Origin of the sequence: Janthinobacterium sp. YR213, from assembly GCF_900099875.1 — a bacterium.
Taxonomy (GTDB): Bacteria; Pseudomonadota; Gammaproteobacteria; order Burkholderiales; family Burkholderiaceae_D; genus Janthinobacterium; species Janthinobacterium lividum.
In genome coordinates, this window is the sequence record NZ_FNDA01000004.1 from 1 (window position 1) to 114124 (window position 114124).

Genomic DNA, 114124 nt, shown 5'->3' on the forward strand with positions numbered 1-114124 from the left:
ATCGCGCGCGCCATGGGCGCCGAAGGCATCACGGTCGACAAGCTGGAAGACGTGGGCCCGGCCTTGAAAAAGGCGATCGACATGCAGATGAATGAAGGCAAGACGACCATCATCGAAATCATGTGCACGCGCGAGCTGGGCGACCCGTTCCGCCGCGATGCGCTGAGCAAACCGATCCGCCACCTGGACAAGTACAAAGACTACGTTTAAGTAAGCCCAAAGCGGGGACTGGGGTCGGTCGCTTTGCGATCGGCATGCCTCCCACTGGGAGGCATGCCCCCTGCCAGGTCTGACTCCGGAATTTGGCGCCAGCCCGGCGCCATCCGACCCCGCACTGTGACGAAATTCTCACACATTGTCACTTCAGTATCGCAATTTCAATAAAGAATACAAAGCGTCCCGGTATTTGGATTATTTGATTTGACAAGCACCAGTATTAGGCTTAAATTCAATAAAAATACTAAAAAACGGAACGAAAAGTACCAAATTCGACTTACGGAGACAAAAATGAACACACGCGTACCTACCGATGCCGTCACCACCGATTTCCTGCAAGCATTCGGCGATGCCTGGAACCGCCACGATATCGACGCCCTGATGGCCGCCATGGCCGACGATTGCGAATTCCACGCCGTCGCCGGTCCGGAACTTCTGGGCAAGAGCTTCATCGGCCGCGACGCCGTGCGCGCCGGCTTCGAACTGGCCTGGCAAACCTTCCCCGACGCCGCCTGGCTCAACCCCGTGCATTTCGTCAGCGGCGAGCGCGGCGTGACGGAGTCGACGTTTGCGGGCACCAAGGCGGACGGCACGCGCATCGAAGCGCGCATGGTCGACATCTTCACCTTCCGCGACGGCAAGATCGCAGTCAAGAATGCTTTCCGCAAGGATCGCCCACCCGTCGTCACAGTCTGAGCCAGCACGTTCACCAGGAATGACCATGAACAAACCTGTCGACACCCCGCCTGGCGTAATGGGCAGCAACAGCACCGCCGCCCGCACGCCCTACGATCCCGCCTTCGATCCGCTGGTGGCACAGCGCCCCGGCCACGGTAATGCCTACGCGCCCACCTACTGGATCGGCACGGCTGGCGAGCCGCCCGCCGATGACGGCCCCATCACGCATGACATCGACGTCGACGTGGCCATCATCGGTTCCGGCTTCACGGGCCTGTCCTGCGCCATCTTCCTGGCCCAGGAACACGGCATCAAGGCCACCGTGCTGGAAGCGAACCGGGTCAGTTGGGGCTGCAGCACGCGCAACGGCGGCCAGGCCCAGTGCACGACGGGCCGTCTGAAACGCTCGCAGTGGATAGACCGCTATGGGCTGGACACGGCCCTGAAACTGCACGCGGAAGTGTGCGATGCGATGGAAACGTTCAAGAAGATCACGGCCGACATCGATTGCGACCCGCAGCCGGGCGGTCACCTGTACATCGCCCACAAGGCGAAAGCCATGCCCGCGCTGGAAAAAGAAGCCAAGGTGATGCGCGAGATCTTCAAGTACGACGCGCGCATCCTCGACGCCGACACCGTCAAGCGCGAATTTGTCGATGACAAGGAAGCGGCCGGCGCGCTGCACGAGCCGGAAGGCATCGGCATCCACGCGGGCAAACTGGCGTTCGGTTACCTGCGCAAGGCGCGCGCGCTGGGCGCCAAGGTGCACCCATCGAGCCCCGTGATGGGCTGGGAAACGCGCAACGGCGTGCATTATCTGCAAACGCCGGGCGGCGTGGTGCGTGCCCGTTCCGTGGCCGTGGCCACGGGCGGCTACACCTCGCCGCACTTGCATCCGCAAGTGAAGAACCGCTTGCTGCCGATTCTGTCGAATTCGCTCGTCACGCGTCCGCTGACCCCGGCGGAAATCGAGGCGTGCAACTTCCGCACCCACCAGGTGATCACGGATACGCGCATCCTGCGCCACTACTACCGTTTGATGCCGGACAACCGCGTGCAGATCGGCAGCCGCAGCGCCATCACGGGGGCCGACGCGCCGGACGACAAGTACAAACAGTTTTTGATCAACGATCTGCACCGCAAGTTCCCCGCGCTGACCGGGATCGGCATCGATTACTCGTGGTGGGGCTGGGTCGACGTCAGCCACGACATGATGCCGCGCATCGTGCAACCGGACCCGAAGCAATCGATCTTCTATTCGCTCGGCTACGGCGGCAACGGCGTCATGTATTCGGCGCAGGCGGGCCGGCGCATGGCCGAGCGCATCGCCGGCAAGGCCAGCGACACCGGCTTGCCGATCTTCAATTCGAAACTGCCGTACCCCAACATGATGGAACTGGTCGAATCGCAAGCCTTTGCGCCGTTCCGCCGCCTGGGCCAGCGTTTCCTGTACCGCTGGTATCACTTGAAGGATGAAGTGTTTTAAATAGTAATAGCAGTAGCCGTACTAAGCCGCCGCATGAGTTGACATAGAGCAACCAGCGGCGCCTCCCGCAAGGGATGAGATTGCCCGCACGTTCACACATAACAATAACTTGGAGTGAGACATGAACACAAATACGAGCAAAAACACGGTATGTTCAACGCTGCGCCGCGCCGTCCTCGGCACCCTGGTGCTGGGCGTCGCCCTTGCGTCCAGCGGTACGGCCTTCGCGCAAGGCAAGGAAGTGACGATTGCCTACCAGGAAATCAACGGTCCCTTCCTGGTGGCCATCGCCAGCGGCGAAGTGGAAAAAACCACCGGCTATAAAATCAACTGGCGCAAGTTCGACTCGGGCGCCAAGGTAGCCACCGGCATGGCATCCGGCGACGTGCAGATCGGCGTCATCGGTTCGAGCCCGTTGACGGCGGCCGTCAGCCGCGGCGTCGACCTGCAGCTGTTCTGGATCATCGACGACATCAATGAAGCCGAAGCGATGGTGGCCCGCAATGGCGCCGGCATCAGCAAGCCGACGGACTTGCGCGGCAAGAAGATCGCCGTGCCTTTCGTTTCCACCACGCACTTCCACACCATGTTCGCGCTGGAAACGTGGGGCATCAAGCCCACGGAAGTGAAATTGCTCAACATGCAGCCGAACCAGATCGCCGCCGCCTGGGAACGGGGCGACATCGATGCCGCCTTCGTGTGGGACCCGGCCTTGAGCAAACTCAAGCAAAACGGCAAGGTGCTCGTCACCTCCGGCGAACTGAGCAAGAAAGGCAAGGCCACGTTTGACGGCATGGCCGTCGAGCGCGCCTGGGGCGAAGCGAACGCGGACTTCATGGCCAAGTTCGTCAAGGTGATGGCCGCTGCCGACGCCGACTACCGCGCCAATCCGAAAGCGTGGACCATCGATTCCCCGCAGGTGAAAGCCAACGTCAAGCATTCGGGCGCGGCCGCCAAGGACGTGGCCGCTTCCGTGGCCCTGTACGCCTATCCCTCGCTGCAGGAACAGGCCTCGCCGGCCTGGCTCGGTGGCGGCGCGAAGGGCGGCGTGGCGCAAGCCTTGCTGGCCACGGCGCAATTCCTCAAGGGCGAAGGCAAGATCGATACCCTGGCAACAGATTACGCCAAATATGTGACACCCAGGTATGCACAGGCCGCCGGCCTGCTGAAGTAAACGTTCTGCGATGGCGCGCCTGCGGGCGCGCTGACTGAACAGAATGCGTTGAACTGAAGTGACTACACCTATGCGGGGCACACGATGGAAAATCTCTACGTCAAGGATGTCAGCGTGATTTATCCGGGCAAGACTGCCGGTGAACGCGTGCATGCCTTAAACAATATCAATCTGACGATTAACAGCGGCGACTTTGTCGTCGCGCTGGGCGCCTCGGGCTGCGGCAAGACCACCTTGCTGAGCCTGATGGCGGGCTTTATCGCCCCATCCAAGGGCGAAATCATGCTCGGGGACAACAAGGTCGATGGGCCGGGCGCCGACCGTGGCGTCGTGTTCCAGAAACATGCCTTGCTGCCATGGCTGAACGTGATGGAAAACGTGGAATTCGGCCTCAAGCTGCAAGGCGTGCCGAAAGCCGTACGGCGCGAGCAGGCGGCCAAGAACCTGGCGCTGGTCGGCTTGAAGGACTTTCACGACAATATGATCTATCAATTGTCGGGCGGCATGCAGCAAAGGGTGGGCATCGCCCGCGCCCTGACCAGCAATCCCGCCATGCTGCTGATGGATGAACCGATGGCGGCGCTCGATGCGCTGACGCGCGAAACGATCCAGGAATTGCTGCTCGATATCTGGGCCAAGTCCAGCACGATGTTCTTCTTCATTACCCACAGCGTCGACGAGGCGCTGTTCCTGGCGAACCGGCTGATCGTCATGTCGCCCCGTCCGGGCCGCATCACGCATACGTATGAACTCGATTTCAACAAGCGCTTCCTCGAATGCCGCGATGCGCGCGCCGTGAAATCGAGCCCGGACTTCATCAAGATGCGCGAAACGGTGCTCAACATCATTTATGGCGACGAACGCGCCGTCAATAAAGAGCTGGAGGTGTCCCATGCATAGCCCATCCGTCGTGGGATTTCCTCCCACCACCGCCAAGCGCGCCGGCTTTTTCTCGCGCCTGTTCGCTCCCCGCTGCGCCATGCCCGGCGAAGCGTTCGGCGCGCCGGGGCAGGGCAATTCCAGCCGCATCGCCACCGTCACCGTCATCGCCGTGCTGCTGCTGTGGTTTGGCGTGACGGCCAGCGGCATGGTCAAACCGCTGTTCCTGCCGTCGCCGCAAGCCGTGTACGAGAAATTCATCATGGCGGCCACCACCGGTTTCGGTGGCGCCACCCTGTGGGAACACACGGTCGCCAGTCTGGTGCGCGTGTTCGGCGCCTTTGGCCTGGCTTGCCTGTTTGCCATCCCCATCGGCGTGATGATGGGCGTGAACCGCGTGGCGCGCGGCATCTTCGATCCCTTGATCGAGTTCTACCGTCCGCTGCCGCCGCTCGCTTACTTGCCACTGGTCATCATCTGGTTCGGTATCGGCGAGTTTTCGAAGGTCTACCTGATCTTCCTGGCCATCTTCGCGCCGATGGCGATTGCGGCACGCGCCGGCGTCAGCTCCGTGTCACTGGAGCAAATCCACGCCGCGTACTCGATGGGCGCCACCCGTTTCCAGGTCATCGTGCACGTGATTTTGCGTGCCGCGATTCCGGAAATCCTCACCGGCATGCGCATCGGCATCGGCGTGGGCTGGACCACCCTGGTGGCGGGCGAAATGGTGGCGGCCACGCGCGGCCTCGGCTATATGGTGCTCAGCGCTTCCGAGTTCCTGGCCAGTGACGTGGTGATCATGGGCATCATCGTGATCGGCTTCTTTGCTTTCCTGTTTGATTTGATGATGCGCTACCTCGAACGTACCCTCGTGCCATGGAAGGGCAAGGTGTAAGACGTTCCCGGGAGTGGCGCGCACGCCACAAGTGTTGCCGCCGCTCCCATTTTTTTAACTCGCCATACCCGTACTTACCCTCCAGCGCGCTTGCCCCCTGGCTGCCGCGCCGGGCCGCTGCATTTCCAGATTGACTTATGGCATGCAGCCAACCAGACTGATTTGATGATGTATCGATGCTGCTTGACGGTGTTGCCTAAATAAAACAAAGCCGCGCGGCAGAAGCAAGCCGCAGCAGGCCAGGGCGCACCGAGCTTCAGATATTACTAGGAGACACACATGATTAGCGACAACCATAACAACACAGGCTTGCAGCATTCGCTGAAGCAACGCCACATGAGCATGATCGCCATCGGCGGCGTGATCGGCGCCGGCCTCTTTGTCGGCAGCGGCGTCATTGCCAAGGCCGCCGGCCCGGCCGCCATCCTTTCCTTCCTGCTCACGGGCGGCCTCGTCGTCCTGATCATGCGCATGCTGGGCGAGCTGGCTTCATCCCTGCCCGTGGTCGGCTCCTTCTACGAATATGCGCGCCTGGCCTTCGACGACAAGCCTAAGGTCTCGAAATTCCTCGGCTTCATGAGCGGCTGGATGTACTGGTATTTCTGGGTCGTCGTCGTGGCCCTGGAAGCCATTGCCGGCGCCAAGCTGGTCAACTTCTGGCTGCCGGACGTACCGTCCTGGGCTATCAGCCTGGTGCTCCTCGTCTCGATGACCATCCTTAACCTGTTCTCGGTCAAGGCCTTCGGCGAATTCGAATTCTGGTTCGCCTCGATCAAGGTCGTCGCCATCATCGTCTTCCTGTTTGTCGGCGCCCTGTTCATCACGGGTAGCTTGCCTAACAGCATCCCGACCCTGGGTTTCTTGACCAGCAACGGCGGCTTCATGCCGCACGGCTGGGGGCCGGTGCTCAGTGGCGCCGTCGCCGCCACGGCCTTCTATTCGGGCGCCGAAATCGTCACCATCGCCGCCGCCGAAACGTCGGACCCGGCCAAGGCCATCGCCCGCGCCACCAATTCCGTCATCACGCGCGTGCTGATGTTTTATGTCGGTTCCATGTTTGTCGTCGTCTGCATCGTGCCCTGGGATTCGCCGGCCATCGCCACGCCATTCGTCAGCGCCCTGACCGTCATGAACATCCCGTACGCGGCCCACATCATGAACGCCATCATTTTGACGGCCGTGCTGTCGGCCTTGAATTCCAGCCTGTACGCTTCGTCGCGCATGATCTTTGCGCTGACGCGCCGCGGCGATGCGCCCACGGGCCTGGTCAAGCTGAGCAAGAACGGCGTGCCCATCCGCGCCATTTTGTTCAGCACCCTGTTCGCCTATTTCGCCATTGCCGTATCGTATGTATCGGCCGACCTGGTGTTCCCCTTCATCGTCAATTCCTACGGCATCCTGATCCTGTTTGTGTACCTGCTCATTGCGATATCTCAATTGCGTTTGCGCCGCCGCCTGGAGCGCGAATGTCCGGAACGCATCAAGGTGCGCATGTGGCTGTTCCCTTACCTGACGTATTTCACCATCATCGCCATGCTGGTGATCCTCGGTGCCATGAGCGTGTCGTCCGATACGGAGCAGCGCGTGTCGTTCTGGTTCGGCCTGTTGAGCGTGGTCATCATGAGCGTCATGTACTACATCAAGAAGCTCGTCAACGACGACCGCAACGGCGACAACGAAGCCAAAGTGGAGCTCAAACATGTCTGACACGACCTTGTTGCCCGCAGGCCGGCGCCGCTTCCTGCGTACGACGGCCACCCTGGGCGCCGCCGCAGTGGCGGGGCCAGCCCTGGCCGCCTCTGCCTCCGTTACCCTGCCATTTGAAAATGGCGAGCGCGAACTGGTGGCCTTTCCGCAAAAGCGCCCGCTGATCCTGCTGACCAGCCGTCCTCCCCAGCTGGAAACGCCGTTCAGCGTGTTCAATGAAGGCGCGATCACGCCCAACGATGCGTTTTTCGTGCGCTACCACTGGAGTGGCTTACCTACCAGCATCGATGGCGACAGCTACCGCCTGCGCATCGCCGGCCTGGTGAAGACGCCCTTGGAACTGTCGCTGGCGCAACTGAAACAGCTGGCCGAGCCGGTCGACGTGGTGGCCGTGACGCAATGCTCGGGTAACAGCCGCGGCTTCTTTGCCCCGCGCGCGAATGGCGGGCAGCTGGGCAATGGCGCCATGGGCAATGCCCGCTGGACGGGCATCCCCCTGAAGACCGTGCTGGAAAAGGCCGGTATCGCGGCCAGCGCCGTGCAAGTAGCCTTCAATGGCCTGGAAGCGCCGCCAGTGGGCGATGGTCCCGACTTCCAAAAAGCCTTGTCCGTCGAGCACATCATGGCGGGCGACGTCATGCTGGCCTGGGCCATGAATGGCGAAGACATTCCTTTCCTCAACGGCTATCCGCTGCGCCTGATCGTGCCAGGCTATTACGGCACTTACTGGGTCAAGCACTTGAGCGACATCACCGTGCTCGACAAGCCATTCGACGGTTTCTGGATGAGCACGGGCTACCGTATCCCCGACAACGGCTCCGGCTTCATCGAGCCGGGCGCACCCGTGGGCAAGACGACGCCGATCAGCCGCCTCAACGTGCGCTCTTTCATCACCAGCGTGCAGGATGGCGCGCAAGTGAAGGCGGGGCGCGACCTGGCCCTGCGCGGCATCGCTTTTGATGGCGGCCAGGGCATCAGCGAGGTGACCGTGTCGCTTGACGGCGGCCAGACGTGGCAGGAAGCGAAGCTGGGTAAGGACCTGGGACGCTACTCGTTCCGTGTATGGACCATGCTCATGAAGGCGCCGCGCAAGGGCAAGCACGTGCTTATGGTGCGTGCCGTTAACCGCATCGGCCAGAGCCAGCCCATGAAAGCCCTGTGGAATCCCATGGGTTATATGCGCAACGTGGTGGAAACCACGCGCATCCAGGCAGTCTGAGGAGATTCACATGCGAATGAAAATATTGATTGCCGCGCTGGCACTGGCGGCGGGTGGTGCGTGCGCGCTGGAGATCCACTTGCCGCCGGAAACGGCGACGTACAAACCCAGCGAATTGCCCGGCTACCAGCTGGTGCAGCGCAACTGCATGACGTGCCACGCGGCCCAGTATGCATCGAGCCAGCCGCCGGCCTCTCCGCGCGTCTATTGGGAAGCCACCGTCAAGAAGATGAAGAAGCCGTTTGGCGCGCAGTTCGACGACGCGGACATGCCGGCCATGGTCGATTACCTGGTGAAAACCTATGGCGTGGAGCGGGGCGCGGCAGCAACGGGCGCGGCCGTCGCCAAACCCGTGGCAGCCGCTGTCCCGGCCGCCAGCGGCAAGGATGTCAAAACCCTGCTGGCGGCAAACGGCTGCATGGCTTGCCATGCGCTCGACCAGAAGGTGGTCGGCCCCGGTTTTACCGAGGTGGCAGCCAGATACAAGGGCAAGGACGGTGTCGCTGCCGTGGCGGCCAACATCCGCAGTGGCGGCGCGGGCAAATGGGGCCCCGTGCCCATGCCGCCATTCAGCCAGCTGAGCGAAGCGGATGCGGCGAGCCTGGCGAAGTACGTGCTGAACAGATAAGTTCGTCCCGGACGCGCCGCAACCCTTAATACCACTTGCCGCCACCCATCCAGCGCGGTATTGCCCGCTGCCATCATGCAGCGGGCCTTTTTTTACTTGTCCCATTCGCCACCGCATCGCATGCAACCGCAGCGATCGTCAGCACTGGTATTGTAAAAAACACCGTTATATAAAACCACTTGACTACCAATTTAGAGCGTCGCATTCTCTCTGCAGAAAGCCGACGCTTCGCTGTGCTTTCTTTACGTACAACATAAAAAGCTACTTCGATAGTTTTCGTATAACGTTCAGGAGACATTGTGAAGACACGGCAAATTAGCCGGCTGGCCTCGCCTTTGATGGCTGGCCTGCTGGGCAGCGCGCTGCTCGCTTGCGGCGGAAATTCCACCACCGAACCCCCATCGACCCTGCTGGCCGCCACGGCCGCCAGCGATCAGTGCGCGGCCTGGAGCGCCGCTGCCGTCTACACGGCGGGCCAGTGCGCCGTGTATGACGGCAAGGTCTACCGCGCCAAATGGTGGGTGCAGGGCACGGCGCCGAACAACGACCAGTGGGGACCGTGGAGTCTCGATAGCAGCACTCCAACCCCGACGCCCACCCCGACCCCGACACCCACCCCGACACCGACGCCGACACCGACGCCAACGCCAACGCCAACGCCAACGCCCGGCATCCCCACCAAGGCCCAGGCCGAGGCCAACGAGGCGGCGCTGACGAACAACGATTTCTTCCGCAAGGTCAAGGCGTCGATCCGCACCCTGGGCAATACGGCCGTCGAGGCCGTGCAGCCCGGCCTGGCCAGCAATCCGCTCAACGTCAAGCGGGTCGAGCGCCTGCTGCCGGCGGCGAAGTGGGATTACTATTTTGCCGCGCGCGACACCAGTTATACCTATCAGCGTTTCCTGCAAGCCGTAGCCAAGTTCCCCGCCGTGTGCGACGACTACAGCGACGGGCGCAATGCGGACGCCATCTGCCGCCACAGCCTGGCCACCATGTTCGCGCATTTCGTACAGGAAACGGGCGACCATAACGCCAGCAGCCCGCTGCCGCAATGGCGCCAGGGCTTGAAGTATTTGCGCGAACTGGGCTGCGACGAGACGGGCGCCGGCTGCGGCTACAACGTCGAGTGCGCCGATCCCGTCTTCAACAAGGTCTGGACCTGCGGCAAGAACGCCGATGGCAGCTTCAAGAAGTATTTCGGCCGCGGCGCCAAGCAGCTGTCGTACAACTACAATTACGGCCCATTCTCGCAAGCCATGCATGACGGCGACCAGTCGGTGCTGCTGAAGAACCCGGACCTGGTGGCCTCGACCTGGCTGAACCTGGCCTCGGCCACGTTCTTCTTTGTCTATCCGCAACCGCCGAAGCCGTCGATGCTGCATGTGCTCGACGGCACGTGGGTGCCGAACGCGGCCGATACGACGGCTGGCGCGGGCAATAATTTCGCCACCACCATCATGATCATCAACGCCGAATGCGGGCAGGGCACGGAAAAGCAGGCCGCGCAAAACCGCATCGATTACTACAAGCAATTTGCCGCCGACATGGGCTGGGATTATTCCGGCGAACAATTGTCTTGCGCCAACATGCAACGCTTCACCCCGGCCAGTTCCGCTTCCTACAACATCTATTGGGAAAAGAACTGGAGCGCCGGTGGCGATAACCAATGCCAGCTGGTCAGCTATCAAACCCCGTACAGCGCCTTGCAGGCCGGGAACTACGTGAAATGCGTGGAAGCCAACTGGAATGTGAAGTTGCAGTAGCAGTAAATGCAGGAATAGCCGGCCAGGGATAACAGTTGACAAGAGCCCCTTCAGGGGCCTGCAACAGCTCACAACGTACAACCTGTACAACCATAACGGAGACCAATACAACATGAAATCGAATGCATTATTGATGGCCCTGCTCAGCGGCGTACTCGTCGCTTGCGGCGGCGGTGGCCAAGACGGTACGACCGCCACCCCGAACACCTTGCTCGCTACCGTCGAAGCGTGCGCCGTCTGGGACGCTGCCACCGTCTACACGGGCGGCCAGTGCGTGCTCTACCAGGGCGTCACTTACAAGGCCAAGTGGTGGACGCAGGGCAATGTCCCCAGCGCCGCCGACCAGTGGGGCCCGTGGGCCGTGACGGATACGCCAACCCCGACGCCAACCCCGACGCCAACCCCGACACCTACGCCAACCCCGACACCTACGCCAACGCCGACGCCGACCCCGACGCCAACACCGACCCCGACGCCAACACCGACCCCAACGCCAACCCCGACGCCCACGCCCACGCCTTGCCGCCCGGACGGCTTGATCTCGGCCGTGCCGAATGTGCCATATTGCAAGGTGTATGACGCGAATGGCCGCGAAGTGCTGAGCAATGGCTTGAACCGGCGCATCGTCGGCTACTTCGCCAGCTGGCGCACCGGTGTCGATGGCAGCCCCACCTATCTGGTAAACAATCTGCCGTGGGACAAGATCACCCACCTGAACTATGCGTTCGCTTCCGTCGATCCGGCAACCTCGAAAATTGCCATCGGCAGCGGCGCGGCCAACCCGGACACGGGCCTCACGTGGCCGAACGTGCCAGCCGCCGCCATGGACCCATCCTTGCCGTACAAGGGGCATTTCAACTTGCTGTCGCAATACAAGAAGAAGTATCCGGGCGTGAAACTGATGATTTCCGTGGGCGGCTGGGCCGGCAGCGGCGGCTTCTACACGGCCACGACGAATGCGGACGGCAGCATCAACACGGCCGGCATCAACACCCTGGCCGATTCCATGGTGGCCTTCGTGCGCCAGTACAACTTCTTCGATGGCGTCGATGTCGATTACGAACATCCGACCACCAATAATGAAGCGGGCAATCCGAACGACTTCGCCGTCTCGAAGCCGCGCCTGGCGGGCCTGATGACGAGCTATAACCTGCTGCTGAAAGTGCTGCGCCAGAAGCTCGACGAGGCGGCCGTGCAGGACAATAAATACTATCTGCTCACCATCGCCGGTTCCGCCTCGGGCTGGGTCTTGCGCGGGGAGGAAAACATGTCGGGATTGAAATATCTCGATTACGCCAGCCTGATGAGCTACGACTTGCACGGCGCGTGGAACCAGTATGTGGGACCAAACGCGGCGCTGTTTGACGACGGCAACGACGGTGAATTGCGTGCCGGTAACGCCTACCAGTTCCAGAACATCGGCTACCTGAACACGGACTGGGCCTACCGCTACTACCGCGGTGCCATGCAGGCGGGGCGCATCAATATCGGCGTGCCGTTCTACACGCGGGGCTGGAAGGATGTGACGGGTGGCACGAATGGCTTGTGGGGAACGACGCCACTGATCAGTTCCACGGTCACCTGCGCCGGCACCAAGACGTGCGGCACGGGCGCCACCGGCATCGACAACGTCTGGTACGACCTGGACTCGCAGGGTAAACCCACGCCAGGCGGCGGCAACCCCATCTGGCATGCGTTGAACTTGCAGAACGGTATCGTGCCGAGCTACCTGGACGCCTATAAAGTCACGGACAAGGCCCTGGTGGGCACCTATGTGCCGCATTACAGCAGCACCATGGTGGCGCCGTGGCTGTGGAATGCGACCAAGAAAGTGTTCATTTCCACGGAAACCACGCAGTCGATCGCGGCCAAGGCCCAGTACATCGTCAACAACAATATCGGCGGCGTGATGATCTGGGAAATGGCGGGCGACTATGCCTGGGATGCCACGCGCAACGGCGGCAAGGGCGAGTATTTCATGGGCACCACCCTGACGGACGTGCTGTACCAGGCCTTCCGCACGGCTGGCGTGTATGGCAACAAGCGCGCCGAAATCGCCATGCCGGGCACGGCGGCCAACGTCAGCATCACTTTGGGCGGCTGGAAGCTGGGCGACAACAACTTCCCCATCAACCCGGTGATGACGGTGAAGAACAATACGGCGTCGACCCTGCCAGGCGGCACCGTGGTGGAGTTCGACTATCCCGTCTCGGCACCATCGGACATGAGCGACCAGTCAGGCTTTGGTTTGACGGTGATCAATGCCGGTTACACGGGGCCGAACAATATCGGCGGCTTCACGAAGAACTACAACCGGGCTCGCTTCGCGATTCCCGCCTGGCAATCGCTGGCGCCGGGCGGCTCCGTGGCGCTGACCTTGAATTACCGTTTGCCGATCTCGGGACCGGCCAACTACACGGTCACCGTGGGCGGCACCAAGTATGCGCTGACGCAGGAGTATCCGGAATTGCCGGTAGCCTTGCCGTAAGTTGGTGATGCGGTAGGGTAAACAGGGAAGGGCGGAACCGCGGTTCCGCCCTTTTTTAGTTTCTGGCGTTAGTTAAGCTGGCTTAAAACCACGTCTCTACCTGGAAACCATAGGAAGTACCGCTGGTATTGTTGTTATAGATCGGGCCGCCGTTGTTCGACGCGTTGACCGAGGCGGTGGCCGCATCGTTCCATTTGCCGTACGTCACGAAAGCGCGCAGTTCAGGACGCGACCACAGGCCAGGACCGGCCGAGATCGTCGGTGCGATGGTCAGCTTGGTCAGGCGCTTGGCCGGCAGGCCGCCCGCTTGCGTCACGCGGTCCGTGCCCAGTTCGCCCACCAGCTTGAAGTTGTCGGTGAACGCGTACACAGGGCGCACGCCGACCGAGGTCCAGGTCGAGGAACCGTTGGCGTTCGACTCGTCTTTTTGCCACAGGGCGACGAATTCCATGCCGAAGTTGGCCATCGGCTGGATCGCCATGTCATTGAAGATGCGCGTGCGTTTCACGTCCGAACCGAAACCGGTGTCGCCCGAGGCGCCGAACTGCGCGCCCTTGCCCGTGCCGGGACCGACGCCGTACTGCACGCCGAAGGTATTGCCGCCGCCGAAGACTTTACCTTGACGGTGGAATGCCGACAACTGCCAGCCATTGTGCTTCTGGCCATTCGCATCGTTGTCCTTGCCTTCACCGATGATGTAGGTCGCGGCCAGGTCCAGCGTGCCGTTTTCATTGACGGGAATTTCGCCGTAGATGAAGTTCTGGCGCACGGCAGACTTGGTGCTGACGACGCCGGTCGGCGATACGGTGTTGATGTCGTTGTCCTTGAAGAAGGCATACGAGAATTTACCCGGCCCCGCAGGAATGCGGTCCAGGCCGGCACCCGTGCCGTTCATGTTGATGTATTGCAGATCCAGCATGTGGATGTCAGGACGGTAGTAGAAGCGTTTACCGATCCAGGCCGTGCCGCCGTTCAGGAAATCGAGTCCCTGCGCTTCGACATAGGCCTTGACGATGCCCAGTTTGTTATCGCCGAAATCCGAGTTTGGCGCGTAGGCGTTGACCCAGATGGTGGCCAGGTAGTTCACGCCGCCGGACTTGGCAACAGACTTGGTGTAGCCGAATTCCGTGTAGGCGTCGCACTCATTGCCCAGACGATATTTCATGGTATTGCCACCCAGGCCGAAGCAGCCTTGCGAACCGCCGTCGCCCGACGTATTGCTGCCGGCGCCAGCGCGCAGGTAGCCATGGAAGCCTTCGGCGTCGCTTGGGTACATGGGGTCGGCCATGGCGGAAGCGCTGGCGATGGCCAGGATCAGGGCAGGTAAAGTTTTCAATGCAGTACGGTTCATGCGGTCTCCAGAAGAATGTAAGTGGTAGCGGTGGCGCCCATGAAGGCGACCACCGCACGCGGTCTAATGCCGAAAACCAAGTCTAGCAGCGCTTTTTTAACCACCCTGATACAAAACGTGCAAGTGCTGATACTTTCTTTCAGAGTGTTGTTTTTGCTACATATCGATACTCTTGCGCATAGCGGGCTTGCAAAAGAGTATCGAATTGCGGTTTTGGAGTATCAGAAAGTATCAAAGTCCGGTGCTACATTGTGGTCGTGGTGCCAAGTACCTGAGCATTGCCAACGACAAAAACACTGGAGACATACAATGAAACGTTACGCCATCGCCGCGCTGTTCGCCGGCTGCCTCAGCTCGTCCGCTTTTGCCGCCACCGACCTGGTCATCGCGACTGTCAACAACGGCCACATGATCGAAATGCAAAAGCTCAGCAAGTTCTTCGAGCAAGCCAATCCTGACATCAAGCTCAAATGGGTGACCCTGGAAGAGGGCGTCTTGCGCCAGCGCATGACCACCGATATCGCCACCAAGGGCGGCCAGTTCGACGTGATGACCATCGGCCTGTATGAAACGCCCATCTGGGGCAAGAAAAACTGGCTGATCCCCATCAAGCCGGACGCCAAATACGATATCGACGACTTGCTGCCGGCCATCCGCGAAGGGCTCTCCGGCGACGGCAAGCTGTATGCGTCGCCGTTCTATGGCGAAAGCTCGATGATCATGTACCGCAGCGACCTGGTCAAAAAGGCAGGCGTGACGATCGAGGATCGTCCGTCCTGGAACCAGCTGCGCGACGTGGCGGCCAAGCTGCACGATCCGGCCAACGGCGTGTACGGCATCTGCCTGCGCGGCAAGCCGGGCTGGGGCGACAACATGGCACTCATCACCACCATGGCCAATTCCTATGGCGGCCAGCTGTTCGACATGAAATGGAAGCCGCAATTTACCAGCAAGCCATGGAAGGACGCGGTCACCATGTATGTCGACCTGATGAAGAAATACGGCCCGCCGGGCGCGGCCGCCAACAGCTTCAATGAAAACCTGGCGCTGTTTAACCAGGGCAAGTGCGGCATCTGGATCGATGCGACGATTGCCGCCTCCTTCATCACGGACCCCAAGCAAAGCAAGGTGGCCGACAAGGTGGCGTTTGCCCAGTCGCCTATCGGCGTGACGGAGCGGGGCGCGAACTGGCTGTGGATCTGGTCGCTCGCCATCCCCGCGAGTTCCAAGCACCCGAATGAAGCACAGCGCTTCATCAACTGGGCCACGTCGCCCGACTACGTGAAACTGGTAGCCAAGGAAACGAGCTGGGCCAACGTGCCGACCGGCACGCGCAAGTCGACCTATGCCAGCCCCGAGTTCCAGAAAGTGGCGAAATTTGCCGCCGCCGAAGGCAAGGCCCTGGCCACCACGCGCGCCGTGCAAAGCACCTTGCCGCCGTCGCCTTACGTGGGCGTGCAATTTGCCTCGATTCCCGAGTTCCAGGTGATCGGCGTGGCCGCCGGCCAGCAGATGGCGGCAGCGCTGCTGGGCAAGGTGACGGTGGACCAGGCGCTGGAATTGTCGCAGCAGACGGCTGAACGCGAGATGCGCAAAGGCGGCTATTACAAGTAAGAGGATAGCCTGACCAAACCTACTGCGCGTCGCGCTTTGCGGCCGGCGATGCTCACCGTACTAAAGTACGGCTGCGCTTCTCGGCCACAAATCACTGCCGCTCGCTACGGTTTTGTCAGGCATCTTTGCTGTGCTGTTTGGTTTGTAACACAGGTGATGTGACTGGCCTTGCTATTGCGCTAGATCACTCACCTCACGTCCCAAGAGAAATCCTATGAAACGCATTATCCCCCGGACTTTGCTGACGCCGGCCGTGGTCGCCGTCTCCGTCATTTCCGTGATCCCGCTGCTGATCACCCTGTATTACTCGTTCGTGCGCTATTCCATGCTCGATCCGAGCGGCCATCCTTTCCATGGCCTGGCCAATTTCCACTTTTTCTTTACGGATGCCTCGTTCCTGCCGGCATTGCAGAACACGTTTACCCTGCTGTTTTCCGTCATGCTGGTCACGGTGGTGCTGGGCACGGCACTAGGGCTGCTGATCAATGAAGCGTTCCCGGGACGCGCCATCGTGCGCGTGCTCCTGATTTCGCCGTTTCTCATCATGCCGGCCGTGAATGCCCTGATGTGGAAGAACATGCTGCTCAATCCGATCTACGGCCTGTTCGCGCAAATCAGCATTTTCTTTGGCGCCACGCCCGTCGACTGGCTGTCGGCCCATCCCCTGCTTTCCATCATCATGATGGTCTCGTGGCAATGGCTGCCGTTCGCCTGCCTGATCTTCATGACGGCCCTGCAGTCGATGGACCGGGAACAGCTGGAAGCGGCGCGCATGGATGGCGCCACCTATCTGCAGCAGCTGCGCTACCTCTATATTCCCCACCTGGGCCGCGCCGTCTCGGTGGTGCTGATGATCGAGATGATCTTTTTGCTGTCGATCTTTGCGGAAATCTTTACCACCACGGGCGGCGGTCCCGGCTTCGACACGACCACCATCACCTTCATGATTTACCAGCAGGCACTGCTGTCCTATGACGTGGGAGCGGCCTCGGCCGGTGCCCTGTTCGCCGTGCTCATCGCCAACATCGCCGCCTTCTTCCTGATGCGCGTCATCGGCAAGAATCTGTCGAAATAAGGAGACCTTGATGCATAGCAAACTCAATCTATATGGCCGCACGGCCGCCGCCTGGCTGTTCGCGCTGCTGCTGTTCTTTCCCATTTTCTGGCTGGGCCTGATGGCCTTCAAGACGGAAGGACAAGCCATTTCCACGCCGCCGCTGCTGTTTTTCACGCCCACGCTCGACAGCTTCCGCGAAGTGCTGGCACGCGACAATTACTTCGGCTACGCGTGGAACTCGCTGTTTACCAGCGTGCTCTCGACGGCCATCGGCCTGTTGATCGCCATCCCGGCCGCCTATTCGATGGCCTTCTTTCCCACGGGCGGCACCATCGGCTTGCTGAAATTCATGCTCAGCTCGCGCTACATGCCCGGCGTGGGCGCCCTGATGCCGATCTATATCTGCTATCAGTACTTCGGCCTGCTCGACACGCGCATCGGCCTGACCATCATGTTCATGCTGATGAACCTGCCCATCATGATCTGGCTGCTGTACACGAGCATGAAGGAGCTGCCGCGCGAAATTCTGGAGGCGTCGCGCATGGATGGCGCCACCGTGTGGGACGAATTCCGCCACGTCGTGCTGCCCCTGTCCGTGGGCGGCATCGCTTCCACGGCGCTCGTGTGCATGGTGTGGTCGTGGAATGAATCGTTCTGGTCGCTGAACCTGGGCGCCTCCAACGCGGGCACGCTGGCCTGGCTCATCGCCTCGTATTCCAGCCCGGAAGGCTTGTTCTGGGCGAAATTGTCGGCCGCTTCGCTGATGGCCATCGCGCCCATCATGGCGCTGGGCTGGTTCTGCCAAAAACAACTGGTCCAGGGTATGACCTTTGGCGCAGTCAAATAAATGATGCCTCCATAAACCTACTGCGCGGCCCAATTTCGGCTCTTCGTTGCTCACTGTGCATCCGCACAGCTCCGCTACTCAAACCGAACTTGAACCGCTCGCTACGGTTTCTGAAAGCATCGAAAATAAATCAGAATAGAGACACACATCATGGCTTACCTTCAACTGAGCAATATCGAAAAATTCTTTGGCGAGCACCGCGCCATCAAGGGCATCGACCTGGAGATCCGGCAGGGTGAATTCGTCGTCTTCGTGGGTCCGTCGGGTTGCGGAAAATCCACCTTGCTGCGCCTGATCGCGGGCCTGGAACCGATCGACGGCGGCAAGCTGTCGCTCGACGGGCGCGACATCACGGCGCTGCCATCGTCCAAGCGCGACCTGGCGATGGTGTTCCAGTCGTATGCGCTGTATCCGCACATGACGGTATTCCAAAACATGTCGTTCGCGCTGAAACTGGCCGGCGTCGATCCGGCCATCATCCGCGAAAAAGTCGACAAGGCGGCCGCCATCCTCGACCTTGGGCGTTACCTGGAACGCACGCCCAAAGAATTGTCTGGCGGGCAGCGCCAGCGCGTGGCCATCGGCCGCGCCATCGTGCGCGACCCGAAAGTGTTCCTGTTCGACGAACCGCTGTCGAACCTCGATGCGGCCCTGCGCGTGCAGACGCGCATCGAGATCGCCAAGCTGCACCGCGAACTGGGCGCCACCACGATTTATGTGACCCATGACCAGGTGGAGGCGATGACCCTGGCGGACCGCGTGGTGGTGCTGCGCGACGGCCAGATCGAGCAGCATGGCTCGCCATTGGAACTGTATGACCGTCCCGCCAACCGCTTTGTCGCGCAATTCATCGGCACGCCCAGCATGAACGTGGTGCCCGCTGACGCGGCGCCGCAGCTGCTGGCGCAGGCGGGCAGCGCGGCGCAGGCGGACGGCTTCGTCGGCATCCGTCCCGAACACGTGCACCTGGGCGTGGCGCAGCCGGGCAGCGTGCCCGTCACGGTCGACCTGGTGGAGTCCTTGGGCGTGGAAACCCTGACCTATGTGCGCTTGCCGAACAATGTGCAGGTGGTGTCGCGCGGGGCGGAGCGCAGCAGCCTGCAGCCGGGCCAGCAGACGCATTTGACGTTCGAGCCGGGCTTCGTCCATTATTTTGACCGCGCCGGCAAGACCTACGCGGCGGCGAAAGGAGCGCTGTAATGGACGCCATCGCATTGAACCAGGCGAACCTGGCCAAGCTGCCGGTGGACGCAGCCGTGCCCGCGTATGCGCGCGGCGCGCTCGTGCCCAGCATCGTGCATATCGGCGTGGGCGGCTTTTTCCGCGCCCACCAGGCCGTGTACCTCGATGATTTACTCGGACTGCAGGGCCAGGGCCAGCAGCACGCGCAGTGGGGCTATTGCGGCGTGGGCTTGCTGGCGCATGACGCGGCCATGCGCGACGCCATGCGGGCGCAGGATGGCTTGTACACGGTGGTCGAGCGCAGCGCGGCCGGCGACAGCGCGCGCATCATCGGCTGCATCGGCGAATACCTGTATGCGCCCGACGAGCCGCAAGCCGTACTGGAAAAGCTGGCCGACCCTGGCACGCGCATCGTCGCGCTGACCATCACCGAGGGTGGTTACTATGTGAACCAGGGCACGGGCGAATTCGACGCCGGTCATGCCGATATCGTGTATGAACTGGCGCACCCGCAGGCGCCGCGCTGCTCGTTCGGCTACCTGGCGGCGGCGCTGGCCGTACGGCGCCAGCGGGGCCTGGCGCCGTTTACCATCATGTCCTGCGATAACCTGCAAAACAATGGCGACGTGATGCGCAAGATGTTGCTGGCCTTTGTCTCCCTGCGCGACGGGGAGCTGGCGCGCTGGCTGGCCATGCATGGCAGCTTCCCCAACAGCATGGTCGACCGCATCACCCCGGCCACCACCGATGAACACCGGGCGCTGGTGCGCGACAGCTTTGGCATCATCGACGCCTGGCCCGTCGTGTGCGAGCCGTTCCGCCAGTGGGTCATCGAAGACGACTTCCCGCAGGGGCGGCCGGCCTGGGAGCTGGTGGGCGCGCAGATGACGCACGACGTGCTGCCATATGAAAAGATGAAGCTGCGCCTCTTGAATGCCAGCCACCAGGCCCTGTGCTACATCGGCATGCAGCTAGGTTACAAGTTTGCGCACGAAGCGATGAACGATCCTGGCGTCCGCCTGCTCGTGCGCCGCATGATGGATGAGGAAGTGACGCCCTTGCTGGATGTAGTGGAAGGCATCGACCTGGAGCGGTACAAGGCCACCCTGATCGAGCGCTTTTCGAATCCGGCCGTGCGCGACCAGCTGGCGCGCATCGGCACGGAAGGTTCGGCGCGCATCCCGAAATTCGTGCTGCCATCCGTGCGCGAAGCACTGGCCCGTGACGGCGCCATCAAGCTGCTGGCGTTTACCGTGGCGTGCTGGTTCCGCTACCTGGAAGGCCACGACGAGCAGGGGCGCGAGATGCCCTTGAACGACCCGTATGCGGCGCGCCTGCGCGCACTGGCGCTGCAGGGCGGGGCGGACGCGACGGCCTTGCTGTCGCTGCGCGAGCTGTTCGGCGAGTTGAGCGACACACCAGCCTTTACGCAGGCGGTGGGGCAGTCGCTGGCCAGCCTGTATGGGCTGGGTGCGCGCGCGGCGCTGGAACAGATCGTCGCCTGAAGGGGAGGGCGCGCCATGCCACGCAAAGCCGATGCCTCACTGCCGCAGATGGAGCTGGAACAGCAGCGCGACGCCACGCCAGGCTTCGAGCCGAAAGGCAGTTTTGGCTTCATCCGCTACCTGGAGCACGGCTTTCCGAATTCGCTGGTGCGCTGGCATTACCACGACGAGTATGAACTGCACCTGATCGTCGAAAGCAGCGGCAAGGTCTTTGTCGGCGACTACATCGGCCAGTTCACGCCCGGCCACCTGGTGCTGACGGGACCGCGCGTGCCGCACAACTGGGTCTCGCTCGACACGCCGCCGGAAGGCGTGGCCTTGCGCGACATGGTGGTCCAGTTTTCGCATGCGCCGCTGGCGTCGATGGCCACCGCCATTCCCGAATTGAAGGATATTTTTCCGCTGCTGCAGCGCGCCTTGCACGGCGTGGAATTTTTTGGCGTCAGCGAACAGTCGCTGCGGCGTTTCCAGCGCATCCGCGACAGCAATGGCCTGCCGCGCTTCATCGAGTTCCTGACCTTGCTGGGCGAACTGGCGCAGACCAGCGATTACCAGCTGCTGTCGACGGTGCCGATGCAGTCGAGCGACGACGACGTGGCCCTGGCGCGCATCAGTTCGGCCATCAACTTCATCGTGCACAATTACAGCAGCCAGTTTTCGCTGAAACAGCTGGCCGAGCAGGTGGACATGCCCGAGCGGACCTTTTCGCGTTTTTTTCGCAGCGCCACGGGCAACAGCTTCACGGACTTCGTCAACCGCCTGCGCATCAACAAGGCGTGCCAGCTGCTGATGGAGACGGAGCGCTATGTCAGCAACATCTGCTACGAGGCGGGATTCAATAACGTGGCCAATTTCAACCGGCGCTTCCTGGAATTGAAGGGCATGACGCCGAAGGAGTTTCGCCAGCAGGCGCTGGGCCGTTTTGGCGCCTGAGGCTTTTTGAGGTACATTGGATGGCACAGGCGGGGACAGCCTGGGAGAGACAAGCATGGAACACTTATGGCAGAAGGACAGCGAGCGCAAGGCGCCCGAGCTGGAACGGGAAAGCTACGATGGCATCATCAATTACCTGGAACACGGCTATCCCAGTTCGCGCGTGCGCTGGCACTGTCACGAGGAATATGAACTGCACCTGATCGTCGCCACCAGCGGACGATTGTTCGTGGGCGACTATATCGGCGAATTCTCGCCTGGCCACCTGGTGCTGACGGGCCCGCGATTGCCGCACAACTGGATTTCCAACGTGATGCCCGAAGGCGGCGTGGCCTTGCGCGACATGATCGTGCAATTTGCCCATGCGCCGCTGGCCGGTGCCGCGCGCGTCATCCCCGAACTGCGCGAACTGCTGCCGCTGCTCGAGCGCTCCAGCTATGGCGTGGAGTTTTTCGACATGGGCCACGAGGCCGAGCAGCACCTGGCGCGCATCCGCGCCACGCATGGCGCCGAACGCTTCGCCGAATTCGTCCAGCTGATGAGCAAGCTGGCGCGCACGGCCAATTACCGTTTGCTGTCGACCGCCTCCTTGCGCTCGTACGACGATGACGCCACCCTGGCCAAGGTCAACTCCGTCCTCAACTACATCACGGACAATTACCGCGAGCCGATTTCGGCGGAAATGCTGGCCGATCAGGTGGGCATGTCGCTGAGTAAGTTCTCGCGCTTCTTCCGCAAGGCGACGGGTAACAGCTTCACGGATTTCATCAGCCGCCTGCGCATCAACAAGGCGTGCCAGTTGCTGATGGATACGGATCACTATGTGTCGAACGTCTGTTACGACGTGGGTTTCCAGAACGTGGCCAATTTCAACCGCCGCTTCTTGCAGGTGAAGGGCGTCACGCCCAAGGAATTCCGGCGCCAGGCAGATGGCCGCTTTGGCGGCATCGGCGGGCCCGTGGCGGATATGCCACAGGCCTGATGGCTGTCACGGGCTTGTCATTTTGACTGGTTATGCTCCACGGCTATCCCACCCACCTTAGCCGAGGAATGCATGAATACTGCTGTAACGTCGATCCCGAAACTGACCCTGTTGGCCATCGCCGCCGGCCTGACCCTGGCCGCTTGCGGCGGCAGCGACAATCCGCCGGCGGAGCCTTCCAAGCCCGTGGCGCAGACGGGCGTGTTCCTCGATGGCGCGGTGGAAGGACTCGATTACGTGGCGGGTAGCGCGGCCAAGGCCAGCACCAATGCGAAGGGAGAATTCATGTGCAACCCGGGCGATACGGTGGCCTTCAGCGTGGGCGGCCTGGCCCTGGGCTCGGCGCCATGCGGCGTCGTCGTCACGCCGCTGGCGCTGGCCGCCAGCACCAACGTGGCGGACGACAAGGTCGTCAACCGCCTGCTGGCGCTGCAATTGCTCGATGACGACAGCGATCCGTCGAACGGCATCAAGCTGACGGCCGAAGTGAAGGCGGCGCTGGCCGGCAAGACGCTGGACTTTGCCGCCGCCCCGGCTGTTTTCAACACGGCGCTGGCCGCGCATCTGGCAGCGGTGGGCGGGAAATTCGCTGGCCGCACGGTCGATGCGGAGCGCCGCGCCCTCGTGCGCGAGCATTTCGAAGACACCCTGGCCTCGAAAGCGGGCGCGCCCGTCAACGAGACGCTGACGCAAGCCAATCCGGTCGGCGAAGTGAAAGTCACCGTGACGCGCTACCAGATCCAGGCGGCCGATAAATTCTACGTGCCGTACGAAGGCGCGAACGCCAAGATCAAGGGCGAATTCCCGAACGGCTTCCTGCCGTCGTACGGCTCTGGCCTGGCCTACAAGGGCAAGAATGCGGCCGGCGACCTGGAATTCTATGGCTTGACGGACCGCGGCCCGAACGGCGACGGCCCGCTGGTGCCCGATCCATCTGGCAAGGGCACCATCGGCAGCAAAATCTTCCCGTCGCCCAGCTTCACGCCTTCGTTCGGGGTACTCACGGTGGGCAAGAACGGCGCCGTGCTGGCGTCGAGCACGCCGATCAAGGTGTCGGCCACCGTCAACAGCTCGGGCTTGCCCGTGCCTGTGGGCGCGGTCGGCAATTCGGCCGAGATTCCCGTCATGGATGCGATGAAGTTCGATGCGGCGGGCAAGGCTGTCTTCAATGCGGGCGGCCTCGATTCGGAAGCCATCGTCGTCGATGCGAAGCGCAATGCGCTGTGGGTCTCGGACGAATACGGCCCCTTCATCATCAAGATCGATGCGGCCACGGGCATCATCCAGGCCAAGTACGAACCGGGCAAGGGCTTGCCAACCCTGTTCGCCAAGCGCCGCGCGAACCGCGGCATGGAGGGCATGACCTTAGATACGAGCAACGACAAGCTGTACGCCTTCCTGCAAAGCCCCCTGTCCGACGGCACGGCGCCATACACGGTGACGAAGAAGAATGAGCAGGTCGAGCGCTTCGCCCGCTTCACGCGCTGGATCGAATTCGACCCGGTGACGGGCACCAGCGGCAAGATGTTCGCCTATCCGCTGAATGCGGCCGACTACCAGGATGGCCGCACGGGCAACGCCAAGCTGGGCGACATGGTGGCGCTGGGCGGCGGCAAGTTCCTCGTCATCGAGCAGGGCGCCGCGCCGTCGGGCAAGGTGTTCAATAAACTGATGCTGGTCGAATTGAAGGGCGCCACGGACATTTCCTCCGCCGCCTTCAACGCGACGACCTCGGACCTGGAAAAGAGCAGCATGGGAGGCGCGGCCGTCAACGGCGCCGACTGGGCCGCCGTCACGCCGCTGAAGAAAACCCTGCTGCTGGACTTGAATGCCATCGGCTGGGCGGCGGAAAAGGCGGAAGGCCTGACCCTGATCGACGACTCCACCATCGCGCTGGCCAACGACAATGACTTCGGCCTGAAGACGAAGATCTTTGACGCGAACGGCGTGGAAGTGGCGGATGCCGACGTGACCAAGTGCACGGTCGATGCCAGCGGTACTATCGTCACCAGCGCCGCCGCCGGCTGCAATGCCGCCAACACCATCCGCGTGGCGCGCGGCGACGACCGCGAACGCCCAAGCCGCTTGTGGATCGTGAAGTTTGCCAAGGCGCTCACTGCGTATTGAACGATGGTGGATGTGTCGGATTACGCGGCGCGCGTGCCGCTAATCCGACCTATGCATGGAAAAAGCCGCGCGGTGCCGGGATGCACCGTGCGGCTTTTTTGTTATGAAGAGCGAACGTAGGTCGGATTAGGCGGGGCCGCCGAGGCCAAAGGCCGTAATCCGACATTCATCCGATTACTTCTTGGTGTAGGTATTGAGCCAGTCCAGCACCGTGTGATGCCACAGCAGCGAGTTCGCCGGTTTCAGCACCCAGTGGTTCTCGTCCGGGAAGACCAGCAGCTTGCTCGGGATGCCCTGGCGCTGCAGTGCCGTGAAGGTGCCCAGGCCTTGCGCCGTGGGGATGCGGAAATCCAGGTCGCCCTGGACCACCAGCATCGGCGTCTTCCAGTTCTTCACGAAGTTGACGGGATTGAACTGCTCGTGCTTGGCTGGCGCATCGTAGTACGGGCCGCCGTTTTCCCATTCCGTGAACCACAGTTCTTCCGTTGCGTAAGCCATGCCGCGGTTGTCGAACACGCCGTCGTGGTTGACCAGGCATTTGAAGCCGTCCGGCCAGTTACCGGCGATCCAGTTCATCATGTAGCCGCCGTACGACGCGCCCAGCGCGCAGCTGCGTTCGCGGTCCAGCCATGGGAATTTCTTGGTGGCCGCTTCCAGGCCCTTCTGCAGGTCGACCAGCGGCTTGCCGCCCCAGTCGCCGCTGATGGAATCCGTGAACTTCTGGCCATAGCCGGTCGAACCGTGGAAGTCGATGAAGACGGTGGCGTAGCCGGCGCCCGCATACACTTGCGGATTCCAGCGGTAGCTCCAGCTGTTGCCAAAGCTGCCTTGCGGGCCGCCGTGGACGAGGAAAGCGACCGGATACTTTTCACCGGCCTTGGCATTCCATGGCTTCATCACGTGGCCGTAGACGGTTTCGCCATTCGCGCCCGCGAACGAGAACTGCTCATATTCGCCGAAGCGCACGTCGGCCAGGGCTGCCGCATTCTGCTTCGTCAGCTGGACCATCGGCGCGTTTTCCGACTTGGCGTCGAGCTTGCGCGTATACAGCTGCGCGCCCGAGGCCAGATTCGCTTGCGCCAGCACGATGGTATTGCCGCGCACGTCGAAGTCGCCCACGGCGCCCTTGCCCGTCAGCGCAGCGACCTTGCCGCTGGCCGCGTCGATGTGGAACAGGCGGTGCTGGCCCACGTCATCGGCGGCGACGAGGAAAGCCTTGCTGTCAGGCGTCCAGCGGAAGTCGGCCACGGAACGGTCCCAGTCGTCGGCCACGGTGCGCTTCTTGCCGGTGGCGACATCCATCAGCACCAGGTGGAAACGGTCCGCTTCGAAGCCAGGCTTGGTCATGGCGACATAGGCCAGGGTGCGGCCATCGGGCGACCAGGTGGCTTTGGCATCCCAGGCCGGGTTGTCGGCGGTGAGATTGCGTGGCGCCTGGCCGCCGGCGGCAGGAATCGTGTAGACGTCGAAGTTGGTCGACCACGATTCCGTGCGGCCGGCCACGCGCACGGAGAAGGCCACCGTCTTGCCGTCCGGGCTGAAATGGTATTCGCCATTGTCGCCGAACGGTTTCGATGGGGCGTCGCCATCGAGGGTGCCGCTCAGGCTCACGGGCGTGGCGCTGACCTTGCCGGTGGCGTCGATCGGCGCCGAGTACAGCACATTGCGGCGGCCATCGGCCCAGGTATCCCAGTGGCGCACGAACATCTGGTCGTAGACCATGCCGGTCGCCTTGTTTTTCGCTTTTTCATCGAGGCGCTTCTTCGTGCAGGCGATGTCCGCGCAATCGAGGAAGACGCCCATGCTGAAGGCCAGGCGGTTGCCCTGCGGCGACAAACGGTAGGTGTCGACATCCAGCGCCAGGTCGGTGACCCTGGCCGCTTCGCCGCCGGTGAGGGGCAGTTGCCACACTTGCGAGGAGCCGGAGCGGCCGGACAGGAAGTAGATGGCGTCGCCGTTCGGCGACCATTGCGGGTCGCTGGCGCTGGCATCGCCACGCGTGAGTTGGCGCGGCGCGGCGTTCGGCGCGCGCAGGTCGATCATCCACAGCTGCGTGTTGCCGCGGTTCTTGTCCAGGTTGGTGGTGCGCACCGTGTAGACGACGCGCGTGGCGTCCGGCGACAGCACGGGGCTGCCCACACGTTCCATGGCCACCATGTCTTCCACGGTGAAACCGCGCGGCGCGGCCAGCGCAGGGATGGCTGCGGTGGTGGCCATGGCGGCACTGAATGCTCCCAAGAGCAGCAGACGTAAACTCATTCAAACTCCCGATTCTTATGACGACGTTATCGATATGGTATTGACGTGGCCGGCTGTACCGCCGGCAGCCCGACATCATAGCAATAAAGACGCGCTTGCTGCGGGAGTTGACCGCCGGTTAGCCGGCCGGCAGTGCCAGTTGGTCGAGCGCCACATGGCCCAGGAAGCCGCCCTGGCTGGCGGCCGGCAAGCCCGCCTCGATGGCGTGGGCAAAGCGGATGCCGGGGTCCTGTTCCAGCGCGGCCAGCAGGCGCGCCACGTGCGGATAATGGGCCAGGCTGGCCAGTTGCAGCGGTTCGGCCCAGCGCGCAGTAGCGGCCAGGTAAGCGTCGGCGATGGTCGGTGCCGTGTCCGAGGCCAGCCAGGCGCGGCCGGCGAGCAGGCGCTCCAGGTGCGCCAGGCTTTTGTTGACCTTGTCGACGGCCATTTCGCGCCACACGGCTGCGCGCGCATCGTCCGGTGCCGCGCGCGATGCCTGGAAGGCCGGCATGAAGGCCGCGTGGAAGGTCGTGTGCAAAAAGGACAGCACGCTGTTCAGGCGGTCGTATTGCGGCGTGCCTTGGGCAAAGCCCAGACCGCTGGCGGGTGCGCGGGCGGCAAGGTGCAGCAGAATCGCCATGCTTTCCAGCAGCGGCGCGCCCGCGTGCGTGAGCAGGGCCGGCGTCTGGCCCAGCGGATTGATGGCGAGAAAGGCCGGATGCTGCTTGCTGGCCGGATCGCGCGCTTCCACGCGGGCCAGGCGATAGGGCAAGCCGCTCCATTCGAGGGCGGTGATGGCGGCAAACGAGCAGCCGAACGGCACGCTGTAGATCAGGGTGGTTTCCATGCTGGAGCTCCGGTGAGAGGAAAGAAGGGGAGTCTAATCGTGATGGTTACTATTTGGAAGAAGGCAGAATAATGTGGTATAGGTACATTTTTTATACCAGGTACGAAGCCAACTATGAAAGACAATGTCTCCGGCTGCGCCGTGGAAGAAGCCATGCGATTGCTGGGCGGGCGCTGGCGAGTGGTGCTGCTCAGCTATCTGATGGCGGGGCCGAAGCGCTTCAGCGAAATTCGCCGCGCCGTGCCGAATATCTCGCAGCGCATGCTGACCCTGGACTTGCGCGCGCTGGAAGAGGCGGGCTTGCTGACGCGCACGATCTACGCGGAAGTACCCGTGAAGGTCGAGTACCAACTGACGGACGAGGGTCTGCGCTTGCGCGAGCTGGTCGAGATGCTGCGAACCATTGGCTTGCGGCTGCGCGGACAGGCGGACGCGGGTGGGGCCTTTCTCGCACCCGATGCCGTGGATAATTCCCTATAGAAACAGCTGATTTGATGCAAAGTGCTAGACTGCCGGCCTTTGATCACTACTCTCGATACCCATGCGCCTGACTTCCCTCGCCCTGACCGCCGCCGCCTTGTTTGCCGCCATGCCGGCCCAGGCGGCCACCATGCCGACGCTCGAACAAATCCACGCCGCCGTGCAGGCGGGCGTGGCCAAGAGCCAAGCCAAAATGCAAACGACTGTGCCGGTACCGATCGCCGTCAAGGTCACCAGCTTGACCGGCTGCCAGGATTCGCAGGAAGTGCCGGGCGAAGTGGTGTGCCTGGTCGCCATGAGCGCCGGCATGCGCGATGCTTTCATGGTGCTGCCGCTGCGTAACGAGAACGGTAGCTGGGTGGGCGTCGAGCGCAAGGACGCCAAGTTCGCGGGACCGTCGCCGGCCGAGGCGCAAGCCATGATCCGAAGCTGGGCCAAGGATGAAGTGGCGCGCAATCCGGAAGCGGCCAAGGATGTGCAGATGCAGGAAGCGCAGACGACCATGCAGGTCAAGGCCGTCAATGAGTGCGACGTCAAGCGCAAGACGGGCTATCTCGTATGCGATACGGAATTGAGCGTGCCGAGCCGTCCGGAAGGCATCAAGACGGAACTGACGTTCATGCTGGAAAACGGCAACTGGCGTTACGTGCCACGCTAAACGCTACGCCGCCGGGACAATCGCCTTGTTCCGGTATCTCTCCCCATTCCCCTGCGGCTACGCCGCCACCTGCAATCTTTACAGATTCGCAAGGCAATTTCGCCAGTAAAAATTGCCCATTTAAATTAATAATTAAATATTAAAATTAATGTATCGGTGCAGACTGCCGCCGGCTTTCTGCCGTCCTGCATTTGCCCTTTCCCCCGTGCCTGCACGGGCTACAGCCAAGGATCCGACCATGCGACTCAATCTTCCCGTCAGTGATACCGAGATCAACCTGAGCGATACCGAGACCATCGTCTCGACTACCGACTTGCAAGGCAATATCACGTATGCGAACCCGTATTTCATCGCCGTCAGCGGCTACAGTGCGGAAGAATTGATCGGCGCGCCGCAAAACATCCTGCGCCATCCGGACATGCCGGTCGAAGCGTTCGCCGATTTCTGGGCCACCATCCGCTCGGGCCGCTCGTGGAGCGGCATGGTGAAAAATCGTTGCAAGAATGGCGATTACTACTGGGTGCTGGCGAACGTGACGCCGGTGGTGGAAGACGGCGTGGCCGTCGGCTACATGTCCGTGCGCACCAAGCCTACGCGCCAGCAGGTGGCGCAGGCATCCGCCCTGTACGCGCGCATCAAGGCGGGGCAGGCCGATGGCATCGTCATCAGCCAGGGCGCTGCAGTGCGGACTGGCTGGCTGGCCAGGCTGGCGAGCCTGCGCGACCTGCCGCTGGGCAAGCGCATCGGCTGGAATTTGGGCTTGCTGAGCCTGGTATTGCTGCTGCAGCTGGCGTGGAATGCGGGGGCGTTGTCGGCCGGCGCGGCCGGCTGGCTGACGGGCCTGTCCGTGGTGGCCCTGTGCGCGACCTTGTATTTCTGGCACAGCTTGCACCGTGCCGTGCTGCAACCCTTGCAGCGGGCGCGCCAGGCCTGCGACGTGATGGCGGGCGGCGATCTGACGGGCGAGCTCGATACCACGCGGCGCGACGAAATGGGGCAGTTGCTGCGCTCGCTGCGCCAGTTGCGCGTGAACCTGCATTCCATCGTTGGCGACGTGCGCGGCAATTTCTTGCGCATCAGTATGGCCAGCCAGGAAATCGCCGCCGGCAATATGGACTTGTCGGGCCGCACGGAAGCGCAGGCGTCGGCCCTGCAGCAGACGGCGTCGAGCATGGAGCAGCTGGCGGCCACGGTGCAGCAAAACAGCGGCAACGCCGTGCAGGCCAGCGACATGGCGGGCAAGGTCCACGGCCTGGCAGGGCGCGGCGGCGAGATCGTCGGCCAGATGGTCAACATGATGGCGGACATCGACGCCTCATCGAAGAAGATCGGCGACATCACGGGCATCATCGAAGGCATCGCCTTCCAGACGAATATCCTGGCTCTGAACGCGGCCGTGGAAGCGGCGCGCGCGGGCGACCAGGGGCGCGGCTTTGCCGTGGTGGCGGGCGAAGTGCGCAGCCTGGCGCACCGCAGCGCGGCGGCGGCGACGGAAATCAAGCAATTGATCACGGCGTCGCTGGCGCAGGTGCAGGCGGGCGCTAAGCTGGCGCAGCAGGCGGGCGCCAGCAGCGCCGAAATGCTGGGCGCCGTGCAGGGCGTGCATGGCATCATGGAAGAGATCGCCTCGGCTTCGCGCGAGCAAAGCCACGGCATCGGCCAGGTCAACATGGCCGTCACGCAGATGGATGAAGTGACGCAGCAGAACGCGGCGCTGGTCGAGGAATCGGCGGCCGCCTCGGCCTCGCTGCAAGACCAGACCTTGCAGCTGGAGCAGGCGATGGCCCTGTTCAAGCTGGAACGGCGGCGCGGCGGCCCGGCTACGCCCGTGCGGGCGCCGGAGCGCCGCGCCGCCACCGCGCTACAGCAGCCGCTCTGACAGCGCCTTGAAGGGAACCTTGGGGACGAGAAAGGCGAACGGCTTCGAGACGGGTGGCAACTGCCCCAGCAAGCCGCAGTCGGCGCGCAAGGCCGTCAGCGCTTGCACTTGATCCACATCAACGGGCAAGTCGATTTCGCCGAAGACCAGCTTGCCGTTGCGCGGCACGTGCGCAATGGCCGCATCCTGGCAAGCGAGGAAGGCGACGGCGTCGCGCCAGTTGCCGAACAGCGCCTGCCAGTCGGCATCGAGGGTATGGTCGGTCACGATGTCCGCCTGCACGTCCAGCGATGGCGCGCTGCCGGCGCCGCCTGCAATGCTGCAGCGGGCTTGCGTGGGCGTGACTTCCAGCGTCATGCCGTCGGCCAGGTGGGTCGGCAGGATGTCGCTGAACAGCCGCGTGCCCAGCGCATGCGGCAAGCTGTCCATGATGTTTTTCAAAAAGTACACGCAGGGCACGGCCGGCGCGCCTGGCGGCGTGTGGTCCAGGTACAGGCGCCAGTTGCTTTGCAGGGGCGATGGCAGCAGCTTGCGCAGCGGACCCGGCAGGGCTGGACCGAAATGCCCGTGACGGTAGGTCAGCACGGTAAATGGCGTCTTGCCGTCGCGCTGCCACAAGGTCGCGCCGGCGGGCAGCAGTTGCTGCGCGGCAGCGGCGTTGACCAGCCAGCTCACGTAGACGACGTCGCGCACGTCGCTGTGCAGGGTCAGGAAGGGCAGGCGCGACATGACGGCCTGGCGCAGGTTGGCGAAACGAGTGGAATTGGCGAGCGCGGCAAACAGGCGCCCCGGCCAGCCCGCGCGCGGGTGGCGGTAAGTGTTGTCTTGCAATTGGGAACTTTCAGATGCGGTGATGCAGGCGGACGGCGCCGCCTGCCGGATACATTACCTGTTTATTGCATATGCCAGCCGTGACTCACTACTATTGACTGGCCGCTCAAAGCGTTCGACGGGAACGCTGCCAGGAACACGGCCGTTTGCGCCACGTCCTGCGTCGTGGTGAATTCGCCGTCGATGGTGTCTTTCAGCATCACTTTCTTGATCACGTCTTCTTCGCTGATGTTGAGCTGGGCCGCCTGTTCGGGTATTTGCTTGTCGACCAGCGGCGTGCGCACGAAGCCGGGGCAGATGACGTTGGCGCGGATGCCGTCTTTCGCACCTTCCTTGGCCACCACCTTGGCCAGGCCCAGCAAGCCGTGCTTGGCGGCCACGTAGGCGCTCTTGAATGGCGAGCCTTCGTGCGAGTGCACGGAACCCATGTAGATGATGGCGCCGCCGCGGCCGGCCTTGATCATTTCGCGCATGCAGGCGCGCGTGGTGAGGAAGGCGCCGTCCATGTGAATGGCCAGCATCTTTTTCCATTGATCGAACGGGTAGTCGACGACGGGGCTGATGATCTGGATGCCCGCATTGCTGATCAGGATATCGATGCCGCCGAAGTGGGCCGCCGCATCCGCCACGCCCTTGTCGACTTGTTCTTCGCTGGAGACATCCATGGCGACGGCAAACGCCTGGCCGCCCGACTGCTTGATTTCCTCGGCCGTCTTGCTGGCCGCTTCCAGGGCCAGGTCGGCGATGACGACCTTGGCGCCTTGTTTCGCGTATTCGATGGCCATTTCCTTGCCGATACCACTGGCGGCGCCGGTAATCAGTGCGACTTTGTCTTTGAGTTGCATATTAATCCTTTGCATTGCGGGTTGGAGTGATCGTGGAAAACCTGACTGCGCCAGTATAGCGAGAAAATGGGCCGCGCATGCTCCGCGCACGCCTAAGGGACTTGCTGCTTGTCAAGCCGCTTGTCAAGCATTTCCTGTAGCCGCCAGGCGCCGGGATTGGTGCCCGCCCAGGTGCGAAACGCGTGATTGAACGCGCTTTGTTCCTGGTAGCCGAGCAGGAAGGCGATGTCGACCAGCGACAAATCCGGCTCGCGCAGGTAGTCGCGCGCCAGGCCGTACCTGGCCTGGTCCAGCAGGGCCTGGAAGCTGGTGCCCGCGTCGGCCAGCTTGCGCTGCAAGGTGCGCGGCGTGACAGCCAGGGCGGCGGCAACGGCGGCCAGCCGCGCCGAACCCTGGCGCAAACCCGCCACGATGGCCGCGTGCACTTGCGCGTCGATGGCGCCGCCAGTGTCTGTTTCAGCTTCGCGCTGCGCCAGCAATTGTTCCGCATGCTGACACAGCACGGGGTACAGGCTGACGTCGGCGTTCGGCACGGGCCAGTCCAGCAATTGCGCATCGAAGGTGGCCGTGTTGGCGGGGGCGTTGAAGGCGGGCAGGCTGCCCAGCACGCGTAGGTATTCGTCGCGGTGCGCCGCGTGGCGCAGCAGGTCGCCGCCGCCATCGTGGCTGAACGCCAGTTGGGCCGGCGGCAGCGGCATGCCCGCCAGCCAGTCGCCGCAGACGCGGATGCCGGCAAAGACGCTGTCGACCAGGTGCCGGCTGGCGCCCGGATAGTTGCTGGTCCAGCGGTAATGGGCGACGGCGCCATCGCGCTGCAGTGTCGAGCGGCCCAGGTCGTGCGCCAGCCGTTCATAGCGGGCCGTCTGTTCCAGCGCCTGGCCCACGTTGCTGCAACTGAGCAAAATCAAGCCATACGCGCTGTAGGTGCCCATGCGTACGCGCTGTCCCACGTGCAGGCCGAAATGCGCATCGCCCGCCAGCTGCGCGCCCGCGTCGAGCAGGCGCACGTAGTCGCGCGCGGCGAGGCTGGGCGCGGACGCTTCCAGGCTGTGCGGCGCCACGCCGGCCGCCTGCGCCAGGCTGGCAGGCGCGATGCCGTGCGCGCCGGCCGCTTCGAGCAGCGGCTGCAGATAGGCGCCGGCGACCCGGCCGTCAGTACTTGTCATGATGGAACAATGCGATTGTCATGAAAAACCAATACCCTTCGTCTGTGGCGGCATATGCTATTGATCTAGCAAGAAAATCAGGCAAGAACAGTATAGCAAGCCGCCGTGGCGCGCAACTGACCGAACACAGGGGATGTCGATGCAACGCTGGAATGGCTGGGGAGACGAGAGCATCACGTATGCGCTGAGCGAGGATGCGCTGGCTTTCTTGCGCGCGCGCCTGGGGCCGGGCAGTGCCGTTGTCGACGCCACCTTCGACGATGCCTGTGCGCAAGTGCCCGCTTCGCGCCTGGCGCCGCATCCGCTGATCGACACCCAGCCTGCCACGCGCGTGCGCCATGCGCTCGGTCAAAGCCTGCCCGACTGGTTTAAATTACGCCATGGCCGCATCGGCGCCGTGCCCGATGGCGTGGCCTTTCCCGACAGCGCGCTGCAGGTGCGCCAGCTGCTCGCGTATGCGCGCCAGGCGTGCGTGGCCGTGATTCCCCACGGCGGCGGCACCAGCGTGGCCGGGCATTTGACGGTGGCGGCGGGGCCGCGCCCCGTGCTGGCGCTCAGCCTCGCGCGCCTGTGCGCGCTGGGCCACCTGGACCGCGAGGCGCAGCTGGCCACGTTCGGCGCGGGCGTGTACGGCCCCGACCTGGAAGCGCAGCTGCGCGCGCACGGCTACACCCTGGGGCACTATCCGCAGTCGTTCGAATATTCGACCCTGGGCGGCTGGATCGCCACGCGCTCGTCGGGCCAGCAATCCTTGCGCTATGGCCGCATCGAGCAGCTGTTCGCGGGCGGCGAAGTGGAAACGCCGGCAGGTACCCTGAGCATCCCCACGTTTCCCGCTTCGGCGGCCGGCATCGACCTGCGCGAAATGGTGCTCGGCTCCGAGGGCCGGCTGGGCATCGTGACGCAGGCGACGGTGCGCGTCTCGCCGCTGCCCCCTTATGAAGCATTCCACGCCGTGTTTTTCACCGACTGGGGCCAGGCGCAGGAGGCCGTGCGGGCGCTGGCCCAGTCGCGCCTTCCGCTGTGCATGCTGCGCCTGTCGAATGCGCTGGAAACGCAAACCATGCTGACCCTGGCCGGGCACAAGAAACTGGTGGGACTATTGGAGCGCTATTTGTCCCTGCGCGGCTGCGACGAGGGAAAATGCATGCTGATGGTGGGCGTCAGCGGAGAAGAAAAACCGGCGCGCGCGGCCCTGCGCGGCGCCCTGGCGCTGGCGCGGCGGCACAAGGGCGTGCACGTGGGACGCCACATGGGCGACAAATGGAAGCAGGGGCGCTTTCGCAACGTCTACCTGCGCAACGGCGCCTGGGAACACGGCTATGTCATCGATACGGTGGAAACGGCCGTCGACTGGCCGCGCGTCACGGCTATGATGGCGGCGCTGGAGCAGGCGGGCGCCAATGCGCTGGCGCAGCATGGCGAGCAGGTGCACGCCTACACGCATTTGTCGCACGTGTATGCGCAGGGGGCCAGCGTCTACACCACGTATGTGTACCGGCTGGCGCCGACCTTTGAAGACAACATGGCGCGCTGGCGTACCTTGAAAGACGCGGCCAGCGCGGCCATCGTCGCCAACGGCGGCACCATCAGCCACCAGCATGGCGTGGGCACGGACCACGCGCCCTGGCTGGCGGCGGAAAAGGGGGAACTGGGCATCGCCGCCATGCGCGCGCTGCTGCGCCAGTTCGACCCGCAGGGCATGATGAACCCCGGCAAACTGCTGCCTGACGCCGGAGGCCCATCGTGAACAGGGGGTATTTGCCTGGGATCCTGGCGCGCGAGTGGGATATCTTGATCGTCGGCGGCGGCATCACGGGCGCCGGCATCTTGCTGGAAGCGGCGCGGCGCGGCTTGACGGCGTTGCTGGTGGAACAGCGCGATTTCGCCTGGGGCACGTCGAGCCGCTCGTCGAAGCTGGTGCACGGCGGCTTGCGCTACCTGAAGCAGGGCCAGTTCGCGATGACGCGCGAGTCGGTGCATGAGCGGCAAGCCTTGCTGACGGATGCGGCGGGGCTGGTCGAACCGCAGGGTTTTGCCTTTGGCGACTACACTGGCAGGAAGCCGGGGCGGCGCCAGTTCATGCTGGGCCTGGCCATCTATGACGTGATGGCGGGGCGGCGCGCGCGCCGCTATGTCGATGCGTCCGACTTTGCCATGCTGGCGCCGCACATCCGGCGCGACGGCCTGCAGGGCGGCATGCTGTACCAGGACGCCAAGACGGACGATGCGCGCCTGGTGCTGCGCGTGCTGCAGGAAGCGCGCCGCCATGGCGGCGTGGCCGTCAATTACCTGGGCGTGGCATCGCTGTTGCGCGAAGCGGAGCGCGTGGTGGGCGCCACGTTGAACGATGCGCTCGATGGCACGGTATCCACCGTGCGCGCGCGCCTGGTGATCAGCGCCACGGGCGCCTGGGCCGACGCCTTGCGCGGCCAGGTGGGAGAAAAGCCGAAACTGCGGCCCCTGCGCGGCAGCCATCTGCTGCTGCCCGCGTGGCGTTTGCCGCTGGCGCAAGCCGTCAGCCTGATGCATCCGCACGATGGCCGCCCTGTCTTTGCATATCCATGGGAGGGTGTGACCCTGGTGGGCACCACCGATGTCGACCATGGCGCCGGCCTGGACCTGGAGCCGGCCATCACGCGCGGCGAACTCGCATATCTGCTGGCCGCATTGCAGTGGCAGTTCCCGCAGCTGGCGCTGGGCGAAGGCGACGTGCTGGCCACGTTTGCCGGCGTGCGCCCCGTGATCGGCAGCGGCCAGCTTGACCCGTCGAAGGAAGCGCGCGAACATGCGCTATGGCTGGAAAACGGCTTGCTGACGGTAGCGGGCGGCAAGCTGACGACGTTCCGCGTGATTGCCCTCGACGCATTGCGCCGCGCGGCCCCGCTGCTGCCGGGCTGGCAGGCGGATTTGCGCCCCTTGCCGATTTTTGACGCCACGCCGCCCTTGTCGGGCAAGGCCCTGGCGCTCGATGGCGAGCAGCGCGAGCGCCTGCTGGGCCGCCATGGCGCGGCCGCGCAGGCGCTGTGCGATGCGGCGCAGGACGGCGAACTGGCGCCGATTCCCGGCACGCAGACCCTGTGGGCGCAGCTGCGCTGGGGCGCGCGCATGGAAGACGTGCAGCACCTGGACGACCTGCTGCTGCGGCGCACGCGCCTCGGTTTGCAGCTGGCAGGCGGCGCGCTTGCTATCATGCCGCGCCTGCGTGCCATCTGCCAGCATGAACTGGGCTGGGATGACGCGCGCTGGGAGGAAGAGCGGCAGCGTTACCTTGCCCTGTGGCGCCGCCATTACAGCGTGCCGCAAGGCGCATGAAGCAACGATAAAAACTATAAAAGAGGAGAACATCATCGAGACCACCCTGTTTGGCCAGCCCCTGGCGCTGGGCGACGCCCGCATCACCTACGACAGCCTGTCGCCGCTGGACTTGCGCCAGCCCGTGGACGTCCTGCTCGACGACCTGGGCGAAGACCTGCTGCAAATCACGTGCGCGAATGGCGACATCGTCGACGTGGGCTGGTATCCGGCATGGAGCGAGCAGGGACGCTTGCGCGTGGTGGCCGTGCGGGGACAGGACTGGGAAGCGCCCGTGTTCAGCGCGCAGCCTGACAAGGATCCGCAGGCGCTGCTGCAAGCGTTGCGCGCCGCGCTGGCCAGCGTGGCATAAGCCATGGCTTCCCTGACGGACGATGGTCCGTATATCCTCTCCATCGACAATGGCACGCAAAGCGTGCGCGCGCTGCTGTTCGACCGGGACGGCAAGCTGGCGGCCAAGGCGCAAGTGTTCCTGGAAGCGTACTATTCCGACCACCCGGGCTGGGCCGAGCATGACGCCGACGGCTACTGGCAAGCCGTGTGCGAAGCATGCCAGCAGTTGTGGAGCGGCACGGACATCAATCGATCCTCGGTGGCCGGCGTGGCCGTGACCACGCAGCGCGGCACGGTCGTCAATGTGGATGAGGAGGGGCAGCCTTTGCGGCCTGCCATCACCTGGCTGGACCAGCGCAGCACGCGCGACATCCCGCAACTGGCGCCATGGTGGCGCGCCGCCTTCCGCGCCACGCGCCTCGATGGCACGATCGCGTACTTCCGCCGCGAGGCCGAGATCAACTGGATCAGCGCGCACCAGCCCGACATCTGGCGCCGCACGCACAAATTCCTGCTGTTGTCGGGCTTCTTGAACCATCGCCTCTGCGGGCGCTACATCGATTCGACCGGCTCGCAAGTGGCGTACATCCCGTTCGACTACAAGCGCCATGCGTGGGCCGGGCGCTTCGACTGGAAGTGGCAGGCGCTGGCGATCAAGCGCTCCATGCTGCCCGAGCTGGTGACGCCGGGCACGCGCATGGGCGCCATCACGGCATCCGCCGCCGCGGCGACGGGCATCCCGGAAGGCACGCCCCTGCTGGCGGCGGCCGCCGACAAGGCGTGCGAAGTGCTGGGCGCCGGCTGCGTCGAACCCCACGTGGCGTGCCTGAGCTACGGCACCACGGCCACGATCAACACCACCAACCGCAAGTACGTGGAAGTGACGCGCTTCATTCCGCCGTATCCGGCCGCCATGCCGGGCGCCTACAGCACGGAAGTGCAGATCTTCCGCGGCTACTGGATGGTCAACTGGTTCAAGGAGCAGTTCGGCGACCGCGAGCGGGCGGCCGCCGCCGAAGACGGCACGGGCCTGTCCGCCGAGGCGCTGTTCGACCGCCTGGTTGACGCCGTGCCGCCCGGATCGATGGGCCTGATGCTGCAGCCGTACTGGAGTCCCGGCATCAAGGTGCCTGGGCCGGAAGCGAAGGGCGCCATGATCGGTTTTGGCGACGTGCACACGCGCGCGCACATCTACCGCGCCATCCTCGAAGGCCTCGCGTATGCGCTGCGCGAAGGCAAGGAGCGCATAGAGCAGCGCAGCGGCATCGCCATCACGGAGCTGCGCATCGCGGGCGGCGGTTCGCAAAGCGACTCTGCCATGCAGCTGACGGCCGACATCTTCGGCTTGCCGGCCGCGCGCGCCCACGTGTATGAAAGTTCGGGCCTGGGCGCGGCCATCGCCGCCGCCGTGGGCCTGGGCTGGCATGGGGACTTTCCTGCCGCCGTGCAGGCGATGACGCGCAAGGGCAAGGTATTCCAGCCGCATCCCGAGCACCGCAAGATCTACGAACAGCTGTACCGGCGCGTGTACCGCAAGATGTATGCGCGGCTGCAGCCCCTGTACCGCGAGATCGCCGACATCACAGGCTATCCGGAATAACTACGCATTAAATCGTATTGCGAATCATTCGCATTTAATATATGATGTGTTCCGCATTTCACTAAGGCAACTTATCCCGGTGACTGCAGTGCGCCGCCGGCCATGCGCCGGCCGCGTGTCCGCGCGGGCAGAGTTTCGCCGCAACGCTTCCTTCAACGCCGCCGCTTGATCGTGCACCGCCTTCCTCTGCCCCAGCATTTTTCATTCCAGAAGCATCAAGCAGTAAGCAAACCCAGGCAAGGATAGCGATGAAGAGCAGCAAAATTGGATTGACCCCGCTGGCCGCCGCGCTGGCGCTGGCATTGGGCGGCGCGCACGACCATGCGTGGGCGGCGGCGATGGCCGACAAGGCTGACGCCATGCAGATGCCCGCCATCAGCGTGTTTGGCGACGCCATCAGCGCCGGCACGGCCGGCCGTTCGTATATCAACAGCGCCGATATCGAACGCCAGCAGGCCGACAACGTCGCGTCCTTGCTCGATACCTTGCCTGGCGTGGACCTGGCCGGCACGGCACGTCCCAGCGGCCAGAGTCTCAATATCTGGGGCTTCAATAAAGTCCAGGACGTGAAAGTCATCCTCGACGGCGTGCCCAAGGGCTTTGAAAAATACCGCCAGGGTTCCATCTTCATCGAGCCGGAACTGATCAAGCAGATCGAGGTGAACAAGGGCGCGCATACGAGCTTGTACGGCAATGGCGGCTTCGGCGGCGTCATCACGGTCGAGACCAAGGATGCGCAGGACTTGCTGGAAGGCGGCGAAAAAGTGGGCGCCATGGTGAAGTACTCGCGCCATTCGAACAATGCGGAAAACGACGCCACCGTGGCCGTCTACGGCCGCACGGAAGATGGCCGCTTCGATGCGATGGCCTTCACCACGCAGCGCAAGTCCGACGATTTGCGCAAACCCGATGGCAAGCCATTCCGCTTTTCCGCCATCGACGCGCCATCGAGCCTGGCCAAGCTGAATATCCGTTTGACGCCGGAACAGCTCCTGACCCTGACGGCGATGAAGAGCGGCAGCACGGGCTGGGGCCCGTTCGCCGCCATGGGCGAGGACGTGCCGACGCCAACCGAGGCGGAGATACGCAAGTACGGACTGGAAGAGGCGTGGCAGCGCAAGGCCGTATACCGCGACCAGGACGACGATACGTATTCCGTGAAGTGGCAGTACGCGCCGCAGGACAATCCATGGATCAAGCTGACGGCCAGCGCCGGCTATTCGCACACGGACCAGCATGACAAGCGCCTGCCGTCCGCTTCGCTGGGCTCCTACCTGGGATCCCTGGGCAACGAGAGCTGGGCCTCGTACGTGGACCGCATTGCGGAGGTGCGCAACGAAAGCGTGTTTACGACGGGTGCCATTTCGCACGTGCTGCTAACGGGCCTGCAATGGCACAAGAACGTGCGCGACACCCTGATGTACTACCCGTCGTCGACGGCGCTGAAGGATCCCAGCTACAACTACGGCTACTTCCAGCCCTACTACATGCCGGCCGGGCGCCAGGAAACCACGGGCCTGTATCTGCAGGATGCGATGACGTATGGCGACCTGACGGTGACGGCGGCGCTGCGCCACGACCGGGTCGTTTCCGAGGGCGTGCCGAACAAGGCGTCGCGCTACAACAGCCCGCTGGCGGCGGCTGGCCACGACTTCAGCGAAAAGGCGCACGAGGACTGGTCTCCCCGCCTGGGCCTGTTCTGGAAGGCGTCGGGCAGCGTGGCGCTGTTCGGCGACTTGAGCCGCACCTGGCGCGCGCCGACGATCGACGAGATGTATTCGAACGAATACTATGTGTCGTCCAGGCTCGGTTCATCGACACCGGGCACCAGCCGCGACCTGGCCGTCGAGCGGGTGACGGCCGTGCGCACGGGCGTCATGCTGCATCGGCAGAACGTATTCATGGAGCGCGACGACGTGCAGCTGCGCCTGACGGCGTACCGCAACAAGGTCAGCGACAATATCGGCCCGCGCCTGGGCATCCTGATCGAAGGCTATGTGCCGGGATCGGGCAAGGTGCCGCCAGCCCTGTCGTCCTACCGCAATCTGGCCGGTTTCCACACGCAGGGCGTGGAAGTCGAGTCCTACTACAACTCGCCGCGCCTGTTTGCCAGCGCTTCGTTGTCGAAGCAGCGCGGCACGCGCACCGGTTCCCAGCGCGACCCGTGGGGCCAGGACGAACCCGTGTCGACCATCGCCCCGGATAAATTGATGGCGGGCCTGGGCTGGCGCATGCCCGACCTCGGGGCCAGCATCGGCTGGCAGGGCCGCTTCGTGGCGAAGCAGGACCGCGTCCTGCCGGTGGGGACTGTCTACCGCCTGCCGCCATCGAAAGGCTATGCGCTGCACACCCTGTTCGCTTCGTGGCATGGCGGGCCGGGAGTGTGGCGCGGCACGGAAGTACGCTTGACGGTCGATAATGTCTTCAACCGCAACTACATGCCGTACCTGAGTGAAGCCGTGACGGGCGTGGGGCGCAATGCGAAACTGAGCGTGTCGAGAAAGTTCTAACGTAGAACGAGCGCCTTGACCGTTTCCCAGGCCGTGCTGCCCGACTGCGTGGCGCGCACCTGGTTGCGCCCCTCTTCCTTGGCCACGTACAGGGCGCGGTCGGCCGCGACGAACAGCACCTTGCGGTCGTCCAGCTGGTGCGGGTGGATGGTCGCCACGCCGATGCTGACGGTGATCCATGGCGAGGTGCCAGATCGAGGGTGCGGCAATTGCAGTGCCTCGATGTGCACGCGGATGGCTTCGGCCAGGTGCAGGGCGCTTTCGGCATCCGTGTCGGCGAACAGCAGGACGAATTCCTCGCCGCCGTAGCGGGCCGCCAGGTCGCCCGGGCGGGCGGCGTGCGAGGCGATGGCTTGCGCCACCTGCTGCAGGCAGCTGTCGCCGGCCGGGTGGCCCAGGCTGTCGTTGTACAGCTTGAAGTGGTCGACGTCGAGCACCACCAGCGACAGGGCGCCGCCGCCGCGCACGGCGCGCTGCCATTCCTTTTCCAGGAAGCTGTCGAAATGCCGGCGGTTGGCGATTTTTGTCAGCGGATCGAGGTAGGCGGCGCGCTGCAAGGCGTCTTCCGACTGCTTGTGGTGCGTGATGTCGTGCAGCAGGCCGATATACAAGGGTTGGCGCAGATACATGGGCGTCAGGGTCAGGTCCATGCACAGTGTCTCGCCGTTACGGTGGCGGATCGCCACTTCGCGCGTGCCGTGGTTGTGCGCCTTCTCGGGATTGGCCGCGTACATGGCGAAGTAATCGAGGTATTCCTGCGTCACCAGGGGGCTGAGCAGTTCGCCGATGGAGCGTCCGGCCAGTTCGTTTTCGCGGTAGCCCAGGTACTGGTCGCAAGCCGGGTTGGTGTACTGGATGCGGCCATCGGCTTCGATGATCAGCAAGCCCTCGGCCATGTTGTTGACGATGGTGCGCAGGCGCTCGGCCTGTTCCTGCTGGTTTTCATTGTTGCTGCGGATCTGCAGCTGGGCGCGTACGCGCGCGCACACTTCGGCCATGCGCAGCGGCTTGCTGATGTAGTCGACGGCGCCGCAGTCGAAGCCGGCCACCACGTCTTCCGTTTCCGTCTTGGCGCTCATGAAGATGACGGGAATGCGCTGCGTCAGCGGATGCTGCTTGAGGCGGCGGCACGTTTCGATGCCGTCCATCTCCGGCATCAGCACGTCGAGCAGGATCAGGTCCGGGTGGGCGCGCTGGGCGATCGCCAGCGCCCGTTCGCCGGACGTGGCGACATAGGTTTGATAACCCTGTTCGCTCATCAGCTTGCGCAGCAGCTCAAGGTTGGCCGGCGCATCATCGACAATCAAAATGGCGGCGTTGCGCCTCTGGGAATGCTCCACACTGCCTGGACTCATTGCTTCCGGCCTTCTCGATGTACTTTGCGATGCCAGCGTTTGCTGCACTTTAAGTGATGCTGACTGGGTTCAAATCGGATACAGCGGTCAAATCATACCGCTTTGCTAATTTTTTGGGTGGAAAAATCGATGGTGCACGAGGCGGTAAAATATTATTATTTTAATATTTTTATGAATAAATACACGAAGTTGCCATCGTGAAGGCGGTTTTTAGCGGAAAAGATGCGTGCCCCTTGGCGCTGGGGGCAGCAGTGATACGCCCCGCGGCAGCGGGGCGTGAAGAGGCGAGTTACATTTTTGCGGCGATCAGTTTGCCCAGGATGGCGATGCCTTCGCGGATGCGTTCCGGCGGCACCGTCACGAATGACAGGCGCAAGGTGTGCGTTTCCGGCGTGTTCGCGTAGAACGGCGCGCCCGGCACGAAGGCGACCTTGTTGGCGATGGCTTCATCGAGCAGTGTCATCGCGTCGATGTGCTTCGGCAGGGTGACCCAGATGAACATGCCGCCTTCCGGTCTGGTCCACGTAACGCCGGCCGGGAAGTGCTCTTCCAGCGCCGACAGCATGGCCTGGCACTGGTTGCCGTACAGGCTGCGGATGCTGGGGATATGCCGCTCCAGGAAGCCATCCTTGATCACTTCATGCACGACCATCTGCGTCAGCTGCGACGTGTGCAGGTCGGCCGCCTGCTTGGCCAGTTCCAGGCGGCGCACCAGCGGCATCGGCGCCACCACGTAGCCGAGGCGGATGCCCGGCGTGAGCACTTTCGAGAACGAACCCATGTAGATCACGCCGTCCGGATTCATGTTGATCATCTTCGGATACGGCTCGCCGCTGTAGCTCAGGGCGCCGTACGGATCATCCTCGATCAGCGGCAGGCCGTGGCGGGCGCAGGTTTCCACCAGCTCCACGCGGCGCGCCACGGACAGGCTGCGGCCCGTCGGGTTCTGGAAGTTCGGCAGCGCGTACAGCAGGCGCGCGCCATCGGCGACGGGGTTGATCGACGACGGCACCAGGCCTTCGTCATCGGTGTCGACGGAAACGAATTCGGGACGGTAGACGGAAAACGCCTGCAGGGCGCCCAGGTAGCTGGGGGTTTCCACCAGAACCTTGCTGCCTTCGTCGATCAGGACCTTGCCCAGCAAGTCCAGCGCCTGCTGCGAGCCGGACGTCATCAGCACCTGTTCCGGCATGATGGTGCTGCCGCTGCTGGAGAGCGAGTCGGCGATCCACTGGCGCAGCGGCAGGTAGCCGTCGGTCGGGCCGTATTGCAGGGCCACTTTGCCATTGTTCGACAGGACCTTGTCGAAGGCGGTCTTCATTTCTTCCACGGGGAAGGTGGCGGGCGAGGGCAGGCCGCCGGCAAACGAGATGATCTCGGGACGCTGCGTGATCTTCAGGATTTCGCGGATGAACGAGCTTTGCAGCTGTTCCGCGCGTTCGGCAAAGCGCCATTGGATCGGATTCGGATTTTCAATTTTCATACGAGTCTCACAGAAGATGCCGAGCTGCGCCGGCTGGATTTGTTGGCCCGCTTGTGGCGGTGCGTGCGCAAGCGGCGCCGGATAGGCGTCGCCATGGTGCTGCGGTATTGTACGGCTTGCACGCTGCTCTGCCCATCCGCACGCGCAACGGCGTTGCAAATGGGCGTCAAGGCACTTTACTTCAGCTTGCGTCCTATGCCTACGACGGCGATCACGGCGCCGGCAAACAGCAGGCTTTCACCCGTCAACGGCTCGTTCAGCAGCACGGCCGCGCCCACCAGGGTGAGGAAAGGCTGCAGCAGCTGCGTTTGTCCCACGCGCGCCACGCCGCCCAGCGCCATGCCCCGGTACCAGAAAAAGAAGCCGATAAACATGGAAAACACGGAAATGTAGGCAAAGCCCAGCCAGGCCGCGCCGCTGGCCTGCGCCATCAGCGCGCGCTGCGGCCAGGCGTTCCACAGTACCACGGGCAAGACAAAAGGCACGGCCAGCAGCAGGGCCCAGGAAATTACATGCTGGCCCGGCATCGCTTGCGCCAGGCGCCCCCCTTCGGCATAGCCGAGTGCAGCCAGCAGGACGGCGGCAAAGATCAGCCAGTCCGCCAGGTGGAAGCTGCCGCCGCCCTGGCGCAGCGCGAAGGCCACCACCAGCGCCGTGCCGAGCAGGGCCATCAGCCAGAAACCCGGCGATGGGCGTTCCTTGCCGCGCAGCACGGCAAACACGGCGGTGGCCAGCGGCAGGATGCCCACCAGCACGGCGCCATGCGAGGCGGGCAGGCTGCGCATGGCGATTGAGGTCAGCCAGGGAAAACCCAGCACGCAGCCCAGCGACACGAGCGCCAGCGGCAGCCACTGTTCGCGGCGCGGCATGGGCGCGCGCTGCTGCCATAGCCACAGGCCGGCCAGGGCGGCTGCCACCAGGGCGCGGCCCAGGGCGACAAAAGTGGGGTCGAGTTCGGCCACGGCCAGCCGCGTAAAGGGCAGGGTCAGGCTGAAGAGGGCGACGGCGATCAATCCCAGCAACAGGCCTGTGCGGTCGGCGCCGAGGCGCGGGAGGGAACTGGGGGAGGTGGTGGCGTGCGATGGCATGGCTGTCCTGGTGCGGGTGGCGTGGAATAAAGACGGGCAGATGTGGATGAATGCGCCCGGTACTGCTATCCTAGGGCTCAATAGCAATACAGTACAAATACACTTTCACGCATAATTTCACATACTGTCATGGTCATATGAGCAATACACTTCCCTTGTTGTCGCGCGCCTCGGGCGAAACCCTGATCGACCAGATCACGCGCTCGCTGGCGGCGCGCATCGACGACAAGCTGCTGCGCGGCGGCGCGCGCATGCCCTCGATCCGCCAGTGCGCCGCCAGCCTGGACGTGTCGTGCGCCACGGTGGTGGCCAGCTACGACAAGCTGGTGGCGCGCGGCTACCTGGAATCGCGGCGCGGCGCCGGCTTTTTCGTGCGCGAGCGCTCGCCCCTGAATACGCCGGCGCCGCCCGCTGGCGCGCAGGACGCGGTGGCGCAGCCGATGGACGTGGTCTGGCTGATCCGTAACATGTTCCGCCAGACGCCGGCCATCCCCGCGCCCGGCACCGGCATGCTGCCTGCCGAGTGGCTCGATGGCGACCTGGTGGCGCGCGCCTTGCGCGACGTCAGCCGCCAGCCTGGCAGTTTGCTGCTGGGCTACGGCACGCCGCAGGGTTTCCTGCCCCTGCGCCAGCAGTTGCAACTGAAGCTGGCGGGACTGGAAATCGCCTGTCCGCCCGAGCAGATCGTCACCACGGTGGGCGTGATGCAGGCGCTGGACCTGGTGGCGCGCGAGTTCGCCCGCCCCGGCGACACCATTTTCGTCGACGATCCCGCGTACTGGCTGATGTTCGGCGCCTTTGCCGCCATGGGCATGAACGTCATCGGCATCCCGCGCCTGGGTGACGGCCCCGATATCGCCGTGCTGGCCGAGCTGGCGGCGCTGCACCGCCCCAAGCTGTACGTGATCAACTCGGTGCTGCACAACCCCAGTTCGACGTCGCTGTCGGCGGCCAAGGCGTTCCAGGTGCTGCGCCTGGCCGAACAGCACGATTTCCTCATCGTCGAGGATGACATCTATTGCGACATGCACCCGGGCGCAGCCGGTCTGGTGCAGCCGGCCACGCGCCTGGCCGCGCTGGACCAGCTGCGCCGCGTGATTTACCTGGGCGGCTTTTCCAAGAGCCTGGCGGCGAACCTGCGCGTGGGCTTTATCGCCACGTCGCCGGAGCGGGCGCAGCGCCTGGCCGACCGCAAGATGCTGGCCACCTTGACCACCAGCGACATCGGCGAACGCGTCGTGTATAAGATCCTCTCGCAGGGGCTGTACCGCAAGCATGCGGAGCGCCTGCGCGCGCGGCTCGACAAGGTGCGTGAGGGCACGTATCGCCGCGCCGAGCGGGCCGGCCTGCGTTTCGATCCCGCACCGGCCGGCATGTTCGTGTGGGCCGATGCGGGCTGCGACACGAATGTCCTGGCCGAGAAGGCGCTGGCCGAGGGGCTGGTGCTGGCGCCGGGCAGCCTGTTTTCGCCGCGCCAGCTGCCATCGACCCGCATGCGCCTGAACCTGGCCACGGTGCAGGACCAGCGGGTCTGGACGTTTTTCGAGCGCGCGCTGGGGTAGGCGGGCCACGCTGCCTCATCCTGCGCGCGCGAGCGGCTCAGGCGCGGCGGCGCTTCCGGTGGCCCATGACCGCCAGCAGCGCCACGCCGGCCAGCAGCATGCCCGCTTGCGCGGGTTCCGGCACTTCGCGTACCCGCCACAGGGCATAGGTGCCGGTGCCGACGAATTTGGTGGTGGCGACGTAGGCGCCATTGTCGTCCGGATAGCGCGGGGCCGTATAGGTTAGCTCGAATTGGGAGCTGTAGCCCCAGGGATCGTGGAAATCCTTGAATTCGATACGCTGCTCAAACTCCGCGCTGTCAAAGTACGGTGTCGATCCGCCGCCGGCATAGAGGTCAATCATGGACATCACCTTGTACTGCCCGGAGTCGTAGCCACCGGAGCCAGTCATCAGGATATTGCTTGGGGGCAGCAGATACATGCTGGCGTAGCCGTTGGTATCCAGGGTCCAGTTGTGGCGGCGGTTGCCCATCGTGATCTCGCCGGAAAAGTAGACGGGGGCGCCAGTGCTTGAATTACTGGCGCCATGGATGTTGCCGGACTGGCTCTCTGTCAGCGTCGAGGTATCGAGCAGGAACTTCATCGTATACGCCTTGCCCACCAGTGATGATTCGCCGTAAGCGGTAAACAGGTGTAAGTCGTCCATGCCCTGGGCGACGATGCCGCTCACGCTGAACTCGATCACGGTCGCCTGGGCCATGGCGGGCAGCGCCAGCACGCCAGCCAGGATGCCGGTGCGCACGGCCAGCATCATGCCCCTGGGCTGACGCGCGGTGATGGATGTTGCGCCAGCGGCAGCAGCCGTAGCAGACATGCAGCGGGAGCGCGCCTTGTACAGCGGCATGCGAATACAAGCAGATATCTTTGATATGCGTTTCACGACCGTATCTCCTTTTTAATTAGTAGAAAATTAATATTAATGCCGGTCTCATCCTTATGACGCTCAATTGATCTGCCTGTTTTGTTGTCGTTTTTGCTATGGGTTAGGGGCATGGGCGCGCCTGCACATCGCGCCATCTGGGCGCTACACACCTCAGCTCGACTTTCACACTCCCACATTTACGCAAGGACGCCTTGAAATCGCTTGTACCATCCCCAACTCCGTAGCATCCGTCCCATCCACAAGACTATGAGGTAAAAATGGCTGTCTCCGAAAAGCAAACCCTGGGTTTTCAGACCGAAGTGAAGCAAATGCTGCACCTGATGATCCATTCCCTGTACTCGAACAAGGAAATCTTCCTGCGCGAATTGATCTCGAACGCGTCCGACGCGGCCGACAAATTGCGCTTTGAAGCGATCGATAACGACGCCCTGTACGGCAACGATCACGAATTGAAGATCAAGGTCAGCTTCGACAAGGATGCGCGCACCATCACCATTTCCGACAACGGCATCGGCATGACCCGTGACGAGGCGATCTCGCACCTGGGCACCATCGCCAAGTCGGGCACCAAGGAATTCTTCGGCAAGCTGTCGGGCGACCAGCAGCAGGACGCGGCCCTGATCGGCCAGTTCGGCGTGGGCTTCTATTCGGGCTTCATCGTCGCCGACAAGGTCACCGTCGAAACGCGCCGCGCCGGCGTGGACGCTTCCGAAGGCGTGCGCTGGGAATCGGCCGGCGAAGGCGATTACAGCATCGAATCGATCGACAAGCCGTCGCGCGGCACGGACATCATCCTGCACCTGCGCGAAGGCGAGGACGAATTGCTGTCGAGCTGGAAGATCAAGTCCATCATCCGCAAATACTCGGACCATATCTCGCTGCCGATCGTGATGCAGAAGGAAGAGTGGGACGACGAGAAAAAAGAAACCGTCCTGAAAGACGAATTCGAAACCGTCAACCAGGCCAGCGCCCTGTGGGCCCGCAACAAGGCCGACATCACGCCGGAACAGTACGACGAATTCTACAAGCACGTGTCGCACGACTTCCAGTCGCCGCTGACGCACACGCACAACCGCGTGGAAGGCCGCAGCGAATACACGCAGCTGCTGTACATTCCGGCCAAGGCGCCGTTCGACATGTGGGACCGCAACAAGCGCGGCGGCATCAAGCTGTACGTCAAGCGCGTCTTCATCATGGACGATGCCGAGCAGCTGATGCCGACCTACCTGCGCTTCGTGCGTGGGGTGATCGACTCGGCCGACCTGCCGCTGAACGTGTCGCGTGAAATCCTGCAGGAGTCGCGCGACGTCAAGGTGATCCGCGAAGGATCGACCAAGCGCGTGCTGGGCATGCTGGAAGAACTGGCGAACGCCGACGAGCAGGACAAGAAGGACAAGTACGCCGTCTTCTGGAAGGAATTCGGCCAGGTGCTGAAAGAAGGCATCGGCGAAGACGCGGCCAACAAGGAACGCCTGGCCAAGCTGCTGCGCTTTGCGTCGACGGCCAACGACAGCGACGAGCAAATCACCTCGTTCGCCGACTACGTGGCGCGCATGAAGGAAGGCCAGGACAAGATTTACTACGTCACGGCCGATAACTACGCTGCCGCCAAGAACAGCCCGCACCTGGAAATCTTCCGCAAGAAGGGCGTCGAAGTGCTGCTGCTGACGGACCGCGTCGATGAATGGATGCTGTCGTTTATCCAGGACTTCGAAGGCAAGGAACTGGTCTCCGTCGCAAAAGGCGGTCTGGACCTGGGCGCGCTGGAAGACGAAGCGGAAAAGAAAGAGCACGAAGAAACGGAAACCTCGTACGCCGACCTGGTGGGCAAGATGAAGACCGTGCTGGCCGACAAGGCCAAGGACGTGCGCGTGACGTTCCGCCTGACCGATTCGCCAGCCTGCCTGGTGGCCGATGAAAACGAATTGTCGGGCAACCTGCTGCGCATGCTCAAAGCTGCGGGCCAGAGCGCGCCGGAGTCGAAGCCGATTTTGGAAATCAACCCGAACCACCCGCTGGTGACGCGCCTGAAATACGAAGATGCCGAAGGCGGCAAGTTCGGCGACTGGGCCAACATCCTGTTCGACCAGGCCATGCTGGCCGAAGGTGGTTCGCTGGCCGACCCGGCCAGCTTCGTGAAACGCCTCAACGAATTGCTGCTCAATTCGGCGAAGTAAACGCCTGGCTGTCGACGTAAGCAAGCCGGCCCTTTCTGCGTGAAAGGGCCGGCTTTTTTTTATGCTACAGTGCGCGATTATTTTATTTTATGGAAAAAGCAATGGCGCATTGCCCGGCATGTGACAGTTCCAACGTTCAACGCCTCTCCATGGTGCATGCCTCCGGCATCTCCGGCACCTCTACCCATATGTCGGGCAGGATCGATGGTGATTTCATCCACGGCCATGCGCGTACGCGCAGCCAGACCTTGCTGTCACGCCAGGCCGCAGGGCCGACGATGCAGACCCACCAGAAGGCAGGGCTGATCGTATTGGGTGTGATCATTTTTATCATTGCCGCCGTCGTCTTTTACCAGGCCGGCGCGAATGGCCTGTTCTGGATCTTCGTGGCAGGGGGCGTCGCCTCCATCGCCTTGTCGCAAACGACCTTCGTCGCCAATTGGGACAAGGAGGCCGCCGCCTTGCAGGACAAGTATGCGCGTACCTTCATGTGCCATGCCTGCGGCCACCGCTTCATTCCTGTACTCAAGCAACCGTGAAAATTCGCCTGATGACCGGCCTGGGCGCGCATACGCTGGGCTGCCTGCTGTTTATCGCATTGAGCTGGCTGGGTTTTTACCTGTACACGCAGCTGTTTGGCAGCCTGGGCTCGCGCGGCGTGGCCGGCGGCCTGTCCCTGCTGCTGGTGTTTTACGTGTATGCGGGCACGAATCTGTTGCTGGCGCTGCTGCCGCCCGGCTGGTGGAAGCCTGCGCTGTGCGGTCTGCTGGGTGCGGCCGTGCTCGCGTACCTGCTGCCCCACCATCCGCTGCGGGCCATCTATTTCAGCGTGTTGTCGGGCGGCGTGAGCTGGCTGGCCGTGCTGGCCAGTGCGCGTTTAAGCGGATACCTGCGCGGCTGACAGGCCCGCGAGAAAGGCGGTGACGGCGACGGCCGCCGCTTCCGGCGCCGCCTGCAGCAGCATGTGCGGCGCGGCGATGTCGGCCAGTTGCGCGCCTGCTGCCTGCCGCAGTATCTGCACGGCGTTCGCGGGCGGCACCAGGCGGTCGTGGCGGGCGCGCAGATACAGCACGGGCAGGCTGCCGCGCGCGAAGCTGCGCGAGGCATCGGTTTCCAGCACGGCGCGCAGGCGCTGGCGCAGCACGCTGGGCGGCACTTGGGCCAGCGCCGCTGCCAGTTCATCCTGCAACTGCGGCGTGGAGCAGGGCGCCAGCAGCGCCTGGCGCAGAGCGAAGCCGGGCATGGCGCCAAAGGGCACAAGGCCGAGCAGGTGGCGCAGCGGCGCCAGCATCGGGCGCGGATTGCGCACAAACGAACAGCACAGGACCAGGGCGCGCATGCCCGGCGGCGGCTCGGCGCGCAGGGCGGCGCCCAGCGGGCCCGAAAACGATTCGGCCAGCACGACGAAGGGGCGGTCCCGCGGCAAGCGCTCGCGCACGAATGCTTCCAGCGCCGCGTAATCGAGTGGCGCGGCCGGATAGGCGATGGCTTGGGTGTCGATGGCGGCCTGTGCGCGCAAGGCGGCGTCAAAACGGTGGAATAGCCGTGCCGTGCCATCCATGCCGGGCAGAAGGACAAGCAGGGGCGAGGCGTGGGTTGGTATCGTCATTGCGGCCATCATAACAGCCACGCCGGCACACGCGCCGTCCGCCAGCCGCACCGCATGGGGACTGGCGCCATGCTAGAATCGCCGGCGCGCCATGCGTGGCCGGAATCGCGGTCAAATCACCGACAGACAGAATCATGTATATCATTTTATCGAATTACCGCACCCTGGGCGGCGCCTTGCTGGCAGCGGCATGCGTCCTTTCCCAGCCGGCCCGCGCCACGGCGGCACCCTCGGCGCCGGCCGGGAAAAGCCTGTCTTCCCTGTTGACAGGCGGCCCCTTGCCGCGCCTGAGTGAAGACCCGCAAGTGCGCGCGGCCCTGTTCGATTTCTTCGGTTACGCGCGCGGCAGCTACACGGAAGACGATGAACTGCTGCTGGCGCAGGCGCTTGAAGCGATCAGCGAAAAGCGCGACGCCACGCGCAGCGTGCTGGCCGATGGCCGCCAGTTGCTGGCCTCGATGAATGACCGCAAGCAGGGCCGCGAACGCGGCGCCATGCTGCTCGACAAGCGCGGCGCCATCATCGCCTTTGGCCTTGTCAACGGGCATTGCCGCCTGGAGGGGCAGCCGCTGGCGAAAGTCTGCAATCCCGATCCGAATGCGGTGCTGACGGTGTTCCACCGCAAGGGCATGCTGGTCGGGGATGCGGCGCCCTTGCTGGCCTGGGCCCGGCAATTGCCGCCCATGCTGGCGCTGATCGCGGGCGACAAGGAAGCGGGCGCCGACGGGCAGAAGATCGCCAGCGTCGAATATGTGCTGGCGCAGCCGGCCTTGCCGGGCTGGAACCGCGCCCAGCTGCCGCCCGCGTATCCGCCGGCGCTGCTGCCGCTGCTGCTCGATAAATCCACGGTGCTGACGTCGGCCGGCGCCGGCGTGTTTGCCTATCCGCTCACGCTGAAGGGCAAGAAACAGAACAATGTGCTGGACCATGCCGAAGGCCGCCCGCCGCGCGACCTGGAAGTGGCGCTGCGCAGCTATGCCAGCTTTGACACGGTGGTCGAGCGCTACCGCCAGCTGGCCAAAGGCGCCAGGCTGCAGCGCAATGAGCGCACGGCCTACCTCGATGGCGACATGGGGCAGGGCAGCTACCGCGTCTACATCCGCAACACGGGCGCCGATGGCGTGATGATCGACGTGGCGCTGTGGCAGCGCAAGCTGGTAGCCAGCCGCCAGGTCCGCTAGGTCAATACTGCGCGCGCGCTGTCGTAGCCCAGTTGCGCCAGTTGCGCGGCGATGGCGTCGTCGCGTGTTTTTTTGCCCGTGCGCAGGCGCACTTGCGTCAGCGACGCGGGCATATCCTGCAGCAGTGCGTCGACGTCGAGCATGGTCTCGGATGCCGACAGCTGGCGCAGTGCGGGCAGGGCGGCGAGGCCGGGCAGGCTGTCGAGCGTCTTGCAGGTGTGCAGGTTCAGGCGTTCGAGCACGGGATTGGCCCCCAGCGCGATCTGCCGCAGCTTGATCTGGTCTTCCACCCATAGCGCCTGCAGCAGCGGGAAGCGGCCGATGTCGCCCAGCGTTTCCAGGCCGCGCACGCGTATCACTTCAAGTTTCTTCAACAGCGGCGCCTCGATGTGGGCGAGCGATTCGCGGCCGCCCAGCTGCAACAGCAGCCTGTCCAGGCGGTCCATCGCCGAGATGAAATCCAGCGGCACCTTGTTCTTGATGCGGTACAGCGACAGCTCGTGCAGCGCCGGCAGGCTGGCCAGGGTGTCGATGTGCTGATGGTGGCCCTCGATGACCAGGCTGGCCAGGTGCGCGTAGTGGCGCAGGGGTGCCAGGTCGATATTGTTCCTGGCCGATTCGCCCAGGTTCAGGTATTCGAGGCCGCGCAAATTGTCCAGCTGCAGGATGTCGCCCTCCGCCAGCTGGTAGACGCCCAGGCTCAGGCGCTTCAGATGGCGCAGCTCGCCCAGCACTTCCAGATGGATGGCTTGCCAGTGGCAATCGATGGACAGGCTGGCCACATGCGGCAGCGCGCGCAGGATACGGGCATCGAACACCCTCGGGTCATAGCCGTAGATGCGGATGGTCAGCGCCGTGCCGCAGGTGGCGGCCAGGGCGTCGAGGTCGGCCAGCAGCGGCCCCGGCTCGGCCAGGGTATCGAACTGCACCAGCACCTGCTGACCGCTGGCGATGGCGGCGCGGATCGCCGCGGCGTCGATGCGCTCGGGGTTCTGGATGCGCTGCGGCTGTCTTGTTTGCGTCATTGTCATAGTCCTATCGGGTAGTCCACCTTCCTGGGGGGCGGGCAGCCTTCCGGCCCGGGGAACGTCTGCTTGCCCGTGTCGTCGTAGCGCTTGCCGCACTCCACGAGCACGCGCTTGCGGAAGGTGTAGATGCTGGCCACCTTGCCGTTCGGGTGGTAGCAGATATTGTCGCCGTCGCGGTCGGCCGAGCCATAGCTGATCATGGTCTGGCCATTCACCGTGCGCGTGCTGTGGCCGCTGCGCGGCTCCGTGCATTTGAGCTGGCCGCTTTCGTAATAGGCGTTGACGACGGAGGTGTCGGCGGCGCGGTCGACCAGCAGTTCGTCCTTGCGCTTGCCGTTCGGGTAGTTCGAATAGCCTTCCTGGCGCTGGCCGTACTGGAATGCATAGTAATACTGCGGCTTGCCGTCCGGGTAGTACATGTGGTGGTACTCGCATACGTCGTCGCGCGTGCTGCCGTACTCCTTGAAGGTGCAGCGGTGGATGTCGTTGAGCAGCTGGCCGTCCTCATAGTACTCGCGCAGGTGCGTGAGCAGGCGGCCCTGGTCGATGACAGCCAGGCGTTCCGGCTTGCCGTTCGGGTAGTAGCGCGCATCCAGGCCCTGCTTCTTGCCGTTGTCCCATAGGGTATCGAGGCGCAGGATCTTGCCGCTATCGTCGAACGCCTGTTCGCGCCCATCGAGCTGGCCGTTGCGGTAGGTAGCCGTGTAGACCACGTATTCCTTGCCGGCCGGGCCCAGATAGCGCGTGCGGCTGCCATCGAGCACGCCCGCCTGGTAATGGTCGCGCACGCGCAGCGCGCCTTGCGCATCCTTGTCGAGGGCCTCGCCCTGTTTTTTGCCTTGCACGAAAGTGACGCTTTGCGTGACCTTGTCCTTGAGCTTGAGCTTCCACGGCCCGTCGCGCAAGCCGTCGATAAAGCTGCCGTCGCCGTCTTCCGTGATCCACGCGCCATGGCGCGTGCCGTTCACGTAGTTGCCGCGCGTTTGCAGCTTGCCGCCCATGCTGCGTTCGTGCGGGCCGTTCAGCTGGCCGCCCGCGTAGGTGTCGAAGCCCGTCACTTCCTCTGCATCGGCATAGTTGACGACGGTCCAGCGGCCTTCGCGCTTGCCGGCCCGGTACATGCCACTCTCGCTCTGCCTGGGATAATTGAAGTACCACATGCCTTCTTGCAGGCCGTTGACGTAATGGCCCTTTTCGCTGCCTTCGTGCATGCCTTCGCGTACCCACAGTCCCTGGCGCTTGCCTTGCACGTACTCGCCCCGCTCGACCACCGAGCCGTCGTCCCAGGCCAGGCTGTAGATGACGGACGGGCCATCTGCGCTGCCCGTGAATTGCTTTGGCGCCGTTTCCCACGTCACTTGCCACAGGCGGTAGTTGGGCAGGATGCCCGCGCCCGCATCGCTGTACAGGGTGTAGCTGGCGGTGAGAAAACGCTCGCCTTTCTTCTGGAAGGTTTTCTTGTAGGTGATGGCGTCCTTGCCGCCGGCCGCCACGGGCTTGCCGTCATCGCTGTAGTAGCCGACGATGGAGCCTTGCGTATGGTCGATGGCGTCGAAGTCCGCATTGCCGCTCTTGCCGCGCGGGACGCTGTAGTCCATCGGCGCCAGCTTGGCCAGCGCGGCCTTGACCTGGCCCGCGTTGGGAGCACTGCTTTGCGCCACGATGCGGTTCAAGGCTGGCTGCAAGCCATCGAGGCGCCGGTATTTGCCGGAGCTGCGGTGATAGCGGTAGGCGCGCAAGCCGTTCTTGTCGCCCTGGCGCAGCAGTACCAGCATGGTTTGCACGCTGTCGTCCGTCTCCTGATCCAGCGACGCGTAGAAGACGGAACGGATGACGGCGTTGCCGAACTGGTCGAGCAAAATGGGTTTCGCGCTGCCGCTCTTGCACTCGCAGTAATAGCCGTTGACGCCTTCTTTTTCCTTGATGAAGGCGATATCGAGGCCGCTGTCCTGCGAGGCGCTGATGGCGGGATGGGCGAGGTTCTTGCCTTCATAAAAGGGCGCGCCGTGGGCGAGGGCGGAGCAGAGCAGCAAGGGCAGAAGCAGACGTTTCATCGTGGGGCTGGCGCCGGGGCGCCGCAATGGAAAGGCCACGATTCTGCCTGCGTTCTTACTTGTGGGCAAATACGCCCCTATCGTGCGCGCCCCGGTTCAAGGCTGGTGCGCGGCGCAAAAATCCAGCAGCAGCTGTTCGCCGTCCGGCCAGGGGCCGTAGCCGGCGTCGCCGTTGATATGGCCGGCGTCGCCGATCATGGTGAAATCGCTGCCCCAGGCGGCGGCAAACGCGCGTGCCCGCGCGAAGCTGACGTAGGGATCATCGCCGCTGGCCACCACCAGGCTGGGAAACGGCAAGGCTTGCGGCGGCATCGGCGCAAAGCCCGTCGTGCCGGACGGGTAGGAGGGCGCTTCCACATCGCTGGGGGCGACGAGGAAGGCGCCGGCGATCCTGTGCGGCGAGCCGCTGGCGGCCCAGTGGGCCACCAGCGTGCAAGCCAGGCTGTGCGCGGCCAGCACGGGCGGGCGCTCGCAGGCGGCGATGGCGCGATCGAGTTCCGCCACCCATTCGTCCTTGTCCGGCGTCTGCCATTCCCGATGCGGCACGCGCGACCATTGCGGGTGGCGCGCTTCCCAATGGGTTTGCCAGTGCTGCGGCCCGGAATTCCAAAGGCCGGCCAGGGTCAGGACGAGAGGCGACATCGATGCTCCTTAAAGTTCGGTACGCAAGGCGAACAACTCCGGGAACAATACCACGTCGAGCATCTTGCGCAAATAGCTCACGCCCGCCGTGCCGCCCGTGCCCGTCTTGAAGCCGATGATGCGCTCGACCGTCGTTACATGGCGGAAGCGCCAGAAGCGGAAGGCCGTTTCCAGGTCGACCAGCTTTTCGGCCAGTTCATACAGGGCCCAGTGTTTCGACGGGTCGCGGTAGACTTCCAGCCAGGCCGCCTTTACCGACGCGTCGGAGGCGGTCGGCAGGGTCCAGTCGGCGTTCAGCCGCTCGGCGGAGATGGGCAAGCCGCTGCGCGCCAGCAGCTTGATCGACTCATCGTAGACGGATGGCGCGCGCAGGGCGGCGTCGAGCACTTTGTAGTTTTCCGGCGCCGTCGTATGCACGTTGAGCAGGGCGGCGTTCTTGTTCCCCAGGATGAATTCGATTTCGCGGTACTGGAAGGACTGGAAGCCGGACGAGGCGCCCAGGTAGGGGCGGATGGCCGTGTATTCGGGCGGCGTCATGGTGGCCAGTACGTCCCAGGCATGCACCAGCTGGTCCATGATGCGCGCCACGCGGGCCAGCATTTTGAAGGCGGGCGCCAGGTCGCCGCTTTGCAGGTTGGCGCGCACGGCGTGCATCTCGTGCAGCATCAGCTTCATCCACAATTCGCTCGTCTGGTGCTGCACGATGAACAGCATCTCGTTGTGGTTCGGCGACAGCGGATGCTGGGCCGTGAGGATGCGGTCCAGCGCCAGGTAGTTGCCGTAGCTCATAGATTCGCTGAAATCCATCTGCGCGCCATGCCACTGCGCATCCTGGCCGCCGGCATGCATGGGGCAGCCGCTGGTGTTTTCCTTGTTCATATTCTTGTCGTCGCTCATGGGATGGCTCAGGTGACCGCATCGCGCTTGGCGGCGATGTCGTAGGCTAGTGTGTCGAGGATGTCGCGCAGGATTTCCACGGCATCCCACACGTCGGCAAAGCCCGTGTACAGGGGCGTGAAGCCAAAGCGCATGATGGCCGGTTCGCGGTAGTCGCCGATCACGCCGCGCGCGATCAGCGCCTGCATCACGGCATAGCCGTGCGGGTGCGTGAAGCTGACCTGGCTGCCGCGCCGCGCATGCTCGCGCGGGGTGACGAGGCCCAGCGGATGGCTGGCGCAGCGCTGTTCCACCAGCGCGATGAACAGGTCCGTCAGGGCCAGCGACTTGCGGCGGATGGCTTCCATGCTCGTTTGCGCAAAGATATCGAGGCCGCATTCGACGAGGGCCAGCGAGAGTATCGGCTGCGTGCCGCACAGGGCGCGGGCGATGCCGTCGGCGGGCGCGAAGCCCGGCTCCATGGCGAACGGCGTGGCGTGGCCCCACCAGCCGGACAAAGGCTGGCGGAAGCGCGCCTGGTGTTTTTCCGGCACCCAGATGAAGGCGGGCGAGCCGGGACCGCCATTCAGGTATTTATAGGTGCAGCCGACGGCCAGGTCGGCGCCGGCGCCGTTCAGGTCCAGCGGCACGGCGCCGGCCGAATGGGCCAGGTCCCACAGCGCCAGCGCGCCCTGCGCGTGGCAATGGCTGCTGATGGCGGCCATGTCGTGCTGGTAGCCCGTACGGTAATTGACGTGCGTGAGCATGGCGACGGCGCAATCGGCATCGATGGCTTGCGCCAGTTCGTCGGGGCTGTCGACCAGGCGCAGCTGGTAGCCGCGGTCGAGCCAGGCGGCCAGGCCTTGCGCCATGTACAGGTCGGTGGGGAAATTGCTGCGTTCGCTGACGATGATTCTGCGCGCGGCATGGGCGGGATCGCCGGCTTGCATCTGCAGGGCGGCGGCCAGGGCCTTGAACAGGTTGACGGAGGTGGTGTCGGTGATCACCACTTCGCCCGTGCCGGCGCCCAGCAGCGGAGCCAGGCGATCGCCCAGGCGTTTGGGCAGGTCGAACCAGCCGGCCGTATTCCAGCTGCGGATCAGGTCCGTGCCCCATTCTGCCGTGATGACGTGCTGGGCGCGGGCTAGCGCCGCCTTCGGCCGCGCACCCAGGGAATTGCCGTCGAGGTAAATCACGCCCTGCGGCAAATCGAATTGCTGGCGCAGGGGCGCGAGGGGATCATCGAGATCGCGCGCGCTGCAGTCTTGTCGAGAAATCATGGTGGCTTTCATATTGATACTTGTCTGGATGGCATGATATTGCTTGAGGCTTAAAGTATCACGCGGAAGTGGCAGTGTAGCAAATCCTCGCCGCGCAGCGCGGTTCCCGGCATGGAAAGACGGTGAAAAATGCCCGCTTGTGGGGCGTCAACGAAAGAAATCACGATTTTTAAAAATATTTTCAAAAAACCCTAAAGTTCTGCGATTCGCCGCCGACAACAGATACATGAACGCCGGTAATCGGTCAGGGCAGCGCTGGAAATATTTTAAATATTTTTAAAAAAAGCCCTAAAGTTCCTGCCAAGGCGGCCGTTATCTCAGTAGAGAGGCTTGATTCTTATCAAGTTGTTGTAAAAAAGTGATATTTTTTACAGGCCAAAAGCCGGGCAAATCCGGCACAGGGCCAACCTCCCACATCCGCGCCGTTACTGGCGTGCGACCATGATCGAGCAGTGTTTGTCAGACAAACACCTACGATCCCATCCTCTATTCCCCGACCAAAAATACAGCGCTACGCCTCTGTTGCGTTTAATGTTGCTCCTGCAGAATGTATCTCACTGGCAACACACAACGCCAGCTGAATTCAACGGATTGAGGAGATGGAAATGACTGCTAACGACATGATGGCTGAGATTCGCGACGCTAACCTGAGCTACCTGATGCTGGCCCAGCAAATGATTCGCGCGGACAAAGTAACGGCCATCTTCCGTTTGGGCATTGCCGCCGAAATCGCCGAACTGATCGAAGGCATGAGCAATGCGCAGATCCTGAAGCTGGCTGGCGGCAACATGATGCTGGCCCGTTTCCGCTTCGACGACAGCGCCATCCTGGGCATGTTGACGAATTACAATAAAGACCGCTCGCTGGCCCAGTCGCATGCCGCCATCCTGATGGCCGGCCAGGGCGTCGAAGAAATCGCCTAAGGTTCCCATCAAAACGTCCATGGCGGTGTTGCATTGCCTCGCCGTACATTCGTACTGTCGTCGGCAACGCGCCTTGCCCTGAATATTTTTCTGGCAAGCTTGTTAGGCAGTATCAGTCAGTATCAGTCAGTAGTGGAGTGCACAGCATGGCCAAAAAAAGTGTCGTATCGGAAGCGCAGGAAATCCAGCTGGCCATCGAATTGATACAGCTGGGCGCCCGTTTGCAACTGCTGGAGACGGAAGTCTCGCTGTCGCGCGAACGCCTGCTGAATCTGTACAAGGAATTGAAGGGCGTCTCGCCGCCCAAGGGCATGCTGCCATTTTCCACAGACTGGTTCATTACCTGGCAACCGAATATCCATTCCTCGCTGTTCATCAATATCCATAAATTCCTCGTCGACCACGCCGGCGCCACGGGCATCGAAGCCGTGATGAAGGCCTATAAACTGTATCTGGAACAAATGCCGCCCGAAGCGGGCGAAGAGCCGCTGCTGTCGCTGACGCGGGCCTGGACCCTGGTGCGCTTTTTCAGCAGCAAGATGCTGGACATGGCGCCCTGCGGCAAGTGCGGCGGCAAGTTTGTCGTCAACTGCCTCGACCTGAACGCCGATTATGTGTGCGGCCTGTGCCACATGCCTTCGCGTGCCGGCAAGACCAAGAAAGCGCGCGATGAAGCGGCTGCTGCCGTGCCGGGCGTGGTTGCCTGAGCCGTACATATATATAAGACAGAGTGCAAGCCGGAGCCGGTCGCCTGACCGCACTCCGGCTTTTTCATGCCGCTTTCGCTTACACTGGCGTTTTCCTCCTTTGGCTATTCCATGCTGCAACAGATCCTGCGCGCGCCCGCGCCCAAGGCCATCCTGATCCAGGTGCTGGCCTTTCCCTTGATGTTGCTATTGGTATATGGTTTGGCGCGCGCGGGCGTGGCCATGTCGCTGCCGGCCGTGGCGCTGGTGCAGGGCGTGCTGGCGGCTGTCATCACGTGGCGCGCGGGACTGGCGCGCTGGTGGTGCGCCATCGGCCTGCTGTTTGCGCCCGCCTTGCTGGCGGCCAGCTGGCTCGATTTGCCCCCGGCCGTGTTCCTGGTCGCCTTTGTTTTCCTGCTGAGTTTGTACTGGTCCACGTTCCGCACGCAAGTGCCGTTTTACCCGTCGGGGCCGAAGGTATGGCAGGCGGTGGCGGAGCTGATCGCGGACCGTCCCGGCGTGCGGCTGATCGATATCGGCAGCGGCCTGGGCGGCCTGGTGCTCGACCTGGCGCGGCGCCGCCCCGACGGGCAGTTTTCCGGCATCGAGCTGGCGCCGCTGCCGTGGCTGGCAAGCCGCTTGCGCGCATGGCTGGCGAGCAGCCGCGCGCGCTTCCTGCGCGGCGACTACGAAGCGCTCGATTTCGGCCGCTACGACGCCGTGTTTGCCTACCTGTCGCCGGCGGCGATGGCGGCCCTGTGGAGCAAGGCGGAAAGGGAAATGTTGCCCGGTAGCATGCTTCTTAGTTACGAATTCCAGATTGCGGCACGCGAGCCCGATAAGACCATCGCCGCCACAGAGGGTGGCCCTTTACTTTACATATGGTGCTTTTAAGCAATTGTCTGCGTTATTTGCTTGCCCGTGGGGCAATCTCACGTTATTGTAGTTCCACACGGCATTTTCTCGGAATTGCATTGAAAAGCAGCGCATTTCAATTAACTTCCGGTTGCTTTTTTTTGCCGCTGTCTCCGCCGGCGGCGCAGCCGCCAGAAGACAGGAACAGGTTTGAACATGCCGGGCACACAGCCCCGGCCATTATTGGGAGTCAGGGCACTTGTTAGTCATAATCGGATACATCATCGTCTGCGCCTCGGTCTTTGGCGGCTTCGCAATGGCCGGCGGCCATCTGGCGGCGCTGTTCCAGCCGCTGGAGTTGCTGATGATCGGCGGCGCCGCCCTGGGCGCCTTCCTTGTTGGTAACAATAACAAGGCCATCAAGGCAACGATCGCCGCCTTGCCCAGCCTGTTCAAGGGTTCGCGCTATACCAAAGAGCTGTACATGGAACTGATGTCGCTGCTGTTTGAAGTGCTCAGCAAGGTGCGCAAGGAAGGCTTGATGTCGATCGAAGGCGATATCGACAAGCCCGAAGAAAGCCCGCTGTTTTCCAAGTATCCGGCCGTGCTGGCCGACCACCATATCATCGAATTCATGACCGATTACCTGCGCCTGATGGTATCGGGCAATATGGATGCGTTCCAGATCGAAAATCTGATGGACAACGAAATCGAGACGCACCATCACGAAGGCGCCGTGCCGGCCCACGTGATCGCCAAGGTGGGCGACGGCTTGCCCGCTTTCGGTATCGTCGCCGCCGTGATGGGCGTGGTGCACACGATGGAATCGGTGGGCATCCCGCCAGCCGAGCTGGGCATGCTGATCGCGCACGCGCTGGTCGGCACCTTCCTCGGCATCTTGCTGGCCTATGGCTTCGTCGGCCCGCTGGCCAGCCTGCTGGAGCAGAAGCTGGAAGAGTCGAGCAAGATGTTCCAGTGCGTGAAAGTGACCCTGCTGGCCAGCCTGAACGGCTATGCGCCGGCGCTGGCCGTGGAGTTCGGCCGCAAGGTGCTGTTCTCGACCGAGCGCCCGACGTTCAATGAGCTGGAAGACCACATCAAGAAATCGAAAACGAAGTAAGCAGTGAATATACGCCTGGACACCATGAGTCATTTGCAGCACACGGAAGGGGGACGCCATGGCCGATGAAGGCATGCGCCCGATTATCGTCAAGCGTATCAAGAAGACGGCTGGCGGACACCATGGCGGGGCGTGGAAAATCGCCTACGCCGACTTTGTCACGGCCATGATGGCCTTCTTCCTGCTGATGTGGCTGCTGGGCTCCACCTCGAAGGGCGACTTGAACGGCATTTCCGAATTCTTCAAGACGCCCTTGAAAGTGGCGATGGCGGGCGGCTCCGGCAGCGGCGAAAGCAATTCCGTCATCCAGGGCGGCGGCCAGGACCTGTCGCGCCAGGATGGACAAGTGCGCAAGGCGCAGGAAGAGCAGCAGCGCAAATCGTTCGACCTCAATTCCGCCAAGGCCGCGCTCGAACGCGAGGAGGGCAAGCGCCTGCAGGCGCTCAAGGCGCGCATCGAAGCGACCATCGACGCCAATCCCCTGCTGAAAAAATACAAGAACCAGCTGCTGCTCGATATCACCAGCGAAGGCTTGCGCATCCAGATCGTCGACGAGCAGAACCGTCCGATGTTTGCGCTCGCCAATGCGAATCTGCAACCGTACACCAAGGAAATCCTGCACGCCATCGGCTTCGTGCTCAATGAAGTGCCGAACCGCATCGGCCTGTCCGGCCATACGGATTCGACGCCCTACATGAGCGATGCCGGCTACAGCAACTGGGAATTGTCGGCCGACCGCGCGAATGCGTCGCGGCGCGAACTGGTGATTGGCGGCATGAAGGAAGAGAAAGTATTGCGCGTGGTGGGACTGGGCTCGGCCGCCCACCTGGACAAGCTCGACCCCTTCAATCCGATCAACCGGCGCATCAGCATCATCGTCATGAACAAACGCACGGAAGAAAATGTCCTGCGCGATGGCTCGGCGATCGAGCTGCCGGTGACCGATGCCGCTTCCGCCGCTGTCGCTTCCGGGCTGGCGGCCGGTGCGCCCCCCGCGGCGGCACCAGCCCCCAGCCCGGTAGCGGCGAAAAAATAACACGCAAGGCTGTCGACGCGTGGTGTATTGAAACAATGAGACCTTTATGACAAGAAAGAAAATACTTGGCTCGCATGTAAAGCGCCTGCTGTCTGGCGTGTCGGACCATGGCCGCAAGCACTTGACGGAGGTGGAAACCGACCTGGTGCAGACCGGCATCTTGCTGGAAGAGGCGATCGAGAAGCTGTCCTTCAATTTCATGGCGATACACGCAGCCGTCGCTGCGCAGCAAGATACCATCGCCCTGTTGCTCGACGGCGGTATTCCAGCCGAGCAGCAGCGGGAAAAATTGCTGGCATTGCAGGATGAGGTGGGGGGCTATGTGAATGCCGCCATCACCAGCCTGCAGTTCCAGGACATGACCAGCCAGCTGATCGAGCGCACCTTGAAGCGCGTGACGGGCTTGCGGGAGTTCCTCGGAACCCTGGGCGAGCATGGCGCGGAGATGTTGCCGGAGAGCGACAATGAAGAAATTGTCGCCTTGCTGGGGCGGGTCAGCATGGCGCTGGCGATTCAAAGCCTGGAGTTGCGCAGCGTGCTGCGCAAGGCTGTCAGTCAACAGCATTTGGAAAGTGGCGACATCGAGCTGTTCTAGCATGCCAGTGCGGAACGCTTGTGGTTGCATGGATTGATTAATCAAATACTCGGGCAGGATGCCCGGAATAAGTGGGAGCAAAGATGGCCAAAACGATACTTGCAGTGGACGATTCCAGCTCATTGCGCCAGATGGTGGCGTTCAGCCTGAAAGCCGCCGGTTACCAGGTGGTGGAGGCCGTCGACGGCCAGGATGGACTGGAAAAAGCCAAGCTGCAAACCGTGGACCTGGTATTGACGGACCAGAACATGCCGCGCATGGATGGCCTGGAGCTGATCAAGCTGCTGCGCGAACTGCCGACCTACCAGAAGGTACCCATCCTGATGCTGACGACGGAGTCGTCGGACGAGATGAAGTCGAAGGGACGTGCCGCCGGCGCCAATGGCTGGCTGGTCAAGCCCTTCGATCCGCAACGCCTGATCGAAGTGGTCAAGAAGGTGATCGGCTGATGCCAGCCGCGCAGCACAACGATGCAATTGACGGAGTCACCCTATGACCATCGATATTAGCCAGTTTTTTCAGGTCTTTTTCGATGAGGCCGAAGAACTGCTGGCTGAAAAAGAACGGCTGCTGCTGGCCGTTGATATTGCGGCGCCCGACGCCGAAGACCTGAATGCCATTTTCCGCACCGCCCATTCGATCAAGGGCGGCGCATCGACGTTCGGCCTCTCCGACATGAGCGAGGTGACGCACATCCTCGAGTCGCTGCTCGACCGTATCCGCCAGGGCCAGATGGCTCTGACGGCGGAACACGTCGACGCCTTTTTGGCGGCCAAGGATATCCTCAAGATGCAGCTCGACGGCCATCGCCTGGGCAGCGCCGTCGACCAGGATGCCGTGGCCAATGTGCGCATGATGCTGCAGTCGTTTTCGCAGGATGTGCCCGTGGCCGCGCTCACGCCCGTCGCGCCAGCCTTCCATACGGCGGAAAAGGCCGCCGTCAGCCATGCCGGCGGCCATCGCATCCGCCTGGAACTGCCGGCAATGGAGCCGCGCGAAGTCGATGCGCTGGCGGCCGAACTTGGCTTGCTGGGCGACGTCGCCGTGTCGACCTTGCCCGACGCGCGCAAGGTGCTGGAAGTGACGACGCATGAAAGCCTGGACGATATCCTGGCCATCTGCTCGTTCGTGCTCAACCCGGACGACATGGTGATCACGCAGGCGCCGCCACTGGCGCCAGGCGAAGCCGATGCGGCCCGCGCGGCGCAGGAAAAAGCCCAGGGCTACGGTTTCTTCGACCCGCTGCCAGGCGCGCCTGGTGCGCAGGGTCAAGCCGATCCTGGCTATGGCTTTTTCCAGCCGCTCGAAGATATCCGCGCCGCCGCCGGCGTGCAGAGCGACGCCGAACAGGGCTATGGCTTCTTCCAGCCCCTGGAACAGATTCGCGCCGATGCGGCCAAGGCGGGCAACGCCAGCGCTGCCGCCGCGCCGGCCGTGGCCAGCGCCGTGGCCGAAGCGGAGCAGGAAAAGAAACCAGCCAAGAAAGAGGGCGACAAGGCCGGCGCAGAATCGTCGTCGATCCGCGTCTCGATCGAAAAGGTCGACCAGCTGATCAACCTGGTGGGCGAACTGGTGATCACGCAGGCGATGATCGAGCAGCGCGCCAGCGCGCTCGACCCGATGCTGCATGAAAAGCTGCTCGACAGCGTCAGCCACCTGACGCGCAATACGCGCGACTTGCAGGAAGCGGTGATGTCGATCCGCATGATGCCGATGGATTTCGTCTTTTCGCGCTTCCCGCGCATGGTGCGCGACCTGGCCACGAAACTGGGCAAGAAGGTCGATTTCATCACGAACGGCGCCGCCACGGAACTGGACAAGGGCCTCATCGAGCGCATCGTCGACCCGCTCACGCACCTGGTGCGCAACAGCATCGACCATGGCGTGGAAATGCCGGCCGCCCGCGTGGCAGCCGGCAAGACCGAGGCGGGCCGTTTGTTCCTCTCGGCCAGCCACCAGGGCGGCAACATCATCATCGAAGTGTCCGATGACGGCGCGGGATTGAACCGCGAGCGCATCCTGGCCAAGGCAGCGCAGCAAGGCCTGGACGTGTCCGAGACGATGAGCGACGCCGACGTGTGGCAGCTGATCTTCGCGCCCGGCTTTTCCACCGCCGAAGCGGTCACCGACGTGTCGGGCCGCGGCGTGGGCATGGATGTCGTCAAGCGCAATATCAGCGCTATGGGCGGCGTCGTCGACATCCGTTCGGCGAAGGGTTTCGGCACGACGATTTCCATCTCGCTGCCGCTGACCCTGGCCATCCTGGACGGCATGTCGATCCGCGTCGGCGACGAAGTGTATATCTTGCCGCTGGGCTTTGTCATCGAATCATTGCAGCCGGCCGTTGAGGATATCAAGGACATCAGCGGTAAAGGCCAGGTGGTGAAGGTGCGCGGCGAATACCTGCCTTTGATTCCGCTGTACCAGATGTTCGACATCGCGCCGCGCTTTACCAGTCCCTCGGAAGGCATTTGCGTGATCCTCGAGACGGAAGGGCGCAAGGCGGCCCTGTTCGTCGACGACCTGGTGGGGCAGCAGCAAGTCGTGGTGAAAAACCTCGAATCGAATTACCGCAAGGTGGTGGGCATTTCCGGCGCCACCATCCTGGGCGATGGCGGCGTGTCGCTGATTCTCGATGTCGCCGCCCTGATCCGTTCTTCTCGCCAGCTGGCCGACGAGTCCATTTTTTCGTAATACCGATAGATAAAGATAGGAAAACGCACCATGTCAGATACTCAACAAACATCCGGAAGCAATGCGGGCGACGGCAAGGACATCGCCGGCCGTGAATTCCTGGCCTTCACGCTGGGCTCCGAAGAGTACGGCATCGATATCCTGAAGGTTCAGGAAATCCGCGGTTACGAAGCGGTCACCCGCATCGCCAACGCGCCAGAATTCATCAAGGGCGTGATCAACCTGCGCGGCATCATCATCCCCGTGGTCGACATGCGCATCAAGTTCAACCTGGGCACGCCCGTGTACGACCAGTTCACGGTCGTGATCATCCTGAACATCGGCGGCCGCATCGTCGGCATGGTGGTCGACAGCGTTTCCGACGTCACCACTCTGACGCCGGAGCAGGTGAAACCGGCGCCAGAAATGGGTACCGCCTTCTCGACCGACTACATGATCGGCCTGGGCACCATCGACGAGCGCATGCTGATCCTGGTCGATATCGACAAGCTGATGTCGAGCAGCGAGATGGGCCTGATCGACAAGCTGGCGGCGTAAGCGGCCGCATGGCAGCAAGGCGGCGCCCGGTGCGCCGCCGTTTTGGCACGCAAAGAATCACTACAGATATGCATGTACCGGCGCGAGCAGAGGCGCGCCGGCAGGCTGCAAGGTCCGTCAGAGACCAGGCCACAACACGGCGCCGTCCGGTTGAACGGGCGCCGTTCACATAAATATTGGAGACTGTAATGAGTTTGCGCGATTTCAAGATAGGCACCCGGCTGGGGATAGGTTTTGGCAGCATCCTCGCCATCCTGGTGGTAGTGATCGTTTCGGCGAATGCACTGAATTACCGTAACAAGGCCCAGTTGCTCACGGGCCTGGAGCTGGCAAGCGAAAAGAATACGCAGGCATCGCTGATGAAAAGCGCGATGCTGGAAACCGGTATCGCCATGCGCAATATCGGCCTGCAGGGCGATGTGGGCCTGATGCAGGCGGAAGAGGGCAAGGTGCGCGAGCAGCGCAAGCTGTACGACGGCGCGCGCGGCAAGCTGTCCAGCCTGGGCCTGTCCGAGGGCGAGAAGGCGCTGCTGGCCAATATCGCCAAGGTCGACGGCGATGTCGATGCGGCCTTCAAGGAAGCGATGGGACAGGTGCTGGCGTTTAACAGCGAGGGCGCGGCGAAGGTGATTGCCACCCGCATCGACCCCTTGAACAAGACGACGCTGGCCGATATCAACAAGCTGCTCGACCTGCAGCACGTGGCGCAGCAAAGCTTCATGGACGACTCGCTGGCGGCCGATGCGCGCCTGATGACGGTACTGTTCATCCTGGGCGGCGCGGCGGTGGCGATCGGCGCCTGGTGCGCCATCTTCATCACGCGCTCGATCACGGTGCCGCTGTCTGGCGCGCTGGCCGTGGCGCAGAAGGTCGCTGCCGGCGAGCTGACGTCGCGCGTGGTGGTCGAAGGCAAGGATGAAACGAGCGCCTTGCAGCAGGCGCTCAAGGACATGAACGAAAGCCTGGTGCAGACGGTCAGCGACGTGCGCAATGGGACGGACACCATCACCGTGGCGTCGCGCGAGATCGCCAGCGGCAATGCGGACCTGTCGGCGCGCACGGAAACGCAGGCCAGTTCGCTGGAAGAGACGGCATCGTCGATGGAAGAGCTGACATCGACCGTGAAGCAGAACGCGGACAACGCGCGCCAGGCCAACCAGCTGGCCGTGTCGGCATCGTCGGTGGCGGAGCAGGGCGGCAAGGTGGTGGCGCAAGTGGTCGATACCATGGGTTCCATCAAGGACAGTTCGCGCAAGATCGTCGACATTATCGGCGTCATCGACGGCATCGCGTTCCAGACGAATATCCTGGCATTGAATGCGGCCGTTGAAGCGGCGCGCGCAGGCGAGCAGGGACGGGGCTTTGCGGTGGTGGCGTCGGAAGTGCGCAATCTGGCGCAACGCTCCGCTGGCGCGGCGAAAGAGATCAAGGGCCTGATCGGCGACTCGGTCGACAAGGTCGATGCCGGCAGCCGCCTGGTGGACGAGGCGGGGCAGACCATGGGCCTGATCGTCACGTCGATCCGGCAGGTGGCCGACATCATGGGCGAGATCACGGCGGCAACGCAGGAACAGAGCCACGGCATCGAAGAGGTCAACCAGGCCATCGCGCAGATGGACCAGATGACGCAGCAAAACGCGGCGCTGGTCGAGGAGGCGGCGGCGGCGGCTGAAAGCATGCAGGACCAGGCGCAGAAACTGGCCGACGCCGTCAGCATCTTCAAGCTCGATGGCGAGAGCGCGGCGCAGGCGGCTATGCCCGTGCCCGCGCCAGTAGTCAAGGCGGCGGCGCGGCCGGCGCCGAGCGTGGCGGCAACGACACGGCGGTTGGCGACGACGGCGCAAGCCGGCACGCCACCGCCCGCGAAAAAGCTGGCGGCGGCCGGCGGCGACGATTGGGAAGAGTTCTGACGCCAACCCGGTCCCGCTAGTTATACTTGCAAAGGCATTGGTCAGAGTAGTCATAGAGAGGTAAAAACAAAATGCCGCAAACTAAAACGGATTCGGTCAAGGAATTTGATTTCACTGGCAAGGACTTCGAACGGGTCCGCGCCATGATTTACAAGCGGGCCGGCATCGCGCTGGCCGACAGCAAGCAGGAGATGGTCTACAGCCGCCTGGCGCGGCGCCTGCGCGCGACCGGCATTTCCTCGTTCGTCCGTTACCTGGACGACCTGGAAGCTGGCCGCATGGGCGACGAGTGGGAGGCGTTCACGAATGCGCTGACGACCAACCTGACGTCGTTCTTCCGAGAGGCGCATCACTTCCCGCTGCTGGCCGAGCATGTGAAAAAACTGAGCGGGCCGATCACCATCTGGTGTTCGGCCAGTTCCACCGGCGAGGAGCCGTATTCGATCGCCATGACGGTGTGCGAGGCGTTCAATACGCTCACGCCGCCGGTCACCATCATCGCCACGGACATCGACACGAACGTGCTGGCCACGGCCGCCAATGGCGTCTACAACCTGGACCGGCTCGACAAGATGCCGGCCGACCGTGCGCGGCGCTTTTTCTTGCGCGGCAAGGGCGATCGCGAGGGACAGGTGCGGGTGCGCCCGGAACTGCGCCAGATGATCACTTTCAAGCCGCTCAACCTGCTGGCCGACAGCTGGCCATTGACAGGCCAGTTCGACGTCATCTTTTGCCGCAACGTGATGATTTATTTTGACAAGGCGACGCAGCGCAAGATCCTGTCGCGCTTTGTGCCGTTGATGAAGCCGGATGCCCTGCTGTTTGCGGGCCATTCGGAGAATTTCCTGTACGTGTCGGATTCATTGAAGCTGCGCGGTAAAACAGTCTATGAGCTCGATCAGCCTCGGGGCGCCGCGCCCAAGGCATCGTCGCATCGTACATGAGAGTGAAATATGAGCCTGGAATCCAAAGAGCAATTTGCCACTAACGTCTATTACGACAGGACGTTCAATTGTGACGCCGCCAAGATCTTGCCTGGTGAGTATTACTTTACCAACAAGGACATGCTGATCGTCACCGTGCTCGGCTCCTGCGTCTCGGCCTGCATCCGCGACCGCGTCACGGGCCTGGGCGGCATGAACCACTTCATGCTGCCCGATGGCGGCAGCGATCCGAATAGCCCGATTTCCGCGTCGATGCGTTATGGCACCTACGCCATGGAAATCCTGATCAACGATTTGCTGAAGGCCGGCGCGCGGCGCGAGAACATGGAAGCGAAAGTGTTCGGCGGCGGCGCCGTGCTGCGCGGCTTCACGGCGATCAACGTGGGCGAGCGCAATGCGGCCTTCGTCATCAATTACCTGAAGGCGGAAAAGATGCGCGTGGTGGCGGAAGACCTGAACGACATCCACCCGCGCAAGGTGTATTTTTTCCCCCGCAGCGGCAAGGTGCTGGTGAAAAAGCTGATGCAGACGCATAACGATACGCTGGTACGCCGCGAACTCGATTACGCCAGCCGTTTGAAAGTTGCGCCGGTGGGCGGCGAGGTCGAACTGTTCTGATAACACCAGAGCAAACCTGCTGCGCGTCGTGCTTTGCGGCCTGCGGTGGTTTTGTCCGGTGTACTAATTTAATAAAGAAGAAGGGCCGCAAGGCCTGGAAGGATAACTATGAAGATCAAAGTATTGATCGTGGATGATTCGGCGCTGATCCGCAGCGTGATGACGGAAATCGTGAACAGCCAGCCCGACATGGAAGTGGTGGGCGCGGCGCCCGATCCGCTGGTGGCACGCGAGATGATCAAGCAGACCAACCCCGACGTGCTGACCCTCGACGTCGAGATGCCGAAGATGGATGGCCTCGATTTCCTGGAAAAGCTGATGCGCTTGCGTCCGATGCCGGTATTGATGGTGTCGTCGCTGACCGAACGCGGCTCTGAGATCACCATGCGCGCGCTGGAACTGGGCGCCGTCGATTTCGTCACCAAGCCGAAGATTTCCATCCAGAGCGGCATGCGCGAGTACACGGACATGATCGCCGACAAGATCCGCGCCGCCTCGAAGGCGCGTATCCGCGCGCGCACCCTGCCGTCGGCCAGCGACAAGGTGGCTGCACCGCTGCCTGCGCTGCGCAGCCCATTGACGTCGAGCGAAAAGCTGATCATCGTGGGCGCGTCCACAGGCGGCACGGAAGCGATCCGCGAATTTCTCATGCAGATGCCTTCCGATTGCCCCGGCATCCTGATCACGCAGCACATGCCGGAAGGCTTTACACGCTCGTTTGCGCGCCGCCTCGATTCGCTGTGCAATATCTCGGTGCAGGAAGCGGCAGGCGGCGAACGGGTACTGCCGGGCCACGCCTATATCGCGCCCGGCCATTCGCACCTGACTCTGACGCGCAGCGGCGCCAATTACATGACCAAGATCGACCAGGGCGAGCCGGTGAACCGCCACCGCCCGTCGGTCGATGTGCTGTTCCGTTCGGCCGCGCAATCGGCCGGTAAAAATGCCGTTGGCGTGATCCTCACCGGCATGGGCAAGGATGGCGCGCAAGGCATGTTGGAGATGAAGGCCGCAGGAGCGTATAATTTTGCGCAGGATGAAGCCAGTTGCGTGGTGTTCGGCATGCCGCGCGAGGCGATCGCTGTCGGTGCTACGCATGAGGTCGGCGCTTTGACGGCGTTGCCTGGCATGGTGCTGGGACACCTGGCTGCGCATGGCATGCGTGCTTTGCGCGTGTAAGCCACGTTTTATATGATCTGAGGCAAGTTTGTTCGCCTAAAAGCAACGAAAATGCTATCCTACAACTTGCTGCCGTAGTGTCGACCATAATGTCGGCATTCATGTCGATATTATTAACAAACCGCTACAGAAACAACGGAGTTATTCATGGCTGATCCAAAGATGAAATTTTTAGTCGTTGACGATTTTTCGACGATGCGCCGCATTGTCCGGAATCTGTTGAAGGAACTGGGTTATGCCAACGTCGATGAGGCGGAAGACGGCGTGATGGGCCTGGCCAAGCTGCGCGCGGAATCGTACGATTTCGTCGTTTCGGACTGGAACATGCCAAACATGGATGGCCTGACGATGCTGCAGCATATCCGCGCCGATCCGGCACTGGCCAAGCTGCCCGTGCTGATGGTGACCGCCGAAGCGAAAAAAGAAAACATCATCGCCGCCGCGCAAGCTGGCGCCAGCGGTTATGTCGTCAAGCCGTTCACGGCCGCGACCCTCGATGAAAAGCTGAACAAGATTTTCGAGAAGCTGGAAAAAGCCGGCGCTTAATCCAGGTTTGACCGTTATCAAAAAAAACGCTGCCAGTGCGAATTGGCAGCGTTTTTTTTGTCCGCAAAAAACTCAGACCAGGCCACCATTCGCGCGTAACGTTTGTCCATTCACCCAGCGGCCATCCGGTCCTGCCAGGAAAGCCACGGCGGCGGCGATATCGTCCGGCGTGCCCAGCCGTTCCAATGGCGCCATCTTGCCCATGCGCTGTATCGTTTCTTCCGTCTTGCCGTTCAAGAACAGGGCAGTGGCCGTGGGGCCGGGGGCGACGGCGTTGACGGTGATGTTCTTGCCGCGTAATTCCTTGGCAAAGATATTTGTCATCGTCTCGATGGCCGCCTTGGTGGCGCCGTAGACGGCATAGCCGGGCAGGGCCAGGCCAATCACGCTGGTGGAGAAGTTGACCACGCTGCCGCCGTGGCGCAAGCGCGTCGCCGCCTGGCGCATGGTGTTGAAGCTGCCCTTGACGTTGATGGCGAACAGGCTGTCGAAGGTGGCGTCGTCCGTGTCGGCCAGGGCCGGCAGCGCGGGCGGCATGATGCCGGCATTGTTGACCAGTACGTCGATGCCGCCATAGGCTGCTTCTGCCGCATCGAACAGCGCTTGTACCTCGCCCGCGTCAGCCACGTTGGCCTGGACGGCGATGGCGGCGCCGCCGCCGGCCACGATGGCCGCCACCAGCTCATCCGCCGCATCCTTGCCGCTGGCGTAATTGATGATGACCTGCATGCCGTCGCGTGCCAGGCGGCGGGCGATGGCCGCGCCGATGCCGCGCGAGGCGCCTGTGACGATGGCGACCTTGGTGGGGGTGGATGTGGTGTTCATGGCTGCTCTCCTGTCGTGGTGGGAAGCCCGCATGCTGTCGCTGCGAGCCAGTGCAGCCATTGTGATCTTTATTGGTTCATGGATAAAGATAGTCTTGATAGTTTTAGTGTGCAAATTTTATTAACAATTGTTCTCGGCCAAGTTGATATGGACAGGCAAGATCCCGCCGAGCATAAGTCATTGCGCAAAAGAATGAAATATTTCCTAAAGTTAACTTTACACGTCAAATAATTTGGCCCATGATCGCTGCAGTATTCCACCTCTGTCCCCGACCCCGACAAGAAGGAGCGCACGATGCGCCGAGCACCCGTATTATTTTTTGCACTGAGCACGGCCCTGTTGGCGGCCTGTGGCGTGAGCCTTGAACAAACCGCCGTTGCGCCTGTCGCGTCTGTCGAAATGCAGGAACCGGCCGCGCCGTTGCCTGTCGAAGCTGATGGCCGGCATGCATATCTGCACCGCGTGGGCGGCCATGATTATGTCAGTCTGAGCCAGAATGACCCGGAGGGCGGCTTGCCGATACTCACGGGCACGCAGCGCCATGCGCGCGCCATCCGCCTGCTGGCGGCGGATCCGGCCCAGGTCCGGGCCATCCTGCGCAGCCTGAGGCTGCCTGCGCACCAGCGCAAGCTGTGGGCGGGAGAGGAAATCGTGCTCGATGCGGCCAGCTACGACATGTTGCAAGCGGCACGCGGCAGCAACAAGCCGCTGTTTGCGGAACTCAAGCTGGTGGGGATGGAGAAGTAAGAAAAAGCAACGGGGCCGAATGGCCCCGTCGAGGTGACGCTTGGAGATGGCGCTTAAATTTCCAGGTTGTCGATCAGGCGAGTCTGGCCCAGCTTGGCGGCAGCCAGCACCACCAGCGGTTCGCCGGCGGCCAGTTCGGTGGCGTTTGGCGCCTGCAGGTTGGCGCGCTTGCGCACGGCGATGTAGTCCGATTTCCAGCCGCGGCTGTTCAATAGCTGCATGCTGGCCTGTTCCAGTTCAGCGACAGCCAAGTTACCCTTGCGCACTTCCTCGGCGACGAAATTAAGGCCCTTGAACAGTTCCGGCGCTTCCGCCCGCTCGCTTTCCGACAGATACATATTGCGCGACGATAAGGCCAGGCCATCGTCTGCGCGGTAGGTTTCGGCGGCGATGATTTCCGTCGGCAGCGCGAACTGGCGCGCCATGTTGCGGATGATCATCAACTGCTGGTAATCCTTCTTGCCGAACACGGCTACGCGCGGACCCACGCACGAGAACAGCTTGGTGACGACCGTGCACACGCCTTCGAAGAAGCCGGGACGGAATTCGCCTTCCAGGGTATTGCCCAGGTCATCGGGCGGACGCACGCGGTATTCCTGCGGTTCCGGGTACAGTTCCTTTTCCGTCGGCGCGAACAGCACGTACACGCCTTCCTTTTCCAGCTTGGCGATGTCGGCCGCCATGGTGCGCGGATATTTCTCGAAGTCTTCGTTCGGGCCGAATTGCAGGCGGTTCACGAAGATCGAGGCGACGACGGGGTCGCCATGCTTGCGCGCCAGGCGCATCAGCGACAGATGGCCTTCGTGCAGGTTGCCCATGGTGGGGACGAACGCCGTGCGCAGCTGTCCGCTGAGCTGGTCGCGCAATTCTTCGATGTCGGAAATAATTTTCATGGATTGCTTTCGCTAAAACCCCGTTGTACGGTGGTCAGTGACAAAGGGAAGGATATCAGGCGGGCGAATACGCCAGCCGGACGTAGATGGGGGCAAACGGTTCTGCCTGCGTGATTTCGATCAGGGTTTCCTTGGCCAGTTCCAGCAGGGCCACGAAGTTGACCACCACCACGGGCACGCCGCCGGCAATGTCGAACAGCTCGCTGAATTCGACGAAGCGCGACGACTGCAAGTGGCGCAGGATGCTCGACATGTGCTCGCGCACGGACAGTTCCTGGCGGCTGATGCGGTGATGCTGGGTCAGCTTGGCGCGTTTCAGCACGTCGAGCCACGCCTGCTGCAAGTCCACCGGTTCCACGTCGGGCCAGGTGGGCGTCAGGCTTTGCTCGATGAAAATCTGCGTGCGCACGAAATCGCGCTCGAACTGCGGGATGGCATTCAGGTCGTAGGCGGCCAGCTTGATCTGCTCGTACTCGAGCAGGCGGCGCACCAGTTCGGCACGGGGGTCGCCGCCATCTTCCTCGACGTCGCTCTTGCGCGAAGGCAAGAGCATGCGCGACTTGATTTCGATCAGCATGGCGGCCATCAACAGGTATTCTGCGGCCAGTTCCAGGTTGCGCACGCGGATCTGGTCGACATATTTCAGATATTGCAGGGTTACCTGCGCCATCGGAATATCGAGAATGTTGAAGTTTTGCTTGCGGATCAGGTAGAGCAGCAAGTCGAGCGGGCCTTCGAAGGCTTCGAGGAAGATTTCCAGCGCGTCCGGCGGAATGTACAGATCCGTCGGCATGCGCATCATCGGCTCGCCATACAGGCGGGCGATGCCCAGCGGGTCGGCGGCGGGCGCCGCGTCCGTTACCTTTGTTGCAGGGTCGCCGCTGCCGTCGCCTTCAGCGACAGGTTCGGGCGACTCGATGACTGCGCCGGCGCCGGGAGCATCGGCTTCCGGCGTGACTGCAGACTCTTCAGGCAACATCGTGCCGGTTCCAGATATTAGTTCTTGTTCTGGTAAACGTAAGCCTGTTGCTTGACGGCCGACGCCAGCTGGCGTTCCTGCTCATCGATGCTGACGGCCGGCTTGTCCCACAGCAGGGCGCGGCCCGCTTGCTGGCCCGCTTCCATGCCAGGATTCTTGGCCTTCAGCTCAGCGATGAACAAGGTGTGGTCGGATACGTAGTTGTTGTGTTTTGCAGGCAGTTTCATATTCTCTTCTGAGTGTCTTATCGGTAAGGTCAGCCGGCCGTATTTTACCGCGCCGTGCCGCTTGGCGGGTTGTTGTATCGGCAAGTCCGGGGCGAAATTGCTAAAAATCAATAACGCAACAAACGCCGCATCACCATCGGCGCCGGTTCGGCGGGGTTGGCGTGCGAATATTCCAGTTCTTCGGCCAGGTCGAATTCGAAGGCCGCATAAAAATCGATCAGCTTGCGCTGGTCGCGCCGCACGGCCAGGCGCAATTCCTCGGCCTGGCACGACAGGCCGTGATGAATAATGGCTTCCAGCAAGTGCTGCGAAACGTGGCTGCCCCGGTAGGCGGGCAGCACGCCCATGCGTGAAATCTTCCAGATGGCGGGGTCGCTGTCGAGCGGCATCCAGCGCAGCGAGCCGGCTGGAATGTCGTCGATCAGCAACAGAAAACCGCCGCCGTGGCGCAATTGCTCTTCCACCTGCTGCGCCGTCTCGTGGTGTCCACTGGACGAGGCGGCCACCTTGCCGGCCCACGCGGCGCGGGTCAGCTCGGCCATCAGCTGTGCATCGGCATTCGTTGCTTCGCGCACCACGATATTCATCATCGGTCCTTGTGGTGGCTTAACGGATGCGCATGCCAGGTTCGGCGCCTGGCCACGGGTTCAGGATGTAGATGCCTGGATTCGCTTTCTCGTCGGCGGCGGAGGCGGCCATGACCATGCCTTCCGAAATGCCGAACTTCATCTTGCGCGGCGCCAGATTGGCCACCAGCACCGTCAGCTTGCCGACCAGCTCTTCCGGCTGATAAGCCGAGCGGATGCCCGAAAACACATTGCGCAAGCGGCCTTCGCCCGCATCCAGGGTCAGGCGCAGCAGCTTGTCGGAGCCGTCCACCAGCTCGCAGTTGACGATCTTGGCGATGCGCAAGTCGACCTTGAGGAAGTCGTCGATCTTGATTTCGGGCGCAAGATCCTCGATGGCGGAGGCCGGTGTTTCAGCGACCGCTGCGGCGTCGTTCGCGGCGTCGCCAGCCGGTGCGGCAATGGCAGCGGCCGCTTGCGGCGCGTCAAACAGCGCTTCGATCATCTTCGCATCCATGCGCGTCATCAAGTGGCTGTAGGCGCCGATGGTACGGCCCAGCATGCTATTCGAGACGGCGTCGCCGAACACTTGCGTATCGGCCCAGGTGAATTCGGCGTCGTTGAGGAACGAGGCCACGTTCTTCGCCACGCCCGGCAGGACAGGCGACAGCAGGATCGTCAGCTGGCGGAACAGGATCAGCGCCGTGGTGCACACGTCGTGCAGTTCGGCCGTCTTGTCCGCGTCCTTGGCCAGGATCCACGGTTTGTTTTCATCGACATACTGGTTGGTGATATCGGCGATTTCCATGATCTCGCGCAAGGCCTTGCCGAATTCGCGGTTCTCGAAGTGCGCGGCGATGCTGGCCTGGCGCTCGACGATGACGCCGTTGACGTCCACCGTCAGCGCGCGGTTGATCCAGCTTTGCGCGCCTTCCGACAGCGATGACGCCAGCTTGCCGTCGAAACGCTTGGCGATGAAGCCGGCGCAGCGGCTGGCGATGTTCACGTACTTACCGATCAGGTCGCTGTTCACGCGGGCCACGAAGTCGTCGCCGTTGAAGTCCAGGTCTTCCACTTTCGAGTTCAGCTTGAAGGCGATGTAGTAGCGCAGCCATTCCGGGTTCATGCCCAGGTCCAGGTAGCGCAGCGGCGAGATGCCCGTGCCGCGCGACTTCGACATCTTTTCGTTGTTGACCGTCAGGAAGCCGTGAACATTGACTTTCAGTTTGTCGATCACCGGATGGCCGGCAAATTTCAGCATGGCGGGCCAGAACAGCAAATGGAAGGAAACGATGTCCTTGCCGATGAAGTGGATCTGTTCCGTGGCCGGGTCGTTCAAGAGGGCGTCAAAATCGAGGCCTTTCTTGTCGCAATAGTTTTTCAGGCTGGCCAGGTAGCCGACGGGCGCGTCCATCCACACATAGAAGAACTTGCCCGGCGCATCGGGAATCGGGATGCCGAAGTAGGGCGCGTCGCGCGAGATATCCCAGTCGGCCAGCTTTTCGCCCGCTTCGCCCAGCCATTCGCTGACCTTGTTGACCATTTCAGGCTGCAAGCGGCCTGGCGTGTTGAGCCAATCCTTGAGGAATTCGAAGCAGCGCGGGTCGGACAGCTTGAAGAAATACTGTTCCGACGGCTTCATCACGGGCGTCGCATTGGTAAACACGGAGAACGGGTTGACCAGGTCGGTCGGCTGGTAGGCCGCGCCGCACACTTCGCAATTGTCGCCGTACTGGTTCTTGGCGCCGCATTTCGGGCATTCGCCCTTGATGTTGCGGTCGGCCAGGAACATGCCTTTCACCGGATCGAAGAAGCGGTCAACGGTTTTCGTGACGATCAGGCCCGTATCGCGCAGCTTGCGGTAGATCGATTGCGACAGGTCGACGTTTTCCGGCGAATCGGTCGAGTACCAGTTATCGAAGGCGATATGGAAGCCATCGAGGTACTGGGCGCGGCCGGCGGCGATATTCGCGACGAATTGCTGCGGCGTGATGCCTTCCTTTTCGGCGGCGATCATGATGGGCGTGCCATGCGTATCGTCGGCGCCCACAAAGTGCACTTCACGGCCGGCTGCGCCATCGCGTTGCATTCGCTGGAACCGGACCCAGATATCAGCCTGGATGTATTCCATGATGTGGCCAATGTGAAAAGCGGCGTTTGCGTAAGGCAGGGCAGTGGTGACGAACAGCTTGCGAGTCATGATTGATGCACTTTTGGGATGGATAATAGGACATTTTAACAGCGGAAAGGCAATATGAGCAGATGCAGCGCCGGCAAGTGCTGCTTTTGCCGCCATCGCGCCCTGCAAATTTGCGCTAGACTGCGCGTATTGCACATATGTAGTACACACGGAGATTTACATGAGCATCACAGTAGAAGACGTCAAGGCCGCGCTGGCCCAGGTTATTGATCCAAATACACATAAAGATTTCGTTTCCAGTAAAACAGTCAAGAATCTGAAAGTCGATGGCGATGACATTTCCCTCGACATCGAGCTGGGCTACCCCGCAAAAAGCCAGATCGACCTGATTCGCAAATCCGTGCTGGCCGCCCTGCGCGTGCTGCCGGGCGTGGGCAATGTCAGCGTGGGCGTGTCGTCAAAAATCATTTCGCACACGGTGCAGCGCGGCCTGAAGCCGATGAGCAACGTGAAAAATATCATCGCCGTCGCTTCCGGCAAGGGTGGTGTTGGCAAATCGACCACGGCGGTCAACCTGGCCCTGGCCCTGGCAGCCGAAGGCGCCACCGTCGGCATGCTGGACGCCGATATCTATGGCCCGTCGCAGCCGATGATGCTGGGCATCAGCGGCCAGCCGAAGACCCTGGACGGCAAGAGCATGGAGCCGATGGAAAACCACGGCCTGCAAGTGTCGTCGATCGGCTTCATGATCGATCCGGACGAGCCGATGGTGTGGCGCGGCCCGATGGTCACGCAAGCCTTGCAGCAATTGCTGGACCAGACCAACTGGCGCGACCTCGATTACCTGATCGTCGACATGCCGCCGGGCACGGGCGACATTCAGCTGACGCTGTCGCAGAAAGTGCCCGTCACGGGCGCCGTCATCGTCACGACGCCGCAGGACATCGCGCTGCTGGACGCGCGCAAGGGCTTGAAAATGTTCGAGAAGGTCGGCATTCCTATCCTCGGCGTGGTGGAAAACATGAGCACGCACATCTGCTCGAACTGCGGCCATGCGGAAGAAATCTTCGGCGCCGGCGGCGGCGCGAAGATGTGCGCGGACTTCGGCGTGGAATTCCTCGGCGCCTTGCCGCTGACCATGGCGATTCGCCAGCAGACGGATTCGGGCACGCCCACCGTCGTGGCCGAGCCGGAAGGCCCCGTCGCCGTGATCTACAAGCAGATCGCCCGCACCATCGCCATCAAGGTGGCGGAAAAGGCGAAGGATATGACGAGCAAGTTCCCTAGCATCGTCATCAAGAACGATTAAACGTCGGATGTGGCGCTCCCATGCGCCAGTGTCAGCAGGAATATGGTTTCATGCAGTCCGTGTTGTTATTAAACAAGAGGAGACATCATGCAATTGACCACCGTATTCCTGCGCCAGGCCGCAGCCGTAATCGCCGGCAGCCTGCTGGCCGCCAGCGCGTTTGCGCAATCCGTTTCGTTCGTCGAGCCCGTCGATGGCGCGACAGTGACGAGCCCGTTCAAGGTCAAGTTCGCCGTCAGCGGCATGGACGTCAAGCCGGCCGGCGACATGACGGCAAAGACGGGCCACCATCATTTGCTCATCAATATGGGGCCGATGAAGGCGGGCGAGATGATACCCATGGATGACAAGCATTTGCATTTCGGCAAAGGACAAACGGAAACGGACGTCACCTTGCCGCCGGGCCAGTACACCCTGACCATGCAGTTCGCCAACGGCGCGCACCAGTCGTATGGGCCGGAGTTGAGCAAAAGCATCAAGGTGACGGTCAAGTAAGTCCGGCATTTTCATCTGTTTCGGCAAAGGCCGGGTTCCAGCGATGGAGCCCGGCTTTTTTTATGGTATTGCTTTTTGTCATCATTGCGTCATATAGTCGGCGTATGCTGCCCGGTGGCCTAACTTTTGATGAGCGGATATGACGAAACATTTCTCCCTTTCCCGGCAACTGGCGCAGGCGCTGCTGCTGGTCGCTGGCGTGGCGGCGTGCCAGGCGCATGCGGCCAAGGCCGTTGCTGCCGCTTCCGCCGCCGTGGCGCAACCTAAGCTGGTAGTCGTGCTGGTGGTGGACGGCTTGCCGCAAGAGCAGGTGACGCGCTACCGCGACCAGTTCGGCCAGGGCGGTTTCCGCCGTCTGCTGGAGCAGGGCGCGTGGTTCAGCGATGCCCACCAGGCGCATGGCATCACGGTCACCGCCATCGGCCACTCGGCCGTGCTGTCGGGTGCCTATCCGTACCAGCACGGCGTGATCGGTAATAACTGGATCGATCCCGTCACGAAAAAATCCGTGTATTGCACCGAAGATGGCAATTTCCATTACATCGGCGAAGACACGCAGCCCGATGATGGCACGGCGCCGACGAAACTGCGCGTGAGCACCCTGGGCGACGAGCTGCGCTATTCCACGGGCGACCAGGCCAAGGTCGTCACCGTGTCGGGCAAGGACCGCGGCGCCATCCTGCTGGCCGGGAAAACGGGCACGGCCTATATGTACATGGAAAAGACGGGCAATTTCGCCAGCAGCACCTATTACATGCAGCAGCATCCGCAATGGGTGCAGCGCTACCAGGCTGCCAAACCGCAGGACCGCTACTATGGCAAGAGCTGGACGCCGCTGCTGGCCGATTCGGCCTATGCGCGGGACGCCCGTGATGATCTTGTGGCGGCCAAGCCGGGCACGCGCAACACCTTCCCGTTCGCCTACTACAGCGACAGCGGCAAGCTCGATGGCGAGTACTACAGCCGCTTGAAGTCCGGCCCCTTCCTCGATGAACTGACCCTGGAATTCGCGCGCGCCGCCATCGATGGCGAGAACCTGGGCCGCAACCCGGCCGGCGTGCCCGATATCCTCGGTGTGAGCCTGTCAGCGCACGATTACGTGAACCATGCCTACGGCCCGGAAAGCAAGATGTCGCACGACCACCTGCAGCGCCTGGACCGCATGCTGGCCGGCTTCTTTGCCGACCTCGATAAAAAAGTCGGCATGGATAACGTGCTGGTGGTGTTGACGGCCGACCATGGCTTTGCCAACGTGCCGGAATTCGCCGAAACGCGCGGCTTCTCGGCCAAGCGCATCGATGGCGCCAAACTGGTCGATGCCTTGAACCGGCACCTGGCGACAAACCTGGGCATCGATAAACTGGTGACGACGTCGTCGCTGCCGAACATCTACCTCGATTACGCCCTGGCGGAAAAGAGCGGCGTCAACCGCGCCGCCCTGGAAGACGCGGCGGCCCGCTTCCTGCTGCAGCAGGACGGCCTGGCGCAAGTCTACACGCGCACGCAGATGGAAGCGGGAGCCGTCGCCACGCGCATGGACACCCTGATGCGCCGCGCTTGGAACCGCCAGCTGTCGGGCGACCTGATGGTCGTCACAAAGCCGGCCTGGTACTTCGGCAAGGGCAGCGGCGGCACCTCGCATGGCACGCCCTATACCTATGACACCAACGTGCCGCTGATGGTCTTCGGTCCGCGCTGGATCAAGCCGGGCGCGTATGGCCAGTACGCGGAAGTGGTCGATATCGCGCCGACCCTGGCCCATCTGCTGCGCATACGCCAGCCGTCGGCGTCGGAAGGGCGGGTGTTGACGGAAGCGGTGCGGTAGGTCGGATTAGCGGCGAAGCCGCGTAATCCGACAACATCGTTGGTCAAGCCGCTTACAGCAGCCAGTCGATCGGCAGCACCGACAGAATCGCCACCCCCATGCGCTTCCACACGCTGGTGCCCGGTTCCGTGTCGTAGCGCGTGGTGGCACCGCTGGCGTCGCGCGCGAGCCAGTACAGCGCGCCGTCGTCGCCAAGCAGCACCTGGTAGGCGCGCTGCGGGATCGTGGTGCGCATGGCTTGCCCCAGCTGGCTGGCCAGCGCGGGGCTGTCGATGACGAGGCCCATTTCCGTGTTCAATTCGATCGAGCGCGGATCGAAGTTGAACGAGCCGACAAAGATGCGCCTGTCGTCGACGGCAAAGGTCTTTGCATGCAGGCTCGATGCGGAGCTGCCGAAGCGGCCCGGCTGTTCGCGCGCGTCGCCCCGTTCCCACGAACGGCGCGACTCGTACAGCAGCACGCCCGCTTCCAGCAGCGGCTTTCTCCACTTCGCATAGCCGGCATGCACGGCCGCCACGTCGGTCGCTTCCAGCGCATTCGTCAGGATGCGCACGCCCACGCCTTTTCTTGCCAGGTCGGCAAAGGCTTGCGTGCCCGATTTGCCGGGCACGAAATACGGCGACACCAGGTCCACTTCCTTTTCCGGCACACCCAGCAGGTTTTGCAGGTTGTCCGCCACGCCCGTGCCTGGCCGGGCCTTGTCCAGCACCTTGGCCGGGTCGTCGCTGACCATGCGCGTCTTGGCCCATTCGAAGGGCAGGGTGCGTTCCATCATCTGCTTGACGAAGGGCGAGGTGCGCAGCGCCTGCACGTATTCCTCGGCCGCCTTGGTATCGTCGATGCGGTCCGCTTCGGCGGCGATGGTGGCCGCGTCGCCCTCGACAGGGCTGGTCAGCAGCAGTCTGGCGGGGTAGGCAGAGGCGCTGTTCCAGTAGCGGTCGAAATCCTGCGACACTTCGTCGACGACGGGGCCGATGGCCAGCACGTCAAGGTCGGCAAACAGCACGTCGCCGGCCGCGCCAAAATATTCGTCGCCCACATTGCGCCCGCCGACGATGGTGGCCTGGTTATCGGCCGTGAACGATTTGTTGTGCATGCGCCGGTTGAGGCGGGAAAAATCCGCGGCAAAGGCCAGTGCGCGCGGCGCGCGGGGAATGAATGGGTTGAACAGGCGGATCTCCAGATTCTGCTGCTTGCCCAGCATCGTCAAGGTCTGGTCCAGGCCCGCCGTGTTGTTATCGTCGAGCAGCAGGCGCACGCGCACGCCCCGCTCCGCTGCCTGGCGCAGGGCGTCGAACAGCAGTGTGCCCGTGATGTCCTTGTGCCAGATGTAGTACTGCACGTCCAGGCTGCGCTGGGCGGCGGCGGCCAGCAGGGCGCGCGCGGCAAAGGCGTCGCGCCCATCGACCAGCGGATAAATGCCGGACACGCCCGGATGCTGCGCCGCCATGGGCGCAATGGCCGTGGCCAGCTGGGTATGTGCCGTATCGGTGATGATGCTGGAGGGAGTGCGGCTCTCCAGCGAAGGCAGTGAAGCGCAGCCGGCGAGGACGGCGGACAGCAGCAGGGGCAGCAGCAGCCGGGTGGCGCTGCGGAAGGGGAGTGCTTGGGCGGGCATGGCGGGCTTTCATCGAGTTGCCCCGATGTTAGCAGATGCGCATGCCCGCACGCGGCGCGGTTTTAGAGTTGTTCCAGCGCGATCAGCTCGGCCACCGTCTGGCGGCGGCGGATCAAGCGGGATTGTTCTCCGTCGACCAGGTATTCCGCCGCATGGGGGCGGCTGTTGTAGTTCGACGACATCGACGCGCCATACGCGCCCGCGCCTTCGAACACCACGTAGTCGCCCACCTGTGCTGCCGGCAGCTGCCGGGTTTCCACCACGCCGCCATCGCGCTGGGTAAACACGTCGCCCGATTCGCACAGGGGGCCGCCGACGACGGTGGCGCGCTGCGTGTCCAGCGCGCGGCCGTCATGCGCGATCACCGACATTTCATGGTAGCTGCCGTACATGGCAGGGCGCATCAGTTCATTGAAACCCGTATCGAGCAAGGTGAAATGGTTGCCGCCCATTTGCTTGGTGGCGCGTACTTCGGCCACCAGCAAGCCCGCGTCGGCCACGAGGAAGCGACCCGGTTCGATTTCCAGGTGCACGCGATGGCCCAGGTGCGCCTCGATCTGCTTGCGCGCCGCATCCCATAGCTGGAAGTAGTGGTCCGTGTCGACGGGCTGCTCACCTTCGCGGTAGGGCACGGACAGGCCGCCGCCCGTGGAAATGGCTTCGATATCGTGGCCCATGTTTTTGACCAGGTCGACCATGGTGCCGCAGACGGTTTCCAGGTGGCTGTAGTCGACGCCCGAGCCGATGTGCATGTGCAGGCCTACCAGGTGCAGGCCATGTGCGCGGATGACGGCCAGCGCCTCCGGCAGCTCTTCATGCCAGATGCCGTGCTTGCTGTTTTCGCCGCCCGTATTGGTCTTGTTGCTGTGGCCATGACCATAGCCTGGATTGATGCGCAGCCAGACGCGGTGGCCGGGCGACACGGGACCCAGCTGGCGCAGCATGTCGACGGAGCCGCAATTGACTTCGATCTTCGCCGCCGCCACGCGCGCCAGGGTGGCGCGGTCAAACAGGTCGCAGGTGAACACCACGCCGGCGGCGCCGTTCGTTTGCGCCGGCGTAAAGCCTGCCTGCAGCGCGCGCTCGATCTCGCCCAGCGACACGGCGTCTACGTGCACGCCCGCTTCGCGCATCAAGGTCAGCAGGTGGATGTTCGAATTGGCCTTTTGCGCGAAGCGCACGGTGTCGAACTGCGCCAGCTGCGCCACGCGCGCGCGGATGGTGGCCGCGTCATACACCCACAGGGGGGTGCCGTGTTCCTGGGCGAGTTGGGCGAGGGTGGCGTCTGGCACTGGTTTCATGGTGTGGTCTTTGTCATATGATGGGTGGCGTCGGATTACGCGGGCTTTGCCCGCTAATCCGACCTACGATGCTGGCCATGATGCGGGTTTTCTTTGTAAACATAAAATATCTATTTAAGCCTGCCTTATTCATTTATGATATGGCCATGACTATCTCCCTGCGCCATATCGAAGTCTTTCGCGCCATCATGACGACGGGCAGCGTGACGGCCGCCGCCGCCATGCTGCATACGTCGCAGCCCACCGTCAGCCGCGAACTGGCGCGCCTCGAGCATTTGACGGGCTTGATCCTGTTCGAGCGCGAGCGGGGGCGGCTGCGTCCCACGGCCCAGGCGCTGCAGCTGTTCGAGGAAGTGCAGCGCGCGTATTTCGGCCTCGAGCGCATCGTCAGCACGGCGGCGGCCCTGCGCCAGTTCGACCAGGGACAGTTGTCGATCGCCTGCCTGCCCGTGTTTTCCCAGTCGCTGCTGCCGCAGGCGTGCAAGCGCTTCGTCGCCGATTTTCCCAAGGTGAGCATCAGCATCACGCCGCAGGAGTCGCCGCTGCTGGAAGAGTGGTTGTCGGCGCAGCGGCACGATATCGGCCTGACGGAAGTGGGCAATGCGCCGCCGGGCACGGCGCTCGACACCCTGATGTCCGTCGATGAAGTGTGCGTGCTGCCGGACGGCCATGCGCTCGCCAGCAAGACCGTGCTGCAGCCGGCCGATTTCGCGGGCCAGCCTTTCATCAGCCTGGCCGCCGTCGACCCCTACCGCCAGCAGATCGACGCCATCTTCGCGCAGGCGGGCGTGGAGCGGCGCATGGCGCTCGACACGCACAGCGCCGCCTCCGTGTGCGCGATGGTGCGCGAAGGCGTGGGCCTGGCCATCGTCAATCCGCTCACGGCCCTCGACTATGCGGGGCAGGGCTTGCAGATCCGCCGCTTCGCCGTGTCCCTGCCGTTCACGGTGAATCTCGTGAAACCTTTGCACCGGCCCCTGTCGCAACTTGTCGCCCTGTTCGAGCAGGCGCTGCATGCGCAGGCGGACGAAGTGAAAAGGCGGCTGCTGCAGCTGTGACGGTGCTTGTGGAGCGGCGGCGGTCAACAGAGTAAAATGGCGTTTTACTTATTCAAGCCTGATTACTTCGATGACCACAACCGCTACTCCCGTCCGTACCCGTTTCGCTCCCAGCCCGACCGGCTATCTGCACCTGGGCGGCGCCCGCACCGCTTTATACAGCTGGGCGTATGCCCGCCACTTCGGCGGCACCTTCGTGCTGCGCATCGAAGACACGGACGTGGAGCGTTCCACGCCGGAAGCCGTGCAAGCCATCATCGAAGGCATGAAGTGGCTGGGCCTGGACCACGACGAGGGCCCGTTCTACCAGATGCAGCGCATGGACCGCTACCGCGAAGTAGTGGCACAGATGCTGGCCGAAGGTACTGCATATCACTGTTACTCGTCGCCGGAAGAAGTCGAAGCGATGCGCGAGCGCATGCGCGCCGCCGGAGAAAAGCCGCGCTACGACGGCACCTGGCGTCCGGAACCGGGCAAGACCCTGCCGGCCGTGCCTGCCGACCGCAAGCCCGTCGTGCGCTTCAAGAATCCGCTCGATGGCGACGTGACGTGGGATGACGTGGTCAAGGGCACGATCACGATTTCCAACCGCGAACTGGACGACCTGGTGATCGCCCGCCCGGACGGCACGCCGACGTACAACTTCTGCGTGGCCGTCGACGACTGGGACATGCAGATCACGCACGTGATCCGCGGCGACGACCATGTCAACAACACCCCGCGCCAGATCAACATCCTGCGCGCCATCGGCGCACCGCTGCCCCTGTACGGCCACCTGCCGATGATCCTCGGTGCGGACGGCGAAAAGCTGTCGAAGCGCCATGGCGCCGTCAGCGTGATGGATTATCCGGCGCAAGGCTTCCTGCCGGAAGCGATGCTGAACTACCTGGCGCGCCTGGGCTGGAGCCATGGCGATGATGAAGTGTTCTCGACCGAGCAGTTCTGCGAGTGGTTCAACCTGAACCATCTGTCGAAATCGGCGGCCCAGTTCAACAATGAAAAACTGGCCTGGCTGAACAACCACTATATCAAGCAGGCCGACAACACGCGTCTGGCCGACCTGGCGCGCCCGCAAATGGCCGCCGCCGGTGCCGTCTTCGAAGGCGCGCCAGACTTGGCGCAAGTGCTGGGCATGATGAAGGAGCGCGCCAACACGGTCAATGAACTGGCTGCCGCCTCGATGCTGTTCTTCCGCGAGCCGCAGCCGGAAGCGGAACTGGTCGCGCAGCACATCACGGATGCCATCAAGCCCGTGCTGGCGCAGTTTGCCGAGCGCATCGCCACGGTGGAGTGGAGCAAGGAAGCCGTCGCCGCCATGATCAAGGAAGTGCTGGCCGCGAACACCATCAAGATGCCGCTGCTGGCCATGCCTTTGCGCCTGATCCTGACGGGCCAGTTGCAGACCCCGGCCATCGACCAGGTAGTGGTGATGTTCGGCCGCGACACCGTGCTGGCGCGCCTGGCAAAGTGGTTGTAAGCATCGCGATTAAATCGTCGTAAAAGAGAGTGCGGAAACCGCCCCTATGAAAAGTTGCTCATAGACGAAAAAGGGTATTTGCAGAGTGAAACTTCTTTGCTATACTCTTGTTTCTGCACCAACGGGGGTATAGCTCAGCTGGGAGAGCGCTTGCATGGCATGCAAGAGGTCAGCGGTTCGATCCCGCTTACCTCCACCAGCAGCAAAATCGCAGTCAGGTTTTGTTAGTCGTTGAAGTGGTGCAGTTGTTGTTTGGAAGTTCCGCGGTCCCCATCGTCTAGAGGCCTAGGACATCACCCTTTCACGGTGAGTACAGGGGTTCGAATCCCCTTGGGGACGCCAGGTAGTTGTGGTATAGTAGTGGCAGTTGTTTGTACTGATTGTTGTAAGTTCAGACCCGTAAAAAGCGGAATCTGGATGGAAAGCAAGTAGTGGAACAAAGTCGCCAAGTGCGGCTTTTATTATTTCTGCGCCCGGGGGGTATAGCTCAGCTGGGAGAGCGCTTGCATGGCATGCAAGAGGTCAGCGGTTCGATCCCGCTTACCTCCACCAACAGCGCAGGAGTAAAGTGGTAAAACTGTAGTGCCGAGGTCCCCATCGTCTAGAGGCCTAGGACATCACCCTTTCACGGTGAGTACAGGGGTTCGAATCCCCTTGGGGACGCCAGTTCAGTCTGGTGTTGTAGTTGTAAAGAAGTAGCAGTGTTTCTGCGCCCGGGGGGTATAGCTCAGCTGGGAGAGCGCTTGCATGGCATGCAAGAGGTCAGCGGTTCGATCCCGCTTACCTCCACCAACAGCGCAGAAACTGGTAGGTAAGGTAGTGAATAAATCAAAGTCGCCTCGAGCGGCTTTTTTTATTTGTGCTGTCGATTTCTTCGCAAGTGGTCGTGGTTAGCTGCCGTCAACCTCCGCCAATAGCATTAAGTCACAAGATATTCAAAGTCGCCTCGGGCGGCTTTTTTTGTGCCTATTGGTTGCATGGATATAACTGACAGTGATTTACGGAGTGGTTACATTTAGCTGGCGGCTTGATTGCATCAAGCCTGCCGATAAAAAATGGACCATTACATTGAGGAGACAGGATGCACCGCGTATTTGCCAGTTTTTTTCTTGCCGCCGTTATGCACGTTCCCGCGCATGCGGAGGCGCCGCCTGCGGCGAAATTTGATCCCGGTGCGCTGAAGTTGCAAAAGGGCCCGTTCAATGACGTGCTGGTGCTCGGCTCGCCCCATTTGGCGCAATTGCCAAAATCGTTTGATCCGTCTCAATTGAGCTTGCTCAACGAGCGCCTGGCGGACTGGCGGCCGGATGCGATCGCGATCGAGGCGCTTTCCGGTTTGCAGTGTGCTTACCTGCGCGCCTATCCGCAGCGCTATGGCGATACGGTGAAAGCGTATTGCTATGACACTTCCGTCGCGCGGGCCGCCACGGGGCTCGATGTGGTCGCGGCCACGGCGCAGGCGGAGGGTTTGCTGGCCGCCTGGCCGGCGGTGCCGTCTGCCGCACAGCGGCGTACATTGGCTTCCCTGTTCCTGGCCGGTGGCGAGCGCGCATCGGCGCTGGTGCAGTGGCTGCGCCTGCCCGCAGATGAGCGGCGCGCCGGTGACGGCGTGAGCGAGCCCTTGGCCGCAAACCTCAATTCCCTGCTGATGCAGCGCAACGAGAGCTATCAGATCGCTGCAGTGCTAGCGGCGAAGAGCGGGCACGAGCGGGTGCATGGCATGGATGACCATACGTCCGATATGCCTGTTGACGATGAAAAGGCTTATGCCAAGGCGATCAGGGCGGCCTGGAATAATCCCTTTTCGGCCGAGCGCAAGCGCATCCATGCCGGGTTTGAGGAACAATTGACGACGCCTGCCGGTGTGCTGGCGATCTATCGCGCCTATAACGGACGCGCCGAGGCGGATCTGGCCTTCCGTGGCGATTTTGGCGCGGCGCTCGAAGAGCCTTCGCCGCAGCGTTACGGCCGCAACTACGTCGCCTCCTGGGAGGTGCGCAACTTGCGCATGGCGTCGAATATCCGCGAAATCATGGCGGCGCGTCCGGGCATGCGCGTGCTGGTCATCGTCGGCGCATCCCACAAGGGCTATCTGGAGGCGTATCTTAACCAGATGCATGATGTGCGCATCACCAGTACGGACGATATCTTGCGCTAAGGAGTGCTTTTGCCGCGCCGGGAGGTTGGCGCGGTTTTTCCTGCATGCCTGGCGTGCTGTTGCTTTGCATATCTTCCTGCCATCATCTTGTTTCCATAGGGAAGGGGGATGCAAAAAGGTGGAAAATAAGAAGGCCAGCAGTTGATTTCGTGAATCGCTTCGTGTTAAACTTCGCGCACGCTTTTTTGAGGGGCTAAGCAAAGCCTTCAACGAAGAGTCCGCTGAGAGTAAAGCCAGCACAGGTCCCCATCGTCTAGAGGCCTAGGACATCACCCTTTCACGGTGAGTACAGGGGTTCGAATCCCCTTGGGGACGCCAGGATTTAGTTGTAAAGTAAGAGTGCAGTGCTGAATGGGCCTGACAAGTCAGGCTTTTTTTGTTTCTGCCATATTGCTGCAGTACCGGGTCAGGATGCAAAGTAGTGCATTCAGGACAGATTTCTGTCCCCATCGTCTAGAGGCCTAGGACATCACCCTTTCACGGTGAGTACAGGGGTTCGAATCCCCTTGGGGACGCCAGATTCGCAAGTAGTAACAGGTCGGGATGCAAAGCAGCGCATCCAGGACAGATTTTCTGTCCCCATCGTCTAGAGGCCTAGGACATCACCCTTTCACGGTGAGTACAGGGGTTCGAATCCCCTTGGGGACGCCAGACCGGCTGAATCAGCCAACAAAAAAGCCGCCTGGTAACAGCGCGGCTTTTTTGTTATGGGTCGCCATACCCACGTTTTTCTCTTTCCGTTCAATATGCCACTTCCTACCGATCGCGCACCATCCCTGGCCATCTTCTGCAAAGTCGTCGACAACTACGGCGATATCGGCATTTGCTGGCGCCTGGCGCGGCAGTTGAGCGGCGAGCATGCCGTGGCCGTCACCCTGTGGGTCGATGATTTGCCGAGTTTCCGGCGCATCTGCCCGGAAATCGACGTGGCGGCCGAAGCGCAGCACGTCTCCGGCGTCACGGTGCGCCATTGGCGCGGCCAGGATGGCGCGTTCGTGCCCGGCGACGTGGCCGACATCGTCATCGAATTCTTTGCCTGCGACATTCCGCCCGGCTATATCAGCGCCATGGCGCAGTGCGCGCCGCATCCCGTGTGGCTGAACCTGGAAGGCTTGACGGCGGAAGAGTGGGTCGAGGGCTGCCACGCGCTGACGTCGCCGCGCCACGGCATGATCAAGCATTTCTTCTTTCCCGGCTTCACGAACAAGACGGGCGGCTTGCTGCGCGAAGCGGCGCTGGATGAGAAAAGGCTGGCGTTCCAGGCCGATGCACCCGCCATGGCGGCATTCCTGAGTCAATTCGGCGTGACGGCGGCGGAAATGTCCGCCTTGAAGGTATCGCTGTTCTGCTACCCGTCCGCGCCGGTCGCCGAGCTGTTTGCGGCCTGGCAGGCAGGGAGCGAACCCATGACATGCCTGGTGCCAGAAGGCGTCGCGATCGATGCCGTTCAGGCGTTTATCGGCGACGATGTGGTGGTATCTGGTGCGGCGCGCACGCGCGGCGCGCTCACCGTGCGCGTGCTGCCTTTCGTGCCGCAAGACGATTACGACCGCCTGCTGTGGGCTTGCGACGTCAATTTCGTGCGCGGCGAGGATTCCTTCGTGCGCGCGCAATGGGCCGGCCAGCCGTTTCTCTGGCATATCTATCTGCAGGATGAAAACTTGCATCACGTGAAATTGCGCGCCTTCCTGCAGCGCTATGCGGCCGATGCGGGCGGCGCCATCGACAGCCTGGTGCAGGCGGCGCTGGCCTGGAATGGCGCCAGCGCGGACGCCTTGCGGTGGTCGCAGCTGTGGCCCGCATTGCAGGCCGATCTGCCACGCATCAGGGCGCGCGCGCAGGACTGGCAGCGGCAGATGCAGGCTAATGGCGATCTGGCAAGTAAGCTGCTGGCGTTCGCTGGCGCGACGAGATAGGCGCTTGCTCAAAATTAAGGTAAAATGCCCGGTTATTTCTAACGTATTTTTAACCGATCAAACGCAAGCTTGCGGCGCTGATGGCGCACAGGCGGCAGATGGTCTTCATGCAACCCACTTTTTACGTACATTCCTATGAAACCCGCAAAAGAAATTCGTGTTGGCAATATCATCATGGTCGACAGCAAGCCAATGATCGTGTTGCGTTCTGATGTCAACGGTTCGAGCCGCACGGGCTTCACCTACAAATGGAAGATGAAAAATCTTCTGACGAACACCCCGATGGAAAACGTGTTCCGCGGCGACGACAAGTTCGACGTTGTTGTTCTGGATAAAAAGCCAGTGACGTATTCGTACTTCGCCGACCCGCTGTTCGTTTTCATGGACACCGAGTACAACCAGTACGAAATCGAAGAAGAAAACCTGGGCGAAGCGCTGAACTACCTGAAAGATGGCATGGAATGCGAAGCCATTTTCTACGACGGCAAAGCGATCTCCGTTGAACTGCCGACGACCATCGCCCGTCAAGTGGTGTACTCGGAGCCAGCGGTCAAGGGCAACACGTCGGGCAACGTCCTGAAAGAAGCCAAGATCGAAAACGCCATCGACGCGCACCGCCACACCGTGCAAGTGCCGCTGTTCGTGGCACAGGACGACGTCATCGAAATCGACACCCGTACCAACGAATACAAGCGTGTCGTACGCAACTGATAGATCGTTGCACTGCGCCGCTCGCATGGCCCGGCATACGCCGGCCTGGCTTGCTCCAGTGCTGGATGATCAAGAAACGCTGCCTTCGGGCGGCGTTTTTTTTGCTTAAAAAATAATTCCCTTCAACAACAATTGTGTTGCAGGGACTGCTATGCTATGGCTAGAACATTATTGCGGTAGAAACATTGAAGTTTCCTGGAGATAGCATGCAGCGCAGTCAGATGTTACGCAGTGGCGCGTCCCGGGGCGTGGCGCGTCCCGTGCTGGCCCGTGCCTCGGCGCCCGCCAGCCCCATGGCCCATCTGCTCGATGCCGGCGTCTTGCCGCAACAGCAAATGATGCAGGCAGGCAAACTCAGCTCCCATGCCCTGACGTCGCAGTACCTGGGGCGCATCCGCTCCCTGTGCAGCATCGGCGCGCGGACCTATCCCGGCATTGAAATCAATCCCGATGCGTTGAAAATTGCCCTGGAAATGGACCGCGAGCGGCAGGTGCACAAGGTGCGCGGCCCCTTGCATGGTATTCCCGTCGTCTTGCGCGACAATATCGCCACGGGCGACCGCATGAAGACGCGCACGCAAGCCCCCCAGGCCACGCAGGCCAGCTGCGATTCCTTTGTGGCGGCGCGCTTGCGCGCGGCCGGCGCCGTCATCATCGGCAAAAGCAATTTACGCCAGTGGGCTGCCGTCAGCGTGCCGCATGCCACTGCCAGCTGGGCCGGGCTGACCATCCTGGCCGTCGACAGCGCCGCGGACGGTTCCATCGTCGCGCCTGCTTCAGACTGCGGCCTGGTCGCCATCAAGCCCACGGGCAGGGCCGCTGGCGGGCAGGGCGGCGAGCCAGCCATGGCCGGGCCGATGGCCCCCAGCGTGCGCGAGGCGGCCTGGCTGCTCGCCGCCCTGAGGGGCGAGCGCCTGGCCGATGGCGTGGTGCTCGATGCCGCCGGCTTGCATGGGCGCCGCATCGGCGTGGCGCGCAGCCTGTTCGGCCTGTGCGCGGGGACCGATGCCGTGATCGGGCAGGCGCTGCTGGTACTGCGCGACCAGGGCGCGGAACTGATCGAGATGCCGCCCGCGCCCGGGCCTGGCGGCATCGAAGCATTGCTGGGCTCGCATGGGCTCGATGCGCTGGTGGGGCCTACCTGCCATGGCGTATCGCAGGCGCCGGCGGCCTTGCCGCATATCACTGTGCCGGCCGGCGTGGCCGGGGGCTCGCCGGTCGGCTTGTCCTTCATCGGTCCGGCCCACGGCGACATGCAGCTCATTGCGATGGCCTATGCGTATGAGCAGGCGACTTTGCACCGGCGCACGCCCGCGCTGCCGGCGAGCATCACCCTGGCGCTGCGCCAGCCATGAATTTTCTTTTCGTTTTCTTTCGATAAACTATGCTTGCAACCTTGCTGCTGAGTGCGGCCGTGACCGCCACCCCGACTCCTTTTGACGCCGCGCAATTGTCTGGCAGCTGGTCCGACAGCGTCAATACGAACAGTGTTTGCGAAGAGGCGCGGCACTTTACGCGCATGCAGCTGTCTGACGATCATCAGCGGCTGGCGATCTTCAACGACCGTACGTGGAAAAGCAAGCTGGGTGAAACCAACCGCTTTGCCGCGACGGTGGTGGCGGAAACGGAGCACAGCCTGACGTTACGCTATGACAATGAAACCCGCCTCAATGCCGCTGGCAAGCTGGTGGAATGGCAATTGATCATCGTCGCGCCCGGCGTATACCGCTGGCGCGAGACGGGCTGGCCGGAAGGTAAGGTCAACGGGGTCGTCGGTATCCGCTGTTCTCCCTGAGACGGTGCGCAAGCATGCCATTCTGCTATGCTGCCGGCATTACATGATGCTTTTAGGAGATTGCATGTCCGCACGTTTGCTGTTCCCCCTGTTCCTTGGTGCCGCCGTGGCGCTGGCTGCGCTGCCGGCGCACGCGCGTACGCCGAGGCTGTCGCTGATCGAGCAGGCGCAAAGCTGCGACGGCGGCCACACCTGCCCGTATTTCCCCGACGTCTACAAGGCGGACTACGCGTTTCGCAAGGCCTTCAATGTGGGCTTGAAAAAAGCTGGCCTGAAGCGGCAGCGCTGGGTTCCGGATGGCGTGGCCAGCCCGCTCAAGCCCGTCGAGATCGACGGCAAGGCGCGCCTGCTGAGCAGTATCTGCGAGCCGCACAATTGCGGCCACCGCTACTCCATCCTGTACGACCCGGCCGAGCGCAGCATGACGGGCGTGTATATGGGCAGCGATGGCAAGGGCGGCTTGCGCACCGTCTACTTCGGCGAACCCAGCATCGCCGAAGCCGACCTGTTGTTCAAGAACTGATGCACGCGCCACTGCGCATTTCCAGCGAACGTGGCGAGCTGGACGTGGCCATGATCCACCGCTACCTGAGCGAGCAATCGTACTGGAAGCGCGGCGTGGCGATCGACACGGTGCGCAAGGGCATCGCCAACGCGCTGTGTTTCGGCGGCTATGTGGATGGGCAGCAGGTGGCGTTCGCCAGGGTTATCACGGATTACACGGATTTTGCCTACCTGCGCGACGTGTTTGTGCTGCCGCCATACCAGGGGCGCGGCTATGGCAAGCAGATCGTGGCCGCCGCGCTCGGCGATGCGCGTGTGCGCGATGTCGTCTGGATGCTGGGGACCGATGACGCGCACGGCCTGTATGCCAGCTTTGGTTTTGCGCCGCTGGAGGCGTCACACAAGTACATGCGTCGTCCTGCAGCGTGAGAATTATCAAAACAACCTTTAGGTGTCAAGAGAACTATTAACATTATTGTACGTAATAATGTTGCATTGATAATGACATCATGTCATTATGCGCGCTCTGCAGCTTACGCAGCGGTGCGTTGCTGGTGCTGTGCTTTGCCGTCGCTACCTGGCGGGGCAAAGGTGGTGAGCGGTCCGATTGGTCGTCCCTGGCACGTTTTCTCGTCACTTTAAAGGAATACATCATGAAACAATATGGCGCCGAATTTCTCGGCACGTTCTGGCTGGTCCTGGGCGGTTGCGGCAGCGCCGTGCTGGCCGCTGCCTTTCCCGGCCTCGGCATCGGCTTTGCCGGCGTAGCGCTGGCCTTTGGCCTGACGGTGCTGACCATGGCTTACGCCATCGGCCACATCTCGGGCTGCCACCTGAATCCTGCCGTCTCGATCGGCCTGTGGGCCGGCGGCCGCTTCCCCGCCAATCAACTGTTGCCATACATCATTGCGCAAGTGCTGGGCGCCATCGTGGCCGGCGGCGTGCTGTACGTGATCGCCAGCGGCCAGGCCGGTTTCGATGTCAGCAAGGGCTTTGCCTCGAACGGCTTCGGTGCCCATTCGCCGGGCGGCTATTCGATGCTGTCGGCGCTGGTCATTGAAATCGTGCTGACGATGTTCTTCCTGATCGTCATCCTGGGCGCCACCGACAAGCGCGCGCCGGCCGGCTTCGCCCCGCTGCCGATCGGCCTGGCGCTGACCCTGATCCACCTGATCAGCATTCCCGTCACCAATACCTCCGTCAATCCGGCCCGCAGCACGGGCGTGGCCCTGTACGTGGGCGATTGGGCGACCAGCCAGCTGTGGCTGTTCTGGCTGGCACCGATTATCGGCGCCTTGCTGGGCGCGCTGGCCTACCGCTTGATTGCGGGCGAAAAAGAGTAGGTCGGCTTAGCCCGCAGGGCGTAAGCCGACAATGCCGGCAGCGCAGCTTGTCGGCTTGCGCGCGGCCTTGCCACGCTAAGCCGACCTATGCGCCGCGCCACTCGCTCAGGTAATGCTGCGGCGTGCGGCCCAGGATGCGGCGGAACATGGCGCTGAAGGCGCTGGGGCTGGCGTAGCCCAGCGCATAGGCGATGGCCGCCACGCCTTCGCCCCGGTCCAGGCGGCAGAAGGCCTCGGCCAGGTGGACTTGCTGCAGCCATTGGCGGTAGTGCAAGCCCGTTTCCTTGGGGAATAAACGGATCAGGGTGCGCGCGCTGGCGCCTGCGTCCTGCGCCCAATCCTCGATGCTGCGCCGGCTGCCGGGCGCGCTCATGATGGCCGAGCAGACGGCCACCAGGCGGCGGTCGCGCGGCCAGGGGATGGCGAGGGGGACGGTATCGGCTCCCGCCAATTCCGACAGGATCAAGTGCGCCAGCCAGTCACCGCGTCCCGCCAGCGCATATTCGATCGGTTCGGCCAGCAAGGCCAGGATCAGCTCGCGCAACAGCCGGCTCACTTCCAGTACCTTGCAATCGGCGCCATATTGGGGCGCTACCTGCGCATCGATGTACACGGTGCGCATGCTCAGTTCGCTCAAGATGTGAACTTCATGCACGACGCCCACGGGGATCAGCAGGGCGCGCCGCGGCGGCAGGATCCACACGCCGTGTCCGGTGGAGACGCGCATCACGCCTTCCGTCGCATACAGCAGCTGTGCCCGCACATGGCTGTGCGGCGCCGTGTAGTCGCCCGCCACGTATTGCCTGGACATGGCCGTCACGGGGCGCGGCACGTGCTGGTAATCGTGCGAGCTGGTGCTGCGGCTGAACGGCACGCCATCGGGGTGGGTCTGGGCGGGGTGGTGGGTGTACATGTGCGTCGTTGGATTGTCACCTGATTGTCACTTAGTTGTCACTTGGGCGACGATTATTGGAAGTTGTCAGTTCAGTGACCATACTATACTGGCTTCTTTGCCGGGCCGCAGCCGTGCCCGATTATTGCGGATGACACATGCACACAACCACACCTGCCCCAGCACTGGCCAAGCCCGTGCCGGCGGCTCCCTCGCTTCACAGTTCCCAACAACAATCCGGTCTGGCCATGCACATTCTGGGCGCCGTCGCCTTCGTGCATTTGCTTAATGACTTGATCCAGGCATTATTGCCGTCGATTTATCCGATGCTGAAAGCCGAGTTTTCACTCAGTTTTACCCAGGTCGGCCTTATAACCCTGACGTTCCAGTGCACGGCATCGTTGCTGCAACCCTGGATCGGCTTGTACACGGACCGCCGTCCGCTGCCATTCTTGCTGCCCGTTGGCATGTGCTTTACCCTGGCGGGCGTGCTGATGCTGTCCATCGTCTCGACTTTCCCGACCCTGCTGATCGCCTCGGGCCTGATCGGCGTCGGCTCGTCGACCTTCCACCCGGAAGCGTCGCGCGTGGCCCGCATGGCGTCGGGCGGACGCTACGGCTTTGCCCAGTCGCTGTTCCAGGTGGGCGGCAACGTTGGCTCCGCCCTGGGCCCGCTGCTGGCGGCGGCCGTCATCGTGAACCGTGGCCACGGTAATGTCGCCTGGTTCAGCCTGCTCGCCGTGCTGGCCATCGGCGTGCTGTACAAGGTCAGCCACTGGTATAGCGGCCACCTGGCCAGCTTCAAGCCGAAGGCGGGCGGCCATGGACCTAACTTGTCGCGCAACAAGGTGATGGGTGCGCTGGGCGTGCTGGCCCTGCTGGTGTTTTCCAAATACATCTACATGGCCAGCCTGTCGAGCTACTACACGTTTTACCTGATCGACAAGTTCCAGCTGTCGCTCGGCGATGCCCAGCTGTACCTGTTCCTGTTCCTCGCCGCCGTCGCGGCCGGCACCTTCATGGGCGGCCCCATCGGCGACCGCATCGGCCGCAAGCGCGTGATCTGGATTTCCATCCTGGGCGCCGCGCCATTTACCCTGCTGCTGCCATATGTCGACCTGTTCTGGACGGCTGTATTGACGGTGATCATCGGTTTCGTGATTTCATCCGCGTTTTCCGCCATCGTCGTCTTCGCGCAGGAACTGGTGCCGGGCAAGGTGGGCATGATCGCGGGGATCTTCTTTGGCCTGATGTTTGGCGTGTCGGGCATCGCGGCCGCGGCGATGGGCCACCTGGCCGACGTGTCGGGCATCGCCTATGTGTATAAAATCTGCTCCTACCTGCCGCTGCTGGGCATATTGACGGTGCTGCTGCCGCATATCGAGCAGGCGAAAAAGTAGGCCAGCGTCGCGGGAGGGCTTGACGGCCCGCCCGCGCGCATGCGATATTCTCTTCATGAACTCTTCCATCCTCCATCCAGTCCTTGCATACCGCGCCGCCGCTGCGCTGTGTCCGTGTACCTGGCTTCGCGAGGATGCGGCCCGGCGCCGTTAAACTTTTTACTCCTCATTCCGATGGCCACAGTGTTGAAAAACCTGTGGCCATTTTCTTTTTCCGCAACGCGCATGAAAGTCCCGCATGACACTTCATTTGTACGACACGTATAGCCGCAGCCTGCGGCCCTTCGAGACCATCGTTCCTGGCCATGCCGGCCTGTACGCCTGCGGCCCCACCGTCTACGATTACGCGCACATCGGCAACCTGCGCACCTATCTGTTCGTCGATGGCTTGCGCCGCGCGCTTGAATTCAACGGCTTGCAGGTGCGCCACGTGATGAATATCACTGACGTGGGCCATCTGACGTCGGATGCGGACAGCGGCGACGACAAGATCGAGGCGCGCAGCGCCCGCAGCGGCAAGTCGGCCTGGGATATCGCCGCCGAATTCACCTACGCGTTCGAGGGCGATCTGCGCGCGCTGAATATCCTGCCGCCCACCGTCTGGTGCCGCGCCACGGACCACATCGCGGAGCAGATCGCATTTATCCTCGACCTGGAAGCGAAGGGCTATACCTACCGCACGGACGACGGCATCTATTTCGACACGACGCGCCAGGACAGCTATGGAAAACTGGCGCGCCTGAACCGCGACGGCCTGCAGGCGGGGAAGAGGGTGGACCTGGGCGAGAAGCGCGACATCTGCGATTTCGCGCTGTGGAAGTTCAGCGGCGTGCCGGGCCAGCGGCAGATGGAGTGGGACAGCCCCTGGGGCCTGGGTTTTCCCGGCTGGCATATCGAGTGCTCGGCCATGGCGGAAAAACACCTGGGCGCGTATTTCGACATCCATTGCGGCGGCGAAGACCACGTGGCCGTCCACCACAGCAACGAGATCGCGCAAACGGAAGCGCGCCACGGCACGCGCCTGGCCAATTTCTGGCTGCATGGCGCGTTCCTCAAGACCCAGGATGCGAAGATGTCGAAATCCACGGGCGACTTCTTGCGTTTGCAAAGCCTGGTGGAGCAGGGCGTCGATCCGCTGGCCTACCGCTACCTGTGCCTGGGCGCCCACTACCGCAGCAGCCTCAATTTCACGGACGATGCGCTGCGTGCCGCCGCCAGCGGCCTGGCGCGCCTGCGCGTGGCCGTGCATGGCCTGGGTGCTGCGGAAGGCGAGGCCGATCCTGCATGGCATGAGCGTTTCATGAGCTGCGTCAACGATGACCTGAACTACCCGCGCGCGCTGGTCGTGGCCTGGGAGCTGCTGAAAAGCGGGCTGCCGGACGCCGTGAAAAAGGCCACCATGGCCCGCTTCGATGCGGCCCTGGGGCTCGATCTGCTGGCCTGGCAGCCGGCGCAGGTGGCAGTGCCGCAGCAGGTGCAGGCGTGGATGGCGGAACGGTCCATCGCCCGCGCGCAGCGCCAGTGGACCGAGGCGGACCGCTTGCGCGACCTGGCGCGCGCGGCCGGTTATGACATCGACGATACGCCACAGGGGCAACAGGCGCGGCCTTTGTGAAGATGTCCTGCATAATGGCCGCCTGATGAAACTGGAGATGCCGTGAAGCGTCGTTTGCTGCTATTGAGTTGTTGCCTTGCCTTGTCGAACTCCGTCCAGGCGGCCGGCGCCTGCCCCGGCTTTCCCGCGCTGGCCACCTCCGGCGAGGCGCTGCTGGCGCAGGTGCGCGCGCTGCCGCCCGCCGCTGTGGACCGCGAACGGCAGGCGTGCGCGCCGGCGACCGTCATCGATTTCGCCTACAGCGGCGGTACCTTGTGCCGCTTTGGCGCGGGCGAGGAGGCGGTCGATGCGGCGACGGCCGCCGTCACGCGCCTGGCCGATGGCGGTGAGCTGGTCGAGTACCTGTATCTGTTCCCGTATGCGCCGGCCTCGCATGCGCGCTTGCTGGCGCTGCTGGCCGCGCGGTTTGCGCCCGTCGACAAGGCGGCCTGGCCGGCCTTTTTGAAGACCGCAAGGCCAGGCAAGGAAACCACGGCCCTGTTCACACATGACGGTTTTTATATCTCGCTGGGCAAGCCCACCGAAGGCGATCCGGCCGCATGGTACTCGAATGTGATCTTTGAAAAGATGGACAAGCCGGCGCTGGGCGTGCGCAAGGTGTGCCGGGAGGGGCGCGATGGCTGAAGCGGATGCCTTTCCGGTGGCGCTGGCCGGCACTGTGGCGCAGCTATTGCCCGCGCTGGGGAGTAGCCGGGCACACCCGCCATTTGCCGTATGCCAGGATGGCGAGGCCTTGCTGATCCCGACGCGCACGTATTACGAGCACCAGCGATTGCTGGCCTGTACGCAGCTGCCCGGCGACGCGGGCGTGATCGCCCTGTGTCTGGGCACGCGCCACCATGACGGCCATCTGCGCGAAGCGTGTGTAAGGCAGCTGTTGCTGCAGGAGCGGGCGTGGACGGTGCCGTTCGTCGTGCACCTGTGCGGCGAATACGTGCTGGAGATCGTCGAGGCAATTGGCGCGCTGCTGCCGGCCTGGAATGCGCAGGCGCTGGCGCGCTACCTGCAGGAGAACCCCGCGTATGTGGCCACCCTGGAGCGGCGCGCCGTCAGCTACTGGAACTGCTACTACCGCAGGCGCTACCCCGTGTGGAAAGACTATCCGGGACGCAGGGCCATGGCGGCCCTGCGTGCATTGCAGCAGCTTACGCCTCGATAAAGCGCATCTTGAAGCTGCGGCCCTTGATGTTGCCGAAGTCGCGGCCCAGGGTATTGCCCGCGTTCAGGCGCTTGAAGGCTGCTTCTGCCACCTTGCGGTCCAGCGCCACGTAGGTCATGAACTCGAACACGTTGATCTTGCCCACCTGTTCCTTGGTGAGGCCAGCGTCGCCCGTCAGCGCGCCCAGCAAGTCGCCCGGACGCAGCTTGTCCTTCTTGCCGCCCATGATGCACAGGGTGACCATCGGCGCCGGCAGCGCCTCCATCCCGTCATCTTCCGCCAGTTCCTTCAGGTCGTGCCATTCGGCGGCGCTGTTCTGGTACTGCTCGATCAGCTTGACCCATTTTTTCTCGTTCGGCGCGCACAGCGACAGGGCCAGACCCTTCTTGCTGCCGCGGCCAGTGCGGCCGATGCGGTGGATGTGCACTTCCGTGTCCTTCGACACGTCGACGTTGATCACGGCGCCCAGGTCGGAAATATCGAGGCCGCGCGCAGCCACGTCGGTGGCGACCAGCACGGAGCAGCTGCGGTTGGCGAACAACACCAGGATTTCATCGCGCTCGCGCTGTTCCAGCTCGCCGTACAGGGCCAGCGCGGAAAAGCCTTGCTGGCGCAGTTCCTCGGCCAGTTCGCGGCAATGCACCTTGGTATTGCAGAAGGCCAGGGTCGATTCCGGCTTGAAGTGTTTCAACAGCTTGCCGACGGCGCCATTGCGCTCGTCGAAGCCGATTTCATAGAAGCGCTGCTCGATCTTGTCGTTGTCGTGCTGCGCCTCGACCGTCACTTCCAGCGGATTGACGAGGAACGATGCCGTGGCGCGGCGGATGTCTTCCGGATACGTGGCCGAGAACAGCAGGGTCTGGCGGCGCGCCGGGCAGGCGCTGACGATGCCGGCGATTTCCTCGTAAAAGCCCATGTCCGTCATGCGGTCCGCTTCATCGAGCACCAGCGTCTGCACGTGATTCAGGTTGATGGTGCCGCGGCCCAGATGGTCGCGCAGGCGGCCCGGCGTGCCGACGACGATATGGGCGCCGTGTTCCAGCGAAGCGATTTGCGGACGCATCGGCGCGCCGCCCGTCAGGGTCAGGATCTTGATGTTGCCAGCCGCGCGGGCCAGGCGGCGCAGCTCATTGGCCACCTGGTCGGCCAGTTCGCGCGTGGGGCACAGCACCAGTCCCTGCACGGCAAACCAGGCCGGATTGAGCTTGTGCAGGATGCCGATGCCGAAGGCGGCGGTCTTGCCGCTGCCCGTCTTGGCCTGGGCGATCAGGTCGCGGCCGTCGAGCACCGCCGGCAGGCTTTGCGCCTGGATGGTGGTCATCTCGTGGTAGCCGAGCGAGTCCAGGTTGGCCAGGAAGGCGGGCGTCAGCGGCAGGCTGGCAAAGGAAGTGGTGGTGTCAGTGGTGGTGTTCATAGGGGCGGAGCCGGTAAAAAGCGGGTGGATGGGCACAGTCTACAGGCGTTCTACGCCCTTGTGCGGATGGTGGTGTGGAAGCTGGCGGCAAACGGCCGCCCGCGTGTGGTATTAATTGTCGGGCGCCCAGATGGGCAAGCCGGTGAGATCCAGGCCGGCGTCGCGCGTCCACACGGGCAGGCCTGTGGCGTCGGTCGGCTCCAGCAATTCGAGCTGCACTTGCTTCAGCGCCACCTTGCGCGGGCGGGCGCGGCGCTGTGGCTCCGGCGCCGGCTCTGGCGCATCGTGCGCTGGCGGCGGGCCGAAACCGGGCAAGTCGATGGTGGCGTTGTCTTTTTTGTCTCTCATTTGATAACCTCTGTCCCTGGCCTGCGAAGGCCAAGGGGCGGGCAGCATGCTGTCCGCCTATGTCCATACGCTTTAACTTCATCCACAAAACAAAAGCCCGGCTACAGGAGTCGGGCTCATTGTGAATATCATCGGCAGGAAAAGCAGACCTGCGGATTAAAGTGCGGCACGCAGTGTATCACAGGCGTGCCGCATTGTGGGATGCGCTGTTGTTGTGTCAGCGGAAGCTCAGGGCGCCCGTCAGGTCGCCCGGCGGCAGTGCGCCGCGTGACGCAAAGGCGTCATTGCGCACTTTCAGGCCTTCGAGCAGCGGCAAGTCGTGCAGGCGCGTGATCAGGCGCAGGATCGACGTGGTGTCGTAGAAACTGTGGTCGACGGCGCCTTTCTTCGCGTATGGCGAGACGACGATGGCGGGAATGCGCGTGCCAGGACCCCAGCGGTCGCCTTTCGGCGGCGCCACGTGGTCCCACCAGCCGCCGTTTTCATCGAAAGTGATCACCACGATCATGTCTTTCCACTGCGGCGACTCCTTCAGATGCTGGATGACGTTGGCCACGTGCTGGTCGCCCGACTCGATGTCCGAATAGCCCGCGTGCAGGTTCAGGTTACCCTGCGGCTTGTAGAAGGTCACGGCCGGCAGCTTGCCCGCCACGGCGGCGGCGAGGAATTTGTTCGAAATCGGGCTGTCGCCCGTGCCGCCGTCGCGCAGGTGCTCGGCGCGCGCGGCGGTGCCGGGTGCGAACTGCTTGAAGTAGTTCAGCGGCTGGTGGTGGAACTGGAAATTCGGCTTGCTGCCGCCGCCCTTGTGGTCGAGCGCCGCTTGCCAGCCGCCGCCATACCAGGCCCAGCTGACGCCCTTGCGCGACAGCAGGTCGCCGATGGTGTCGTAGGTTTGCGGCGGCAGGGTATTCGCGTCGGCCGGATCGGCGTGCAGCGGGTCGCCGTCGAAGGCGGGGCGGATATAGCTGGGCTGGTATGGCGGCGCCATGGTGTTGACGGCATAGCCGTCCGGCGTGAGGGCGCCGTCGTTGACGTATTTCGGCTTGCCATCGAGCGCGGAGGCGGGGCAGTCGGGCGAGATCGCCAGGCGCACGCCTTGCGGGCCGTCGGACAGCACGGCGATCTTTTTCTTTGCCGCCGTCTCGGCCGCGTTGAAGTATTCGTTGGCCCGGCCCGTGACGAGGAACTGGTGGTTCATGTAGGAGCCGCCGAAGGCCGCCATGAAGAAGTTGTCGCACAGTGTGTACTGTTCGGCGATCTGCCACAGGTTCAGGTTTTTCGACGTTTCGCCGTAATGGCCCATCACCAGGCCGCCGCTGTCGGCCCACGCGGCAAAGCCGTCGTTCTTGCCGCCGTTGATCTGCATCTGGTTGTTATAGAAGCGGTGTACGAGGTCGCGCGTGATGATGCTCTCGGGCAGGGGCTTGCCGGCCGCGTCGCTCAATTTGTAGGGTGCGTTCGGCAGGCCGGAAATCTGGTCTTCCTTGATCAGGTAATCGATGCCGCCGATATTTTGCTGGTTCGGCACCAGGCCGCCCCAGATTTTCGGCAGGGTAGCCAGCGGCTTGCCGTCGCGGTCCAGCTGCTGCGCCTGTTCGGACGTGACGGCGGACAGGGGGGCGCTGGTGCCGGGGAAGTTGGCGAACAGGTTGTTGAAGCTGCGGTTTTCCAGGTAGATCACGACCACGTTCTTGACGTGCGCCTTGAGTTTCGCGTCGAGCGAACCTTTGGCGATGGTCTTCCTGGCTGGCGCGGCGTCGGCCAATGCCGGCAGGCTGGCGGCCAGGCCGACTGCGGAAGCAGCCTGGAAAATGCGCCGGCGCGAGGGATTGGCGGGTTGGTCGGCCGGATCGGCTGGCAGGGCGGGGGCGAGGTCCTTCACACATTCTCCTTGGGTGTCTCTGTGGCACGGGCCACGGTGCTGCCCGTGAAGCGGAAAATTGTATCACCGGCCCCTGGATAATGTGAAATATTCGCCCCGCGCCTGCCTGGCCGATTCAGGGCATCAGAACTGGTAGCGTACGCTCAAGGCCACCTTGCGCGCGGGACCATGCATGCCCGAGTACCACCAGTCCGAGACCGACGCCGTGTACTGCTTGTCGAACAGGTTGGCCACGTTGACAGTCGCCGACAGCTTGTCGCTGACGTCGTAGCGCGCCATCAGGCTGGCCACCGAGTACGCCTTCTGTTCCCAGTGCAGGGTGCGCTCGATCTGCCACGCATCGATGTCCGAATACACGCGGCTTTGCCAGTTCATGCCGCCGCCGATGGTCAGGCGATGCAGCTCGCCGGGCAGGCGGTACGTGGTCCACAGTTTCACCAGGTGGCGCGGGAAGGTGGTCTGTATCGCCTTGCCCGTATTGTCTTCCGTCTGGCTGTACGACCACGATGCCGACACGTTCCAGCCTGGCGTAAGGGCGCCCGTCGCTTCCAGGTCCACGCCCTGCGTCCTGGCGCCCTTGATGGTGCGGTTGGCGGGATTGTTCGTGCCCGGCACGGTGTAGCCGGGGTCTGATTCGGACAGGTTGCTCTGGCGGATCTGGTACAGCGCGGCCGAGGTGTTCAGGCGGCCATCGAGCCAGCCGCTCTTGATGCCCGCTTCGTAGGTCTTGCCCGCGCGCGGCGCCAGCAGCTTGCCATAGCGGTCTTGCGCGGCCTGCGGCTGGTAGATGGATGAATAGCTGGCGTAGAGGCTGTGCGTGGCGTCGATGTCGAACACCAGGCCGCCATATGGCGTAAAGACGCGGCTTTCCGATGCCGGGGACTCGCCATAAAATGACACGGCAGGCGCATCCGAGATGTAATTCTCGCTGTAGCGCAGCACCTTGGCGCCGGCGATCAGTTTCAGGCGCTCGGACAGGTTCAGGCGCGTGGCGGCATAGGCGCTGGCCTGGCGGCGCGTGCTGTCGTAGGTGACGAAGGTATCGCCAAACACGGGTGCTGCGATGCGATTCCAGCTGTACAGGTTGACGGGGGTCTGCTGGATGTTCTTGTCGAAGCGGCCATCCGTCGTGCTTTGGAATTCGTTGTAGTCCATGCCCAGCACCAGCTCGTGCTGGCGGCCGAAGGCGCTGAACGGACCGCGCACATTGATGTCCACGCTGTTGACCTTGAGCCGGTAATCGCGGTAGTCGCCGTTCAGCATCAGGCCATCGCCCGTGGCCTGGTCGGGAAAGGCGCTGCTCACGCTCATGTAGACGGCGCGCTCTTCCTGCGACGACTGCACGCGGTTTGCCGAGATTTTCAGCTTCCAGTCGTTTGCCAGCGCGTGTTCCAGGGTGGCGAAGACGTCGGTGGAATTGCTGCCGAAGCGGTTCGATTTGGCGGCCGGGCTGAAGGAGCGGGGAAGGTCCGTCATTGCGCCATTGCTGTAGAACAGGGGGAAGCCCAGGTACGACAGCGACCCCTTCGAGCGGTTGCGCTGGTGCGTCACGCCGGCCGTCAGTTTCGTCGCGGCCGACAGGTCCGCTTCGATCACGCCATACACCACTTTCTTGTCGCGGCTATAGCCGTCGATGATGCTGTCGGCTTCCTCGTACAGCGTGACCAGGCGGCCGCGCACGCTGCCTGCCTGGTTCAGCGGGCCGGAAATGTCCGCCACGCCGCGCCGCTCGTCGCGGGAAGCCAGTTCGCCTTCGACCGAGGCCTGGAACTGCGCCGTCGGCTTCTTGCGCACCATGTTGATGGCGCCCGAGGCGTCGCCCGCGCCCGTCATCAGGCCCGAGGCGCCGCGCAGCACTTCGATGCGGTCGTACAGCGCCATGTCGGCCAGGCTTTGCGACGGTATCGCATTGAGGCCCAGGTTTTCCGAGTGCGTGTTGACGCCATCGAGCTGGTAATTGGTGATCGCATAGCCGCGCGAGGTAAAGCCGGAGCGTTCGCTGCCCAGCGAGAACAGGGTGATGCCCGGCGTTTGCGCCATGACTTGCGCGATGGTATTCAGGCCCTGGTCCTGCATGCGCTGCTGCGTGATGACGCTGACCGACTGCGGCGTTTCCCGGATCGACAGGCCCAGTGGCGTGGCCGTGGCGATCGGCAGGGGCGAGACATACGCGCCCGAGCCTTCCGTCGCATCCTGCTGCGCCTTGACGGACACTTCCGGCATCATCGACAGCGCTTCGCCGCCCGCCGCCGCATCGGCCGGACGCAGGACAAAGCTGCCGTTGGCGCTGCGCTCGGCCTTCAGGCCCGTGCCGCGCAGCACGCCGTTCAGGGCGGCCAGCACGTCGTGGCGGCCGCTCAAGCCTGCGGACGTCTTGCCGCGCGTCTGTTCCGGCGTAAAACTGAGGATGACCCTGGACTGGCTGGCGACCTGGCGCAGCGCCGCCGCCAGGTCGCCGGCCGGTACCTGGAAATCCTGGATGTTCTGGCTGGCCGCTGGCGCTGCCGCGTTTTCCTGCGCCAGGGCTGGCGCCTGGGCGTTCAGCAGCAGGGCCGAACCGATGAAGACGAGTTGGATGGCATACGCCATGCGCTTGATGCGCGGCTTGGAATGAATGGCAGGAGACATGGTTACCTTATGGTGTAGTCGTCAAAAAGAACGTTGCCTACACAGGTCACGCGAGAATCGAAAGCGGGTACCTTTTTTTCGTTGGCGTCAAAATAAATATTCAACGCTGCTGGCGCGCCTCGACCTGCACCCAGTAGCGCGTGCGCAGGCGGATATCGACGGGCAGGGAGTCGGGCAGCGACAGCAGCACGGCGTCCAGGTCGGCCAGCGGGAAGACGCCGGAAATGCGCAGGCCGGCGACGGCATCGTCGCAGCCCAGCAAGCCGTGGCGGTAGCGGCTCAGTTCATGCAGGAAGTCGCGCAGCGGCATGGCGTCGGCCAGCAGCAAGCCCTGGCGCCAGGCCCAGATGTCGGGCGAGACGGCGTGCGCGGGCAAGAGCTGCCGCGCCGTCATGCCGCCGCCCTGGCCTGCACGGATGAGCAGATTGCCATCGCCATGGCGCGGCATCAGCCGGACGGCGCCTTCCTCTACAGACACGAGAGTGCTGCCGCCGGCCTGGCGCACCGAGTAGCGCGTACCCAGCGCCTGCGCCTGGCCATGCGCGGTTTCGACGAGGAAGGGGCGGTAGGGCATGCCCGTTTCGCGGGCGGTGGCGATGAAGACTTCGCCCTGCACCAGTTGCAGCAGGCGCTGCGTGCCGCTAAAGCGGATATTCACGGCGCTGCCGCTGTTCAGGTGCAAACGACTGCCGTCGGGCAGGGTCAGCTCGCGGCGCTCACCCACGCCCGTGGACAGGTCGGCCAGCGCCGCGCGGGCCATGTCGGGTGCATATTCCGAGCGCGCGCCGAACCAGCCCGTAAGGCCGATGGTCGATACCCACGCCAGCAACTGCAGGCTGTTGCGGCGCGAGATCGGCGAGGCGAGGCGGGAGCGCTGTGTCAGCGCCTTGCGGCTGGCCTGTGCATCGAGTTCGCGCAAGCCGCCGCTGACGCTTTCGATGTGTTTCCACGCCCGCTCATGGTCGGGATGCGCCTGGCGCCACTGCTGCCAGGCCGTTTTTTCCGCCGGCGTGGTTGCGCCGCTCATCAGGGTGGCCAGCCATTCAGCCGCCTGCATGGCGATCGCCAGGTCGATGGGCTGGCCCTGTGCGTAGACGGTGGCGCCGCGCATGTCAGGCCGCGGCAAAATCGGGCACGGCAAAAAAGCACAGCAGATTGGCCTTGCTCAGGTATTTTTTGACGGAATGCGTGGTGGTGCCCAGTTCGGCGGCGATCTCGGCATAGGTCATGCCGTCCAGGTGGGCCAGCAGGAAGGCGGCCTTGGCCTTGGCGGAGAGCTGGTCCAGCGCGCGGTCGACCCGTTGCAGCGATTCGAGCAGGATGGACATCGCTTCCGGCGAAGGCGTGCAGGCTTGCGGCTGGTGCAGCAGTGCGTCGAGGTAGGCCCGTTCGAGCTCTTCGCGTCGGCAGTGATTGGCCAGCAGACGCTTGGCGATGGTGGCCAGGAAAGGGCGCGGCTGCGCGATCCCGGCACTGCTGCGCGCAACGAAGATCTTGATGAAGGTATCCTGCGCCAGGTCGCCCGCCAGCCCCGCATCGTGCAGGCGGCGTTTCAGCCAGTGCAGCAGCCAGGAGTGGTGCTCGGCATACAGGGCCTGGAAATCGGATGGCGGGGAAGGGGCGGACAGCATGCGTACAGTCTGGTTTAATCTAAATGAGAATTGTTCTCATAATAGCGTAGCGGCGCGCACCCGGCAATCAGCAAAACGCGGCGTTGCTGAAATGCGACTGCGTGTCCGGACCGCGCGCGGCGCCGGATTTGCGCTGCCGCACGGCAGATGTAAAAGTTTCCTTGGCGCAAGCTTTCATGTGAGAAAATGCGGGCTGTCGATGTGGTGCGGAGCGGAGCGAAAAATGATGTGGATGGTTGGCGGTGCCCTGGTTCTCCTGGTCGCCAGATTCTTATGGTTGGCCTACTTTCACCGGGTCAACGCGATGTCGCGCCAGGCGGAGTTGATGAACTGGCTCGACATCGGCCGGGTGTCGAATGCCGATGGCGGCAAGGATATTCTGTTGGCGAGAAACGAGCGCGGCGCCAGGATCGACTGGCGCACGGGCGAGGTCTGGCTGATGAATCCGAAGGTGGCCGAGCCATTCGCCGATTTCCTCGCCGTCGAGCGATGGCTGACTTTGCGCGACATGCCGGCGGCGGACAAGCCGGCCGCAGCGGCGCCTGCGCCCGCGGAGCCGGAACCGGAAGCGGCGCCGGATGCTGGCCCCGTGCGCGATACCTTGCCGGCCTTCCAGCAAAAGGTCGATGCTTGCCTGGCCAAGGCGGAGGGCGGCCAGGAGTTGCTGGAAACGAAGCAGGCTTTCGAGGCGGGCAGCGAGCCTTACCTCGAGGCGTCGACGGAACTGAGCAAGACGGCGCTGGAGCTCGAAGTGTCGCCGGCGATGGTGGCCACGTTTCATATCAGCGCGTTTGCCGCCCTGGCCGAAACGGCGGGAGCCGACAAGCTGGAACGAGTGGCGGCCAGCCTGCACGCGGCGGCCAGGCAGATCAGGGCCAGCGTCACCGCGTAAAGGCGGGGCAGGGCAGGCATGAATGAAAAAACCGCTGCATCCCTTGCAGGAGTCAGCGGTTTTTATGTATTGGTTGCGGGGACAGGATTTGAACCTGTGACCTTCGGGTTATGAGCCCGACGAGCTGCCAGACTGCTCCACCCCGCAGGCGAATTATATACGAGTTTGCTGCATTGCGGGAATGATCTTTGTCAGGCCTGCCGCATCGCTTACTGTTGCTTGAAAACCGTGGCCGTTCCCTGGCGTGTAAACGGCGTGCCCATATGGACTTTCTTGCCGCGCAGTTCGTATGGCAGAAAGGTGATGATTGAATAGCCATCGCGATGGTCGAGCGCTACGGCTATTGCATCTGATTGTTTGCCGGACGAGGGCAGGGGGACGGTGGCGTCATACACGAGGGCGGTTGTCTTGTATTCGCCGTCGACGGTGCCTTGCACCAGGGCTTCCTGTATCAGCTTGATGATGTCGGCCGGCAGTAGCGACATCGCAGCTGTGCTTGCGGGCATGAGGACGAATTTGTCGGTCTGCTTCAGGGCCGCGCCGAGCGGGAGGAAATGGCCTTGCTTTTCAAGTTGTAGCTTGGCCAAAGGAACGACGAACTCTTGCAGATATTCGGTATCTCTCTGTGCCTGGGACTGGGCTTGTGCCGTGGCGGAAAAGCACAGGACGGCAAGCAGGGTGACAGTGCGGCAGGCTTTCAAGGCGTGGCCCTTGTACATTTAAAGTTTCAATTTAACATGATTGTACAAAATGGGCGAGAATGAAAAAGCCGCTGATCCCTTTGCAAGAATCAGCGGCTTTCATATATTGGTTGCGGGGACAGGATTTGAACCTGTGACCTTCGGGTTATGAGCCCGACGAGCTGCCAGACTGCTCCACCCCGCAGGCGAATTATAGCGGGGTTTGCTGCAATGCGCAATGGCCGGGTTTCAGACCCTGGATTACGCCGCCGCCAGGCGCCACAGCGAGGTGATTTCCTGCGAGCGGGCCGCGTGCAGGCTGTCGGTGGCGTCCTGCGCGCGCGGGTGCGTGGGTTTCACGTCCAGGCGGTCGATGACTTTCAAGCCCGCCTGTTCTATCCATTCCAGCAATTGCGCGCGCGGGCGCAGGCCCAGGTGCTCGGCCAGGTCCGATAAAATCAGCCAGCCTTCGCCGTTTGCTTCCAGGTGCCCGGCCAGGCCGGCGAGGAAACCGCGCAGCATGCGGCTGTCCGGATCGTAGACGGCGTATTCGATCGGCGAGCTTGGGCGCGCCGGCAGCCAGGGCGGATTGCACACGATGAGCGGCGCGCGGCCCGCGGGGAACAGATCGGCCTGCAGCACGTCGACCTTGTCAAGCAAATCGAGGCGGGCCAGGTTTTCGCGCGCGCAGGACAGGGCGCGCGGGTCCTGGTCGGTGGCGACGATGCGTTCGATGCCGCGCTGTGCCAGCACGGCGGCCAGCACGCCCGTGCCGGTGCCGATATCGAAGGCCAGCTTGGCGCGCGCGGGCAGCGGCGCTTCCGCCACCAGGCCCACGTATTCGCCGCGGATGGGCGCGAACACGCCGTAATGCGGGTGGATGCGCTGGCCCAGGGCCGGCAGTTCCACGCCCGTGCGGCGCCATTCGTGCGCGCCGATCAGGCCCAGCAATTCACGCAGCGAGGCGATAAACGATTCTTCGCCGCGGCCATACGCTTCATTGCACGCCAGTTTCACGTCCGGCGCGCGGCGCAGCGGAATCGTGTAGTCGGCGTCGAAAGGCAGCAGCAGCATGGCCAGGGTACGGGCGCGTTGCGACTGGGCCTGGCGGTGCAAGTGGAAGGCTTCCGTGGCGGACGGTTCGGGTTTCGTCAGCTTGGCGGCCTTGGCCTTCTTGCTCGGTTTGTCGTTCTTGTGGTCGGCGCGCCGCGCCAGCGCCTGCAGCAGCTGGCGCGCGTTCTGGAAGTCGCCGCGCCACAGCATGGCCGTGCCTTCGCAGGCCAGGCGGTAAGCCTGGTCGGCCGTCGTGCGGTCATCGGCGATGACGACGCGCTTGGGCGGCGGCATGCCGCTTTCCGAGCGCCAGCGGGCCGAATGCTCGGCGCCGTTTTCGCTCCAGTGGATCTGCGGATGAACGGTAGGTGAAGAAGTGTCGGACATGGGATTCAATCGATAGAAGGTGGCGCGCGGCATGGTCGCCTGCGCAGGCCGTCTTCCATTATACGTTGCTGACCGTGCTGCTAGCGGTGTCGGTGCCGTAGGCGAGTGCCAGCGCGCGGGCGCGCGCCTGCTCTTCCGGCGTGGTTTCCACGGCTTTCCTGTCTGCTTTGGCGGTTTCGGCGGCTTGGTCCGGCTGCACCAGCTTGAGCAAGCGCAAGCTCAGGCTGCCTGCCAGGCCGCCATCCTTGCCGCTGGCGCTAGCGCCATCGGACGTGCCCTGGTAGAGATTGCTTTGCAATTGCTGGCCCAGCAGCTTGAACAGGTCGTGCAGATTGCCGCCGAAATGCGTGGCGGGCAACTCTTTCGCGGGCAGCTGTGCGTCATCGGCGGAGCCTGCTTCCTCGGCGGCATTCTGCGTTTGCTCAAGGACGCCCGCGCTGATGTTTGATTGATATTGCACTTCCACTTCGAAGTCGAAGGTCTGGCCATCGGCCGTCGTGATCTTGCCCTTGCCGATGAAATGCGCGTTTTCATCGAGGCTGAAGGCGGCCGCGCGGCTGCTGCCGCCGGCGCCCGAGACGCTGGCGCTGCCACTGCTGAAGCTGGAACCGGCCTGCAGGTCGACGGAATCGAAGGCGATCGTAGCACCGTCGCCGAACAGCTGGCGCGTCATGGTGGAGAGGAAATCCTGCGCCACGTCGACGGTCGCGTTGCCCAGCGCATCGGTCCGTTGCGACAATCCCTTGGCCGACAGGTCCAGGCCATTCTTTGACAGCGCCACCACGTCTTGCGCCGTGCGCTGCATCAGGGGCGAAGCGGCCAGGCCCGTGGCGCTGCTGCCCGTGCGGGACGGCTGCTGGCCAGCCAGCGTATTCGAGGCGGGTTGACGGCTGGCAAGGGCGGGGAGCTGGGACATGGTCGGTTCAAATGGGGAGGATAGTCGAATTAACGGCAATATCGCCCCATTCTTTAACCATCAGTGGTGGTGCGACCAGCTACCGTCTGCCGACTCCAGATAGGATTTGACGGCATCGGCCTGGCCCGTGGCGTGGCGCTTGAGTTCGCCGCATGCGCAAATGCCCTGGTACGGCTGGATATGCGAGCAGGCGGAGACTTTTTGCAGGTAAACCTGCATGGATTTGTGACATTTTACGCACTTGAAGGTGAGGCTGCGGGCGGCTTTCATGGGGTTCCTTGAACTGTTGCGGGGCGTAGAGTTCATCTACGCGAAGGCGGCGATTTTAACGCACTCCGGCCATCGTTACACGTTGTTGCATCTGCGCCACGCGCACGTCAACTGAATCCGCACCGTGACGTTGAGCGTATATAGGAGGTCGTCTGACCGCCATTGAAGAGGTAGCACCATGGACAAGCATGACAAGGAAAAGCCTGTACAGCCCGCCAAGGAGCTGGTCAGGAAGTGGCTGAAAGCGGAGCTGGAACAGCGCCGGCCCCCGCCCGACCCCGAGCAGATCCGCCGCGAACTGGGCTGGGATATGCTCAGACTGTGCCGGGAGCCGGCCAGCCGCTAGTGACTCAGCGCACCGTCACCACGCTCTTGCCGCCGGACCCAGGCTGCACGAGGATGCGGGTGGCGATGCGCTCCGTCATTTCCTGTACGTGCGAGATGACGCCCACCTTGCGGCCCATGGCTTGCAAGCCGTCGAGCGCATCCATGGCCACGCGCAGGGTTTCCGTGTCCAGGCTGCCGAAGCCCTCATCGATGAACAGCGATTCCACTCGCACCCGGTTCGAGGACAGCGAGGCCAGGCCCAGCGCCAGGGCCAGCGAGACGAGGAACGATTCGCCGCCCGACAGCGAGTGCACGGAGCGCAGCTCGCCTCCCATGTCCTGGTCGCGCACCATCAGGCCCAGCGACGGATTGTTCGGGTTGTCGATGCGTTCGAGCTGGTAGCGGCGCGCCAGGTGGTTCAGGTGTGCATTGGCATAGCCCAGCAGCAC

General features: G+C 62.9%; 101 protein-coding genes, 10 tRNA genes and 1 pseudogene (1 of these 112 cut by a window edge). 74 read left to right on the forward strand and 38 right to left on the reverse strand.

The window, feature by feature from the left end; translation table 11 throughout:
- From BLT98_RS17700 to BLT98_RS17750, 11 genes and pseudogenes are all read left to right on the forward strand, one after another.
- A pseudogene (locus tag BLT98_RS17700) lies at positions 1-210 on the forward strand (sulfoacetaldehyde acetyltransferase); the annotation flags it as partial.
- A gap of 297 nt (positions 211-507) precedes the next feature.
- Complete coding sequence (locus BLT98_RS17705) at positions 508-912, forward strand: nuclear transport factor 2 family protein (protein ID WP_092610023.1); 405 nt, start codon at positions 508-510, stop codon at positions 910-912.
- A 58-nt stretch (positions 913-970) separates the two neighbouring features.
- On the forward strand, positions 971-2380 hold the full coding sequence (locus BLT98_RS17710) for an NAD(P)/FAD-dependent oxidoreductase (RefSeq protein ID WP_211615029.1): 1410 nt from the start codon (positions 971-973) through the stop codon (positions 2378-2380).
- Between the two features lie 121 nt (positions 2381-2501).
- A complete protein-coding gene (tauA, locus tag BLT98_RS17715; RefSeq protein ID WP_092610027.1) occupies positions 2502-3554 on the forward strand; it encodes a taurine ABC transporter substrate-binding protein in 1053 nt (350 codons plus the stop codon).
- 84 nt (positions 3555-3638) lie between these two features.
- Positions 3639-4454: a taurine ABC transporter ATP-binding protein gene (locus tag BLT98_RS17720; protein WP_092611049.1), complete on the forward strand. Its 816-nt coding sequence runs from the start codon at positions 3639-3641 to the stop codon at positions 4452-4454.
- 79 nt (positions 4455-4533) lie between these two features.
- Positions 4534-5328: an ABC transporter permease subunit gene (locus BLT98_RS17725; RefSeq protein ID WP_051959683.1), complete on the forward strand. Its 795-nt coding sequence runs from the start codon at positions 4534-4536 to the stop codon at positions 5326-5328.
- Between the two features lie 279 nt (positions 5329-5607).
- Complete coding sequence (locus tag BLT98_RS17730; RefSeq protein WP_092610029.1) at positions 5608-7035, forward strand: amino acid permease; 1428 nt, start codon at positions 5608-5610, stop codon at positions 7033-7035.
- On the forward strand, positions 7028-8254 hold the full coding sequence (locus BLT98_RS17735; RefSeq protein WP_092610031.1) for a SorA family sulfite dehydrogenase catalytic subunit: 1227 nt from the start codon (positions 7028-7030) through the stop codon (positions 8252-8254). The genes BLT98_RS17730 and BLT98_RS17735 overlap by 8 nt, the downstream gene beginning before the upstream one ends.
- Positions 8255-8264: 10 nt before the next feature.
- On the forward strand, positions 8265-8882 hold the full coding sequence (locus BLT98_RS17740) for a SorB family sulfite dehydrogenase c-type cytochrome subunit (RefSeq protein WP_092610033.1): 618 nt from the start codon (positions 8265-8267) through the stop codon (positions 8880-8882).
- Positions 8883-9181: 299 nt separating this feature from the next.
- The gene (locus tag BLT98_RS17745) at positions 9182-10645 is read left to right on the forward strand and encodes a glycoside hydrolase family 19 protein (RefSeq protein ID WP_244517549.1); all 1464 of its coding nucleotides are present in this window, start codon (positions 9182-9184) and stop codon (positions 10643-10645) included.
- 112 nt (positions 10646-10757) lie between these two features.
- On the forward strand, positions 10758-13133 hold the full coding sequence (locus BLT98_RS17750) for a chitinase C-terminal domain-containing protein (RefSeq protein ID WP_092610038.1): 2376 nt from the start codon (positions 10758-10760) through the stop codon (positions 13131-13133).
- 82 nt (positions 13134-13215) lie between these two features.
- Here BLT98_RS17750 and BLT98_RS17755 read toward each other — a convergent pair whose 3' ends face one another.
- The gene (locus BLT98_RS17755) at positions 13216-14484 is read right to left on the reverse strand and encodes a maltoporin (protein ID WP_092610041.1); all 1269 of its coding nucleotides are present in this window, start codon (positions 14482-14484) and stop codon (positions 13216-13218) included.
- 309 nt (positions 14485-14793) lie between these two features.
- Between BLT98_RS17755 and BLT98_RS17760 the strand changes: the two genes are divergently transcribed.
- The 8 genes from BLT98_RS17760 to BLT98_RS17795 all read left to right on the forward strand — a co-directional run bounded on the left by BLT98_RS17760 (position 14794) and on the right by BLT98_RS17795 (position 24731).
- Positions 14794-16098 (forward strand): ABC transporter substrate-binding protein, encoded by a 1305-nt coding sequence (locus BLT98_RS17760; protein WP_034777941.1) that lies wholly within the window; start codon positions 14794-14796, stop codon positions 16096-16098.
- Between the two features lie 214 nt (positions 16099-16312).
- Positions 16313-17173, forward strand: a complete 861-nt coding sequence (locus BLT98_RS17765) for a carbohydrate ABC transporter permease (protein WP_092610044.1) — start codon at positions 16313-16315, stop codon at positions 17171-17173.
- Positions 17174-17183: 10 nt separating this feature from the next.
- Positions 17184-18002, forward strand: a complete 819-nt coding sequence (locus BLT98_RS17770; RefSeq protein ID WP_034777945.1) for a carbohydrate ABC transporter permease — start codon at positions 17184-17186, stop codon at positions 18000-18002.
- 150 nt (positions 18003-18152) lie between these two features.
- Complete coding sequence (locus BLT98_RS17775) at positions 18153-19202, forward strand: ABC transporter ATP-binding protein (protein ID WP_092610047.1); 1050 nt, start codon at positions 18153-18155, stop codon at positions 19200-19202.
- Complete coding sequence (locus tag BLT98_RS17780; protein WP_092610050.1) at positions 19202-20689, forward strand: mannitol dehydrogenase family protein; 1488 nt, start codon at positions 19202-19204, stop codon at positions 20687-20689. Before BLT98_RS17775 ends, BLT98_RS17780 begins: the two co-directional genes overlap by 1 nt.
- A 15-nt stretch (positions 20690-20704) precedes the next feature.
- The gene (locus BLT98_RS17785) at positions 20705-21622 is read left to right on the forward strand and encodes a helix-turn-helix domain-containing protein (protein WP_070253872.1); all 918 of its coding nucleotides are present in this window, start codon (positions 20705-20707) and stop codon (positions 21620-21622) included.
- A gap of 55 nt (positions 21623-21677) precedes the next feature.
- On the forward strand, positions 21678-22604 hold the full coding sequence (locus tag BLT98_RS17790; protein WP_052139843.1) for a helix-turn-helix domain-containing protein: 927 nt from the start codon (positions 21678-21680) through the stop codon (positions 22602-22604).
- Between the two features lie 72 nt (positions 22605-22676).
- Positions 22677-24731 carry an esterase-like activity of phytase family protein gene (locus BLT98_RS17795; protein WP_092610053.1) on the forward strand — a complete coding sequence of 685 codons (2055 nt, stop codon included), beginning with the start codon at positions 22677-22679 and terminating at the stop codon, positions 24729-24731.
- A 174-nt stretch (positions 24732-24905) separates the two neighbouring features.
- Here BLT98_RS17795 and BLT98_RS17800 read toward each other — a convergent pair whose 3' ends face one another.
- Positions 24906-26948 carry a S9 family peptidase gene (locus BLT98_RS17800; RefSeq protein ID WP_170846449.1) on the reverse strand — a complete coding sequence of 681 codons (2043 nt, stop codon included), beginning with the start codon at positions 26946-26948 and terminating at the stop codon, positions 24906-24908.
- 160 nt (positions 26949-27108) lie between these two features.
- Positions 27109-27816: a glutathione S-transferase family protein gene (locus BLT98_RS17805; protein WP_092610059.1), complete on the reverse strand. Its 708-nt coding sequence runs from the start codon at positions 27814-27816 to the stop codon at positions 27109-27111.
- Between the two features lie 114 nt (positions 27817-27930).
- Here BLT98_RS17805 and BLT98_RS17810 point away from each other — a divergent pair, with 114 nt between their 5' ends.
- The 3 genes from BLT98_RS17810 (at position 27931) to BLT98_RS17820 (ending at position 30833) form a co-directional block, all read left to right on the forward strand.
- Positions 27931-28296 (forward strand): winged helix-turn-helix transcriptional regulator, encoded by a 366-nt coding sequence (locus BLT98_RS17810; RefSeq protein ID WP_034777962.1) that lies wholly within the window; start codon positions 27931-27933, stop codon positions 28294-28296.
- 61 nt (positions 28297-28357) lie between these two features.
- Entirely contained in the window at positions 28358-28954 is a 597-nt protein-coding gene (locus BLT98_RS17815) for a hypothetical protein (RefSeq protein WP_092610062.1), read from the forward strand.
- 238 nt (positions 28955-29192) lie between these two features.
- Complete coding sequence (locus tag BLT98_RS17820) at positions 29193-30833, forward strand: methyl-accepting chemotaxis protein (RefSeq protein ID WP_092610065.1); 1641 nt, start codon at positions 29193-29195, stop codon at positions 30831-30833.
- Here BLT98_RS17820 and BLT98_RS17825 read toward each other — a convergent pair.
- The 3 genes from BLT98_RS17825 to BLT98_RS17835 all read right to left on the reverse strand — a co-directional run bounded on the left by BLT98_RS17825 (position 30816) and on the right by BLT98_RS17835 (position 33675).
- Positions 30816-31664, reverse strand: coding sequence for a DUF2071 domain-containing protein (locus BLT98_RS17825; protein WP_092610068.1), 849 nt, complete (start codon positions 31662-31664; stop codon positions 30816-30818). The genes BLT98_RS17820 and BLT98_RS17825 overlap by 18 nt on opposite strands.
- A 62-nt stretch (positions 31665-31726) precedes the next feature.
- Entirely contained in the window at positions 31727-32509 is a 783-nt protein-coding gene (locus tag BLT98_RS17830) for a 3-hydroxybutyrate dehydrogenase (protein ID WP_034777971.1), read from the reverse strand.
- Positions 32510-32601: 92 nt separating this feature from the next.
- Entirely contained in the window at positions 32602-33675 is a 1074-nt protein-coding gene (locus tag BLT98_RS17835) for an AraC family transcriptional regulator (protein WP_092610072.1), read from the reverse strand.
- Between the two features lie 139 nt (positions 33676-33814).
- Between BLT98_RS17835 and BLT98_RS17840 the strand changes: the two genes are divergently transcribed.
- The 5 genes from BLT98_RS17840 (at position 33815) to BLT98_RS17860 (ending at position 41433) form a co-directional block, all read left to right on the forward strand.
- Entirely contained in the window at positions 33815-35425 is a 1611-nt protein-coding gene (locus BLT98_RS17840) for an FAD-binding oxidoreductase (protein ID WP_092611052.1), read from the forward strand.
- Positions 35422-36990, forward strand: a complete 1569-nt coding sequence (locus BLT98_RS17845; RefSeq protein WP_092610075.1) for a glycerol-3-phosphate dehydrogenase/oxidase — start codon at positions 35422-35424, stop codon at positions 36988-36990. The genes BLT98_RS17840 and BLT98_RS17845 overlap by 4 nt, the downstream gene beginning before the upstream one ends.
- A complete protein-coding gene (locus BLT98_RS17850) occupies positions 36947-37342 on the forward strand; it encodes a hypothetical protein (protein ID WP_092610078.1) in 396 nt (131 codons plus the stop codon). Before BLT98_RS17845 ends, BLT98_RS17850 begins: the two co-directional genes overlap by 44 nt.
- A gap of 3 nt (positions 37343-37345) precedes the next feature.
- The gene (locus tag BLT98_RS17855) at positions 37346-38923 is read left to right on the forward strand and encodes an FGGY-family carbohydrate kinase (protein WP_092610080.1); all 1578 of its coding nucleotides are present in this window, start codon (positions 37346-37348) and stop codon (positions 38921-38923) included.
- Positions 38924-39171: 248 nt separating this feature from the next.
- Positions 39172-41433 carry a TonB-dependent hemoglobin/transferrin/lactoferrin family receptor gene (locus tag BLT98_RS17860; RefSeq protein ID WP_092610083.1) on the forward strand — a complete coding sequence of 754 codons (2262 nt, stop codon included), beginning with the start codon at positions 39172-39174 and terminating at the stop codon, positions 41431-41433.
- On the opposite strand, the gene BLT98_RS17865 is transcribed toward BLT98_RS17860, so the two are convergent.
- From BLT98_RS17865 to BLT98_RS17875, 3 genes are all read right to left on the reverse strand, one after another.
- Complete coding sequence (locus BLT98_RS17865; protein WP_092610086.1) at positions 41430-42788, reverse strand: diguanylate cyclase domain-containing protein; 1359 nt, start codon at positions 42786-42788, stop codon at positions 41430-41432. The genes BLT98_RS17860 and BLT98_RS17865 overlap by 4 nt on opposite strands.
- A gap of 289 nt (positions 42789-43077) precedes the next feature.
- On the reverse strand, positions 43078-44271 hold the full coding sequence (locus BLT98_RS17870) for an aminotransferase-like domain-containing protein (protein ID WP_092610089.1): 1194 nt from the start codon (positions 44269-44271) through the stop codon (positions 43078-43080).
- A gap of 176 nt (positions 44272-44447) precedes the next feature.
- Complete coding sequence (locus BLT98_RS17875) at positions 44448-45359, reverse strand: DMT family transporter (RefSeq protein ID WP_034777990.1); 912 nt, start codon at positions 45357-45359, stop codon at positions 44448-44450.
- Between the two features lie 137 nt (positions 45360-45496).
- Here BLT98_RS17875 and BLT98_RS17880 point away from each other — a divergent pair, with 137 nt between their 5' ends.
- The gene (locus BLT98_RS17880) at positions 45497-46921 is read left to right on the forward strand and encodes an aminotransferase-like domain-containing protein (RefSeq protein ID WP_244517551.1); all 1425 of its coding nucleotides are present in this window, start codon (positions 45497-45499) and stop codon (positions 46919-46921) included.
- Positions 46922-46958: 37 nt separating this feature from the next.
- On the opposite strand, the gene BLT98_RS17885 is transcribed toward BLT98_RS17880, so the two are convergent.
- Positions 46959-47735 (reverse strand): PEP-CTERM sorting domain-containing protein, encoded by a 777-nt coding sequence (locus BLT98_RS17885; RefSeq protein WP_170846420.1) that lies wholly within the window; start codon positions 47733-47735, stop codon positions 46959-46961.
- 326 nt (positions 47736-48061) lie between these two features.
- Between BLT98_RS17885 and htpG the strand changes: the two genes are divergently transcribed.
- The 3 genes from htpG (at position 48062) to BLT98_RS17900 (ending at position 50882) form a co-directional block, all read left to right on the forward strand.
- On the forward strand, positions 48062-49981 hold the full coding sequence (gene htpG, locus BLT98_RS17890; RefSeq protein ID WP_092610098.1) for a molecular chaperone HtpG: 1920 nt from the start codon (positions 48062-48064) through the stop codon (positions 49979-49981).
- 149 nt (positions 49982-50130) lie between these two features.
- Positions 50131-50520, forward strand: coding sequence for a hypothetical protein (locus BLT98_RS17895; RefSeq protein ID WP_092610101.1), 390 nt, complete (start codon positions 50131-50133; stop codon positions 50518-50520).
- Entirely contained in the window at positions 50517-50882 is a 366-nt protein-coding gene (locus BLT98_RS17900; protein WP_139179308.1) for a hypothetical protein, read from the forward strand. The genes BLT98_RS17895 and BLT98_RS17900 overlap by 4 nt, the downstream gene beginning before the upstream one ends.
- Here the strand turns inward: BLT98_RS17900 and BLT98_RS17905 are convergent.
- Complete coding sequence (locus BLT98_RS17905; RefSeq protein ID WP_092610107.1) at positions 50859-51590, reverse strand: alpha/beta fold hydrolase; 732 nt, start codon at positions 51588-51590, stop codon at positions 50859-50861. The two genes, BLT98_RS17900 and BLT98_RS17905, sit on opposite strands and share 24 nt — an antisense overlap.
- A 134-nt stretch (positions 51591-51724) precedes the next feature.
- Here BLT98_RS17905 and BLT98_RS17910 point away from each other — a divergent pair, with 134 nt between their 5' ends.
- Positions 51725-52771: a hypothetical protein gene (locus BLT98_RS17910; RefSeq protein ID WP_092610111.1), complete on the forward strand. Its 1047-nt coding sequence runs from the start codon at positions 51725-51727 to the stop codon at positions 52769-52771.
- On the opposite strand, the gene BLT98_RS17915 is transcribed toward BLT98_RS17910, so the two are convergent.
- The 5 genes from BLT98_RS17915 to kynU form a co-directional block, all read right to left on the reverse strand.
- A complete protein-coding gene (locus BLT98_RS17915; RefSeq protein ID WP_092610114.1) occupies positions 52768-53796 on the reverse strand; it encodes a leucine-rich repeat domain-containing protein in 1029 nt (342 codons plus the stop codon). The genes BLT98_RS17910 and BLT98_RS17915 overlap by 4 nt on opposite strands.
- Before the next feature lie 2 nt (positions 53797-53798).
- On the reverse strand, positions 53799-55853 hold the full coding sequence (locus tag BLT98_RS17920) for a toxin-antitoxin system YwqK family antitoxin (protein ID WP_139179310.1): 2055 nt from the start codon (positions 55851-55853) through the stop codon (positions 53799-53801).
- A gap of 96 nt (positions 55854-55949) precedes the next feature.
- Positions 55950-56495: an RBBP9/YdeN family alpha/beta hydrolase gene (locus BLT98_RS17925; protein ID WP_092610120.1), complete on the reverse strand. Its 546-nt coding sequence runs from the start codon at positions 56493-56495 to the stop codon at positions 55950-55952.
- A 9-nt stretch (positions 56496-56504) separates the two neighbouring features.
- Positions 56505-57374, reverse strand: a complete 870-nt coding sequence (kynA, locus tag BLT98_RS17930) for a tryptophan 2,3-dioxygenase (RefSeq protein WP_052139863.1) — start codon at positions 57372-57374, stop codon at positions 56505-56507.
- Positions 57375-57400: 26 nt separating this feature from the next.
- Positions 57401-58651 (reverse strand): kynureninase, encoded by a 1251-nt coding sequence (gene kynU, locus BLT98_RS17935; protein ID WP_092610123.1) that lies wholly within the window; start codon positions 58649-58651, stop codon positions 57401-57403.
- A 605-nt stretch (positions 58652-59256) separates the two neighbouring features.
- Here kynU and flhD point away from each other — a divergent pair.
- The 14 genes from flhD (at position 59257) to cheY (ending at position 72294) form a co-directional block, all read left to right on the forward strand.
- A complete protein-coding gene (flhD, locus tag BLT98_RS17940) occupies positions 59257-59574 on the forward strand; it encodes a flagellar transcriptional regulator FlhD (RefSeq protein WP_034758381.1) in 318 nt (105 codons plus the stop codon).
- Between the two features lie 146 nt (positions 59575-59720).
- Entirely contained in the window at positions 59721-60281 is a 561-nt protein-coding gene (gene flhC, locus BLT98_RS17945; protein ID WP_034778011.1) for a flagellar transcriptional regulator FlhC, read from the forward strand.
- Between the two features lie 66 nt (positions 60282-60347).
- Positions 60348-61154, forward strand: coding sequence for an SAM-dependent methyltransferase (locus BLT98_RS17950; RefSeq protein ID WP_244517553.1), 807 nt, complete (start codon positions 60348-60350; stop codon positions 61152-61154).
- 220 nt (positions 61155-61374) lie between these two features.
- A complete protein-coding gene (gene motA / locus BLT98_RS17955; RefSeq protein ID WP_034778015.1) occupies positions 61375-62235 on the forward strand; it encodes a flagellar motor stator protein MotA in 861 nt (286 codons plus the stop codon).
- 58 nt (positions 62236-62293) lie between these two features.
- Complete coding sequence (gene motB, locus BLT98_RS17960; RefSeq protein WP_034778017.1) at positions 62294-63271, forward strand: flagellar motor protein MotB; 978 nt, start codon at positions 62294-62296, stop codon at positions 63269-63271.
- A 46-nt stretch (positions 63272-63317) separates the two neighbouring features.
- Complete coding sequence (locus tag BLT98_RS17965; RefSeq protein ID WP_034758366.1) at positions 63318-63866, forward strand: hypothetical protein; 549 nt, start codon at positions 63318-63320, stop codon at positions 63864-63866.
- 83 nt (positions 63867-63949) lie between these two features.
- Positions 63950-64315, forward strand: coding sequence for a response regulator (locus BLT98_RS17970; RefSeq protein ID WP_034758362.1), 366 nt, complete (start codon positions 63950-63952; stop codon positions 64313-64315).
- Positions 64316-64358: 43 nt separating this feature from the next.
- Entirely contained in the window at positions 64359-66560 is a 2202-nt protein-coding gene (cheA, locus tag BLT98_RS17975; protein ID WP_092610128.1) for a chemotaxis protein CheA, read from the forward strand.
- A gap of 30 nt (positions 66561-66590) precedes the next feature.
- Positions 66591-67097, forward strand: coding sequence for a chemotaxis protein CheW (locus tag BLT98_RS17980; RefSeq protein WP_034758356.1), 507 nt, complete (start codon positions 66591-66593; stop codon positions 67095-67097).
- A 188-nt stretch (positions 67098-67285) separates the two neighbouring features.
- Complete coding sequence (locus BLT98_RS17985) at positions 67286-69007, forward strand: methyl-accepting chemotaxis protein (protein WP_070278817.1); 1722 nt, start codon at positions 67286-67288, stop codon at positions 69005-69007.
- 71 nt (positions 69008-69078) lie between these two features.
- Positions 69079-69951, forward strand: coding sequence for a CheR family methyltransferase (locus tag BLT98_RS17990; protein ID WP_034778025.1), 873 nt, complete (start codon positions 69079-69081; stop codon positions 69949-69951).
- 9 nt (positions 69952-69960) lie between these two features.
- The gene (gene cheD / locus BLT98_RS17995) at positions 69961-70569 is read left to right on the forward strand and encodes a chemoreceptor glutamine deamidase CheD (RefSeq protein ID WP_034758343.1); all 609 of its coding nucleotides are present in this window, start codon (positions 69961-69963) and stop codon (positions 70567-70569) included.
- A gap of 108 nt (positions 70570-70677) precedes the next feature.
- A complete protein-coding gene (locus tag BLT98_RS18000; protein ID WP_092610131.1) occupies positions 70678-71748 on the forward strand; it encodes a protein-glutamate methylesterase/protein-glutamine glutaminase in 1071 nt (356 codons plus the stop codon).
- A gap of 147 nt (positions 71749-71895) precedes the next feature.
- Positions 71896-72294: a chemotaxis response regulator CheY gene (gene cheY, locus BLT98_RS18005; RefSeq protein ID WP_010396677.1), complete on the forward strand. Its 399-nt coding sequence runs from the start codon at positions 71896-71898 to the stop codon at positions 72292-72294.
- A 72-nt stretch (positions 72295-72366) separates the two neighbouring features.
- Here cheY and BLT98_RS18010 read toward each other — a convergent pair whose 3' ends face one another.
- Positions 72367-73119, reverse strand: a complete 753-nt coding sequence (locus tag BLT98_RS18010) for an SDR family oxidoreductase (protein WP_170846421.1) — start codon at positions 73117-73119, stop codon at positions 72367-72369.
- Positions 73120-73413: 294 nt separating this feature from the next.
- On the opposite strand from BLT98_RS18010, the gene BLT98_RS18015 reads away from it, so the two are divergent.
- Positions 73414-73866 (forward strand): YajG family lipoprotein, encoded by a 453-nt coding sequence (locus BLT98_RS18015; protein ID WP_170846422.1) that lies wholly within the window; start codon positions 73414-73416, stop codon positions 73864-73866.
- Between the two features lie 53 nt (positions 73867-73919).
- Here the strand turns inward: BLT98_RS18015 and panC are convergent, their stop codons facing one another.
- The 5 genes from panC to metG all read right to left on the reverse strand — a co-directional run bounded on the left by panC (position 73920) and on the right by metG (position 78731).
- Complete coding sequence (gene panC / locus BLT98_RS18020) at positions 73920-74759, reverse strand: pantoate--beta-alanine ligase (RefSeq protein ID WP_092610137.1); 840 nt, start codon at positions 74757-74759, stop codon at positions 73920-73922.
- A 55-nt stretch (positions 74760-74814) separates the two neighbouring features.
- The gene (locus BLT98_RS18025; RefSeq protein WP_070278820.1) at positions 74815-75738 is read right to left on the reverse strand and encodes a segregation and condensation protein A; all 924 of its coding nucleotides are present in this window, start codon (positions 75736-75738) and stop codon (positions 74815-74817) included.
- 17 nt (positions 75739-75755) lie between these two features.
- Entirely contained in the window at positions 75756-75965 is a 210-nt protein-coding gene (locus BLT98_RS18030; RefSeq protein WP_034778041.1) for a DUF3460 family protein, read from the reverse strand.
- A 107-nt stretch (positions 75966-76072) separates the two neighbouring features.
- Positions 76073-76552 carry a GNAT family N-acetyltransferase gene (locus BLT98_RS18035; protein WP_034778216.1) on the reverse strand — a complete coding sequence of 160 codons (480 nt, stop codon included), beginning with the start codon at positions 76550-76552 and terminating at the stop codon, positions 76073-76075.
- 19 nt (positions 76553-76571) lie between these two features.
- Positions 76572-78731, reverse strand: coding sequence for a methionine--tRNA ligase (gene metG, locus BLT98_RS18040; RefSeq protein ID WP_092610140.1), 2160 nt, complete (start codon positions 78729-78731; stop codon positions 76572-76574).
- A 160-nt stretch (positions 78732-78891) separates the two neighbouring features.
- On the opposite strand from metG, the gene apbC reads away from it, so the two are divergent.
- From apbC to BLT98_RS18055, 3 genes are all read left to right on the forward strand, one after another.
- Positions 78892-79980 (forward strand): iron-sulfur cluster carrier protein ApbC, encoded by a 1089-nt coding sequence (gene apbC / locus BLT98_RS18045; RefSeq protein ID WP_034758315.1) that lies wholly within the window; start codon positions 78892-78894, stop codon positions 79978-79980.
- A gap of 87 nt (positions 79981-80067) precedes the next feature.
- A complete protein-coding gene (locus BLT98_RS18050; RefSeq protein ID WP_034778045.1) occupies positions 80068-80475 on the forward strand; it encodes a DUF4399 domain-containing protein in 408 nt (135 codons plus the stop codon).
- A gap of 139 nt (positions 80476-80614) precedes the next feature.
- Entirely contained in the window at positions 80615-82300 is a 1686-nt protein-coding gene (locus BLT98_RS18055) for an alkaline phosphatase family protein (protein ID WP_244517555.1), read from the forward strand.
- A 52-nt stretch (positions 82301-82352) separates the two neighbouring features.
- On the opposite strand, the gene BLT98_RS18060 is transcribed toward BLT98_RS18055, so the two are convergent.
- Positions 82353-83918 (reverse strand): phospholipase D family protein, encoded by a 1566-nt coding sequence (locus tag BLT98_RS18060; protein WP_092610144.1) that lies wholly within the window; start codon positions 83916-83918, stop codon positions 82353-82355.
- Between the two features lie 62 nt (positions 83919-83980).
- Positions 83981-85219, reverse strand: coding sequence for a diaminopimelate decarboxylase (gene lysA, locus BLT98_RS18065; RefSeq protein WP_092610147.1), 1239 nt, complete (start codon positions 85217-85219; stop codon positions 83981-83983).
- 146 nt (positions 85220-85365) lie between these two features.
- Between lysA and BLT98_RS18070 the strand changes: the two genes are divergently transcribed.
- From BLT98_RS18070 to aqpZ, 18 genes are all read left to right on the forward strand, one after another.
- Positions 85366-86277, forward strand: coding sequence for a LysR family transcriptional regulator (locus BLT98_RS18070; protein WP_034778051.1), 912 nt, complete (start codon positions 85366-85368; stop codon positions 86275-86277).
- Between the two features lie 70 nt (positions 86278-86347).
- Positions 86348-87754 carry a glutamate--tRNA ligase gene (gltX, locus tag BLT98_RS18075; RefSeq protein ID WP_092610151.1) on the forward strand — a complete coding sequence of 469 codons (1407 nt, stop codon included), beginning with the start codon at positions 86348-86350 and terminating at the stop codon, positions 87752-87754.
- Between the two features lie 123 nt (positions 87755-87877).
- Positions 87878-87953 (forward strand) — tRNA-Ala (locus BLT98_RS18080).
- Between the two features lie 67 nt (positions 87954-88020).
- Positions 88021-88096, forward strand: a tRNA-Glu gene (locus tag BLT98_RS18085).
- 134 nt (positions 88097-88230) lie between these two features.
- Positions 88231-88306: transfer RNA gene (locus BLT98_RS18090), tRNA-Ala, on the forward strand.
- A gap of 38 nt (positions 88307-88344) precedes the next feature.
- A tRNA-Glu gene (locus BLT98_RS18095) sits at positions 88345-88420 on the forward strand.
- A gap of 50 nt (positions 88421-88470) precedes the next feature.
- Positions 88471-88546 (forward strand) — tRNA-Ala (locus tag BLT98_RS18100).
- 289 nt (positions 88547-88835) lie between these two features.
- A complete protein-coding gene (locus tag BLT98_RS18105; RefSeq protein ID WP_092610154.1) occupies positions 88836-89912 on the forward strand; it encodes a DUF5694 domain-containing protein in 1077 nt (358 codons plus the stop codon).
- Positions 89913-90154: 242 nt separating this feature from the next.
- Positions 90155-90230: transfer RNA gene (locus tag BLT98_RS18110), tRNA-Glu, on the forward strand.
- A gap of 124 nt (positions 90231-90354) precedes the next feature.
- A tRNA-Glu gene (locus tag BLT98_RS18115) sits at positions 90355-90430 on the forward strand.
- Positions 90431-90487: 57 nt separating this feature from the next.
- Positions 90488-90563, forward strand: a tRNA-Glu gene (locus BLT98_RS18120).
- Between the two features lie 95 nt (positions 90564-90658).
- Positions 90659-91828, forward strand: a complete 1170-nt coding sequence (gene earP, locus BLT98_RS18125; protein ID WP_092610157.1) for an elongation factor P maturation arginine rhamnosyltransferase EarP — start codon at positions 90659-90661, stop codon at positions 91826-91828.
- Positions 91829-91963: 135 nt separating this feature from the next.
- Complete coding sequence (locus BLT98_RS18130; protein WP_034758247.1) at positions 91964-92539, forward strand: elongation factor P; 576 nt, start codon at positions 91964-91966, stop codon at positions 92537-92539.
- 206 nt (positions 92540-92745) lie between these two features.
- Entirely contained in the window at positions 92746-93894 is a 1149-nt protein-coding gene (locus BLT98_RS18135) for an amidase family protein (RefSeq protein WP_244517557.1), read from the forward strand.
- A gap of 29 nt (positions 93895-93923) precedes the next feature.
- Entirely contained in the window at positions 93924-94334 is a 411-nt protein-coding gene (locus tag BLT98_RS18140; RefSeq protein ID WP_034778064.1) for a hypothetical protein, read from the forward strand.
- A 64-nt stretch (positions 94335-94398) separates the two neighbouring features.
- A complete protein-coding gene (locus BLT98_RS18145) occupies positions 94399-94857 on the forward strand; it encodes an Ivy family c-type lysozyme inhibitor (protein WP_161789544.1) in 459 nt (152 codons plus the stop codon).
- On the forward strand, positions 94857-95267 hold the full coding sequence (locus tag BLT98_RS18150; protein WP_092610160.1) for a GNAT family N-acetyltransferase: 411 nt from the start codon (positions 94857-94859) through the stop codon (positions 95265-95267). The genes BLT98_RS18145 and BLT98_RS18150 overlap by 1 nt, the downstream gene beginning before the upstream one ends.
- Positions 95268-95491: 224 nt before the next feature.
- Positions 95492-96181 carry an aquaporin Z gene (gene aqpZ, locus BLT98_RS18155; RefSeq protein ID WP_034778070.1) on the forward strand — a complete coding sequence of 230 codons (690 nt, stop codon included), beginning with the start codon at positions 95492-95494 and terminating at the stop codon, positions 96179-96181.
- A gap of 85 nt (positions 96182-96266) precedes the next feature.
- On the opposite strand, the gene BLT98_RS18160 is transcribed toward aqpZ, so the two are convergent.
- The gene (locus BLT98_RS18160) at positions 96267-97094 is read right to left on the reverse strand and encodes an AraC family transcriptional regulator (protein WP_092610163.1); all 828 of its coding nucleotides are present in this window, start codon (positions 97092-97094) and stop codon (positions 96267-96269) included.
- A gap of 227 nt (positions 97095-97321) precedes the next feature.
- Here BLT98_RS18160 and BLT98_RS18165 point away from each other — a divergent pair, with 227 nt between their 5' ends.
- From BLT98_RS18165 to BLT98_RS18180, 4 genes are all read left to right on the forward strand, one after another.
- The gene (locus BLT98_RS18165) at positions 97322-98473 is read left to right on the forward strand and encodes an MFS transporter (protein ID WP_211615032.1); all 1152 of its coding nucleotides are present in this window, start codon (positions 97322-97324) and stop codon (positions 98471-98473) included.
- A 238-nt stretch (positions 98474-98711) separates the two neighbouring features.
- Positions 98712-100088 (forward strand): cysteine--tRNA ligase, encoded by a 1377-nt coding sequence (gene cysS / locus BLT98_RS18170; RefSeq protein ID WP_092610169.1) that lies wholly within the window; start codon positions 98712-98714, stop codon positions 100086-100088.
- Positions 100089-100130: 42 nt separating this feature from the next.
- Positions 100131-100712 (forward strand): hypothetical protein, encoded by a 582-nt coding sequence (locus tag BLT98_RS18175; RefSeq protein ID WP_139179314.1) that lies wholly within the window; start codon positions 100131-100133, stop codon positions 100710-100712.
- Positions 100705-101247: a hypothetical protein gene (locus tag BLT98_RS18180; RefSeq protein ID WP_092610176.1), complete on the forward strand. Its 543-nt coding sequence runs from the start codon at positions 100705-100707 to the stop codon at positions 101245-101247. Before BLT98_RS18175 ends, BLT98_RS18180 begins: the two co-directional genes overlap by 8 nt.
- Here the strand turns inward: BLT98_RS18180 and dbpA are convergent.
- The 6 genes from dbpA to BLT98_RS18210 form a co-directional block, all read right to left on the reverse strand.
- A complete protein-coding gene (gene dbpA / locus BLT98_RS18185; protein ID WP_092610179.1) occupies positions 101234-102661 on the reverse strand; it encodes an ATP-dependent RNA helicase DbpA in 1428 nt (475 codons plus the stop codon). The genes BLT98_RS18180 and dbpA overlap by 14 nt on opposite strands.
- A gap of 111 nt (positions 102662-102772) precedes the next feature.
- Positions 102773-103009 carry a hypothetical protein gene (locus BLT98_RS18190; RefSeq protein ID WP_034778081.1) on the reverse strand — a complete coding sequence of 79 codons (237 nt, stop codon included), beginning with the start codon at positions 103007-103009 and terminating at the stop codon, positions 102773-102775.
- Between the two features lie 217 nt (positions 103010-103226).
- Entirely contained in the window at positions 103227-104891 is a 1665-nt protein-coding gene (locus BLT98_RS18195) for an acid phosphatase (RefSeq protein ID WP_092610182.1), read from the reverse strand.
- 123 nt (positions 104892-105014) lie between these two features.
- Positions 105015-107519 carry a TonB-dependent siderophore receptor gene (locus BLT98_RS18200; RefSeq protein WP_092610185.1) on the reverse strand — a complete coding sequence of 835 codons (2505 nt, stop codon included), beginning with the start codon at positions 107517-107519 and terminating at the stop codon, positions 105015-105017.
- Between the two features lie 100 nt (positions 107520-107619).
- Positions 107620-108630 (reverse strand): FecR domain-containing protein, encoded by a 1011-nt coding sequence (locus BLT98_RS18205; protein WP_092610188.1) that lies wholly within the window; start codon positions 108628-108630, stop codon positions 107620-107622.
- 1 nt (position 108631) lies between these two features.
- On the reverse strand, positions 108632-109150 hold the full coding sequence (locus BLT98_RS18210) for a sigma-70 family RNA polymerase sigma factor (protein WP_092610191.1): 519 nt from the start codon (positions 109148-109150) through the stop codon (positions 108632-108634).
- Between the two features lie 325 nt (positions 109151-109475).
- Here BLT98_RS18210 and BLT98_RS18215 point away from each other — a divergent pair, with 325 nt between their 5' ends.
- Positions 109476-110042 (forward strand): hypothetical protein, encoded by a 567-nt coding sequence (locus BLT98_RS18215; RefSeq protein ID WP_070280460.1) that lies wholly within the window; start codon positions 109476-109478, stop codon positions 110040-110042.
- Between the two features lie 70 nt (positions 110043-110112).
- Here BLT98_RS18215 and BLT98_RS18220 read toward each other — a convergent pair.
- From BLT98_RS18220 to BLT98_RS18245, 6 genes are all read right to left on the reverse strand, one after another.
- A tRNA-Met gene (locus BLT98_RS18220) sits at positions 110113-110189 on the reverse strand.
- A gap of 62 nt (positions 110190-110251) precedes the next feature.
- Positions 110252-110761, reverse strand: a complete 510-nt coding sequence (locus BLT98_RS18225) for a hypothetical protein (RefSeq protein ID WP_092610197.1) — start codon at positions 110759-110761, stop codon at positions 110252-110254.
- Between the two features lie 89 nt (positions 110762-110850).
- Positions 110851-110927 (reverse strand) — tRNA-Met (locus BLT98_RS18230).
- A 56-nt stretch (positions 110928-110983) separates the two neighbouring features.
- Positions 110984-112162: a methyltransferase gene (locus BLT98_RS18235; RefSeq protein WP_139179316.1), complete on the reverse strand. Its 1179-nt coding sequence runs from the start codon at positions 112160-112162 to the stop codon at positions 110984-110986.
- A 58-nt stretch (positions 112163-112220) separates the two neighbouring features.
- Positions 112221-113078 (reverse strand): hypothetical protein, encoded by an 858-nt coding sequence (locus tag BLT98_RS18240; protein WP_092610203.1) that lies wholly within the window; start codon positions 113076-113078, stop codon positions 112221-112223.
- Positions 113079-113138: 60 nt separating this feature from the next.
- A complete protein-coding gene (locus tag BLT98_RS18245; RefSeq protein WP_034755039.1) occupies positions 113139-113348 on the reverse strand; it encodes a hypothetical protein in 210 nt (69 codons plus the stop codon).
- 178 nt (positions 113349-113526) lie between these two features.
- Here BLT98_RS18245 and BLT98_RS29235 point away from each other — a divergent pair, with 178 nt between their 5' ends.
- Entirely contained in the window at positions 113527-113694 is a 168-nt protein-coding gene (locus tag BLT98_RS29235; RefSeq protein ID WP_162835746.1) for a hypothetical protein, read from the forward strand.
- Positions 113695-113698: 4 nt separating this feature from the next.
- On the opposite strand, the gene BLT98_RS18250 is transcribed toward BLT98_RS29235, so the two are convergent.
- Positions 113699-114124, reverse strand: the 3' portion of a protein-coding gene (locus tag BLT98_RS18250) for an AAA family ATPase (RefSeq protein WP_092610206.1). Its footprint extends 3333 nt past the window's final position; the window shows 426 of its 3759 coding nt (coding positions 3334-3759); the start codon falls outside the window, past its right edge — the gene reads right to left on this strand; the stop codon is at positions 113699-113701.

What these genes read in the sequence shown, in the direction of transcription:
- BLT98_RS18205 (WP_092610188.1), bottom strand. Translation starts at nt 108,630, where the DNA reads ATGCGCGGCGCCACCGTCTACGCACAGGGCCAGCCCATCGACCTGGCG.
- kynA (WP_052139863.1), bottom strand. Translation starts at nt 57,374, where the DNA reads ATGAACAAGGAAAACACCAGCGGCTGCCCCATGCATGCCGGCGGCCAG.
- BLT98_RS17855 (WP_092610080.1), top strand. Translation starts at nt 37,346, where the DNA reads ATGGCTTCCCTGACGGACGATGGTCCGTATATCCTCTCCATCGACAAT.
- BLT98_RS18165 (WP_211615032.1), top strand. Translation starts at nt 97,322, where the DNA reads ATGCACATTCTGGGCGCCGTCGCCTTCGTGCATTTGCTTAATGACTTG.
- BLT98_RS17730 (WP_092610029.1), top strand. Translation starts at nt 5,608, where the DNA reads ATGATTAGCGACAACCATAACAACACAGGCTTGCAGCATTCGCTGAAG.
- BLT98_RS18240 (WP_092610203.1), bottom strand. Translation starts at nt 113,078, where the DNA reads ATGTCCCAGCTCCCCGCCCTTGCCAGCCGTCAACCCGCCTCGAATACG.
- BLT98_RS18030 (WP_034778041.1), bottom strand. Translation starts at nt 75,965, where the DNA reads ATGAAACTGCCTGCAAAACACAACAACTACGTATCCGACCACACCTTG.
- BLT98_RS17810 (WP_034777962.1), top strand. Translation starts at nt 27,931, where the DNA reads ATGAAAGACAATGTCTCCGGCTGCGCCGTGGAAGAAGCCATGCGATTG.
- BLT98_RS17885 (WP_170846420.1), bottom strand. Translation starts at nt 47,735, where the DNA reads ATGTCTGCTACGGCTGCTGCCGCTGGCGCAACATCCATCACCGCGCGT.
- BLT98_RS18215 (WP_070280460.1), top strand. Translation starts at nt 109,476, where the DNA reads ATGAACTGGCTCGACATCGGCCGGGTGTCGAATGCCGATGGCGGCAAG.
- BLT98_RS17830 (WP_034777971.1), bottom strand. Translation starts at nt 32,509, where the DNA reads ATGCAACTCAAAGACAAAGTCGCACTGATTACCGGCGCCGCCAGTGGT.
- BLT98_RS17760 (WP_034777941.1), top strand. Translation starts at nt 14,794, where the DNA reads ATGAAACGTTACGCCATCGCCGCGCTGTTCGCCGGCTGCCTCAGCTCG.
- BLT98_RS17925 (WP_092610120.1), bottom strand. Translation starts at nt 56,495, where the DNA reads ATGTCGCCTCTCGTCCTGACCCTGGCCGGCCTTTGGAATTCCGGGCCG.
- BLT98_RS17915 (WP_092610114.1), bottom strand. Translation starts at nt 53,796, where the DNA reads ATGACGCAAACAAGACAGCCGCAGCGCATCCAGAACCCCGAGCGCATC.
- BLT98_RS17815 (WP_092610062.1), top strand. Translation starts at nt 28,358, where the DNA reads ATGCGCCTGACTTCCCTCGCCCTGACCGCCGCCGCCTTGTTTGCCGCC.
- BLT98_RS17910 (WP_092610111.1), top strand. Translation starts at nt 51,725, where the DNA reads ATGTATATCATTTTATCGAATTACCGCACCCTGGGCGGCGCCTTGCTG.
- BLT98_RS18050 (WP_034778045.1), top strand. Translation starts at nt 80,068, where the DNA reads ATGCAATTGACCACCGTATTCCTGCGCCAGGCCGCAGCCGTAATCGCC.
- BLT98_RS17780 (WP_092610050.1), top strand. Translation starts at nt 19,202, where the DNA reads ATGGACGCCATCGCATTGAACCAGGCGAACCTGGCCAAGCTGCCGGTG.
- BLT98_RS18225 (WP_092610197.1), bottom strand. Translation starts at nt 110,761, where the DNA reads ATGTACAAGGGCCACGCCTTGAAAGCCTGCCGCACTGTCACCCTGCTT.
- BLT98_RS17820 (WP_092610065.1), top strand. Translation starts at nt 29,193, where the DNA reads ATGCGACTCAATCTTCCCGTCAGTGATACCGAGATCAACCTGAGCGAT.
- BLT98_RS29235 (WP_162835746.1), top strand. Translation starts at nt 113,527, where the DNA reads ATGGACAAGCATGACAAGGAAAAGCCTGTACAGCCCGCCAAGGAGCTG.
- flhD (WP_034758381.1), top strand. Translation starts at nt 59,257, where the DNA reads ATGACTGCTAACGACATGATGGCTGAGATTCGCGACGCTAACCTGAGC.
- BLT98_RS18190 (WP_034778081.1), bottom strand. Translation starts at nt 103,009, where the DNA reads ATGAGAGACAAAAAAGACAACGCCACCATCGACTTGCCCGGTTTCGGC.
- kynU (WP_092610123.1), bottom strand. Translation starts at nt 58,651, where the DNA reads ATGATTTCTCGACAAGACTGCAGCGCGCGCGATCTCGATGATCCCCTC.
- BLT98_RS17770 (WP_034777945.1), top strand. Translation starts at nt 17,184, where the DNA reads ATGCATAGCAAACTCAATCTATATGGCCGCACGGCCGCCGCCTGGCTG.
- BLT98_RS18200 (WP_092610185.1), bottom strand. Translation starts at nt 107,519, where the DNA reads ATGTCTCCTGCCATTCATTCCAAGCCGCGCATCAAGCGCATGGCGTAT.
- BLT98_RS18105 (WP_092610154.1), top strand. Translation starts at nt 88,836, where the DNA reads ATGCACCGCGTATTTGCCAGTTTTTTTCTTGCCGCCGTTATGCACGTT.
- BLT98_RS18210 (WP_092610191.1), bottom strand. Translation starts at nt 109,150, where the DNA reads ATGCTGTCCGCCCCTTCCCCGCCATCCGATTTCCAGGCCCTGTATGCC.
- BLT98_RS18150 (WP_092610160.1), top strand. Translation starts at nt 94,857, where the DNA reads ATGCACGCGCCACTGCGCATTTCCAGCGAACGTGGCGAGCTGGACGTG.
- BLT98_RS17790 (WP_052139843.1), top strand. Translation starts at nt 21,678, where the DNA reads ATGGAACACTTATGGCAGAAGGACAGCGAGCGCAAGGCGCCCGAGCTG.
- BLT98_RS17920 (WP_139179310.1), bottom strand. Translation starts at nt 55,853, where the DNA reads ATGAAACGTCTGCTTCTGCCCTTGCTGCTCTGCTCCGCCCTCGCCCAC.
- BLT98_RS17800 (WP_170846449.1), bottom strand. Translation starts at nt 26,948, where the DNA reads ATGGCCACCACCGCAGCCATCCCTGCGCTGGCCGCGCCGCGCGGTTTC.
- BLT98_RS17720 (WP_092611049.1), top strand. Translation starts at nt 3,639, where the DNA reads ATGGAAAATCTCTACGTCAAGGATGTCAGCGTGATTTATCCGGGCAAG.
- aqpZ (WP_034778070.1), top strand. Translation starts at nt 95,492, where the DNA reads ATGAAACAATATGGCGCCGAATTTCTCGGCACGTTCTGGCTGGTCCTG.
- BLT98_RS17750 (WP_092610038.1), top strand. Translation starts at nt 10,758, where the DNA reads ATGAAATCGAATGCATTATTGATGGCCCTGCTCAGCGGCGTACTCGTC.
- cheY (WP_010396677.1), top strand. Translation starts at nt 71,896, where the DNA reads ATGGCTGATCCAAAGATGAAATTTTTAGTCGTTGACGATTTTTCGACG.
- BLT98_RS17735 (WP_092610031.1), top strand. Translation starts at nt 7,028, where the DNA reads ATGTCTGACACGACCTTGTTGCCCGCAGGCCGGCGCCGCTTCCTGCGT.
- BLT98_RS17865 (WP_092610086.1), bottom strand. Translation starts at nt 42,788, where the DNA reads ATGAGTCCAGGCAGTGTGGAGCATTCCCAGAGGCGCAACGCCGCCATT.
- lysA (WP_092610147.1), bottom strand. Translation starts at nt 85,219, where the DNA reads ATGAAACCAGTGCCAGACGCCACCCTCGCCCAACTCGCCCAGGAACAC.
- BLT98_RS18015 (WP_170846422.1), top strand. Translation starts at nt 73,414, where the DNA reads ATGCGCCGAGCACCCGTATTATTTTTTGCACTGAGCACGGCCCTGTTG.
- BLT98_RS17980 (WP_034758356.1), top strand. Translation starts at nt 66,591, where the DNA reads ATGTCAGATACTCAACAAACATCCGGAAGCAATGCGGGCGACGGCAAG.
- BLT98_RS17805 (WP_092610059.1), bottom strand. Translation starts at nt 27,816, where the DNA reads ATGGAAACCACCCTGATCTACAGCGTGCCGTTCGGCTGCTCGTTTGCC.
- BLT98_RS18000 (WP_092610131.1), top strand. Translation starts at nt 70,678, where the DNA reads ATGAAGATCAAAGTATTGATCGTGGATGATTCGGCGCTGATCCGCAGC.
- BLT98_RS17755 (WP_092610041.1), bottom strand. Translation starts at nt 14,484, where the DNA reads ATGAACCGTACTGCATTGAAAACTTTACCTGCCCTGATCCTGGCCATC.
- cysS (WP_092610169.1), top strand. Translation starts at nt 98,712, where the DNA reads ATGACACTTCATTTGTACGACACGTATAGCCGCAGCCTGCGGCCCTTC.
- BLT98_RS18060 (WP_092610144.1), bottom strand. Translation starts at nt 83,918, where the DNA reads ATGCCCGCCCAAGCACTCCCCTTCCGCAGCGCCACCCGGCTGCTGCTG.
- motB (WP_034778017.1), top strand. Translation starts at nt 62,294, where the DNA reads ATGGCCGATGAAGGCATGCGCCCGATTATCGTCAAGCGTATCAAGAAG.
- BLT98_RS17905 (WP_092610107.1), bottom strand. Translation starts at nt 51,590, where the DNA reads ATGACGATACCAACCCACGCCTCGCCCCTGCTTGTCCTTCTGCCCGGC.
- cheD (WP_034758343.1), top strand. Translation starts at nt 69,961, where the DNA reads ATGAGCCTGGAATCCAAAGAGCAATTTGCCACTAACGTCTATTACGAC.
- BLT98_RS18130 (WP_034758247.1), top strand. Translation starts at nt 91,964, where the DNA reads ATGAAACCCGCAAAAGAAATTCGTGTTGGCAATATCATCATGGTCGAC.
- BLT98_RS17795 (WP_092610053.1), top strand. Translation starts at nt 22,677, where the DNA reads ATGAATACTGCTGTAACGTCGATCCCGAAACTGACCCTGTTGGCCATC.
- BLT98_RS17725 (WP_051959683.1), top strand. Translation starts at nt 4,534, where the DNA reads ATGCCCGGCGAAGCGTTCGGCGCGCCGGGGCAGGGCAATTCCAGCCGC.
- flhC (WP_034778011.1), top strand. Translation starts at nt 59,721, where the DNA reads ATGGCCAAAAAAAGTGTCGTATCGGAAGCGCAGGAAATCCAGCTGGCC.
- BLT98_RS18025 (WP_070278820.1), bottom strand. Translation starts at nt 75,738, where the DNA reads ATGTTGCCTGAAGAGTCTGCAGTCACGCCGGAAGCCGATGCTCCCGGC.
- BLT98_RS18135 (WP_244517557.1), top strand. Translation starts at nt 92,746, where the DNA reads ATGCAGCGCAGTCAGATGTTACGCAGTGGCGCGTCCCGGGGCGTGGCG.
- BLT98_RS17875 (WP_034777990.1), bottom strand. Translation starts at nt 45,359, where the DNA reads ATGCCATCGCACGCCACCACCTCCCCCAGTTCCCTCCCGCGCCTCGGC.
- BLT98_RS18035 (WP_034778216.1), bottom strand. Translation starts at nt 76,552, where the DNA reads ATGAATATCGTGGTGCGCGAAGCAACGAATGCCGATGCACAGCTGATG.
- tauA (WP_092610027.1), top strand. Translation starts at nt 2,502, where the DNA reads ATGAACACAAATACGAGCAAAAACACGGTATGTTCAACGCTGCGCCGC.
- BLT98_RS17985 (WP_070278817.1), top strand. Translation starts at nt 67,286, where the DNA reads ATGAGTTTGCGCGATTTCAAGATAGGCACCCGGCTGGGGATAGGTTTT.
- earP (WP_092610157.1), top strand. Translation starts at nt 90,659, where the DNA reads ATGCCACTTCCTACCGATCGCGCACCATCCCTGGCCATCTTCTGCAAA.
- BLT98_RS18010 (WP_170846421.1), bottom strand. Translation starts at nt 73,119, where the DNA reads ATGAACACCACATCCACCCCCACCAAGGTCGCCATCGTCACAGGCGCC.
- BLT98_RS17835 (WP_092610072.1), bottom strand. Translation starts at nt 33,675, where the DNA reads ATGACAAGTACTGACGGCCGGGTCGCCGGCGCCTATCTGCAGCCGCTG.
- panC (WP_092610137.1), bottom strand. Translation starts at nt 74,759, where the DNA reads ATGAAAATTATTTCCGACATCGAAGAATTGCGCGACCAGCTCAGCGGA.
- BLT98_RS18160 (WP_092610163.1), bottom strand. Translation starts at nt 97,094, where the DNA reads ATGTACACCCACCACCCCGCCCAGACCCACCCCGATGGCGTGCCGTTC.
- BLT98_RS17970 (WP_034758362.1), top strand. Translation starts at nt 63,950, where the DNA reads ATGGCCAAAACGATACTTGCAGTGGACGATTCCAGCTCATTGCGCCAG.
- BLT98_RS17785 (WP_070253872.1), top strand. Translation starts at nt 20,705, where the DNA reads ATGCCACGCAAAGCCGATGCCTCACTGCCGCAGATGGAGCTGGAACAG.
- gltX (WP_092610151.1), top strand. Translation starts at nt 86,348, where the DNA reads ATGACCACAACCGCTACTCCCGTCCGTACCCGTTTCGCTCCCAGCCCG.
- metG (WP_092610140.1), bottom strand. Translation starts at nt 78,731, where the DNA reads ATGACTCGCAAGCTGTTCGTCACCACTGCCCTGCCTTACGCAAACGCC.
- BLT98_RS18140 (WP_034778064.1), top strand. Translation starts at nt 93,924, where the DNA reads ATGCTTGCAACCTTGCTGCTGAGTGCGGCCGTGACCGCCACCCCGACT.
- BLT98_RS18055 (WP_244517555.1), top strand. Translation starts at nt 80,615, where the DNA reads ATGACGAAACATTTCTCCCTTTCCCGGCAACTGGCGCAGGCGCTGCTG.
- BLT98_RS17705 (WP_092610023.1), top strand. Translation starts at nt 508, where the DNA reads ATGAACACACGCGTACCTACCGATGCCGTCACCACCGATTTCCTGCAA.
- BLT98_RS17950 (WP_244517553.1), top strand. Translation starts at nt 60,348, where the DNA reads ATGCCGCTTTCGCTTACACTGGCGTTTTCCTCCTTTGGCTATTCCATG.
- BLT98_RS17775 (WP_092610047.1), top strand. Translation starts at nt 18,153, where the DNA reads ATGGCTTACCTTCAACTGAGCAATATCGAAAAATTCTTTGGCGAGCAC.
- cheA (WP_092610128.1), top strand. Translation starts at nt 64,359, where the DNA reads ATGACCATCGATATTAGCCAGTTTTTTCAGGTCTTTTTCGATGAGGCC.
- BLT98_RS17895 (WP_092610101.1), top strand. Translation starts at nt 50,131, where the DNA reads ATGGTGCATGCCTCCGGCATCTCCGGCACCTCTACCCATATGTCGGGC.
- BLT98_RS17740 (WP_092610033.1), top strand. Translation starts at nt 8,265, where the DNA reads ATGCGAATGAAAATATTGATTGCCGCGCTGGCACTGGCGGCGGGTGGT.
- BLT98_RS18180 (WP_092610176.1), top strand. Translation starts at nt 100,705, where the DNA reads ATGGCTGAAGCGGATGCCTTTCCGGTGGCGCTGGCCGGCACTGTGGCG.
- BLT98_RS17860 (WP_092610083.1), top strand. Translation starts at nt 39,172, where the DNA reads ATGAAGAGCAGCAAAATTGGATTGACCCCGCTGGCCGCCGCGCTGGCG.
- BLT98_RS17965 (WP_034758366.1), top strand. Translation starts at nt 63,318, where the DNA reads ATGACAAGAAAGAAAATACTTGGCTCGCATGTAAAGCGCCTGCTGTCT.
- apbC (WP_034758315.1), top strand. Translation starts at nt 78,892, where the DNA reads ATGAGCATCACAGTAGAAGACGTCAAGGCCGCGCTGGCCCAGGTTATT.
- BLT98_RS17990 (WP_034778025.1), top strand. Translation starts at nt 69,079, where the DNA reads ATGCCGCAAACTAAAACGGATTCGGTCAAGGAATTTGATTTCACTGGC.
- BLT98_RS18245 (WP_034755039.1), bottom strand. Translation starts at nt 113,348, where the DNA reads ATGAAAGCCGCCCGCAGCCTCACCTTCAAGTGCGTAAAATGTCACAAA.
- BLT98_RS17880 (WP_244517551.1), top strand. Translation starts at nt 45,497, where the DNA reads ATGAGCAATACACTTCCCTTGTTGTCGCGCGCCTCGGGCGAAACCCTG.
- htpG (WP_092610098.1), top strand. Translation starts at nt 48,062, where the DNA reads ATGGCTGTCTCCGAAAAGCAAACCCTGGGTTTTCAGACCGAAGTGAAG.
- BLT98_RS17870 (WP_092610089.1), bottom strand. Translation starts at nt 44,271, where the DNA reads ATGAAAATTGAAAATCCGAATCCGATCCAATGGCGCTTTGCCGAACGC.
- BLT98_RS17765 (WP_092610044.1), top strand. Translation starts at nt 16,313, where the DNA reads ATGAAACGCATTATCCCCCGGACTTTGCTGACGCCGGCCGTGGTCGCC.
- dbpA (WP_092610179.1), bottom strand. Translation starts at nt 102,661, where the DNA reads ATGAACACCACCACTGACACCACCACTTCCTTTGCCAGCCTGCCGCTG.
- BLT98_RS18235 (WP_139179316.1), bottom strand. Translation starts at nt 112,162, where the DNA reads ATGTCCGACACTTCTTCACCTACCGTTCATCCGCAGATCCACTGGAGC.
- BLT98_RS18145 (WP_161789544.1), top strand. Translation starts at nt 94,399, where the DNA reads ATGTCCGCACGTTTGCTGTTCCCCCTGTTCCTTGGTGCCGCCGTGGCG.
- BLT98_RS17710 (WP_211615029.1), top strand. Translation starts at nt 971, where the DNA reads ATGGGCAGCAACAGCACCGCCGCCCGCACGCCCTACGATCCCGCCTTC.
- BLT98_RS18070 (WP_034778051.1), top strand. Translation starts at nt 85,366, where the DNA reads ATGACTATCTCCCTGCGCCATATCGAAGTCTTTCGCGCCATCATGACG.
- BLT98_RS17840 (WP_092611052.1), top strand. Translation starts at nt 33,815, where the DNA reads ATGCAACGCTGGAATGGCTGGGGAGACGAGAGCATCACGTATGCGCTG.